This window comes from Vibrio sp. E150_011, assembly GCF_053544015.1.
This window is the reverse complement of the sequence record NZ_JBHFOL010000004.1, coordinates 57,672-173,014: the sequence shown is the minus strand read 5'-3', so window position 1 is coordinate 173,014 and position 115,343 is coordinate 57,672. Positions and strand designations below refer to the sequence as shown.

Below are 115,343 nucleotides of genomic sequence, written 5' to 3'. Positions count from 1 at the left end.
TATCAACCTAATGCTCATTAAACCTACTGCCCATTAAACCACTGCCTACCAAACGATAAATCGACGTTGGTTCGCAAAGTCATTGTTTTTACTAGGCACTCCCGGAAACGTGAATTAATATTAAGAGTGTATTTGGGTAAATAAAGAGCACCAGCATGAAGTCAACATTACTACTAAGCGCTATTACTAGTCTATTGCTAATGGGTTGTACGACGGTCACCCCACCTCAAGCTAATTTCTCGTACGGTATAGCGACAACGGGTGATTTTTCGTTTCTACCGGCAAGCAAACCTAATACTTATTCTTGGAAAGCGGATGCTGCCGTTGCGCATGTCCCTTCTAAAGTGGATGCTCAAGAATACATCGCGGTAATCCAAGAACTTATCGATAACGAGCTGTCTAAAAAAGGCTTTGTAAGAGTATTGGCCTCACAATCTCCTCAGATGTGGATGGAGTTTGGTATTGCCACAGAGTCAAAAATGACCGATGACGAGGTGTTCGAAAGTACTCAAATTTCAACGGGTATTCAAGTCGATGCCAAGCCAGGTGAAAAGGGAGAAAAAGGCAGTGTTTATATCGCCGCGTTTGCTCCTATCGGTGATTTTCCTCGCTGGCGTGTACTGGCACAAGGACCCACTGAGCAACGGATAGATGACCCAAGTCAGCGCGATGAAATGGAAGACATTATCGCCTCAATGATGAGAAATGTGCCGGGCACTCCGTAGTATCTTCAAACATGGGTAATGGCTTTGTAGGGAATTGGAAAAAATATTGATCTCGTTATCGAGCTTTTCATCATAGCTACACACCTATGAGTTCACTACTCCAAAGTCCCTTTTCTTCTACCAAATGGTCCTCCTATCCCTCAGTTTATCGCATTGCCAATACACTCAAGTGTCGTATTGGCAATGCGATGCTTGTTTTGTTGCCTGCTGTTAAAAAAGAAAAGTCTTTAAAAGAACAGCATGATTGGCGTGAAATGACCAAGACAGGCGTTCATCTTATGGATAGTTTGCGGTTTGCTTCTACACTAATGTTGACGAACTTAACAACTGCTCACATTTTATGTTCATAACTTATATCAGGAATTTTTTGTAATATGACAGAAACTCTCGTTCCTCCCCTGCTTTCTTTTACCATCGCGATCTCTTTGTTGTTTGTTGGTAAGGGATTGATTGAACGCTCTGAAATATTGAGAAAGTACTCGTTACCCGAACCTGTTATTGGTGGCTTTGTTTGTGCCGCGAGTGTTGCAGCACTTTACTATCTTTTTGACATTCAAATTACGTTTAGCCTCGACGTGAGAGATTTTTTACTGCTGTATTTTTTTGCTGGCATTGGGCTTCAAGCCGACTTCAAAACCTTGATAAATGGTGGGCGTCCGTTGTTCATTCTGCTCGCGCTTGCCGCCAGTTTTATTGTGTTGCAAAACGTGGTCGGAATGGCGGTTGCTTCTGGCTTTGGTTTGGATGCAAAAGCGGGATTATTATCGGGCTCGGTCAGTCTTATTGGTGGTGTAGGGACAACACTAGCGTGGGCGCCAACCTTTGTAGAAGAGTTTGGCATTACTAATGCGTTGGAGCTTGGCGTAGCCTCCAATACAGTGGGTTTAATTGCGGCGTGTGTCATCGGTGGACCGATTGCAAACTACCTGATCAGTAAACATAATATTAAGCCTTCTAATGAACAAGATGTGACGGTTGGTGCTTTCCAGGAACACGAAACACGAAGTGAGTTGAGTCATTATGGGGTGCTGTGGGCGTGGTTGATACTCAATGTGACCTTAATGCTGGGTTACAGCTTAAGTGAAGTGATCGAGTCTATGGGAGTGAAATTGCCGATGTTTGTCAGCTGTTTGCTCTCCGGTATATTCGTTGGAAACATTGGTCGAGCTTTGTTTAAAAAACGCAGGACGCAGGAGAAAATCGCGCAAGGTCGTAAAGGGTTAGCGATGATTTCTGATATTTGTTTAGGCATGTTTTTGACGATGGCGCTTATGGGTTTGCGTATTTGGGACTTAGACGGCTTATTCGGTTATATCTCTGTCATCATGACAATTCAAATCTTAATTTCTCTGTTGTTTACTGTGTTGGTTGTCTATTACGCTATGGGGAGAAATTACGATTCTGTTGTGGTGAGCTCCGGCTTTGGAGGCATTACGCTTGGCTCAACGGCCACTGCGATCGTCAATATGACCGCCGTTACTAATCGTTATGGCGCGAGTCCTCAAGCGTTCATTGTCGTGCCGCTTGTCTGTGGTTTTTTTGTCGATTTAATCAACGCACTTGTCATTAGCTTTTTTGTCGGCCTATAGGGTCTTCACCGCTGATGAGTACCGCCACGGTCGATTAATACCCCATGAATTGGTTAAAGTGCGACGTCCTCCGCGGTGCATTTTAGCCGCACAACACAATATCAGCCGTGCTAGAAAGTTAATCCAATTAATTCAACGCGTTGAGTTGGCCACTGGCGTGCATCAGGGCGCAAAGAACGAACCATTGCTGATAGGCTGGTTCCTGGAGTTAACCTTGATTTATCCATTAGAAATAAATTGGTAACACGGGTATAGCCACTTGATGAATACACCTCATCGCGGCCAAAAAGAACGGAATATTGCATCCCTTTTTTCTGCATAGCCTGATGGGAATGATCAAGCATGGTTTTGACATAACCACGTGATCGATAATCAGGATGCACACATACCTCTGCAACACCAGAAATAGCAATCGCTTCTTGGTTTACGAAGACACTCTTTTCGTGAACGGCGAGATGGGCAACAACACGGTTACCCTCCTCATCTTTGATGTACCAGCGGTGGGTGGGCATTTCGTTGAAATAACGTTGTGTTTTAAACCGTACATCACTTGGCTTAGTGAAACAAGTCCCTAGCAACGTGATAAGCTGCTTATCTAACGCCTCATCGACGTATTTATCTAGCACATAATAGACCGTCATCGCCTACATTCCTTCTGTCATTTAGGTCTAATTCTCAAGGCATTTTTCAGTGACCACATTGTGCGTCCCTTTGTCTGGTCCGCTTGCGATATTAAGGCGGCTTAACACGCTATAACAAGACGTATTGTTATTTTGTGTGACGGACTGAATCGTCACTTCACCATTATTACCCGATCGAGAGTTAGACCAGGTTGTCGTTCGTCCTTTTTTTGGGGCTTTCATCAGTTGTGTGAGCGCGACTTTGTGTTTTTCGCGGTCCTCATCGGTATAGCTTTGGTCTTGTTTAAGCCCTAAGGTTTCAGAAGAAACATCGGTGATTCTATCGACTAACTGGAAAGGAGAGTTAAGTATGCCGCCAATAACACCAGATACCGCCCCTTTACTGGCATCTCGCCCGGCTTGCTCAGCCTGAGACACTAATTCTTCAGCTTGAGTGATGATCACGGGTACTTCTTTTCTGAGCGCGGCACTTTCACCTAAAATATCTGGGATTTGTTGGTTTACTTTACCGATTTGTTGATTTGTTTGACGAACGGTTGTGTTCGTTTTGTCCACTTGTTTTAGGATACTCGGCAACGATTCATTCCATGACTGGCTTTGTGCCAAAATTGGTGGAATCGCCCCACGGACTTGTTCCACTTCTTTAATAATGATGGGCAGTTGCTGATTAATGTCATCAACACGGGTTAATACTTCAGGAATTAACCGCTGGTATTCGGCGCTTTGTGCCAAAATTGACGGCACAATGGCTTGAAGTTGATTGATTTGTTCCACGACAGGGGTGATACGTTGGGCGGTGGTATCGACTTGGGCAAGAAGAGCGGGTAGCTCAGTGCGAAGTTGTCTCGCTTCTTGGGTAAATGTGTATATCGAAGCTGCGAGTGCAACCAAGGCGATCGCAAACAGAATTCGAGATAATGCGGTGATTTTTTCCATGTCTTTCACATCCATTACAACGTCATAGTTTTACCAACATAACGGATGATTTTTGTTGAGTAAATCAATTATCTGCTGAGCTTGTGAAATGGTTCTAGTTCTTTACTTGGTTCGGTATAAAGTGCACTTATAACGCAACGCACTCTAACTGCAGAGTGCGGTGCGAGGTGTTATCTTATAGGCTTAGTTCAGCGCGTAATTCTTCCATTTGACGGCGGCGTTGCCAAAATGCTTCAGTCAGCTTGTCTACTTCTGACAGGTTCGGGTTTTCACCTAGGTAGTCGATATCAGACAGTCGATGAGATTGGGGTAACGCAAGGGAACTAGGTGTTTTAATTTTCTCTGTGACGGATAGCTCAGATGACCCTAGAGCGACGACGTCACCAGGAGAGAACGTGGTGTCGGTCCATATAACCAGTTCGTCGATAAGTGCAGCATGCCCATTATTGTGCGACTGTGCATGGTCATTATTGATTAACCACTGTAGGCCAGTGTGAATGGTGTTGTTTCTGTCGCCTGTTAAGTCGACACTTCCGTACTGCAGTTTTTCATCTGTGCCATAAACCCCCATTGTCATAACGCCGAACCCATCACCATTCGTCCATGGCGCGGTTTTATCGACACTCAGTACCAGTAAGTTCCATTGGATGTTGTCGGTGCTTGTGGTAGGAACATACGGGAGTTGCACAAAACAACAACTTCCTTCGCCGTCCATTCCAACTTGTAGTTTCAAGCTATCATTGAGCTGCGCTAAAATCATGCCGTCGGCAGAAGACGACCATTTTTTATTGGTTAAGATAGCAGGGTCATAGGATGTTCCATCGCCAGCAAACCACAAAGAAATCGTAAACTTATCCGTGTTTGTTATCGAATCATCAAATAGTAAGTCATTGTTGAAATTGCGAATATGATAAAGTGCCGTGTCAAATTTTCCTGTCACACTTGATAGGCTTGGATCGCCCGTTTTCTCTAAATTATGCCCGCCAGTGATGCTATTTTCCGTGAGGTCACCGTTGAAGCTATACAGAGCTTCAATTGATGAAAATGGAAGTTCATCAAAATCTGAGTCGTCGATAATAGTGATGCTGGTGGTGGTCGTTTTAGGAATGGTGTTATTCACTAAGGTGTAGGCAATTTGATGGTTACCAGGTTCAAGATGACTCGGTGTGTATTCAAAGGTATACAGTTCATCGGCCGTAAGATCATCGAGTAGTGCGATTTCTTCGCCCTTCACCAATATTTGAACGGGAAGATTATTGGATGGGGTAAACAGGATTTTTACGGTATTCGAGTCTTGCTCATATTCGGTAAACAGCCCTCTAACCCCGATGTTTCCGATAAGTGGTGTACCTTCAATCTCCCACTCCGGCAACATAGTGATATTGTGCCAGGTCATTAAGGTTGGCGCGACATCGGTTTGTGCTGGGTAACGGTAGATACCGTCTTTATCTCGATCGCCGACTTGTTGCAATGGGCGGGTAAACTGTTTGTTCAATTGCTCACTTTGGTTAGAAGCAATCCAGATTTTTTTTGCATCGATATCTTGTGAACCATGCGCACAGTCAACAGAACCATTATCTTTCTGGCGATTAAACCCATGATCGGGTGCCACCATAACGAGCCATTCTTCGTTGTAATCTGCCTCCCTTGCTTTGACCGCGTCAAGCATGTAGCCAAATACTTGGTCTGCTTCTTCAATCGTAGTGACATATTCGTCAGACCAAGCTCCGCCACTATTTCCGTAGTTACAATGCCCTGAGTAATCAACCATATCGATAGTGGTAAACAAAGAGTCATACTCTCCGGACGCGATCTTATCTGCGATTACTCGTGAGTTCTGGTGTTCCGCATCGCGATCAGTACCCGTACGAAACGCACTTTTTTTTGTAATGCTATCGAGATCGAAGCTAATGTAGTCAAATATTGGCCAATTTGGATAAAGTCCGATCATTAATTCAGGCTCATCTTCTTTGAGATGTTGCCAAACCGTTTGAAACCCATTCTCTCCAGACTTTTGGATAGTGTGCCAGCTTCCGGTCCACAGCGTTGATTCACCTTCGACGGTACTGGTGCCTGATTGCGAAAGTGAGCCTGAAATACCTCCCGTGTAAGCTTGCTGGATTTCTAATTGATCCATATTTGGTGTCGAAGCATTCAGAACCGCTTCGTATCTTGCGCCATCGATCATGACTAACAGTGACTTTCTGACCTTTGGTTCAGACACAGTCGTGTCATCTTTAGAAGAGGTATTACACCCCGACAGCGCAAGTAACGTAACCGCAACGCCAGCGATTTTAACATTGATACTCATTTTTTATCACTCCATGTTTTTGATTTATGGGGTCAATATTAAGAGGTGTCAATGGCGTCAATATGTCACAAGGTCGTTGATTTTCTTTACCAAACCTTTAATAAAACTAACTTGTGAATTGTCGATAGATACGAGTAAGGTCACGCGAGCGTGCATTGCTTTATGAACAATAGATGAAGTGAGCGCGATTTATTCTAACGCTAGCGTTAAGTTTTTCTCGCTGACGAAAAAGTAAAAATCCACTTAGTCTAACGGTCATCAATTAAAGACGGCAGAAAAGAATTATGTCAAAAGAATACAGTTATTGGTTACACGATGCGCTAGGCTCCGATCAGCAGCCTGTAGAAACGTTGGATGGTGATATTTCAGTGGATGTTGCCATCGTTGGTGGAGGGTTTACCGGCTTATGGAGTGCTATTCTCCTTAAGCAAAAACAGCCAGATTTGACGGTTGCCGTGTTGGAAAAAGGGCGCTGTGGCTCAGGCGCTTCCGGCTATAACGGTGGCTGCTTGCTGACATGGGCAACGAAATACCCGACATTAAAAAAGCTGTTCGGACAAACAGAAGCTCAATGGTTAGTGAAAGAATCAGAGGCCGTGATATCTGAAATTCGTGAATTTTGCGAAGAATATAAGGTCGACGCGGAACTGTTTACCAACGGCACGTATTACACCGCAACGAATCAGGCTCAGTCAGGCACAATGGGTCCTGTCGTCGCCGCACTTGAAGCCGAAAATGTAAATAGTTGGGCAAACGTTGCCCCCGAAAGTTTACCCTCAAGAACCGGCTCAAAAGTTCATAAGGAAGCATTTTACTCGCCGGCAGCCGGCAGTGTTCAGCCCGCAAAGCTTGCACGTGGTTTGATGCGTGTAGCAAAAGAACTGGGCGTGCAAGTCTATGAAAATACGCCGATGCTTAGCTTGGATGAAAGCCAACCCGCGGTAGTGACGACTGAGACGGGACGAGTGAAGGCAAAGAATGTGATTTTTGCCACTAATGCTTGGCTCATAGAACAATTTCCTGAGTTTAAGCGCTCTATCGTCGTCGTGTCATCGGATATGGTGCTGACTAAACCGGTTGAGGGAAAGTTAGCTGAATTTGGGCCAGAGAAAGGCGTGACCGTCGTGGATTCTCGCATATTCGTGCATTACTACCGTGATACGAAAGATGGTCGACTGATGCTAGGGAAAGGGGGAAACCGTTTTTCATTTGGTAATAAAGTGGATGGAATGTTCCATTCTACAAGCCGGTATTTAACGCAACTAGAAAGCAGTTTCTCATGGCTATTCCCTTATTTAAATAAATCGGACATTGCGCATAGTTGGACAGGAGGCTCCGATCGCTCGGTGACGGGGCTGCCATTTTTTGATCGGCTACGTGGCCATCCTCATATCTTTTATGGGTTGGGTTATTCGGGGAATGGTGTGGCACAAACTCGCATTGGTGCAAAAATTCTGTCGAGTATGGTACTTAAAGAAGACAATGCGTATACGCAATGTGGCTTAGCCAAAGGGCCGAGAGGGTATTTCCCGCCAGAGCCATTTCGTTGGTGCGGTGCCATGATGGTTCGAAACGCCGTCAGAAGAAAAGAAGCCGCGGAGCAACAAGAAATAACACCATTGCTCATTGACCGATGGCTGTCAAAGCTCGCGGGGGCGGCAGGAAAAGCCGACAAGCTGTAACGTCCGTATGGTCGTAAAGAAGATGTCGTCTATGCAGAAAATATAAAGCATGGAAAGCAGTACAACGATCTAAAACGAAAGATCGGTTTAAAGGCTGTGCTGCTTGTCCATTGGTTTCATTAGCGTGCATTCATTCGTTTTTAACATAGGTCCGTTATAGTCGAGGCCTAACCTCACCTTAAGCGATGATAATTATTGATGCTAGTGACCTCGCCCCAACCGATGACAAATCAACGTCGGATCCCCCCTTTTAAAGCGTTAAGGGCGTTTGAAGCGGCTGCTCGGCATGGCAGTTTTTCTGAAGCGGCTCATGAGCTCAATGTCACTCGGGCAGCGATCAGTCAGCAAATAAAACTTCTCGAAGCGTATCTAGGTGCACGCCTATTTGAGCGAATGGGGGCGCAATTGGTGTTGACGGAACAGGCGGTCCAGTATCTACCGCTACTGACCGACATCTTCAACAAGCTTTGTCTGGGTACTGATCACCTCTTTGGTAAAAAAACGCGACAAACGTTATCGATCCGTGTTGCACAAAGCTTTTGTCATACGTGGTTATTGCCTCGCGTGGCAGATTTTCACCGAAATCACCCTGATATCACCTTGCAATTTTATTCCACCACTAACTTGTACCCAAGCAATAACAACATGGTCGACGTTGAAATCATTAACGGTTACGGCAATTGGTCTGAGGTAACGTATGAGCCTCTGACACAAAGTGAAGAGTGGGTGGTTGTGGCGAGCCCTTCATTTATGAATCAATTTGATTTTACCCAACCGATTGAAGATATCGCAGCATTTCCAAAGCTCGCCACATTAGGGTATAGCGAAGGTTGGAGGGAGTGGTTTCAACTGCATGACAAGCCACTAACATTTGACGAGCCGATTATGTCGTTTGATAGCACCCAGTTATCGATGGAGGCTGCATTGCAAGGACTTGGCATGTTGCTGGCAAAGTCGGTGTTAGTGGAGGATGCGATTAAACAAGGAGACTTAATGATTGCGCATCCATTGGCAATGAAAAGCAATAGTCAGCATTATTTAATCACCAACCAGACGACATCGAATGAGAAGGGAATTGCTTGCTTTTGTCTCTGGTTGAAGCAATGCGGCATGCTGATTTCGTGACCATTTTGCTGACCACTTATCGGTCTTTTATTCATGGTTGAGCATGTATTTTGAGCTTGCAGCTGTTCAAAAAGTAATCACTTGAACTTAATTTAAGAGTAAGTCACTAAATCTTAAAAGTAATTCAGCTAAACTTAGATTATTAAAGGAATAATCAGGAGCGGGTTATGGCAATTCAGAGATTAGAATCTACATCGCTATACCATGCGGCAGAGCTTGAAAAGCTGCCTTGTAAGTCAACCAAAGAACTCTCTCCTATTGATGAAATCGTTGGTCAAGAGCGTGCACAGAAAGCCGTTGAGTTTGCGATGTCCATCAAAGAGAAAGGCTATAACATCTACGCCATTGGGCAGAATGGTCTTGGTAAGCGTACGATGATTTTGCGTTATCTTAGCCGTCATCAACATGACCGCGAGGCATTATTTGATTGGTGCTATGTGGCTAATTTTTCTGACACACGGATACCGCAAGTCCTAAAATTGCCCTGTGGGACGGGGTCTCGCCTTAAGCAAGATGTAGAGAAGCTGATTGCAAAGTTGGTGAAAGCGATCCCGATGGCGTTTGATAATGAACTGTATTACGGTCGTGCTGACAAGCTTAAGAATGACTTAGCGAGTGTTCAGCAAACTGAACTAGATAAACTGAGTGAGGAAGCAAAGGCAAAAGAGATCAGCCTGACGATTACTCCACATGGTGATTATCAGTTTGTTGCTTTGAACGGTGAAGATCTGCACACGGAAGAATCATTTGATGCCTTGCCAGAAGAAAAGCAAGCACAATTCGGTGTCAGTATCGATGAGTTAGAGATCAGTCTACGTGGAATGGCTCGTGAGTTAACCGCGCTCGAAGAAACCTACACTGACAATATTCAGAAATTAAATGATGAAGTGACATTGGGTGTGATAAGTCACTCCATTAAGAAGCTTAAAAAAGGCTATAACGGCTACACCGAAATAAAGCAATATTTGACTGAACTCCAAAAAGACATTTGCGAGAATGTGGATATCTTTTTGGAGGAAGGCAATGAGCAGGGCGAGATTGCAACCGCCTCGCTTGATAAGAATTTTCCTCGTCGTTATAAGGTCAATGTTTTGGTAAAACAAGCATGCGAAGACCTACCTATCATTGTGGAAGAAAATCCAAACTACCACTCTTTATTTGGTTATATAGAGACGGCGACCTACAAGGGAACCGTGTTTACCGACTTTTCTCTTATTCGAGCAGGAAGCTTGCATAAAGCCAATGGCGGTGTCCTGTTAATTGATGCGGTTAAGGTGTTAGAACAACCGTATGTTTGGGATGGCTTAAAACGAGCGTTGCGCTCTAGACAGCTCAGTTTTACCTCTTTAGAAAAAGAGGTCACATTGACGGGCGCTGTCTCTTTGGATCCGCAGCCGATTCCTCTTGATGTGAAAATCATTTTGTTCGGTGATTATCGAACCTATCAACTGCTTCAGCATTATGATCCGGAGTTCGGAGAGCTGTTTAAAGTCACGGCAGATTTTGAAGATGAAATGACGCGTAGCCCGGACTCTGAACTGCAATACGCCCGTTTTATTTCCAGTATCATTCATGACAACAATATGCTGCATTGTGACCGTAAAGCGATCGCTCGCATCATCGAGCACAGCTCGCGTTTATCAGGCGATCAACAGAAGCTGTCGTTGCATTCAGCGAACATCGCGAATTTGCTTAGGGAATCTAATTACGTCGCGCGCAACGCGAAATCCAACTTGATTCGAGTTGGCCACGTCGAGAAAGCACTGCAATATCAACAAATGCGAGTCAATCGTCTACAAGACAGTGTCATGGAGGGGTTCACTAACGGCACAACCCTTATTCATACACAGGGAGAAGCGATCGGACAAGTCAACGCACTGTCTGTATTGAGTACCAGTGACCATATGTTTGGCGCGCCAAACCGTATCACCGCCACCACCTCTTATGGTGAAGGTGAGGTGATTGATATCGAACGTAGCGTCGACCTAGGTGGCAGTATTCACTCTAAAGGCGTGATGATCCTAACCGCCTACCTTTCATCTGTATTTGGTAAGACAGCGAAAGTCCCACTCACCACTACGATTACCTTTGAGCAGTCTTATGGTGGTGTTGATGGTGACAGTGCCAGTATGGCGGAATTTTGCGCCGTTGTTTCAGCCTTTTCTGGGCAACCGAACCGTCAAGATATAGCCATTACTGGTTCAATGAACCAGTTTGGTGAATCTCAACCGATTGGAGGAGTGAACGAGAAAATTGAAGGTTTCTTTGATGTGTGTACCATCAAAGGGCGCAACTCAGAGCAGGGCGTCGTGATTCCTCGTTCTAATGTACATAACCTAATGTTGCGTTCAGATATCGTCAAAGCGGTGGAAAAAGGTGAGTTTCATGTCTGGGGAATCGATCATGTGACGGAAGCGGTTGAGCTCTTTACTGGTAAACCCGCGGGGACAGCCTCTTTAGAGGGGAGTTACCCCATCGATACGGTATTCGGCATTGCTCAAGCTCGGCTGAATGCGTTGAGAAAGTAATAGGAGTCGGTGAACCTTGTTAGAAATGCCAAGCCTCGTGCTTGGCATTTTTGTGAGTTTAAGCTTAATTCGCATACCTTAACTTTTATTATACTGATAAAGCTTGATACTGATAAAGCTCAATATTGGTAAGGTCTTATATGACGGGTTTTGCTTTTATACGGTGAGTCAAAATGTTAAGCGCGAAGCTTAAATTTCGTGCCGTCAAATTTTAGAAGAGAAAGCAATTCTTTTGCATTCGCCTCGCCAAATTCATCAAATCGGATACCGTAACCATTGTAATGATTAGACTTTTGCACATTGCAAATTGGGCCAGATATAGGAGGAAAGGCTCGACCTTTCATTGCATCCGATTGGACCCGTAATGTCACCGGTTCACCGATGGTGAGGTGCTTACTTAGTGCGGGTAAAATGAATCGGCAGCCGCTTTTGGACATATCCCGAATCTCGCAACGAACGCGTCTGTCACCGAATTCTAACACCGCGTCTAAGTTAACCTCGTAGCGTGCTTCTTTGCGTAGGTTTGTGACAGTCATAGACTGAGGGATACTCAGTACTAACAGTGGGACGGGCTCTTCCATTAGATGAAGCAGTTGCGAACGAAACTGGATGATACCGCCTTCACCTCGCTGTGAAATTGCACGGACAACCAACCAAAAACCTTCTTGATAAAAATCTTTGAGTTCCGACTCGGAGATTTGGGGCAACTCCAACAAAATACGATGGTCAGAGTGAGCACCAATAAATTGCGAGCTGCAGCGAAATGATGTACCGACTGGTGTTGTGATTGTTAAGGTGACATCACTGCCATGTTCAATCATTGCCAGAGCATCAGTGCTGTTTAGGGTTTGTGTTGTGCGTTGAGGTGCTTGGGGTCTGTTTTTAGGGTTATGTGTTTGCGTCACTGCTATGAACCATTCCGACGTTTTCAATTGGACTCAGTTAATCACCAACAAAGGTGGAGGGGACTACGGAGTCTCTAATTTTAATAAGTACTTATCGGTACTTTCTTTTTTATCAAGTGTAAGAATATGCTGTCCAACATGCAATAGGGTGAATCGTTTAATCGTCAAAACATTGACGAAATTATCAATTTTATGGCACTCCAAAGTCATACCGCCTGTGATGCTTGGTATGACGGCCATCAAAGCCGCTACACGATGATGAATAGCGCCAGATCCACTCGATGGTTTGGCACCCTAAGTTCAACCCAATTTATTTGTCAATTTTGGGAGGCGCATGAACTGCAAAAATGACGTGCGTGTGCTGGTGTTGAACTTGATATTCCGGTATGTAGATTAGCAGTATATTGGTTGACTTAAATTGGAGTAATAGGAAGCGGTTTTGAATAAAATACAACTTGATTGATATTTAAGTATTTGATTTGGTTTGTTATTTTTACGATCGTCAATATTCATCAAGAAGAAAAGACCTCCGTTAAAGAGGCCTTGTATTGTTGGTTATTGGCCTAGCTTTTGGTTATTTTACGCTTGGTTGCTGGCTTGGTTGCCGGTTTTTTTACCGCCGCTTTTCTCGTCGCCTTTTTCTTTACCGTCGTCGTCTTCTTAAAACGCTCTGGAAGGATTTGCGTTGCAAACACATCTTCGACGGTTTCTGCGCGTTTAATCAACTCCGCTTGGCCTTCTTTGACCAACACCGTTGCGGGGCGAGGAAGTGAATTAAACTGGCTCGCTTGCGATTCAGCATAATGACCTACATCCATAATCGCGAGGATATCTTTAGGTTTAAGAGCTGGCATTTTTGCTCCGCTTTCCCAAATGGAAGGGATACAGATTGGTCCTGCAATTTCAGTTGGTTTTTGCTGCAACGTGTGTGTCATCTTGGTGGCTGGTAATACCCAGTTTTTCGACTCTTGGGATTCTACCAGCGTTGCTAGATACGTTGATGCATCGACCATGGTGTAGGTATAGTCCATTTCTTGGTCGTCTTTGACTACGTAAACCGACGTTAGCAATGTGCCAATGTTGCCTGCTATATAACGGCCAGGCTCTAACCACAACTGTGGAAGTGCAAAGCTGGCACGATTGAATTCTTCTAACATACCTTGGCATACGATCTTGGCGTAGTCCTCGATGGTATTAGTATTCATTTGATTGTCTTTGCTGCGGCACTCAGGCTCACGCTCACGTGGCCAACCTCCACCAAGATCCATCATGAATGGCTGAACTTCACATGCACGAGAGATGTCAATAATGTCACGGGCATATTGGCGATATAAGGCATCCCAACCCGATGGGTCTTTTGAAAATCGGCCTAGGTGAGTGTGAAAACCGTAGAATTCAAAAAGGTCAATGTCTTTGACTTTATTAATGATTTTCTTTGCTTCTTCTTTTAGAAGACCAAACTTGATCCATTTCATAGCGCCTTTGAAATCTGGAAATGGGTAAGCGTCGGCAGTGAAGTCACCAAAGAAGTCTTCTGGAAGTACTTTTAGGCGAACACCAATGCGTACCTTTTCTGTCGGCTTTATTTCGCGAGCAATACGCTCAACGACTTCAATTTCTTCGTAAGAATCGAGGTGAACGGCGTAGCCGTATTCAATCGCTTTGCGGATTGCGAGTTCAGGCTTCACCGTGCCATTAAGAGCGATGGTTTTTGGGTCTGCACCGGCGTAATGTGTGGCTTCAACTTCACCGGGGCCGAAACAGTCACCGCCAACGCCTTCTTCGTTGCAAATAGCACGAACGGCGAAGTTAGTGTTTGATTTGATGGCAAACATGACATTAACCGGCTGTGGCCAGTAGTTGCTAAATGCATTTTTAACGCGGCGCAGGTTGTTACGGAGCGTGTCTTCGCTTAGTACGAATAGTGGGCTGCCGTATTGCTCGATAAGGTCAGTGGCTTTACAGCCGCCGATCAGTAGATCATCACCTTGAGTAGTGAGCTCATCAGTAGGGGTAAGAATAGTATCAAGACGTTCGGCATAGTTCATATTTGCTTTATGTTCTTTAAGAAGTTGCTGTTGCTCTTCTAGGACCATACTTAAGTGGTTTACAGATTCTTCTAAACGAACTTGATGCTTCATCTCTTGCCTCTATCGAATTGGAATTCAGATTTATAAGTGCTTTAACTGATAATCATGGTATCGATTGTTTGTAAAACCATCACGTCACCCACCGTCAATAAATCTTACGCATTGAGGCTTATTGTGTTGCATTAACGTTACTTTATTCATGAGGGGTGGGTGTGGGTTGTGTTTTGGGATTATTGCTCTAAAGTGTCTAAGAGACTTTTTTCGATGATTTAGATACGGTTAATCTTTGCAAGTATATGATTTAATAAGTATCATCTATGTCTTGCCCCTTTCATTATTCCCCATTGTACTTGTCAAGTTTTCAAACGGATTTGCGTCACAAATTAATAACAATCCGTTCAATGTTTTTGACACTGAGTGACATTACCCACTTTGTTTATTCGATTAAATTGCAATCACTTTCTTGGTGCGCTCACACACTCATTTTACCAAGAAAGCGCAATAGCTAACGAATAGCTAAACAATATTAACTACAGTGCCTAGCCACTGATTCTTTATAAGGTAATGACTATGTCTTTTGATTTGAATAACGCCCAAGGTGTATTCGCGACAGTGGACGCTGCGATTGAAGCAACGCATAACGCTCAAGTTGAGTTTTATGCTACCTCTACAAAAGAAAGTCGCGAAGCTATCCTTACTGCCATTCGTGGAGCAGTATTGGCGCGTGCAGAAGACTTTGCAAAAATGGTTCGTGAAGAAACAAAGCTAGGCCGTGTAGAAGAGAAAGTCGCAAAGCATCAGTTAGCCGCAGTAAAAACGCCGGGTACGGAAGTTCTAGAAACGAAGGTATGGTCGGGTGATCACGGTATCTCTTTAGAAGAGCGTGCACCATACGGTGTTATTGGTGCAGTGACGCCAGTCACTAACCCAACAGAAACTATCGTGAACAACGCGATCTCCATGCTAGCGTCTGGTAACGCAGTCACGTTCAACGTTCACCCATCTTCAAAAGTCGTGTCAGCGGTGATGGTTGATATGCTAAACAAAACTATCGTTGAAGCGGGCGGCCCAGCGAACCTTATTACGATGGTTAAAGAGCCGACGCTAGAAACGCTTAACGAAATCGCTAAATCTCCACTGATCAACATGTTGGTTGGTACGGGTGGCCCTGGTCTAGTGAAAGCGATTTTACAATCTGGTAAGAAAGGTATCGGCGCGGGCGCGGGTAATCCACCCGTCATCGTAGACGCTTCTGCTAACTTAGACCTAGCGGCGGCTGGCGTATACGGCGGTGCATCTTTCGATAACAACCTATTGTGTATCGGTGAGAAAGAAGTTTTCGTTGAAGATTCAGTGGCTGATGAGTTCCTAGCGAAACTCGAAACCACGGGCGCTTACGTACTGTCTGCAGATGAAGCTGAGAAGCTGACGTCTGAAATCCTAACGATGGATGAAATTGACGGCGCTATGCCATGTACAGCACAAGAAATCGCTCGTGTATGGCATCCAGTGAAAGAGCACGTTGGTCAAGATGCAAGTGACATCTTGAAATCAATCGGTATTGACTCTGATACTCGTCTAGCCGTTATGGTTGTTGAGAACGATCACCCGCTGGTCCATGTTGAGCAAATGATGCCAGTACTGCCTGTTGTTCGTTGTGCAAACATCGATGAAGCGGTTGAGCGCGCCGTTGCGGCAGAGCGTGGCAACAAGCACTCTTCTTGCATCTACTCTGGCAACATCGAGAACGTGACGAAGTTCGGTCGTGCAATCAACACAACAATCTTCGCTCATAACGGCCCAACACTATCGGGTGTCGGTTACAACGCAGAAGGGACGTCAACGTTCACCATCGCTGGTCCAACCGGTGAAGGCATCACAAACGCATTGTCTTACACTCGTGCCCGTCGTTTTGCTATCGCTCAAGGCGGTTTACGTATCGTTTAATCGAAAAGTTCAACATTAGTTATCGATTCTCCCCAAGCGATAACCACCCAAAGCCGAGCGAAAGCTCGGCTTTTTTGTGTTTATACAAAAGATAATACTGATGGCAACCATGTAACAAAATATTTCATAAATAACTAACCGATCTGTTAGTAGGTACCATTTTAACCCATTCGATTTCATTCCGTATAGTCCACAACCGAAATGTACTAGACACCTAGTTCATTGAACTTATTTATATCTAACGAAGGGTTCGGAAGATTACGTGATGCAACGGACGGCTCAATATATTTATTCAGACTATTTAAAATGAAAAAATCTATTATCGCACTAACTCTTATCTCTGTTCTTTCTGCTGGTTCTACTTTTGCTGTTGATAAGGGTTATGACTTCGACAAGCCTGGCAATGGTAACAAGCAGGATGATGCGCTTATTCAAGGCTCTGGTGCTCTTATTGGCGCCAACTCAGGGAACAAGACGGTTAGCGATTACTTCAAAGCTGAGAGCCCAGAAGCACGTAAAGCAGCAGCAGAAAAATATGCTGTTGAAGTCATCAAAAATGGCGGTAATCCGATAGGTGATACTGATAAGTTCGCATCTAAGTCTGACAAAAACGGTACATTGTCTGCTCATGACCACTTGATGAACGAAGGTCTTAAGTCTATCCGCAATTCTGATGAGTTCAAGAACGCGACGGACGTAGACGCAGTCAAGCTTGGCTTCCAATCTAAATCAGATACTGGTAATAATGATCCTGACTACGGTGTTGGCGCTCCTACTCCGCCAAGCAAGCCTACTCCACCAAATAAAATACAGCCTCTATTGCTGACAATACGGCTGCAATTGCTAAAAACAGCGGTCGAATCGATAATCTTGAGGTTGCGCTTAAGCAACAAGGCGAAGAAATGAAAGAGCGCTATGACGGTGTGAAAGCAACCATGCATGCGGTCACTAACGCCCGTCCTGTTGCTTACGATGTTAGTGAGTTTGCGGTTGGTGCTGGTATCGGCGCGGCGGGAAGCAAGTAAGCATTAGCGATTGGTGGTGCATACCGCTTCAACGAGTCTTGGAGTGCTTCATTTACCACCGCTTATGAAACGGCGGGTAAACAGACGAAAGCCGATTTCTCTGCGGGTGTTGGTGCACACTACTCATTCAAATAATCGATTGCCTCGATTAGCCCGGTAAAACGGGCACCCTATAACCAATGAAAAAAGCACTCCCTCTTTAACAGGGCGTGCTTTTTTACGTTCGACTGGACGAGGTGACGTTATTCACCCAAAGACGTCGACGCTCGGCGTCGGTCTGACGCGCCGTAAATTTTACCGTCTTTTAGTTCAATGGCATTAAGCCCACTCACGACCGGAATAACGTGAACCTTGTATCCCATCTCAGTAAATTCTGGCACAAGTGATTCCGCAAAAGTGCGTTTTTCAACCAAAAGCCCGGTTGGGTTGTAAGGCTTGGTTCGGTCAATCTTGGTGCCGTACTGAATATTGGGTAAGTCGATAGCGGCTTGAGCCGACAGATCCCAATCTAACATCCCTACAATGGTTTTCAGCACATAGCCAGGGATCTGTGAACTGCCTGGGCTACCAACAACCAACCTTAGTTTGCCGTTTGGATCCATCACCATAAGAGGGGTGATGGCTGATCGTGGGCGTTTACCCGCTTCAATGGCATTTTGAACTGGCTTACCATTAAGCGTTGGGAGAGAAGAAAAATTGGCCATTTGCGCATTGAGTAATACACCATCAACCATCACACCCGAACCCATCCCTGTGCCAACAGTACTGGTCATGGCAATGGCATTGCCTTCACTATCGACAATCGAAATATGCCCGGTATCTTGGCTTTCAAATCCTTCATGATTAGCAGGAACCGCATCGATCACCTTTCCAGGTGTGATGTCTTTGGATTTCCCTGCGCCTTCTTCTGGGATCATTTCATAGCGATCATCGATGTAACCCTCGGCTAGCAGCTCTTTTACTGGTGTATCGACATAGCTAGGATCCCCCGCGTAAGCAATGCGATCTTCTTTGGCGAGTCGCATGGCTTCAACCATCAGTCGCCACGGTTCAGCAGTGGTGTAGGGCATCGTTGCAATGTCGGACTTTTCCAACATATCCAGAGATTGAGAAACCAATACTCCCCCTGAGGCAGGATAACCAAAGGAGACGATGTCGTGCCCTCGGTAACCTGATTTCACAATATCACGCTGCTTCACTTTGTAGTCGGTGAAGTCTTTTAGGGTGAGCTTACTTTCGTTGTCTTTGAGGCGAGCGTTGACGGTGTCGACGATATGTTGTCCAAGTGCACCTTGGTACATGTAACTGTCACCTTCAGCGGCAATCTTTTTCAGTGTTGCCGCCATTTTTGGGTTGGTCATTTTTGTGCCAGTTGGGCGTATTTCTTTACCGTCCCAATACAGTGTCTTGATTTCTGGGTCATGGATGAGTCGCGTTTTCTCACGAACCACAATGTCATAGGTATAGCTGTTCATCGCGTAGCCATTTTCAGCGTAGTTGATGGCGGGTTGTACCAATTGTTGCCAATCGAGTTTGCCATGTTCCTTGTGCGTGCTGTAAAGCAGTTTGAGCGTCCCAGGAATCGCGACAGAACGTGGACCAAGAATATCGTTGCGGCTGATGGCTTTACCATTGCTGTCTAAAAACATGTCCGGCGTTGCACTGGCGGGCGCCGCATCACGGCCGTCGTAAGCGGTGAAGCTTTTGTTTTTATTGTCATAGTAAAGAGCAAACGTGCCCCCACCAATGCCGGTCATATCCGGTTCGACCACACCCATGACAAGCTGCATGGCGACCATCGCATCAATCGCATTGCCCCCTTGTTTCAAAATAGAATAGCCAGTACTCGTGACATAAGGATTGGTGGCGCTCACCATAAAGTTGTCACCCTCACTATTAGGTAAGGTAGGAAAGGGATCAGGTTTTGCTATCACGGTACTAGAAACGATAGACAAAAGAAGAAGACTTCGCACAGACATGTAGACCTCAAATAAAGGGTATTGATAGTAATTAGGCTAGCGGATATGAGTAACATATCCAGTTTACTTAAGGTTACGGCAATGTCAGAAGACAGCCTGAGTTAGGTAAAGAAGGCATAAACCCAGACGAGAGATAATGCTCGTTTATAGGTAGGTGCTGTAAAAGAAATACAGGGTGATGGATATGGAACTGTAGGTAACAAAGCGACGCACAATGATTTGAGGCACCTGTTGGGAGAAATGCGCCGCGAAATAGCCGCCTGTTAATGTACCTAGCATGACGGTAAGCCCTGAGCTCCAGTCAATCAAATCGGTAAAAATAAAAATAACGATGGCCATTGCAGAAGCACACGTCGAGATCAGTAGTTTTAGCCCGTTCATGAGATTGATGTCGCGGTAGCCTGCAATCGCGAGGTAGCTCAACCCAATGACACCTAACCCAGCGTTGAAAAATCCGCCAAACACCCCGACAGAGAACAAAAACAAGCCAAGAAAAACAGTGATGAATCCACCATGATGAGTATCACCAGCCGAAAGCTTTTGTAGTGCACGGTTAGCTTTATCGCCAAAGATAAACAACAGGGTAGCCGCGAGTAAAAGCCACGGTACCGCATACAAAAATTGCTGCTCCGTTGTGTAGATCAGCAATAAACTTCCGCTGAAGCCACCGAAAACACTGAGCAATACAATTTTGATCAGATTGGAGCGGTCTTTGATGATCTCGCGGCGAAACGCAAAAGTCCCACTGAGGTAACCGGCGCAAGAAGCAAAGGTGTTGGTAGCGTTAGCAATAATAGGAGGAATGCCAACGAAGATGAGGGCAGGGAAGGTGATAAAGCTGCCGCCACCGGCAATCGAATTTAGAATGCCACCGAAAACTCCGGCACTAAAAAGCAATAAAAGCTGTAGAAAATCCAGTGACATAGTGGTTAAGTGCTGAGTTGAAACAATTGATTAACAATAAAGGATTTTGTTTTTTCCAGCAATACTGTTTACCCGTGATTGAGAGGTGGCTTAACGTTTGGCTCAACCCTCTAACAATGCATGAAGCAAGTTTACCTATACACGAAGTACGCTGGTGGTTAAGAGACAAAAACGAGCTAAGACTTCTCTAAGGTTAATCATCATTGAGAAAGCCGACGTAACGTGCCACTTGGTTTTACGATACATAGTCGAAATTATACAACGTAGTTTTTATGTGTAACCAATTGAATTGTTGTGAAAAAACAAGGTCAGTCATGTCGTTTGTCGAGGTGTTTTCAATGTGATGATATACGCTTCTATATCTACGATTAGCCGATCCATGTTCTGCTTGGGAAATAATTAATTGTGTCGTAGCTCACACTTATTTGAGTTACTGGTAACATGTTACCAGTAACATGCATAATATAAACCCATATTGACGAATTAATTAAAATCAGGATTCAACATAGGCTTGGATTAGGGGATAAGAATATGGCGGGTAGCAGTGTAATAGTGATGGGCGTGTGCGCATCAGGAAAAACCACAATAGGGGCAATGTTGGCGCAGAAATTGGGCCGCAAGTTTATCGATGGTGATGATCTTCATCCACGAGCGAATATTCAAAAAATGGTATCAGGTGAGCCACTTAACGACGATGATCGTGCCCCTTGGTTGGAGCGTATCCGCGATGCGGCCTATAGCCTTGAAAGCAAAAATGAACACGGCATCATTGTTTGCTCTGCATTAAAACGCCATTACCGAGATCAAATTCGAGAGGGTAATGAACATGTTACTTTTCTATTTTTAGATGGTAGTTATGATTTGATCCTTGAGCGTATGCGTAATCGTTCGGGCCATTTTATGAAAGAAAACATGGTGAAAAGTCAGTTTGATGCGTTGGAACGCCCAGATACAGAACCACAAACGGTGGTTGTTAATATCGACTGTACGATGGATGAAGTGGTAACGAAAGCAGCGATTGCTCTGGAGGTTTCACGTGGTTAATCAAGTAGTCAGAGAGGTCACCTCACGCATTATTGAGCGCAGTAAAGTGCTAAGAAGTCAATATCTTGAGGCGATGAAGCGCCAGGAATCACTGGGCAAAGGTCGCACTCAATTATCCTGTGGTAACTTAGCTCATGCGGTTGCTGCCTCTTGCCAGAGCGAAAAAAATCAAATTCTTAACTTTACTCGTTCAAACGTTGGTTTGGTATCGTCGTATAACGATATGCTGAGCGCACACCAACCGTATTTAGGGTATCCACAAGAGGTTAAAGTGGCGCTGTCTGAGTATGGTCATACGGCGCAAGTCGCTGGCGTAGTACCAGCAATGTGTGATGGCGTGACGCAGGGTCAACCGGGCATGGACATGTCACTCTTTTCCCGTGATGTGATTGCACAAGCAACGGCGATTTCACTGAGCCACAACGTATTTGATTCCACATTACTGCTCAGTATTTGTGACAAAATTGCGCCAGGGCAATTGATGGGCGCACTGACTTACGGTCACTTACCTACGGCTTTCGTCCCTGCTGGACCAATGAAAACGGGTATCAGTAATGAAGAAAAGGTCGATGTTCGCCAGAAATATGTTTCGGGTGAAGTGGGTGACGATGCGTTATTAAAGATGGAATGCAGCGCCTATCATTCACCGGGTACCTGCACTTTTTATGGTACTGCCAATACTAACCAGCTTGTTTTTGAGTCTATGGGATTGATGCTTCCGGGCTCTGCCTTTGTTCAACCCGATACCGCACTGCGACATGCACTGACAAAGTCTGCAGCGGTATCGATAGCCTCAATGGCGAAGGCTACGCCAAATTATCGACCGTTATATAAAGTGGTGGATGAAAAGAATATCGTCAATGGTGTGATTGCACTGCTTGCATCCGGCGGTTCTACGAATCACACCATTCATATGGTTGCGGTCGCAAAAGCGGCAGGTATTATTTTAACGTGGCAGGACATGAGCGACCTGTCAGATGTCGTGCCGTTATTGGTTAAAGTCTATCCAAATGGCCCGGCTGATGTGAATGCCTTCCATGACGCAGGTGGGGTACCGGCATTACTGAAACGTCTAGATTCGGAATCCTTACTGCACCGAGATGTTCAACCTGTCTTTGGATCATTTGCAGACCAAATGTCGCTGCCAAGTTTACAAGGTGCAGAATTGATTTGGACGCCAGTTGAGGAATCGACGGATGGCGCTGTGATCTCACGATTAGATGAGCAGTTTAGTCAAAGTGGTGGGACGAAAGTACTCAATGGGAACTTGGGGACGTCGGTCATTAAGGTCTCTGCGGTATCGGAAGATTATCGGCTGATTGAAGCGCCTGCCAAGGTGTTTCGATCTCAGCATGATGTTGAAAAAGCGTACCATGATGGTGAGCTCAATCAAGATTGCATGATTGTGGTGACGCATAACGGCCCCGCGGCAAACGGTATGCCTGAACTGCATAAACTGATGCCGATTTTAGGGAATATTCAAAAAGCAGGGCATCAAGTGGCTCTTGTCACCGATGGCCGTCTCTCGGGCGCATCAGGTAAGATTCCATCGGCCATTCATATGTCACCAGAAGCGGTGCGCGGCGGCGTGATTGGGTTAGTGCAAGAAGGCGACATAATTCGCTTAGATTGTCAGACAGGAACGTTAGAAAACCTGACCGATATGACAGGACGAACGCCGGCGGTGGTAAATACGGAATCACAACAACAAGAGTGGGGGCGCAACCTATTCTCAGTGATGCGCAATACCGTATCGAGTGCACAAGAAGGCGCAAGCTTTATCGTATAGAAAGCGTTTGATTACCCGTCCATATATTCAAATATCAAAGAGCCAGATGAACCCACGGCTTGTCTGAGTCATTTGTAGAGCCTGCGTGAGTTTATCTTGGCAGGCTCTTTTTGTTTTGTGTCATTGTTTTTGTACAATTGCTTTATGCGATGGTTTTACGCGAGTGGTTTCAGTTACTCTTATCTATACATAGCAGGAAAGTTGCTATTCAGGCTTGCTCAACGCGTCATTTCTTGGGATCATCGCAGCAGATAATGAAAATTTTTATAGGCCTGTTATTTATGTCCAAACTAAGTCTCCAAGAACAGATGCTAAAAGCTGGTTTAGTTAACGAGAAGAAACTGAAAAAAGCCAAGAAAGGCTCAAAGAAGTCACGTGTTCAAGCCCGTGAAGCTAAAGCCGCTGTGGAAGAAAACAAAGCCGCGCAGGTTGAGCGTGATAAACAGCTGAATAAAGAGCGTGATGAGTTGGTGTTGAGCAAGGAAATTCTTGCTCAGGTTAAGCAGCTGCTCAATATGAACAAGATAGACAACAAGCACGGTGATATTAAATACAATTTCACAGATGGTAACCTAGTGAAATCCCTGTACGTCGTGCAAGAGACGCGAGATCAGTTAGCGAAAGGCATCTTATCGATTGCGCGTTATGAAGAAACTTACGTTGTGATTCCGACGATTGTGGCGAAGAAAATTGCTGAACGTGATTCGACGACAGTGCTCGAGAATGATGTTAAAGAAGAAGTCCTAGCGGAAGATGACCCATACGCAGAATACGCGATACCCGATGATTTGATGTGGTAACCGTCACTCTGAAATAAAAAAGACCGCTGAATGTTCAGCGGTCTTTTTAGTTACTCATCTAGCGATGACGGATTAGAACTTGTATGAAGCGCCTAGATATAGACCACCAACAGTAAATACGTCGGTGTTGTCTGGTGCCACTTCTACATTGAATGCATCCATTTCGTAAGCAAGGCGCATCGCAAGGCCGTCAATCATTTGAGGTGAATACTCAACCCCGACGCCGTAACGCAACCCAGTAGCCCAGTCATCTTTTGTTTGACCGTTATCTTTGAGCTCCATCCCAACTCGAGATAAACCGATTGTCGCAAATGGGCGAAGACCGATATCGAACGTGTAGCCAAGGTTTGCCGCTAACGACAAGCTAGTTGGGCTCGCGGAAGCATCGGTGTCTGACGACGTACTTAATTTACCGTAATGCGTATAACCGGCTTCAATTGCCACGATACGGTTGAATTGATAGCCTCCGTACACTTTCAACGCTCGCTCACCATCCATTGTTGGAACGCTAGATTCATCGACATTTTCCATCTTACTTTCTGTAAGGCCAAACCCACCACCAATATAGATACCTGAGTCAGTTGCGCCTGCATAAGCGCTTGAGGCAAATACGGTACATAGTGCTAGAGCCACTGCTTTTTTCATTCTTAAACCTATTCTTTAAAATTGTATTTATAAGGACGTTGTTATTTGCGCAGTATTATAATGATTTGGTGTGTTTATCTCTGTGTAGGGAATGTCTGAGTCTGTATAGATGGTGTCACATTGTGTGACAATAGGCAGCAAGGCCATGCTACCTATTGTGGATATCGAACACGTGCTTACTGAAAATACGATTACCGAGAGGATGGCGATTGAGATTATGGTTTTAGAGGCTATCTCCTGTTGTTAATTGGTGTCCCAAGTCGTAACTCCGTTGTTTTGGACGTTCTCCTTTTAAAGCGGCAATGAGTAGCTGTGCGCTTTTTTCACCAATTTCGTAGCGAGGCGTGTCAACACTGATGAGCCTAGGGTGAATCGCTTGTCCGATATCTAATGCGTTGTAACCCACTACCGCGAGGTCGTCAGGAACTAAAATATTTCGTTGCTGCGCGGTTAAGATAGTGCCAATTGCCAGGTCATCATTGGTGCAAAATACGCCATCGATATCAGGGTATTGTGCTAATGCCATATCAAGCAGTTCAGAGGCTAGAGAGAAGCTAGAGTGCGAGCCTGTTAGGATATGTTTAATCTCTAACCCAGCTTCGCTCATGGCCTTATCGTAACCTTGCATACGAAGTTGAGTACGGGTATCTAGCCGTGCACCAAAGTAGGCTATCGACGTTCGCCCTTTGATGATCATCTGTTTTACGGCTTGATAAGATGCTTCAATATGATCCAACCCAACGGCCATATCAATCGGGTTCTCGGGCAATTCCATGGTCTCAACCACTGGGATGTTAGCGGTTTTAATCATTTGTAAGGTGCGTTTTGTGTGGTGGCTTTCCGTTAGAATGAGCGCATCGACTTGATAAGATAGTAATGAGGCGACCTTGTTTTCTTCCTCTTGTTCATCGTAACCAAAATGAGCAATCAATGTATCGTATCCGTGCGCTTTAGTGACCGCCTCGATGCCTTGAACAAATGATGCGAAAATTTGGTTAGAGAGCGACGGCAATAAAATCCCAATCGCTTTACTTGATGACTTAGATAGCATCGCTGGCGCTCTGTTCTCGATATACCCCACTTCCTCTACAACTTTGGCAATCTTGACTCGCGTTTTAAGTGCCACTGAGTCGGGATTACGCATGAAGCGCGATACCGTCATTTTTGTTACGCCAACTTGATCGGCGATGTCTTGTAGGGTGGGACGACCTTTTTGTTCCACTGTATTATGCCTGACGAATCAATGATAATGTTACATGTAACATTATCATTGATTCTCGTCTAAATCCAAATGCTTGTACATCGTGTCCCATAATAGTGAAGCAGGGCGACTTATTATTTTTTGAGCGCATACGTTTGCGTGGTTTTTTGCGTGTGCAAGGGGTCATTGATTCGTGTATGTTTGCTGCTCAAAGTATGCGCTACGCTATTTAATGAGCAAAAAATATCATCGTTTAAAAATAAAAAGAGTGAGAGTTAGAATGAATTACCACGCATTACCAAAAATTGATCTGCATTGTCACCTCGATGGTAGTGTCAGACCAGAAACGATTATTGAACTTGCGGCGCAGCAAGGTGTGTCGTTACCAAGTACCGATGTGGACGTGATTCGTGATCTGATGATTGCACCAGAGACTTGTACCGATCTGATGGAGTATCTAAAGCGCTTTGATTTGCCATTGTCTGTGATGCAAACCAAAGAAGCGATCGAGCGTATTGCCTTTGAAGTTTATGAAGATGCGGCATTAGAAAACGTAAAATATATGGAAGTGCGCTTTGGCCCTCTGCTTCACCGCGAACAAGATCTAACGATTGATGCGATTATTGCCAGTGTTGTTACCGGCATGAAGCGTGCAGAGGCGGCTTACGACATCAAAGGAAACATTATTTTATCTTTGCTGCGCCATATGCCGACCGATGATATTAAAGCCGTCATCGATGTAGGAGCTCAGTACGTAGGTCAAGGTGTGGCGGCATTTGATCTTGCAGGCGGTGAAGAACCTGGTTTCTGTGAGAAATTTATTCCTTTCGCTCAGTACGCTAAAGAGCAAGGGCTTAATGTCACGATTCATGCCGGCGAGCAAGGTGAAGGACAGAACGTCTTTGATGCGATTACTATGCTCGGCGCTGAACGTATCGGGCATGGTATCCATATTGCGACCCATCAAGCGGCATTTGATCTTGTTCACAGCAAGCAAATAGCACTTGAAACCTGCCCAAGCAGTAACGTACAAACCAAAGCGGTTGAGAATCTTGCTGACCACCCAATTGAATCGTTTCGTCAACAAGGCATTCCTGTGACGATTAATACAGACAATCGCACAGTATCGAACACGACCATGACTAAAGAAGTTCAAAAGGTCATTGAACAATTCGGTCTATCGGCTGATGATTATGCCCACATTTATCGTAACAGCGTTGATGGTGCATTTACGGATGAGAAGACTAAGCAGTGGTTGCTATCCAAAATTTAAAATCAAAATCGTAACCTAAGCAGCGTAACCTTACTCGTTGAAACTGTTTAACAAAAGCCCTGATAGTCGATACTGTCAGGGTTTTTTTACATCATTTTTGGTACCTAACAGTCGAGTTTATATCCTAGGTTAAAAGTATGTCCTCGCCTGAAAGTAGCCGTTCGAACGGGGTGGAATTAAAGCAGGAGATTATTATCGTGGTTATTTATTCTATTTAGTTAGCAGTTAGCAGTTAGCAGCTGGACTTAGCTCTGCTAAGTGCAGGCTTGGGGTTTCCCTAGGAGTGGTCTACAACTTAATAATGCATTTTTATTTATCAAGGATAATGGGATGAAGATTGGATTAAGCACTGGTTTAATCGCGTTGATGTTAGCACTTCCAGCATCGGCGAGTTGGATGCTCGATAATAAGGACTCAACACTAAAATTTGTGTCTACGAAAAAAAATGCCGTCAGTGAGGTGCATCATTTTAACGCAATGTCTGGTTCGATCAGCGATGATGGCAAAGCAACCCTCATCCTGGACTTGAGTAGTGTCGAAACCAATATAGCGATTCGAAATGAGCGAATGAAAACCATGCTGTTTGAGGTGGCGAACTTCAAAGATGCAACGATCACTACTGTTGTCAATATGAGCGAACTTGATGGCTCTGATATTGGCGGTATCTACACCACAACAGACGATGTTACCGTGGACTTGCACGGTAAACAAAAAACGTATGCTGCGAATCTTACCGTCATGAAATTGTCAGAACATAAGTTAACCGTTGTCTCAAACAGTCCAATTATTTTGAACGCGGCTGATTTTGGTTTGGAAGCGGGTATCGAAAAACTAAGAGAAGTGGCGGGTCTGCCGTCTATTAATTCGTCTGTCCCGATTACTTTTATTTTGGTCTTTGATCATAAATAAGCAATACCTCAGCTGGCATCACCTAAACGCTCCTTTGGAGCATTTAGGTGATTAGACCTCGAACTTAGGCATGGCCATTCTGATACCCCTGAGTCATATTCACACTGATCAGCTCTACGTTAATAATAACTGTGTCAATAACTTATCTTCAATCCTGGATTGATAGGTATTAGCTATTCTATCTATCACATAATCCCATTATATTTTGTTTTTGGCTTTCTCTATCCTGTAGTTCTATGATCGGAGTGAGAAAATGACAATGAATACACGAGCATTAATTGTAGAAGGTGGCGCAATGCGAGGCATATTTGCCAGTGGCGTCCTTGATGCCTTTATGGAAGACAATTATATGCCTTTCGATTTTGCTATTGGGGTGTCGGCCGGCGCATCAAATTTGGTGGGCTACTTGTCGCAAGCACCTGAGCGGAGTTTTGATGTCATTACCAAAATGGCCACAAATAAACGTTTTTTTAATCCTACGCGTTTTGCAAAAGGTGGCGATCTTGTTGATGTGAAATGGCTATGGGAGGAATCGAATCAGCGTTACCCACTTGATTGTGAGGCGTTGTTCTCAAGTATTCCAATGTTTGCAGCTGTTACCAGCATTGACAATGGGTTGGCTGACTATTATCGAGTGGAGCCTCATTCCTTAGCGAACATTATTGAAGCGACGACAGCACTCCCTCTTGCTTATCGCCGTCCCCCTTGTTTTTCCGGTGGCTGTTATACCGATGGTGGTGTGGCAGATTCTATTCCTGTTCGAGAGGCGTATCGTCGTGGAGCCCGAGACATTACCGTGATTTTGTCTCACCCACTAAGCTATGAAATGAAAACCAGTAAATATTCTTGGCTTATTAAGATACTGTTGAACAAATATCCTAATATCGCTGAAGCAATGAAAGTTCGTTCAGACAATTATAATCAGTCACTCGATTTCATTCGACACCCTCCAAAAGACGCCACGATCAGGGTGATCGCCCCTCCTGAAAACTTTGCAGTGAAACGATTAACGATGAATCAAGAGATTTTGAAACAAGGCTATCAAATGGGACGAATGGCGGGAGAGGAACATCTATTGATTCGCCAAGGCCGGTATGGTCTGCATGAAGAAAACTGCCATTTTTGTTTTTGAACCAAACCGAACAACACAGTAAACGACGTGGTTCAAATATGATGTGCTAACTATCGATGCGTCATTTCTTGGGTAGATTAAGGCGCTAAATTTTAAAGTAAGCCAGTTTATGTGATAAATCTTCAGATGCTTGAGCCATTGTTTGAGATTGTTCCGCTAGATTCTGGCTGGTTTGTTTTATCTCATTGGTCGACATATTTACGACGCTCACATTTTCATTGACGTCATTAGCGACGATGCCTTGCTGTTCAGCGGCGGCGGCAATTTGTGTCACCATATCGTACGTTTTATTTAAACTGTTTACAGCATCATTGAGCTGCGCTTGCGTTTGTGTGGCGAGTTGCACACTGTGTGTGACCTTATTTTGATTGGTTGCCATGACACCAAGAACACGAGTGGTGCGCTTGTTGAGTTCATCAATTGTCCGTTGGACCTGAGACGTTGACTCTTGGGTCCGACTGGCGAGGTTTCTCACTTCATCAGCGACGACAGCAAACCCTCGGCCTTTTTCACCGGCTCTCGCAGCTTCTATCGCGGCGTTGAGTGCGAGCAGATTCGTTTGCTCTGATACTTCAGTAATGACATTGACCACATGACTAATATCGGCGACGCCTTTTTGAAGTGTTTCCATCAAGGTATGCGTATCGGTGATGTCGTCTGAGATTGATCCGATATTATCCAATGTGTGGGCCATACTACGACTTCCATTATTAGCTAACGTTTTGCTTGTTTCTGTCGTTTGGGAGGTCCTTTCGGCATTTTCTGCAATATCTTGAATTGTGGACGACATTTCATTCATTGCGGTTGCAAGTAATTCAAGCTGTTGATTTTGCGACTCTATGCTGGTGGCCGTTTCTTCACTGGTTGCGGCGATGGAGGATGAAAGCTGCTCTGAATGATGGGCCGATGTTTTCGCCACAGAGATTGTGTCGCGAAGGGCTACCATCATCCGCTGTATTTGATTACTTAAAACCCCTAGCTCATCTTGTCTGTTTGTTTCTAGGGATTGGGTTAAGTCCCCATCTGCGATGTTATGTACGCTTTTTACTAAGGACTCGATGGGTAGAATGATGTTTCGAGCGATAGCGCCACAGATCAGAACGAGAAAGAGAGCAGCAATACCGTCAATCACCAACTCTTTGATCACTGAGGATCTAAACTCATCGTCAATATCAGAAAGAGGCACGCCAGTCCCAATGATCCAATCCCATTGGGGGATATAAATCACGTAAGTGATCTTCTCAGATTCTGTACCTTGTTTATCTTTCCAGAAATATTGTACAAAGCCTTGTCCCTCAGAGACGGCAAGGTTGATCAGTTGCTGCATAAAAGGCTGACCGCGGGCATCCGTGATCCCTGATGTGTTGATACCTTCATAGTGAGGTTGTGTGGGGTGCATAACGATATTCTGGCTAGCGTTGGCCACCCAGAAGTAATTGCCTTGTTCATATTTCAGCTGACGTATGGCAGCCAGTGCCTGTTCTTGCGCCTCCAGTGTTCCTGCTCCGTTCTCCAGACCGATGTAATGATGGACGAGTGTTTTTACTATCTCGATATTGGTGCGAATCCCATTTTTTCGATGTTCATAGTTTTGTTGTTTTTGTACCGTGAGATTAAACACACCAATGGAAAAAAGAATCATCACCGCAATAATAACGATGAACTGAAGTTTGGTACGGATAGACAAGCTGTTGAGATTCACTTAAACGTCCTTTGAAGGGGGCTTTGAGTTCTAAATTGAGCTCGGTTTATTGTTGAATCTTTGTCGGCAAATGGATGAAAACATTGATACCCAGAATTGATTAACTATGAATAAAGTGAATACATGGAGGGGTGAACTGAGGGGGTGTCGAAGGGGTTGCTGGGTGCTATTGATCGTGGTGATGCATTGGTGTTAGTTGTTCGTTTATTGTATGCAAGCCTATTGGCTGGTATTGAAACATCTCGAACGTCATGGTGAGATTCGAGATGTCCTCATTGTATAAATGGTAATGCGGTGATGCTGCGTTGTGATCGACAGATTGACTCGAACGCAGTGCGGTGTCTAAGAGGTTTCACTACACGAATCGTCACTACAAGACTCATCGATACAGCATTCGTCTTGTAAAAACCCAATGACGCCTTCTAGATGCTCATATTGGGCAACACAATATAATGTGCGTCCCTCTCGGCGCTGCGTGAGCAAGTTAGCAGAGGTGAGACTTGAAATATGATGCGATAAGGTTGAACCTGGGATGTCGAGTCGATCTTGAATCTCACCTACCGGTATACCTTGATGGCCTGCACGCACTACTTGGCGGTATATTGCTAATCGTGTGACGTGGCCAAGCTCTTTTAGTGCTTTTGCTGCAGTGGTGATTTGCATAGAGTTTCTCCCATTTTCTGTATTTCGATAATAATGGAAATTACTGGGAGTCTCTAGCTTTTTTTAAGGTTTCAAAGAGCCTATCGAGGATTGGGTAGGCCATGGGAATCACGACATACAACCCAAGAGCAAATAGCATGGACCCAAATAAGTCTATAGGCCGATGCATACCAAGCCATAAACGGCTCATCGCAACACTAGACGCCCAAGCTAAAGTCAATGCCGCCAAAGTATAATGACCATTTCTTACAAACAAACCACCAAAAAACAGCACACAAATTGAAGCAAAAATAGTGTGCCCAGAAGGGAAGGAATAATCAGTTTCACCCATCCAATGTTTGGTTCTCCAGTGACTGACTTGTTGCGATGTTTGTTCGATGGCTTGATTCTTCTCTTTTACGCTGAGGTCATAAAAGCCTTCCGGAGAATGTACGATATGCTGCTCCGCCAGTAGTTCCGTGTAGGGACGTGGGCTCTGTGTAACGTCTTTTAACAGTGATTTAGCAGCAAAACTTAATACCAGAAGTAACCCTAATTGGACAAGAAGAGACAACTTATTTGGTGCCTTTTTTACGACCCATGCCGCTGTTGTCATGAAGACCACTAAGGTAATTAAGAAGCCTTGATGTCCGGCCGAATAAGTAAGGTACTGCATCGCCGCGCCAGTAACATCACTGACGTCGCTACTTAATACGAACGGATAAAATATTAACGTTAACAGAAAGGTAATCGTAGCGAATACGGAGAGGCAAAGCATGCCGGAAATTTTGGTATCTGAGGTTGAAATATGTGGCATGGTATCCGTCTACTGAATTTTTTCAGCAGGCATCATAAGGGATTATTACCTTATTTCTAACAGAGCAATGTCATAATGTGACATTGTGCAAATGCCAATATCAATTAGTTGTAAAATGCTCACTTAATGCTGAGCGACGATTCTGCCCTGGGCTGTAGCCATCCATAGGCACGGTGTGTTCGTAACCTTGCAGAATAAATCGCTGTGGGGGAAGCGCTGGTGTAATACGTCGTAATTGAGGTGAGCGTGGCGTTCCTACTTTTTCGTAGACCCAAGAACCGCTGCCGGTTTTGAGTTTGATAATGCGGCCATCGAATTCATATTGAGTCGCGATAAGCCGATGATTTCGCTGCACGCCACTTGAAGCAAACGTCAGAATCTCGGTGCTTTGCTTGGGGGCACCAATCTCAATCCAGTTGCCGTAGACACGTGATGGCGCGACATGATTTTGATGGCTGGTGTAAAAAGTGACACCAAGTACTGAGGCAAGGATAATAGAAACCAATAAGATGATGACGAGAACTAGGCTATCGTTTGTCGTTGATTGTTTTCTGCGACGTGACGTCATTCAGTATTCCTTTTTTAGCTCTTAGGATGATATCGACCATCTGGGCGCATACTTGAGCTTACGTTGCTTTGTTTATTTGCTGTAGCCTTGGGTTGTAACAGTTTGTGGTTTGCGATCTCAAACGTTCACCGTCGCATTTATAGAGCCTGTTAATACAAGGTTTATGTTAACTAATAGCAACGTTTTGTTGATAGGGCTGAAACAGCTGATTCACGTTAACGCTAGCGTTTAGCCTTGCAGCTAATAGATATAAACCACCAATTTTTCTGTGTAAAAATAAAGCGTCAGCAGGGGGCGTGTGCCAATAGTCTTTTTCCATACTCAACACGGTACCTGCATCGCTGAGGCGCTGAGCTAGGTTACTGCTGCCAAAGTTATAATGCCCAGCTTGTTTTAGCGGTTCACAGGCAAGCCTAACTAAATCGAAAATGGCGGCTTTTTGGTCAGGAAGAATGTCTTGGTTAAAGAAACCGATTTGAGTCAGTGCGTGGCCTAGTGCGTCATCATCATCGTTAAGGATGGCTGAAAATGCGAGCTGGTAACCTTGGCTTATTTGCTCGTTGTAGCTGCGTGTCGCACCGAAGTCGAGTAGCACCACTTTCTTCTCCGCAGCGTTATAAAGAAAATTGGCGAAGTTTGGGTCCGTTTGCACCAACTTAAACTCAAATATTTCTTTAAACAACAAACTCAGTAGCAAGTGAACCACACGATTTCGTGTTTCTTGATCGGCATTAATTAGGGATTCAATAGGGTCACCAGACACATAAGTCATGGCAAGAACACTGTCAGTGGTGATGTCGGGAATGACCATTGGCAGAATAAAATCATCACTGCCGTCTAAATGAGTGCGATAGCGATTGAGCAGGGATGCCTCAAGCAAGTAGTCGGCCTCCGCATGAAGCTGCAGCTTTGCCTCTTCTAGCAACCCTTGGTAATTAACACCCTTAGGGATTAATCCAACGACATTAAGTAGCGTCCCAACGTTATCCACATCGCTATCGATGCTTGTTTTTATACCGGGATACTGAACCTTAATGGCAAGTTTGGTGCCCTCTTCAGAGTGAGCTTGATGGACTTGGCCAATAGAGGCACTGGCAATAGGTTTAAAATTGAATTCGATAAAGTGGCTTTTCCAACCAGAGCCGAGTTCTTGGCTCATGACATTCGCGAGCTGTTTTGAAGGCATCGGTGACCCGTCGGAGCGCAGCCTAGCGAGGATCTGTGCAAGTTCGGGGCTGATGAGATCGCCTGCGTCCATGGACATGAGTTGACCCACCTTCATTGCTGCGCCTCGTAAATGCGCAAGTTGGTCGGCAACGCGTTTGACATTGTTAGGCGTGAGCAGCAGGTCTTTCTTGGTGGGGCGTTTACCCTGTGCGAATTGCTTGGCACCTTCTGTCACCATCGCACCTGTAACTCGGGTCGCCAAAGAGGCAAGCTTGCCAAATCGAGTTAGGCGACTAGTTGGAACCTTACTTTCGTTGTAGGCCATAGGATTACTCCGATATCGAAATCAGTCATTAAGTGATGCAATATGAGAAGTGATGGTCGTGAACACGACGTGTGAGATACCACAATATCAACTTCCAGCGGGCTGTTGCGTTAAACGTATCTATAATCTTATACCGATTGAGCGCCACAATTGATCAATGACTTGTTTTACGTCAAATAGTGCGGTAAAACCATGTTTTTACGTTACATAATTGATCAAGGAAGTCCCATGATAAAAGAAAATACCTATTTTGATGGTGGAGTGAAGTCCCTCGGTTTTACCCAAGCTGATGGTGACAGCAGTGTCGGGGTTATGGTTGCTGGTGCCTATACATTTGGTACGGGCGCACCAGAAAAAATGAGTGTGATTAAAGGTGCTTTGACGATCAAGCGCACCACTGATGCAGTTTGGGTAACGTTTAGCGCTGGTGAAAGCTTTGATGTTGAGGGTGATTCAAGCTTTGACGTACAAGTTGACACGCCAACTGCATACCTGTGTGAATATTTATAGATTTTGCTGTGAGCATGATTTAAGCACTAAGGCCTTGTGAGAATGGACTTCGAGCACTGTGCTAAGTGAAAATAACACATCGACAAATTCGTCGATGCGTGACACAAAGGCAGTGGATAAGGTGTCTAAGTGAACCGTTCGATTGAGAACGGTTTTGTTTTTTTAACGCAATGTTCGGTACTTGCTTGCAAGTGAATGGACTGCAAGTGAACGGGTTGTAAACAACTGAGAAACAATGGATTAGTAGGTTTCAAAGACGCCAGAGTTATAGTCTTCAATGGCTTGCTGAATTTCTTTGGTACTGTTCATCACAAACGGGCCATAGTGAACAATCGGTTCATTGATAGGTTCTCCTGCAAAAACCAATACCCTTGCATCATCGAGCGCTTCTAATGCCAATACCTCTCCCATAGACAACAGCGCCAATTCTCCTTGTTTTATTGTTTGACCCGCGATAACACTATTTCCGTGGTATGAGTACACCATGACATTGTAATGTTCGGGTACGGTTAAATGCGTCTGCTGGCCTGGTTTTGCGTGCCAATCTGCGACGGTTAAAGGGACACCTGTTTTGTGTAAAGGGCCACTGACTGCGATGTCATTGACGCGAATGTCTCCGGCGATGACTCGCAATAATCCCACCTGTTCATCGTTGAATTCAGTGATCGTCTCTGGTTGAAAGTCATGGTATTGCGCCGCGAGCATTTTATTTTTTGCTGGTTGGTTTATCCAAATCTGGAAGCCATGTAAGGCGCCTTCCTCCATGACTGGCATCTCGCTATGGATTACGCCTCGACCTGCGGCCATCCATTGTGCGCCTCCAGAGCGAAGTTCCCCTACATTGCCCATGTGGTCACGGTGCTGAAAGTGTCCTTGTCGCATGTAAGTCAACGTTTCGATACCGCGGTGAGGATGAGGTGGAAAGCCTCCAATGTAGTCTTTCTTGTCGTCTGAGCGAAGCTCATCGACCATGAGAAAAGGCGAGAAAGCCGGGTTGTCAAATCCATGAACGCGACGAATTTTCACACCATCGCCATCGGATGTGGCGTGGGATGGAACGATTTGTTGAACGCTTCTGTGTATGGTCATAATACGTATCCTTGGCAGCGTCATACGCATAAACATGCTTCATGCGATATCCGCTCGATATAGGTTGCCTCATACTATAAAGCTCAGTGGAAAGGGGTTGCAGGCGTAACAAGCGATGAAGTCGTTCGAAGAATTTGAATGATGGGTGAGTGGTGTTAATACGAGGTGGTTTTTACGGTGCAGGCTGGCTCAGTATGGTATTTGTTGTTGAGCTGAGTATAATGGCAACCGTTTGCTTCGTATAACCCCAATAATATGGTTTGGGGGTCTCTACCAGTACCCGAATAGTGCTGATTACGAAGAGTTAAGATCACAGTTGTGCGCTGACTCTTTGTATTGGTAATGAATTTGGTATTGCTCTTCAAGTCTCTACACGATTATTGTTTTTGTTGAAACTGTTTGTCTAAAAGCGGTTCGTTTGAAAACAATGCCTATGAAAATAGTGTGTATGAAAACAAGGCGCGCGAAATCATTGATGATGAATCAAGGGCAAGAATAGCCCCATGATTCGCCTTCAACGGGTTTATGGCACCCATGTTGAGACCAAAGGCTTTCGAAAAAGTCACGAATTCCTCCCATACTAAGACTAAGTGCACCCACAATATGAACGATTAAGGTGGAATATGAACGCATTTATTCAAGGTCTTCCCAAGGTAGAGCTACATTTACATATCGAAGGCTCACTCGAGCCTGAATTGTTGTTTGAGCTGGCTCAGCGCAACAATATTGATTTACCTTACTCGTCTCCAGAGGCGCTCCGTACCGCCTATGAATTTGACGATCTACAGTCGTTTTTGGATATTTATTATCAAGGCGCGAATGCACTCATTACGGAACAGGACTTCTACGATCTAACATGGGCCTACTTGTTACGTTGTCAGACGGATAATGTGATACACACTGAGATATTTTTCGACCCACAAACGCATACTGAACGCGGTATTGCGTTTGAGACGGTGATTAATGGTATCGACCGAGCGCTGCAAGATGGTAAACAGAAATTGTCGATTTCATCTCACCTCATCATGTGTTTTCTACGTCACTTGCCCGAATCATCGGCCATTGATACTTTGCAATTGGCCTTGCCCTACAAAAACAAAATTATCGCCGTAGGGCTGGATTCATCAGAAGACGGTCATCCTCCGGAAAAATTTAAGCAGGTTTTTTTGCAAGCGAGAAACGAAGGGTTTTTAACAGTAGCCCATGCCGGTGAAGAAGGACCAGCACAGAATATTGTCGACGCTATTGAATTATTAGGGGTGAGCCGTGTAGACCATGGCGTACGCTGCATTGACGACCCTGCCTTAATCCAACAACTTATCGCGACTAAGATACCGCTGACGGTCTGCCCATTATCGAATATCAAGCTGCGAGTTTTTGATACGATGTCTGAGCATAACATTGTCGAGTTATTACGAAAGGGCGTATCGGTGACGATTAACTCTGATGACCCAGCGTATTTTGGTGGTTACATGAATGACAATTTTTATGCCGTCAGTATGGCTCATGACATGACAAAACAAGAGCTAGCTCAGTTCACGTTGAACGCGATCGAGGCGAGTTTTATCGGTGAACCACTTAAACAGGCTTATCAAAAACAAGTTCAAGATTACCTAGCGCAAGGGGAGTGATGTGGGCATCCGACGACGAGTGGGTGGTGTTGGTTGGTTCCAAGCGCGCTTGAGGATAAATCCACTATAATGATGAAGTCGTCATCCCTGAAGGTGGCAGCCTCTAAAAAAGGAATGACGACTTTTCGTTGATCAAGTCTATGCCTAGACATGAGCAACGAGTATGACGTTCGAAAGGTGGGTGATTCAATTTGTTCGTACTGTTTCCTGTGTTTTTTATTAGTAACTGTGAAAAACGTCAAATTTGATATGTCAGCTTAACGTATTAGGTCTTAAATACGCATTAGCACTTAGATACGAATTAGTGCTTAGATACGCATTAGCACTTAAATTAAATATGCCCTCATTCTTAAACCCACATTAGACCTTCAACACAGATAGTGAACCTTACGCTGCTCGCTTTTTGCTTTTTTCATCTCCTCAGCAAGTGTCAAATCAGAGAATTGTCTCAACAAATCACAAAAATTGGCTTCTAGGCACTATGCTAGGTAGAGGATGGCAAAGTTGCTAGATACAAAGAAGAGACTACTGATGGAGGCGTTAGCGTCGTCGAGTTGGGCGTTAAAGATGCCCGATCTTACATCAATTGGCTAAACATAAAATGTTGAACGCAAGACACTTGATGAGCTTGAGGAGTTGATATGAAAAAATATGGAGCCTTGCTCTGTTTATTTGTTCCTATGTTGTCATGGTCAATGAACCGCGCTTGGGAAGAAGTTACCGTACCGAGTGAAGGTGAATCTAACTCAATAGGTAGCTATGCGAATGGCTGCCTTGCTGGTGGAGCGGAGCTTGCTCCGACGGGAACAGGGTACCAAGTTATACGCACGCAGCGAAATCGCTATTATGGGCATGTCGACATGATCGACTATCTAACATCGCTGGCCATCCAAGTCGACGGACTCGGGATCGGGCGGATTTTAGTCGGAGATATTGCGATGCCACGTGGCGGTCGATTTGCCTCTGGGCATGCAAGCCATCAGACGGGGTTAGATGCAGATATCTGGTTACGCCTACCTGATGAGCCTTTGAGCCCAGAGCAGCTGTCTACTCCTAAGGCGTATTCGGTTGTTGACCTTAAAAGTTATCAAATTGAAAAAGAAAAATGGACAGACAGCCATGCATTGCTGATCCAGACAGCAGCAGTCGATGACCGTGTGGCTCGGATTTTTGTGCATCCAGTCATAAAGCAACAATTGTGCGACACCGAATGGACTGACCGAGACTGGTTACGAAAAGTACGTCCATGGTGGGGACACTATTCTCATTTTCATGTACGTCTGCATTGCCCTGAAGGCGACACTCAGTGCGTAGCACAATCACCACCGCCAAAAGGTGATGGATGCGGCTCTGAACTGGCCTCATGGAAGCCTAATCCCTACGTTGCACCTAAGCCAAAAGCGAAGGTAGCAAAGACGCTAGAGACCCCGAAAAAGAAACCGGCCAAACCCAAATACAGCGAATGCGTTGCGTTATTGAATCAACAATAACGCCGCGAGTGCACTGGATTATCCGGTTCGTTGGAACGACACCTAGAACCGTGAAACGGGTGACTTTGTTCACTCTGTAGTAGCGGGTCATGTCAACAAGTCTAACCGGTTGACTAAGCGCGGTTACTGAACGCGATACTCGATGGTGACCTGATTGCCATCAATGTGTACATTGGTAATGTCACCATCGATGGTTAGCTTGGTATTAAAGAGGCGTTGATCGACAGCCATGATATGCGACGAGCCTTTTAATGACGGCAGATGATGATTGGGGTTGATATGCAAAAGTTTGCAAAATCGTTCGATAAAGGGCGCATCCAAAGGGTGCTGGCCATTCAAACGATTTGATAGCTCAACCTGACTGATACTTAAGCGTTTAGCGACTTCCATCTGAGTGATATGCATCTTTGCTTTCTGTGACATCCAGACCTCATAGAGCGCGTCTGTATCTTGTTGTGTATAGTTCATCATGTGTTTAACCCCTGCGATTATCAAGAAGATGTAAGCCTCTTCATTTATTGCGCCGTATTCAACAGCAAACGACTTCCTCTGTTGTCAGTGTAGAGAAAGGCAGGTAAGGGCCATGTAGTGCTAATGACAATTTATCGCAAATTCACGCTAACTTGAGATGCTCTCCTCAATTAGTGGCGCGTATTATATGCGCCTAAAACCATGCCTTACTAAGGCATGGTTTGTATTGAATTTGTGGTATGAGACGCGATACATACGGCTTAGCTTGGGCTGGATACCTCGTCAACTAAATACAGAATGGACTGATAGGGTATACCGCTGTGGTGGGCTAATCCTATCTCACAGGTGATGCTGTTACTAAACCCGCGCTGGCAATTAGATGGCACCTGTGATTTTAACGGCGCAACGGCCGCTTGGTTCAATTCTGGTGTTGTGAACCCTTTGTCACCGGCCCAGCCGCAACATTGAATATGTTCTGGAACAATGACGGAGTCGGCGCACTGCTTAGCAAGAGCAAGCATGGTCTGTTCTAGGCCCATTCGACGTGAGCTGCAGGTAATATGCAACATGACGGGTTCGTTGATAGGTGATAAAGATAAATGATCTAAAAGGTAGCGACTGACAAAACCAACGGGTTCACTAATGTCGAGTGGTTTGGAAAAATGCTCAATACTGCGTTTTGCGCAAGGACTGGTATCCATCAAAACCGGGTAGCGACCTTGTTGACTGGCGTGCCAAAGTACATCTTCAAGTTCGGATGCCTTTTTTGTGGCTATCTCAATCATCCCCTTACTGTCGTAGGGCATACCACAGCATTGGTCGGCAAGCTCTGGCGGGATGATTACCTCATATCCGGCCTTGCTTATTAGTGACAGCGTCACCTCTGTAAGAGGGCGCTGATCGAATGCATTGGGTTGTGCTGACATATTGCGGCTTGCACAAGAAGGAAGGTAAACCACTTTTTTATCCGACTTCGTATGCGAGTTGAGTTGATATGAGGTGGTTGCCGCGCGATTAAAACGTTTACCGTTTGGGGTTTCAGCTAACCAAACTGGTGTGCGTTGCTTGGTCACGGCTCGTAATCCATCGGATAGTTTTTCAACCCGTTCACCACCGAGTATATTCTTGGCGACCGCGCCACTTTTTAACCCGAAGCGCGCAATGGAAGCTGTGGTTGAGAAATGCTCGGCTGTCCATTTGGCAACGGGTTGGAAATTTTTGTATTGAGCAGAACGAAGCTTTTTAACCAGATCACCAGTGTTGATACCAACCGGACATCGGTCCGCGCACAAGCCAGTAGCGGCGCATGTGTCCAGCCCTTGATATTCAAAGACCGACTTTAGCTCGTCAGTACTCATTGTCGACGCGACGTTATCGATAGATGCGCGTTCTCTGCGCTGTATTTCACGGTATAAGACAATACGCTGACGTGGGGAAAGGGTCAGTGTCCGTGATGGGCAAACGGGTTCGCAAAAACCGCATTCAATGCAACGATCAATCAGATCATCGGCAGCTGGCATTGGCTTTAGATTTTCGATGTGAGAATTTGGGTTATCGTTAATAATCACCCCTGGGTTGAGCAAGCGATCAGGATCAAATAGCGCTTTAATTTTTTGCATTAATGCGTACCCGTCATGACCCCACTCAAGTTCGACATAAGGTGCCATGTTACGACCGGTGCCATGCTCGGCTTTCAAAGAACCTTGGTATTTGACGGCAACGAGTTCGGCTACGTCATCCATGAATTGACCGTAGCGACTCACCTCGTCTTGGCTATCAAACCCTTGGGTAAAAACAAAATGCAGATTTCCTTCTAACGCGTGCCCAAAAATAATGGCCTCGCTATATTGGTAGCGGTCAAATAGCGCTTGGAGATCGCGAACCCCAGCTGCGAGGTTTTCAACAGGGAACGCGACATCTTCAATAATGACGGTCGTACCGACTTCTCGTACCGCGCCGACTGCGGGAAACATGCCTTTTCTGATCCCCCAGAGCGTGGATACGGTGGCTGGATCTGTGGTGAAAGGTACCGACTCGATAATTGAGAAATCGGATAGCGAATCCATCACGATGCTGGTGGATTGATCCAGTGAATGTTGGCAAGAGGCATGAACCTCGACAAGCAGCGCGGCGGCTTCAATATCTAAATGTTGGATAAAATCAGGCATGCCAGGTTTGTCGGCAACGGATCGGAGTGATCGACCATCCATCATTTCAACAGCGGCAACTGGCGTTTCTGTAAGCTTGGTCACCGCTTGACTGGCTTCTTCTATGGTAGAGAAAGTGAGCAACGTTGAGGATTTGAATTCATGTTCAACAACGGTGTGGTAGGTGATATCGGCAATAAAACCGAGAGTTCCTTCGGATCCGATCATTAGGTGCTCAAGGATTTCGATGGGATCGGTGAAATCGACTAAGGCATTTAGGGCATAACCTGTGGTGTTTTTTAAGCGATATTTATGCGTAATCTTTTGGGATAAGGTGGAATCAGCTTGCGTCGCTTGCGCCAGTTGCATGAGCCCCGCGAGAATATCAGGCCGAGCGTGCTTAAAGGCCTCAATACTGTCATTATCAGCGGTATTGAGCGTTGTTCCATCGGCGAAAACAATCGTCATACTATCGACGGTTTTGTAAGAGTTCTGCGCTGTCCCACAGCACATTCCACTCGCGTTATTCGCGGCGATCCCCCCGATCTTACAGGTATTAATCGATGCTGGATCGGGGCCAATTTTTCTTTTGTAGGGTAACAAATATCGGTTGGCATCCGCGCCAATTACCCCCGGTTGTAGGCGTATTTTATGTCCATTGTCCAAGATATCGTGATCACGCCAGTCATCGGTTAGTGTAATGAGGACGGAGTTAGAGACGGCTTGACCAGATAAACTGGTACCCGCTGCTCGAAAGGTAAAATGCACACCAAGGAGTGCGCATTGTTGAATGGTAAAGATGACCTCTTCTAAGCTGTTGAGACGCAGTACAATTCTTGGCACCAGGCGATAAAAACTGGCGTCAGTACCGTAAGCTAAGCGTTCAGGTTCACCGCTAATAATGCGCTCTGATGATATGCGTGTCGCAAGCGTGTGTTGCAGTTTCTCATAGCATTCAATGCTTGGGCTTTTTTCAGTGTGAGTCATTGATCGTGTCCTTACGGTTCATTCGTGACCGTCTATTCAATACGGTTTATTCATCTTCCAGAAAAATAACGATGAGTTGGCTGGGGCCATGTGCACCATAGGCCAGCGTTTGTTGGATATCGGCCGTCTTTGATGGGCCAGAAATTAACAACGCGTTGGTTGGCATGTAATGACTCCATTCTCCTTTTGCTATCGCTTGCGGGAAATTAGCGAATAATGCTGATTTTTTTATCACGGCAATGTGGCATGGTGGGATCAGCGAGAGTGTTCTTGGTTCATGCTCGGTTGGCCATAAGATTAAGGCACCAGTATCAGCAATTCCACCGAATGTGTGTGTGATACCCGCGTCAATTTGGTCAAAAAGTTTGCTTTTCCATTCTTCGATCTTGTCAGAAAACTCAGTGACTTGAATTTGAGAGGTGGCGTCATGGAACGCCTCTATATATTCGCCAGCTGTGCCAATAGCGACGTTATTCAGCTGATACTCTTCAACTGTTTGGCGCAGCGTTGCGACAAGAGAAGCACGCGTTGTGATTTTTACATCAGTATGGTTGGCGGTCATCATGCCAATAAAGCGCTCGGTGTAATCGTCCGGCGTTAGGTTAGGGTCACTTCCCCAAGGCAAATAAGCGCCGTTGTGCGGCGATGAATTCGAGCTGCGGGGTGCATTTTTGAGGCGGTCGAGGATGCGTTCTTTGGTTTGTCGAGTGTTCATAACTGTCGCCTCAATGTGATGATTTATCGGACTTAAGCCTGCGCGACTTAAGTTGTTGATGTAAGGTTTGAGCGGCTGGTTTTGGACTCGTGCGGCATTGGGTCCATGCTCCGAGTTTGTTTGGCACCATATGTTGAAGCTTGGTGGCGAGATAGGTCGCCGAATGATAGAGGCTTGGTGAAGATGCCGCGACCGCAAAGCTCTTCATTAACGCGGCTTCAAGTACACTGTGCGCTGAATTTTGCCCATTTAAAGGTGCGTTGCCATCGCTGGTGGGTTGCTTCGCTTCTTTTCTTAATCGTAACAGCATCTCTGGGATTGGTATTTTAACCGGGCATACCTCACCACAAGCGCCGCAGAGACTGGAGGCGGTCACGAGGTCCTTCGTTTTATCTAAGCCGAGTAGATGTGGAGAAATAATCTTTCCAATGGGGCCTGGGTAAACGGTGCCATAAGCGTGCCCGCCGATTTTTGTATAGACCGGGCAGTGATTCATGCACGCGCCACAACGGATACATTGTAGTGTCTTACGAAGTTCTTCATCTTGGTATGCCTGACTGCGTCCGTTGTCGAGCAGTACTAGGTGGACTTCTTCAGGGCCATCTTTCTCGCCCGGTTTTCTAGGTGAGCTGATCATATTAAAATAGGTCGTGATCGCTTGGCCTGTGGCACTGCGTGTGAGTGCACTGTATAACGGAGGCACATCTGATAAGAACTCCACCACTTTCTCTATGCCAGTAATCGCGATATGGACATTAGGCACAGTGGTCGACATTCGCCCGTTGCCCTCGTTTTCGACCAAGCAAAGTGTCCCAGTCTCTGCGACAGCAAAGTTCACACCGGATAAGCCAATATCGGCTTCAAAGAATTTTTTCCTGAGCCTTGTGCGGCCTGTTTGAATAAGGCTGTCCACATCATCTGTCGGCGTGAAGTTATCCAAGTGTGCCTCGAAGGTGTCGCTGACCTCTTGTTTATTTTTGTGAATCGCCGGCATGATGATATGTGAGGGTTTATCGCCATCAAGTTGAACGATGTATTCACCCATGTCGCTCTCTAAGCAGCTAATACCGAGTTTTTCCATCGCATGGTTCATCTCAATCTCTTCACTGACCATCGACTTGCCTTTGATGATCTGTTTCGCATTATGCTGTTTTGCAATACTTGCGATGAGTGCGTTAGCTTGAGCTGGTGTGTCGGCCCAATGCACTTGAATGCCGTTTCTATAACAGTTGAACTCAAGTTGCTCGAGTAACTCAGGGAGCTTACTTAGGCAACGTTGACGGATGGATTCGGCAATGTCTCGAATACGTGCTTCTTCTTGTGGATCGTTAAAGGCTGCTTGCCGCTTCTCTCGTAAGTAATCCATCGCGCCACGAAAATTAGCACGCAATTGCGTATCAGCAAGGGCGTCTTTGGCCTGCTGGTGAAAGTGCTGTGGGTTTTGGCTCATGAGTCTCTCTCCTGCGTGCGTTCTAATAAGAAAGAAGCAAGGTGACGCCCTTTAATTGGTTTATTTTGGTATTCAAAGGCGCCATTGATGTTGAGCAGGCAACCCCAATCTGCGCTGACGAATGTCTCGGATTGTGTATTTTCAATGTGGCGAGTTTTGTCCTCTACCATGGCTTGAGAAATGTCGGGGTGCCGGACTGAAAAGCTGCCACCAAAACCACAGCATTCACTTTCGTAATCTTGTTGCCGTAATTCCACCTGTGATAACTGGCTCAATAATTGTGTGGCGGTGACATGCACGTTCATCTCTCTTCGTGCTGCACAAGAGGTATGCATAACGACGGAGGTTGCCTGTCCGGTATCTGTGAGCTTGACGCGGCATACATTGACCAAAAACTCGGTCAGTTCGAACACCCGCTCACAAAATGTGTTTACGCGTTGCTCACTAACATCTCCGCGAAAGAGCCGTGAATAATGGTGATGCATCATACCCCCACAAGATCCCGATAAGACAATCACGGGGATATTGTCAGGGAACAGATCCATTTGACTTTGAGCAACACGCTTGGCTTCCTTTTCGTAGCCAGAGGTATAGGCAGGTTGTCCACAGCACGTTTGCTTTTCAATAAAGATGACGTCGATATTTTGCTGTTCAAGCAACGTAATGGCGTCAAGTCCAGCGTCTGGGTCAAAGATGTCGACAAGACAAGTCGCATAGAAATACACTTTTGTCGGCTTTGGTGGATAAATGCGCATGGTAATAGCTCCAGCTTCACTGCCTATTTCGATAGGCTTATTTTGTTATAGACCATAGTTAACGTTATGAAAAATAAACAGACCTAACGTATTTAAACAACATGCCCCGTCAGCGTAAACCGTACCGGAACACGGTGCCAATGGGGTGAGTTTCACTGCTCGATAGCCCGTTTCAGTTCTTCTATCGTCCAAATCGCTTGTTCATGTTCGAGTTGCCTTCATCAGTAAGTAGGCTTGTAATGAATTTGTTAGCGTTGTGTGAACTTAACGCTTCCCTTTTTATGAATACAGAGAAATAATGAAAATGATTATTTCCAAAAATGACATAATATGATGCGCGCAGATGATTTAATTTTGTTTTATCAAGTAGTCGAAGCAGGGGCGTTTAGCCGTGTTGCAGAACAAAATAACCTTACAAATTCAGTGGTTAGCAAAAGAATCGCTCGGTTGGAAGATGAGTTAGGTGTTCAGCTATTATATCGAACAACACGTAAATTAACGCTGACTGAAGCAGGCAAGGCAGTGCTCCTTAGTGCTAAAAATGTGAAGCATGCGACGATGGAGGCCGTGGCAGCCGTATCGGGCTTTGGTGAAAATGTCAGTGGTCATATTAAAATGTCGGTACCGACTATTTCTGGCGATCTGATTTTGGCTGATGCAGTGGCTGAATTTTGTAATATGCATCCAGGCTTAAGTGTTGATATGTCACTAGACAACCGATTTGTTGACCTTGTTGATGGCGGATATGACCTAGTCATCCGAACAGGGTATCTAGAAGACTCTAGCCTCATTGCTCGCCATATCCTCGACTCTCAATGGGTGGTGTGCGCCTCTCCTTCTTACATTGCCAAGAATGGCAAGCCGCTCAAGCCCAATGATTTAACCGACCACAACTGCCTGCAATATGCCTACCAAACAACAGGCGCATCAGACTGGGAGTTTAAGGGACGTGAGGGTAACGATATCGTTAAGGTCTCGGGGTCGTTCTCGACGGACAATGCGGGTGCATTACGAAAAGCGGCTCTTGGAGGACATGGTATCGCTTATGTACCGCGATGTTTGGTCTATCATGATGTTCGAAATGGACAGTTAGTCGATATATTTCCTGAGCAAGTGGGGAAAAAGCTGGGTATTTATGCGGTCTACCCTTTTACACGCCAACCGCCAAACAAGGTACGCTTGTTAATCGAGCATATTAGAACGCGATATCTTACCATTTCTCATTACTTTTAATGGCTATGATAAGCAAGGACAACGGCACTGATATGTAGGTTATCTGACATAGTAGATAACGTTTTACACAAGCTATCAGTTATCGCGCGACTGCTCCCCCAAGATTCAGAGTCGTTGGCCACTCGGTGATGATATTACCACCAAGAAAAATGTTGCCATCTACGGTCAGTGTTTCAGGCAAGGTGGTGATGTTTGAGCCACCAATGAATAAACTGCCTTTCACAATGAGATGGTTTGGCAGCGTATCGATTGGCGCTCTCATCACACTGAGATCGCCATTGACGATCATACCCTCAGGTAGCTTTACGACTGGTGTGTCGGTTAAATTGATATACCCTCCTGGTGTCACGGCTTCTGGCCAGGCCGTTAGTTGGCTGCCGAGTAGATTAGCGTAACCTGTGATTTTCGTTCCTCTTGGAATGAATGCCACTAAACTATTTGATGCGTCTAGGCTACCTTGGATGTCAATATTGTTTGGCAATGCTTCGATAGGCGTTTTAGCAATATTGAGGTTACCTTTAACGACGAGTCCTTCCGGTAATGCTGTATAGGGTTTATTGCGAAGATCGAGATTGCCATAATTATCAAGGTGGTTGAGAATTTTGTAGTGATCTAATGCCGTAGCACTGAGATTGCCGGTTGAGGCAAAAAACGTCGCAATAAGTAACCAAATACGAATCATAGAAAGTCGAACCAATAAACAACGCAGAATACAGGTAGTGTGCAATGAATAATCAACGAAAACAATGGAAAACATGGAGCCTAGTTTCGAAGACGGGTTTAATTTTGTTGCTGGGAACCGCGATCCCTTTTTCTGCAGTTCAAGCCAAGGTGATTAGCACACCAGGTGTTGATGTTGGTGCGGCTGTCTTGCTCTCGGATGCAAAAATTGGCAAGCGTGTCTGCTACTACAGTGATAAGGCGTTTTCACTGGGCTCAGTGATTAGTGTAGAAGGGGTGGTTTTACAATGTGTTGCTGAGCAAGACTTTGAGATGAATGGCGAGTTAAAATGGGTGCGTTTAAAAAGCGAGCCATAAGGCTCGCTTCACTTATTATGTGCGAATCTCACTCCAGTGCGAACCATCGCTGATGCGCTTTGGTGGTCAACGCAATGAACTTTAGCGTGAAAGCGTGCGTGTTTTTAATTCAAAAATTAGCTTTTCGGCGCTGACTTCAAATTTAAATCGAGCGTGTAGCTCTTTAGCATCATCTGCGAGAGGTGCGATGTCACATTGAACCTCGCTCGATACTGACTTTGCAAGGTCTACATATTTTTGGATTTCAAGCTCAAGCTGGGCTTTTGAATCAGAAAAAAGCTGTACTTCCGCAACATCGTCGCCTTCTTTGATGATGAATCCCATCTCACCAGAAACGCCGCAGGCTTCGCACACTTCTTCTTCTTTGTATGTATTTGACATGATAATACCTCTTACTAGTTATAAGGCTATTCTATCGCTGTGAATTTAAGGTAGCCAGAAAAAATTGTTTGAATTTATGAAAGCTATGTATGACGAGATATAAGCTTTTACAGGGGATTGACTCAAATCGTGGCGCCTTCGATACACTATGTTGCATAATGCATGTGAATGCTTGTCAATAGTATCTATTATTTAATTATGCAAGCTCGCCAGGGATAATGTGACAAAAGTCTCAAAAACAAGACCGGTGTGCTAGTGAGAGAGTACACAATTATCTTTACTGAACCGAGAAGTGTTAGACTTTATAAGTCATATATTCATTTATAATATTTCAATTGTGTGCATATCTACATATAACATTTAAATGCAAACTCTGATGCCGTAAATAGGGTTTTAATAAATATTCATGTTTTTTTGTTAGGTAATTTTTGCGAGTACTGCTTTAATTATGGTATAGCATACAGTCAACGCACCATAGCGATAAGAGAAGAGCATCAAATGCCAAAGCGTAGTAAAGAAGATACTGAAATCACTATTCAGAAGATTATGGAAGCGGTTGTCGACCAAATTATCCGTTTGGGTTACGACAAGATGTCTTACACTACTTTGAGCCAACAGACAGGTGTTTCAAGAACAGGGATCAGTCATCATTTCCCTAAGAAAACCGATTTTACCGCCGCATTAGATGGGCGTATTTTTAAGATGTTCATTGAGCATTTAGAGTTTGAAGGTGGACTAGATAGCTTTATAAACAGTTGGTTAGCAGCTTTAAAAAATGAAGAGTTTTTGGCCATTTTGAAACTGCTTTTCCATCATATTGTCACCTCAGAAAATGCTCATGAATTTGCATCTAAAGGTATCGACCGTTTGTATAAATTGGTTGAAACTCAATATGGTCCAGGAAGTGAGAAAGAATTAGAGTGGTTACTTGGCCGTTCGTTGATTCAACTATCTAAGTGATATTTAGTTAATTAGTCATCTAAAAATACCGCGCCGAGAAAGGTCGCGGTATTTTTTTACTCTCTGTTATATTATCAGCGGTTAAATTTATTTAATTGATATGTATTTGTCTGATAATTAACTGGCAAGGACCACAGGGAAACCATTATTTGGGTGTTTGGTTATTATTGACTGATAGCCATAAACGTCCTTAATCATTTTACTTGTAATGGCTTCCCAAGGTGTCCCATCAGCGACGATTTTTTGATTGTTTAGTACAATAATTCTATCTGAATATTGAGACGCTAAATTAAGATCATGAAGAACAACGACCACCGCTGTATTATGTTTGTCTGCCATCTCACGCGCCATCGACAATGTATTGTGCTGGTGGGCTAAGTCGAGCGCTGAGGTGGGTTCATCGAGCATCAAGATACGTTTCTCATTAGCATGGTGAAGCTGGCAGAGTACCCTTGCAAAATGAACGCGTTGTTTCTCCCCCCCCGATAACGTTGGGTACTGACGAGCGCCTAAATGGGATATATCGACTTTTTCCATGTATTGCTGTGCAATGGCTTTGATTTCTTTGTTCGGGAGGTTTAACGGTATCGCACCAAGCTCAACCACTTCTGAGGCAAGAAATGGAAAGCTTAGGGTGCTGTGTTGCGCTAACAGCCCTAAGTGTTTTGCTAGGGCAGACTTTTTCCAGTTATTTCGTGTTTTGCCAAAATAGTTCACATCCGCATTGGCTTCAATTTCACCACTGAGGACTTTTAATAGTGTGCTTTTCCCTGCACCGTTGGGACCAAGTAATGCCGTGACCTCACCTGATTTCAAGTGAACCGAGATCCCATCTAGTATCATACGTTGCCCAAAGTGCACGCAGATGTTTTCTGCCGAGATAGCGGCCGATTGGGTGTTCTGGCTCATTGGTATGGCAGCGGTATGGGGGGGCTTTGAGGCGTCTACACGATCTTCTAGCGAGCGGCCTGTGTTTGTTAGCATCATAATATTTTCCCTTTTTGTTGGAAGAGTAAATAGAGGAAAAATGGGGCGCCAACCATTGCTGTGACGATGCCGACAGGGAGTTCTGCCGGCGCAACTGCCACTCTGGCAATCATGTCTGCAGCCGTCATTAGAAGTGCGCCGAGTAAAGCTGAAACAGGCAGCAGCGTACGATGGTCTGGACCAATTAGCATTCGACCTAAATGTGGGATAACTAGACCAATGAACCCAATCGGCCCAGAAACACTAACGGTCACTCCAACCCCCGCCGCTGTGAGTAGAATAAGCTGACGTTTAAGGCGTTGAACCGGGATACCTAAATGCGTTGCCTCAGATTCTCCCAGAAGCAGTGCATTCAGTGCCATCGCTTTTCGAGAAAAAAGAAAAAACAGCACTAAAAGTGTGGCGAGAGAAAGTAAGATTTTCCCCCAAGTTGCGCCAGCAAGTGAACCCATCGACCATAATGACAAGTCTCGCAACATCTGATCATCGGCTAGAAAATTAAGATACCCAATGCCTGCGCCAGCAAGCGCGCTTATCGCGACGCCGGCGAGTAACATAATGGTGACTGATGTGCCAAATTTACCAGACCCGAGCTTGTACACTAATATGGTGGTCAATGCGCCGCCCAAGAAAGCAAAAATGGGGACGATAGCAAGGTTCATGAACGCAGGGAATTGTATCCCTAATAATGAGAAACTGACGATGGCAATTGCTCCGCCCAGAGAAGCGCCGGCTGACACACCAATAATGCCGGGCTCTGCAAGCGGGTTTCGAAACAACCCCTGCATCACAGTACCGCAAAGTGCGAGAATGGCACCAACAAGCATGCATAACAAAGTACGTGGCAATCGAATATCATTGACGACCAAGGTGACATGAGGGGCAAGTTGGTCAGAATTTGCCGTTAAAGCGAGGAGGCTGTCAAAGAACGTGATGTTCATGGGGCCGACTGTGATCGAATAGATCGCAGCCACGCTTAATAAAGCTGTGAAGCCAAAAAATAAGAATGATGACGGTAAATGTCTAAGCATAAATTCAACACGGTTCATTGGAAATGGGGGTAACTCGTTTGTTAACTTGATCAGCAAACGAGCTAAGCTGTGATATTTGAGTCCAATACTTGGGGGACGGTCAGTTATTTTTCTATCCTTTTTTATGAGGTCGACCGTCGGTTATTGTGCGTATAACAATTGATTAATACGTTCGGCCTCCGACAGGCTTTTTAACCCTAGCCCGCCGACAAGAGCGTGGCCATCGATCGTGATAAATTGCTTGTTCTGTCCTGCTGGCGTGGCAGAGAGTAAAGGCAATGCTTTCAATAAAGCATCACTGCCACCCATTTTTTTGTAGCTTCTTCCACTCACTAAAATTACGTCTGGTTGCATTTCAATGATGGCTTCGTTTGACAGAGGTTTATAGGCGTTAAGCTGTTTTGCCGCAGGGTTGATTCCGCCCGCAAGATCAATAATGGCATCTGGTGTAGTGCCACTTCCCGCGACGTTAGCTGGCCTGCCTTCATGGATTAATAGGAATAGAACTTTTTTCTTAGCTGACTCGGTCGAGGGTTGGTTAGCGGTAAGCGAATGCAGTTGTTCGTTGATGTTGGCGTTAAGCGCTGCAACGTTATCTTCTTTATTAGTCAATGCGGCTATTTGTTCAATACGGTGCTTCAATCCTGAGACCGTTGGAGATGAATCAACCACCTCCACCTGAACACCCGCCTGTTTTAGTTGGGTAAGCGCAGGCTTAGGGCCCATTTCATCCGAACCAATGATGATGCTTGGCTCCAAAGCGAGTAGGCCTTCAGCAGATAGAGCTCGATGATAGCCGACCTTAGGGAGCGAACTGCCTTTAGGGGCGACGCTTGTGACATCCACACCGACGAGTTGATTATCTGCGCCGAGGGCTATTAATAACTCCGTGACCGATGCACCAGCGCTGACAATTTTTGTTGTTTCTGACATTGAATGGGTGGTATTGCTGGTTTGTGCGTATGCGTGAAACGTTACTAAAGATGTAATAGAGGTAAGCAATACCGTTTTGCGTAGCGTATGCAGCACACTTTGAAGGTTCATAGTTTTTAAGTCCGTGGTTTTTAAGTCCATAGTTGGTAGATCCATAGTCGGTCGATTCCTAATTAATTTTTGGCTTATTAGTTAACGGCTTCTTCCGTCAGTAACTGTGTGGCGGGTATACCGTTGTCTTGCATGAAGGCCAGCAACTTAACTAGGTGTTGTACTTCGGCGGCTTTATCTGCCGCAATAATAATGGGACGATTGGTGGATTTCGCCTCTTCTAACAGTGCGACTTTGAAGTTATCCCAATCAATATATTCCTTTGAGTTAAGTGCCCAATAGGGTGAGCTGGTTAATATATTGACCGTTAGGGATTCAGTTTCAACGGCGGACACTAAATTTGAATCCGTCGCGGGCAGAGCGACATCTAAACTCTCGAGTCGAACCGAAGCGGTTAACATCAAAAACACCATGACAATAAATATGATGTCCAGCAACGGCGTAAGGTCTGGATAGAGTGGTGCGTTTTTGGATGGTTCGCTGATCTTTATCATCGTGCTTCCATGATCGGCAGTTTATCGATGTTTTGGGTATGTAATGGTTCTTTGTCAGAATGCGGCATCTCTACACCTTCTAGCCAAAGATTGACGTAATTAAGCGTATGTTCCAGTTTAGCGACGACTCTTTCCGCCCATAAACCGATTAACTGTGCTCCAGCAATTGCGGGCAGCGCAATAATTAGCCCTGCGGCAGTCGTGCGCATAGCCAACCCTAAACCTTGCGCAAGGTCGTTCGGAGTCACATTGCCTGATGCTGCCGCAATCCCTTTAAACATATCGATCAGCCCCAACACCGTACCCAATAAACCAATCAGCGGGCTGATGACACCAATTAAAGACAGCAGTTTTAATCCAGAATGCAGTTGGTGACGTTTGGCTTGCAGCCAAATACTGGCCGCATCTTCGCGCAGAGATTTAGCAAATGAATGATGAGCGAGCAGCATGGCGACACCTCGATAAAGGAGTGGTCGCTTATCCGACAGTGTTGAAGCGAGTTGCTCAATGTCTTTTGCGTTAGTGGGTGACACTTGATTCAAGTGTTGGCGGATTGCACGCTTGCCAACACCGGTACTGATAGCGATCTGAAATAATCGTTCAATAATAATCATTGCAGTAAGTGCTGAGCACATGAGCAATGGCCATGTCATAAGGCCGAGTTGCTGTTGTAGAGAGTCTAAATGTTCCATGATTAATCCAATTTAAAACGAACAGGAATTTGAATTCGGTGTGCAACGGCAACGCCTTTGACGGTGTATGCAGTAAACTGCCATTGCTTGATCGCGTCGAGAGCGGTTTTATCCAAAATGGTGGCACCAGATGATGTCACAAGGACTTGTTTTGTTTGGTTCCCCGATTCATCTAACCAAATCTCATAAGTAGCAGTGCCTTCAATACCACGCTTTCTCGCAATCCTTGGATAGCGAGGCTGGACGGGTGTGGTTGAAAAAGAAGGCGTTTCTAACAATATTGGTTCACTGCTTACCCCTTTATTAACGATGGCAGCTTGTGCATTTACAGGAGGAGAATCGGTTTCACTCGCCGTTTTGGTCAGGTCGTTAATAGACTTGGTTTTATTTTCTTTGGGTGTATTGTCAGGTAATTCTTGTTGCTTTTTCTTAACTTGAGCATTTTTCTTATGCAGATCGCGCTCAGTTTTAACTACTTTTTTCGGCGGTTTAGACGTGACTTTCTTTTTCTTTAGTGGTGCAGGCTTTGGTTCAGCAGTTTGCGAACTCGCTGATTCTGTAGTCACTTTTTTAGGTTCAGTATTATTCTGTTTAGGTGGCTCTGAAGCGGCCTGTGCAGGTGCTGATTGAGCGACAAAATTCAAAGAAACGGAGGAGGATTGGCTTCCAGAAGGCATCGCAAAGACCTTCTGTTCATTGTCGACCAACATGAAACTAAGATGTATCGCAACAGATAACCCTCCTGCAACGGCATACCTTTTAATGTTCACATTTTACCTCTGTTCATTGTGAGTCTCTGTCTATATGACGTGGTGGGCTATAACGCCCATTGGTTTTTAAAAGCCAATTATGTATCACAATGAAAATAAGATCAATTATCAATTGCATTATCATTTGCATCAAATTATGATCATGAAAATGTTGTAATGAGTACTGCCGTACAGGGCTGAGCTCTGTCAGAGAATAGCTATGAATATTGATTTAACTCGCTTAAACAGCTCACACTTTGGTGTGGCTTCACCGGATCCATTACGTTTTGCATTTACTCAAAAAACCTCTCCTCACGCTGGAGGTATGGGAATGCCAGTATCATCAGAGCGTCGAGAATCCTTATTTCGAGATCTGACGAACCAACCTTCATCACGCTCCAAGAAACGATGTCTTTATATACATATCCCATTTTGTCGAGTGCGATGTACGTTTTGTAATTTCTTTCAAAATGCCGCCAGTCGCCAGTTAGTGGATGATTACTTCGCAGCATTGTTACAAGACATTGAGGCCAAATCTCGACTACCGTGGACGCAATCCGGACTTTTTCATGCTGTTTATATTGGCGGTGGTACGCCAACTGATTTGTCTCCTGATCAGATAGAAAAATTAGGCCAGGCGATCAAGCGTTCTTTTCCACTGGCAACTGACTGCGAAATGACGCTAGAAGGGCGGACTAATCGTTTTACGGATGAGATGTTTGATAAAGCCTTAGACGGGGGATTCAACCGTTTTTCATTTGGTGTACAGAGCTTTAATACCAAGGTAAGACGAAGTGCTAAGCGCTTGGATGACAGAGAAGTGGTGCTTGATCGTGTCTCAGCATTAAGTGCGAGAGACGAAGCCCCTATTGTTATCGACTTACTTTATGGCTTGCCTTATCAAACGTTAGAGGTTTTCGCTCAAGACTTAGAGGACTTTAAGTCATCGGGTGCACATGGCATTGATCTATACCAACTCGTAATTGGTGGTAATGCACCCATGCTGAACTTGGTTGAGAAAGGGCGTATTGACCCGCCCGCTACTTCAGCAGAAAAAGCCAGCATGTATGAACTTGGCGTTAAATTCATGGATGAGCACTTTATCAAGCAGTTAAGCGTCAATCACTGGGCAAGAGACAACAGAGAGCGCAGTCAATACAACAGCGTCGCAAAAACGTATGCGGAAGTATTGCCAATAGGCTGTGGTGCCGGTGGCAATATTGGTGGCTATGGCATGATGAATCATCGCTCATTGGACGCGTATATGTCAGCAATGCGTTCTGGCAATAGCCCCATCGCGATGATGACGAAACAGCACGACCTCGAACCGGTATTTGCGAGCCTGAAAGCCGGGTTTGATAGTGGTGTGGTTCGCAGGAGCGAACTAAATACCATCGGGAAATACGACACTTTTACGGCGCTAACGCCACTATTCAAGGTTTGGCAGCAAAACGGTCTTGTGGAATTAAAAGACGATTATTTGGTCTTAACGTTAGCAGGAAGTTTTTGGGCGGTGACTTTGGCTCAGGGCGCGATCACGGCGTTGTCGACTCAAGACAATACACAATCGACGGCGCACTCAAACTCAGCGTCTCATTCTCATCATCAATCGAGTACGCAATCAAAACTCGCTGGATAACGAAAAATATAGGAATTGAAATGACAGCAACATTAAACCAACAAGTTGAGGCAATTTTAGCGGATGAACCAGCACTTCTTCCTGCCGCCATCGCCCTGCAGCTAGAAGTCAGTGAATGTGACGTGGTTTGCGCCTTCCCTGCAGACATGGTTGCGATATCTGATGGCAGCATGGCTCAAGAGATCTTGGAATCATTGACAACGTGGGGGCCTGTAACCACGATCGTACACTCATTTGGTTCTATCTTTGAGGTTAAAGCGCCTTTCCCTAAAGGAAAAGTGGCACGTGGCTATTACAACTTAATGGGCAAGGAAGGCGAATTGCATGGCCACCTTAAGCTCGACTTAATCGTCAAAGTGGCCTTGGTTAGTAAACCATTTATGGGTAACGAGAGTCATTACTTTGGCTTTTTTGACGAACAGGGCAATAACGTTTTCAAAATCTATCTAGGCCGAGACAAAAAACGCCAATTATTGTCAGACCAAGTGATACGTTTCAAAGAGATGCAGAACATGATTCGAGGCTAATGTAACGAATTTAAGGTGACGCGTCGGATGCAGGTTAGCCGAGTTCGACGCTAAGCTAGCGCGATATTATTATAGATAAAAAGCTCATCAATAAGACCTATTATAAAAATTAAGAAAGTAAGGAAATAAAATGGATAAGCAAGTTAAGCAAGAGCGTTTGCAAGGACGTTTAGGACCTGAGATAAAAGAATTCCGTCAAGGGCGTAAAACCATTCAGCTAGCGACCGTTGATGCGGAAGGTTGTCCTAATGTGAGTTATGCGCCGTTTGTACAAAATCAACAAGGTTACTTTGTGCTGATTTCCCAAATTGCACGTCATGCACGTAATTTACAAGCTAACCCTAATGTGTCTCTGATGATGATCGAAGATGAGTCGGAGAGTAAACAACTATTTGCTCGTAAACGCTTAACGTTTGATGCGATTGCAACGGTAGTGGAAAGAGAAACACCACAATGGCATGCGGTAGTGAATCAAATGCAAGAGCGATTTGGCGAGATTATTGATGGATTAAGCCAGCTACAAGATTTTGTTTTGTTTAACTTAAAAGCAGAGCAAGGGCTCTTTGTAAAAGGCTTTGGTCAAGCTTATCAAGTGTCGGGTGATGATTTAGTGGATTTCGTCCATCTGCAAGAAGGCCATCGTCGTGTCGAGACGGCTGAGAAAGTAGATTGATATCGGCTGAATAATATTACACGCATAAGGGGCTACGATTGTTGCAGAGTGCAGACCCTTATGCGAAGACATCGAGGAACCATGTAGAATCAATAAGTCATCGTGCTGAATTATATTAGCTATGCATGAATCAGAGGTAGCTAAGCATGAATAATAGGTAACCACGCTGCACCACGTACGCCGCTGCTGTCGCCGTATTTGGCTTTAAGTATCGGCGTATAACTATCAGGGCTAAAAACATATTGAGTCATTTGTTTTTCAATATCCGAATAAAGCGATGCTACCTGTGACAGACCACCGCCAATGACGATGGCATCCGGGTCTATCATATTGACAATGTATGCAAAGCTACGAGCGATGTGGTCAACAAGTTGATAGTAAGATAATCTCGCTTTGTGGTCACCTCGCTGGTAAGCCTCGATGATTACTGGAGCAGATTTGGTTTCGGAAAATCGTTGAGCGTATTGCACTTCAAACCCTGTACCAGATATAAACCGCTCAATGCAATTTTGACGACCACAATAGCAGGGCTGACCAATGCCATCTTTTGAATATTCATAATTTGGTAAGGGATTATGGCCCCATTCACCACAAATCGCATTGGCACCAATAATCAATTGCTGATTCACGACGAGTCCACCACCACAACCGGTTCCAAGAATGACGCCAAAGACCACTTTTTTCCCTGCTGCCACTCCGTCCATGGCTTCTGACAATGCAAAGCAATTGGCGTCATTGGCAATGTGTACATCTCGATTCAGCGCTTTCTCTAAATCTTGTTTTAGATGCCTACCATTTAAGAAGGTGCAGTTGGCATTCTTAACAACGTGGGTTTTGGGGCATATTGCGCCTGGAAGGCCTAAACCAATACTGCCTTTTTTACCGAGTTTAGCCTCCGCTTGTATCACCAATTCGGTAATCGATGAGATAAAGTTGGCGTAATTGTTCGGTGTCACAATTCTTTCTTTTATGAGTTCTTCATTATGTTGATTGTAAGCTCGGAGTTCAATTTTTGTTCCGCCAATGTCTAGGCCAAATTTTATTGCAGTCATGATCTTTGGGTTCTCAAGCGGGTCATTAGAGGGGTTACCGAAAAGAGCAGTAAACGGAGTTATCTGCTCTTCGGCGCAATGGCTTTATCGCTCGAATTACGTCTATTCGTTATTCGAGCACGGTGCGAAGCCGAGCAATTTTTTCTTGTAAGATTGACGTTGGGCAGCCTAGGTTGAGACGTATAAACCCTTGGCCTTGTTCACCAAAGCTATAACCCATTGTAGGGATGACACCAGCGCGGTGTAGTTTGGTTTCTAACTCTTGGTCACTAAGATTGAGAGCTCGACAATCTAACCATGCCAAATAGGTGGATTCTTGTTGTCGGTATTTCACTTTTTTCAGCTCAGAATCAACAAATTGTGCCAGCACGCGGTTATTGTTTTCTAGGTAATGCAAGGTGTCACTCAACCATTCTCGGCCATGGCGATATGCAGATTGGTTCGCCAGTAAGCTTAGTGAGCTGTATACATCAATACCATATGCCAATAGCTTTGATTTTAATGCGATGGCTTCTTCTTCATTTGGGATCATCGTGTTTGTCAGACGCATTGATGGCAAGCCAAACGATTTGGTACCCGCAATACACACAGCCATTTTCTGACGATACTTAGGGTTAACTCGTAAACAGCTGAAGAACTTATGGCCACTAAACACCACATCTGCCCAGATTTCATCTGAGATAATATAGGTGCCGTACTGATGACAGAGCGCACACACTTTCGTGACTTCTGTTTCAGACCATACACGTCCGCCCGGATTGTGAGGGTTACATAGCATGAGAATCTTGATTCCCGTTTTTAGCTGACGCTCGAGGTCCTCAAAATTAATCGTGTAATAACCATCATTATTGTCGAGTGGTGATACGGCAAGTGAGCGATGGGTGTTTTCAATGGTGCGATAAAAGGCGTGGTACACCGGACTGAACACCAAGACTTGGTCACCAGGGTTACTCCATCGTTCAATCAACATGGCAATGGCAGGAAGGCTTCCGGGCGTAGTGTGAAACCATTCTTTCTTCAGTTCGACTTGATGATTCTCAGACCACCAATCAATCACCGAGTTAAAGTATTCATCGCTGCGCTCTGAGTACCCAAAGACGCCATGTTCAATGCGTTCTTTAAGAGGGGTAGTGATGAACTCTGGTGCTTTAAAGTCCCAGTCAGATACCCAGCTAGGTAGCGCTTCTCCTTTTGGAACCCCGAGCCACTTTTCCATGTAGTCCCACTTGAGGCAATCGGTATCATAGCGATTGATAACGGTATCTAATTCGTGTTGCATAAATGTCCTCATTCGTCATGGGAAGCGTTAGCTTCCCACTGTTGTGTTGATTTTTTACTAAATAGTGGCGGCTTTTTTCGCTGCGTCTGATTGCTGAGACTTAGCAGTATGGACAGCGTCTTTTAGCTTTGCGATGCCGATACCGCTAGAAGCCCAAATCATGGCAAAGAACACACCAGAGTAGTTTTGCACTGCCCAAGGAAGGTAATCGAGCGTTGCTACCCCGAGCGTTGCTGCCATAAATACACCAGCGTTTGTCCAAGGAATAAGGGGCTCAATAACGGTGCCTGCGTCTTCGATAGTTCGTGATAAGTTTTTCGCATCCAACTGCATACGCTTGTATGTATCTCGGAACAGCTCTGACGGAATGAGCAGGGCTAGCTTGCCGTCTGAGGTGGTACAAACCACGGTTAATGTGGTGACAATAGTCGCCCCAATTAAGCTTGCAGTGCCTTTAATGCCTTTGGCCAAAATGTTAACCAAAACAGTTAAACCACCCGTGAGAGCCAGTGTGCCAGCAAACGAGAAAGCGCAGAATACAAGTAACACAACGCCCATCATTGATGACATGCCACCACGGTTGACCAGGGTTAATACGTCGCTGACTATTTCAACATGACCTAAACCTGCACTTGCAAACATGGAGGCGTTAAATCCACCTAGCGTAGAATTAAGCGCTGTCGCGAGGTCAAAGCCTTGAAATACGATGGCATTAATGATGGCGATAGAGATAGCCGCGATCATTAGTGGGATAGTTGGAAGCTTGCGTATCGCACCCCAAAGAATCAAGACAGGCGGTAGTAGCAAGAAGATATTTAACGAGAAAAGTTCATCCAAGTTGGCCAATATAGCGATGATTTTTTCGGGAGTGTCTGCTGAGACATCACTGTTTCCCGCAAAGAAAAAAACCACAGAAGCAAGCAAAAATGCCGGAATTGTTGTCCAAAGCATGTGTTGAATATGCGAGTACAAATCAGTACCAGCAACAACCGGTGCAAAGTTAGTAGAGTCGGAAAGAGGGGAGATCTTATCACCGAAATACGCGCCAGAGACAACGGCTCCAGCCACAGCGGCTAGGTTAGCATCCATACCTGTCGCGACACCCATTAAAGCGACACCGACGGTACCCGCCGAGCCCCAAGACGTCCCTGTACACAGAGAGACCAAACTGGTGACGAGAAACGCAGTGAGGATAAGGTACTCGGGACTGATGACTTTCAAACCGTAATACACCAGCATTGGAATGGTGCCACCGATCATCCAACTACCAATTAAGCCGCCAACTAAGACGAGAATGAACACTGCAGGCAAAGCCTTAGCAAGCCTTTCTACAATTGCATTTTGAATATCATTCCAGCCATAACCTAGCTTCCATGCGACACATGAAGCAACAATAGCTGAAGCAAGAAGCAAGCTTTCAATGGGTAAACCAAAGACGCCGTATCCGACGACTAAGAACAGCAACATGGTGAGAATTGGCAACAAGGCCAATCCTACTGAAGGGGTCGATACCGTATTTTCTTTCATGTAAATTACATCCTAATTGTTATGCGTAGGGCGAATGTTTTTTTAGAGTAATTATTAGATTTATTGTGCAGGTAAAGCATATATTGAGATATAAACGGAATCTGTGATGAAATTCAACAATGTAATAATTTGAAATTGCCATGTAAATTACATTAATGCATAGTGACAAAAAAGGGAGATAATAATGGCTACAATTAATGATGTTGCAAAATCGGCGGGAGTCTCTACCGCGACCGTATCTCGCGTTATAAACCATTCTTCAAACGTGGTACCTGAAACGGTCAGTTTGGTTGAAAAAGCGATGCGCGATGTTGGCTATAAAATCAAAGGTAATCAACGTCTTAATATAAACCAAGGCTTAAATGCGATTGGTTTGATTGTCAGTCGTTTTAACTCGCCTTTTTATGGGCTATTGAGCCAAGGCGTAGAGAAAATTGCTAAGCAACACGATAAAAAAATGATCGTGGCAAGCGGCAATTATGATGCGGATTGTGAAGAGGATGCAGTCAAGTTCATGTTGAGCAAAGGATGTCGCAATATTGTGATCCACAGCAAGGTTATGAGTGACAAATCCTTGGTCGAGTACGCAAAACAGCTCCCCGGTCTTGTCGTGATCAACCGTCTTGTTCCAACGATTGAAGAACAATGCGTATGGCTAGACAACAGTGAAGGGACCTACCAAGCGACTCAACACTTGATAGAGCAGGGGCATCGTAAGATTGCCTTTCTGTCGTGTGATACTGAGGTTGATGATAAGTTTCTACGGTTTGATGGTTACCGAAGAGCGCTTGATGATGCCGGTATCGAGTTTAACCCTGACTGGGTAGAAGAGGTTCCTTTTGGTGAGCAAGGGGGAGCACTTGCGGCGACCAATTTCTTGAATAAAGGGCTGCCGATGACCGCAATGGTCGCTTTTAATGATTTTTTTGCCGCAGCCGCCATTCAAGTATTTAAAGAACATGGTGTCTCTATCCCTGAACAGTTGTCGATCATTGGTTTTGATGATGTATTGCCTCAGTGCTATTTCTCACCAAAGTTGACGACAATTCGCAGCCCTATAGAAAGTATGGCAATAAATGCGGCGCGAATCTCGATAGAAGGGCGACAAAGTGCGGTGTCTCGCTCTTTTCATCCTTTATTGATAAAGCGCGACTCCGTTATGCCTGTACGATGTTAGGAAATGACTAATGTTCGCTGAAGGTTTCTGCGCCCCTAAGCATTGCTTCAATGAGTTCACCCGCATTGAATTTCATTAATGCTTCATGGGCTCCTACCTGCCTAGCTCGGTCGGTACACATTTCACTCGATAATGAGGTGTGTAGAATGCGATAAGCTTGGTTTAATGACGAATCATTTTGTACTTCAAAGACCAGTTCATAGCCATCTAGGCCAGGCATTTCGATGTCACTGACGAGGATATCAACCGCGTTGTTTCTATTGGCTTGATCACGCATAAACGCCAACGCGCTATTTCCGTCTTTGCAAATATTGAAAGGGATGTTGATTTGATTGAGTGCGTCGCCTAGCTGTTTTCTCGCAATCGATGAGTCATCGACAAGCAACACATTGAGAGCTTTCATTCGCTCACGTTGTACATCGGTTAACATCGGGATTTTGGTATCCGCATATTGTGGATAGATTTTTGACAGTAACAGTTCTACATCAAGCAGTTGCACGATATCACCGTTAAACTTGGTCACTCCCGTTACGAAGATGTTTTTTCCTGAACTGTCTGGAGCGGGTTCTATCTCTCTCCAGTTACATTCAATGATTTTATCTATTTCTCTGACCATAAACGCAACCACGGTCCGAAGACAATCCGTGACAACAAGGTAGGTGCTGGAATATTCTTCTGGCGTGATAGGCCGAAAGCCAATGGCTGCCGCCATATCGATGACAGGAACCGTTAATCCCCGGATGCTAACTGTACCCACAACGTGCTGATGAGAATAAGGGATCTGAGTTGTCGGCAAGAATGGGACTATTTCTCGAACCTTAAGCGTACCGATAGCAAAGCGCTGCTTTTGCATATTAAGAGTGAACAATAACATGCCTTGTGCTTGATTTGCTTTACTTATAGTTGGCGACATCGAATACATACCCTAAGTTGGTGACAGTCTAATTCTATAGAATAGTTTTAAATTTCCCTAACTTATCTGCGGCAGATCAGAATAAAGTTGAAGCTGCTTAGATTGTAAACGTGATTTCGATCTCATAATGATTTACACTCTCGCTATTATTAACATCTCATCGTTTTGTATTAGGGTAGACACGTCATGGCAAGAACTGCGGCCGCACTGCACATTTTGGTTAAGCATAAAGAACAAGCTGAAGATATTATTAGCCAATTAAAAAAAGGTGCCAAGTTCCAGGCTCTTGCAAAGAAACACTCAACGTGTCCTTCTGGCAAAAAAGGTGGTGACTTAGGCGAATTTCGCAAAGGTCAAATGGTGCCACAATTTGATAAAGTGTGTTTCACTGGTGAAGTCTTGACTCCGCACTTAGTAAAAACCAAATTTGGCTGGCATGTTGTTAAGGTGCTTTATCGGACCTAAACTTAGCGGCATGACCGTTAAGTCTGTGATACACTCCGCGTCCGTTTTATTCATTCGTTTACTAGGTTCAGATAACAATGAGCATGAAAAAAGAAATTCAAACACTTAAAAACCGTCTTGATGCATGTCAGCATAAGCTTAACAGCGCTAAAGCTCGTGGTGACAACGAGATGATCTCCAAATTTACGGATGAAATTGAGAAACTAACGAAAAAACTGGCACAGCTAAAACACAAAGCTAGCTATGACATGAATCAAGAGCGTAAAAGCTTGTTGGATATGCCGTTTTATCGTGAAATCACTAAAGCAGAGCAGGCTGATCTTGGCAAGTTGAAGAAATCGGTCAAGGGCCTTGTAGTGGTTCACCCAATGACCAAAATTGGCAAAGAGCTGCGTCTTGATGTAATGACAGGTTTTGCTCCGAAAAAATTCTAATCGTTTTCTACGATGTGAAAAACGCGCTTACTGAAGCGCGTTTTTTTGTGTCCAAATTTCATGAAAAAGTAAGGGCTCGGTGGGAAACTAATCATTGAACTCGCTCAGTGGAACATAAGTTCACGAAGGCTACGCCTTGTTTCTCATACAATAGAAAATGTCTAGAGGATGATTTGAACCTTGTTAGGTTCTATATAATCGTTGTTAGAGTAAAAGACTCATTTTTGACAGGAGTGAACCATGTCACAGTCGACGACTAGCCAGAGTAATGTCATTTTGCATGCTTTTGATTGGCCGTATGCATTGGTAGCGGAAAGAGCGGAAGAAATTAAAACACTAGGCTATAAAACCGTGCTCGTTTCTCCTCCGATGAAATCCTTTAGACAGTCTTTGCCGGTTCAATGGTGGCAATTGTATCAGCCGCAAGACTATCGAGTAATCGATAATAAGTTGGGCAATACAGAAGACTTTAAGGCAATGATGGCCGCCCTTAATGAACAGGGGGTGTGGGTATACATTGACGTTGTTTTCAATCATATGGCAAACGAATCTGGTTCAAGGTTGGATCTTCAATACCCGAGCAACGTTGATATTGAAGGCTACCAAGCGCATTCTCAATACTTCGAACAGCAAAAACTATTTGGGGATTTGAATGAGCCTCTTTTTGATGAGAATGATTTCGTTGAAGCATTTGGTATCAAGAACTGGAAAGATCGCTGGGAAGTCCAACATGGACGCTTAACCGGTGGACCCAGTGACCCAGGTTTACCAACCCTGCGCACGAGCAAACGCGTCATTGAGCAACAACAAGCTTATTTACGCGCGATGAAGAATCTTGGGGTGCGTGGATACCGCATTGATGCGGCCAAACACCTAAGCCTCGAGCACATTCAAGCGGTGTTTACTCAAGATATTACGGAAGGGATGCACGTATTTGGCGAGATCATCACGGATGGCGGAGCCACGAAAGAAGAATACGAGTTGTTTTTGCAGCCGTACTTAGAGGAGACTCGGCTTGCCGCCTATGATTTCCCATTGTTCAATACGGTATTTGAGGTGTTTGAGAAGAAAGGCAGTATGGCGTCACTAATTGACCCTTATTGCTTTGGTCAAGCGCTGACAAATGCTCGTTCGATTACCTTTGCTACGACTCATGATATTCCAAACAACGACGTGTTTCAGAATCTTGTGTTGGATGAGCAGAATGAATGGTTGGCTTATGTGTATATTCTTGGGCGGGATGGCGGCGTGCCATTGATCTATTCTGATCTTGATCCTAGCGGAATTAAGAATCAGCAAGGGCAACCACGTTGGATGAATGCTTGGAAAGATGAGAAATTATCGCAGTTGATCCAGTTCTACCACCGTATGCATGGTGAAGCTTTCGAGATTGTAGAAGCCAATGATGACATCCTTGCGTTTACCCGTGGAGATAAGGGGCTGGTGATCATTAATAAATCTTCACGAGAAAAAAGTGTGTCGGTGGATACAACGGTGAAGCTGCAATCTGCATTAAGCGACCGATTATCCGTAGCCAGTGGCATTGTGACGGTTCCAGAACATTCTGCCGCGATATTTTATATCCAACCGAAAAAATAGTAATAAAAAAGCAGGAAAAGCGTGGTGCTTTTCCTGCTTTTTAACGTCTAACCACGTTAACTTGCCAGAATGTTTTGTTAACGTATTCGCTGTTATTTAGTGTAACGGGTTAGGACATCGAGAGCGTACTGCATGCGTTCTCTATCAATTTCTTGCTCAGGAAGCAGTCGGTTACGACCATCTTTGACTTCGTACAACCCGTTCCCTTTCAGTGAGAAGATTTTATCTTCAGACACGATGGCATAATCACCGTAATCAGCCACGATAGTGTAAGGGCGGTCAACAAATTCCCCGTATAAGTCCTCACCAACGGTGTAGTCCTTAATGTCATTGGTCACACCTAGATAATTTTTCATAATGGTTGGTACAAAATCAAAGTGAGTGGTCATCTTGTCTGTTGGCCAATCGTTACTTTCTTTGTCGACGCCCGCACCGATCATTATGAAAGGTACCTTGATCTGAGCTTCGGTGAAGTTACCGTTGTGGCCCCAGAAATTCTGGCCATTGTCATTCAGTTCTTCACCATGATCGCCAGTTACAATGATCACGGTGTCATCGTAAGTGCCTTCTTCTTTAAGCTTGGCCACGACTTCTTTGATTTTACTGTCAACAAAGTGCGTGCTGGTTCGATAGCGATTAAATATGGGTTCCGGATCAGAATCGTTACTGCGTACAAACGGGTTGTTGGCGCCAGACATTGGCTCAAATTTAGGTTCATAGTCGTCTGGGAAAATGAAGCCATGGGGCGCGTCAAAAAACAAGAAAGAAAAGGTTGGCTTGTCACTACGCTGTTCATACCAGGTCGTCCAATCATCGACGAGTTCGATATCTCGATCTGCCGCTGTTCCTGTGTTTTTGCCTTTGATCCGTAAGTCTGGGATTTTGGCAAAAATAGTGCGATTGAACTCAGGAGATTCAATATGAGCGGAAGTAAATACGCCGATCTGGTAGTCCAGATCCTGGAGTCTGTCCATTAAAACCGTTGGGCGTTGGTTTGCCAGCATTGGATGCCAATAAGGACCAGGTAGCCCATAAAATAATCCAAATGTGCCCATTCGCGTCGCATTCCCGGAAGAGTAGTGTTTGTCGAACGATAAGCCATCTTGTGACATTTGATAGACCGTTGGCATATATTGCTCTGTCACGGTGTCTGGACGCCATGAGTCAATCAGAATGAGCATGATATTTTTAGGCTGCCCCAATGCTTCGCCAGTCAAAGGGTGTAACGGATAGTTTAAACCGCCTTGAATCTTGGGTGTCTTTGCTTGTCGTTTGGCTAATTCCTCACGATCTAAAAAGCCATGCTCCATTAGCAGTGAATTAGCAATAGTCGGGTAGAATAATGGCAAATATTGATTGACGAACATTACCGGTTGATAAGCCGTTGCTGCCGCCCAAATATGGATACCATGACTCGCGAGAGTAGTAGCGATAAATAGGGGTAAGAACACTTTTCGTAAAGCTTTCGTCAGTCTAAAAGTTTGACTTTCTATACGACCCAACGCCCACCATTGGAGCGCAAACAGTGCGACAAGGCCAGCGACGAGCATGGCCCATGCTGATAGTGGAAATTCAACTATTTGTCCTGACATGACGAGAGACAGCACTGGATAATTGAGATGGAATCGATAGAAACCAAATACCATAGTGTCTACAAATAAGAACGCTAAACCTACGGTTGCTAAAAGCGCAAGTAGTGGCCTTTTGGCTTTAAAGGGTAAAAAGCAAATAAATAGTGCCAGTAATCCAAAGACAAGAGTCAGCAAACTCATATGACTAATTAAACTAGAAGCCGCAAACGTATCTTGCAGGATATCAAAGGGGACATCCGGGAAATAAAAGAAGTAACGAGCACCGATGAGTGTCGCTAACAGCGCATTGATAATAAGAAAGTCATAGTAAGCACTTAAGCGCGTTTTTAATAATTTGAACATTTTTGAATCAACCCACGACAGTAGTTGCGTATTCAGGATACGACCTGAGTTTAAAACGTGGCACATTGTAGAGGAGTGGCGAATGAAATTGAATTGAAAACATGAGTTAGTGGCGAAATACTGACAACCTGTTACATTTAGAGGCTATTTGTCACGTTCTACGCCGAAGTTATTCATGTGACGTATGGTTGGCGATAGAGACCAGCACTGTTTTAGTTCTGTCGGTCACAATAACCTGCAATGATTGGCTGTTTAAATATCAATGGAAATGACGCAGTCTTGCTTGAATAAATAACGGCAATGTATGGCTTTATGTTACCGATGCGGCAGCCCCACCTGACGTTTATTATCCATTTAACGTCTATTGCCGAGGCTGCTACAGATAATCAATGATAAACGTGCTTACTCTCATCCTATCATTTTGCGGACATCACTTTATCTAAGTAATCCATGGTTTCGTTAAAGTATGGATTAAACGTCAGTCTCGCGTGGATTTTATCTTTTTCTTGATAGCCCCATGCGGAATACCAAGTCTCGTCTCCGTTCATACAGCGATCTGTGTTGACGTCATTTTGCCCGTTATCACAAATTTTCACCGATCCATTTATACCGTAATATGGATTGTTTTGGCTAAATAACATACCCATGTGAGAGGCATTGGAGATATTCAAATCAGGGCGAGGCATCGTTTGGCGGATGATGTTATTTCCTTCAGGTGGAGTACTGCCTTGCCAGATGAGCGCATTATTTGGATGAGTAAAGTGGGAATTGAACCATTTTGCAGCAGCCTGAGTATCAATAATACTGTCTGTCTCACTCAAAACCATCATTGTTGGTTTCGTAAAGGATTGAATCGAAAGCGCTTCGCGTACCATTTGAGAGGTTTGATAATAGGCGGATGCTCCATTCATCGGTAATGAATTATACCGAAGCGGGTTATCTTCGAGATCTTGATCAGCCCACGTCACAAAATAGCTGGCGAGTTGTGCGTATTTTACGGCTTCCGACTTTGGTTTGAATGCTGGAGAAAACAGGACTAATCCAGAAATGCTGCTGTCGTTGAGTGCCAAAGACGTGACGAGATTGGCACCAGTGGAGTAGCCGCCAAGCCACAGAGTTGGGTAATCATTTTTCAATAAGGAAACATGATGTGCCACGATAGCATTCCAATCGTTGTAACGTGATAGAACAAGATCGCCCGCCTTACTTCCATGCCCTGATAACAGAACTGCGCGAACTAAGTAACCTTTGTTGACTAGGTGATGAGCAACGTCATGGAACGAATACGGTGAATCGCCAAGGCCATGGACCAGCAATACTGCTTCGCCATTAGGCTTATCCGGAATGAGTTCAAAAGGGCTGTTCAGATTAAGTTCGGTTTGATGATCAGGGGTTTTGAAGTCGCGATTCTCCATTAACCAAGTACGTGTTTCCGTGAGGTAAGCATCGAACGTTGGCTGATCAAAGCGTGGCAACTGTTTGGCAGTTTGATAAGCAGGATTAGAGTTATCGCTGCTACTGCAGCCTACAATACTCGCACTGATGAATACCGCTAAATAAAAAGCGAAAGCAGTGAGCTTTCGCCTGTGGCGTTCTTTAGTCATTTGTTGTCAACGGCTACTTAGTTGAGACATTTTCATATTCGCCTTCAATGGTCTTTCCTGACGACGGTTCTTGGTAGTATGGTTGCGTTTTTAACTGTTGTTCCATCTGTTTTTTTATGCGATTGCCGGTAATTAAAGCAACAATCGCCAATGGAATGGCCATGAGTAGGCTAAATATCATAGCGAAAAACCCAATGATCAGTGCGCTGATGGTAACGAGCAAATTCTTCATAGTGACCTCTGGTGTAAATCGTTAGTAGACAGTCATACTAACGTAGCGTTTCTGAATCAAAGATGAACGAAGTCAATTAAATTCACGAAATCAATGCTACTTCAAGTTATTTGTATATAGGCAAGTGCAGTTGTTTGAGAAAATGTGGACGGGTGTAGCCTGACATTTAGTCACTGTACTGGTTGAATAAGGCTGACGAACTTAAAATTGCAGTTGGGTGTGGCATAAATAGCAAGATCTACTAATTTTATATTTACAATTATTTAATAGATTATTACCGCTATGCAACCAGCTCCGATACCTGCGAATGACGATTATCGAGTCAAAGTACTTCGCAAACTAAAAATTTTAGATACGCCGAATGAGGAGCGTTTCGACCGAGTGACTCGATTAGCTAAGCGCATGTTTAACGTCGATATTGCGTTGGTTAGTTTAGTTGACGAAGAGCGGCAGTGGTTCAAATCCTGCGTTGGCCTAGAGGCCGACGAAACGGGTAGAGATATCTCATTCTGTGGTCACACCATATTGGGTGATGAGCCCTTTATTATTCCAGATGCAATGGCTGATGAACGCTTTTGTGATAATCCTTTGGTTGACGGTGAGCCGAACATCCGCTTTTACGCGGGTGTGCCTCTCAAGCTTCCTGAGGGTATAAAGATTGGTACACTTTGTATTATCGGACGAGAACCGAGACACTTCTCTGACCAAGATGTCCATGATTTGATTGATCTGGCAAAGTTGGCTGAGAATGAACTCGTTGCTAATTTAAACTCAACGATTGACGAACTAACACAAATCTCCAATCGCAGGGGCTTCAATGCATTGGCGGACAAAGCCATCAGTAAGTGCTGTTTTTTGATGGAGCCATACAGCTTAGCTTACTTTGATCTCAATAATTTTAAAAAAATTAACGACTCGCTAGGGCACTCGGTTGGCGATGATGCACTTATTTCGTTTGCTCGCCTACTGATAGATAACTTTAGAGATTCAGATGTCATCGCTAGAGTTGGTGGAGACGAATTCGTGGTCTTGATGTCGGGTGTAACTGGTATTGATGCACGTTATCCGATGACGAGGTTCGATGAGGAAATAGCTAAATTTAATGCTTCTCAATCTCGTGTGTATGAACTTGGTTACTGCGTAGGTATCGTCTCGTGTTCACCGTTGGAAGACCTTACCCACAAAGATTTGTTGGAGAGAGCTGACAAAGCTATGTATAAATACAAACAAGATTGATGATTCATGCGCAAAGCTGAGTAAAACACTGACGTGTTGGTTCATGTTAGGAATAATCATTGTCCATTCCCCCGTCTTTCAAGATAGGTTTACAGACACCTGCATTACCGATGTTGATGGTTTTGTGCAAATGAAGCTTGTAACGAGCGTTGCAACTCAATCAGTGACGAGAAAGCAAAATCACTTCCATGTCCTAAATTTTCTGTCGTCACTTTGTCGCTATTACTGATGAAACAACTCAAGCAGCCAGCATTCTTAGCGGTTTCTATATCGTAAAAGTGATCACCAACATAAAGTATTTGGCTGCAAGTTAATTGCCACTTTTCCATAAGATAAATAAGCGCATCCGGTGCCGGTTTTGCTGGGAAATCTTCTCGAGTCAAGACGTCGTCAATGATTAAACCGTGAGCCCGTAATTTTAGCTTAGCCGCGTGTCGACAGTTCCTAGTGACAATGCCAACCTGCCAATTTTGGTGTTTAAGCCATTCAAGGGTCTCTTTAGTACCCGGCATTAATAAACTGGATTGTGCATCGTACATCTCATAAGCAAGAACAACGTCGTGTAAACGCTGTTGTTCTTTAATACATTTCTGCTTTGCTATGTGCAGTAATAGATCGTTGTTTTGTGGACAACCAATTTCTCGTCGTAATCCCATGAAATCAATATCAGAAGACACGAGAGTATTATCCAAGTCAAACACCATCGCTTTTAAGCCGTAAAAATCCAAATTGGTAACCGCTGTTAGGTAGGTTCTTCAAAGAATAGAATACCTTAACTAATATTGATAGGCGGAAAAATGTGATTTGATGTAACACTTGTAAGCATTTTTTTTGAAAGCTATGTTTGTCCTTTACCTGGGATTACAGCACCGTGTGGACCTCTTTATTCAATAAACACACAGATATACTCCATACTTAACGCTTGGAATTTCTCTTATCTGGAAATTGCCGCAGGACTAAGAGCATGTTTATCGCCTTCAAATAGCGATTAAAAGGAGCATACAGCGTGTTGAGAGACATCATAAAAACGACGAGCGCGGATTTTATGGTTTTTCGCTGATTTCACCATTAAAAATATCATCGAATTGGTTCTCCGTTTGAGTTTCTAAGCTCGATGCTCTGCCTGCCCCAAAAAGCCAGTATTGTTGGCAATAATAAAGGCTGTAGGATAATTCCTGCTCCCCAAGCCTTTGGCGCCATTTAACATGCGAACATCTTCAGTTCTATTGCCAAAAATGTGGTGACAAGATTTACAGCTCGCTTTTTTGTTGGAAAATAAAGTAGGTCAAGAGAAAGCGGCAGTCCTCGTTTTACTTCATTTGTACCTTCTTTCGTGAGCATGACTGGCTTGATAGGGGGATTCTCATGGAGTCATGAGCCTAGGGTTGTTCAGAAAAAAGTGTTGCGTGTCTTGATTGATATTGAAAGGTGTGCCGAAGTTGATCGCAAAATACAATCCAAATGTTAATCCGACAAGTAAAATAACTCCCCATTTCATGATTTGTCTGCTCATGGATTTCCTCTGATTTATTGACCAAAATTATGGGTGTGGGATACTTATTTACCGTTTCAATTCGTTCTAAAATAATCCGAATAATAATGAACTTATGATGGATTATGAGTCTTATAGAAGGTTTGTACGTATAAAGCACGCATAGCACGGTCTACATAAGTCGAAAGGTTGATTTATTGTGGCTGACATGTTGCTTTTTGCTGTTCTTAATGTAACTTGTACAGTCAAGTAGTTATTGATTTTGTTAGCCTATGTTTGGCATGACTTTTATAAATTTTTATATTGGGTGGTTGTTATGAAAACTCATTTACGAGTCCTTACTTTGGCGGCGCTAATGGGCGTTGTATTAACTGGGTGTAGCCCAGAGCCGGAGAAGACCGAAGAAGCTCCAGTTATACGTCCGGTAAAAACGATGGTAATTGGTTTAGATAATCAAAGTATGATTCGTGAGTTCCCAGCGCGTGTCCTAGCGTCTGATCGCGCAGAAATGGCGTTTAGAGTAGCGGGCAAAGTTGATAGCCTACCTGCTAAAGAAGGGGATGACGTTAAGAAAGGGACGGTTTTAGCAACACTTGACGATACACGCTTTAAACTAGCGGTGCGAGATGCCCGAGCAACGCTCCAGAGGCTTCAAGCGGACTACAAGCGTGCTCAAGAGCTAATCAAAGATAGCTTTATTTCAAAGAAAGATTTCGAGCAAATTCGAGCTGACCTTACAAGAGCACAAGCCAGTTACGACAATGCAAGAACGCAACTTAGCTACACCAAACTTGTTGCCCCTTTTGACGGTTTTGTTGCGCAGCGTAGTATCCAGAATTTTGAAAACGTCGAAGCTAAGCAAGTGGTTTTTTCTTTTCAGAATCTGAATACCCTCGAGCTTAAATTTGCGGTACCAGAGAAACTAGTTAGGCAAATTCGTGATGAGCAAGCGGCAGATCCCGTAGAGATCCCTGTATTTGCCTATTTCGATGTTGCTCGCGAAAAGCCTTATCCAGTAGTCGTCACAGAAGTGTCATCTAAAGCAGATTCTGATACTCAAACATTTGAAGTAACCGTCACGTTAGAGGCGCCTACAGATCAAAATATACTTCCGGGTATGACTGGTTATGTAACTGCTGACTTCTCGAACCTAAACCAGACCAAGGGTGCAGTTCTAATACCAACGACTGCCGTTGTCAGTGATAACTCGCACAACCCGACGGTTTGGGTTGTGGGCAATGACAACACGGTATCACCAAAGTCCATTGAAGTGTCTACAATGGCTGGCGAGCGTATTACTGTGCTATCAGGCTTAGAGATGGGCGAGCGAATTGTGACTGTAGGCGTGCCATTCCTAAACGAAGGAATGGAAGTGAGCCTGATGCCAGAAATCGATCAAGCTCAATAACTGTGACTCAGCGAGAAGAGATGTTTTATGAATTTAGGTGAGTATTCAGTAAAAAATAAGGTTAACAGCTGGCTGTTGGTCTTACTCATGACCGTTGGTGGTGTCATGGCTTATTTTGAGATGGGGAAACTGGAAGATCCAGCGTTTACTATCAAAGAAGCCAAGATCATCACGACTTATCCAGGTGCATCGCCGCAAGAAGTGTATGACGAGGTCACCTATCACATTGAAGACGCCGTTCGTTTGCTCGGACAGGTAAAGCGAATCAAGCGTTCGGTTACTCGCGAAGGGTTGTCAGATATTACGATCGAGTTCAAAGACGAATATACGTCGGCGGAGATGCCGGGTATTTACGATGAGCTCAGACGTAAGATTGCAGATAACAAGCACAAGCTGCCCCCAGGCGCCGGTGAGCCGCAGATTATTGATGACTTTGCGGACGTTTATGGTGGTTTCTTAGCCCTAAACGGCGAAGGTTATACCTATCGCGAGCTCAAAGATGTCGCTGATAACCTCAAAAAACAACTCGTATTAGTACCTGGAGTACGAAAAGTTTCTATTGATGGCGATCAGAAAGAAGCCGTTTATGTTCAAATGTCACGTGCCAAAATGGCGAAACTTGGCATTGATATGGACACCATTGAAAATCTGCTTCGCTCGCAAAACTTGGTATCTGATTCAGGCCGCTTCCGTGTTGGCCCAGAATTCATTCGAATTGAACCGACAGGTAGTTTTAAACACGTCAGCGAAATTGAAGATTTACTGATATCGAGTGATGACAAAAAACTGATTCGTTTGGGTGATATCGCCGAGGTTACACGCGAATACAAAGAAGAGCCGTCTAAGCTCATCTATTTCAATGGTAAACCATCGTTGACGGTCGGTATTTCAATGCTCGCTGGGAAAAACGTGGTTGAAGTGGGTGGATTGATTAACGACAAGATTCAAAGCTTAGAAAATCAAATTCCTCTAGGTATGAATCTCGATATTATTTACAACCAACCGCAAGAAGTTGATGCGTCGGTTGCTGGCTTTGTGACCAACACCGTTGAAGCATTGATTATCGTTGTTGTTGTACTACTCGCATTTATGGGGCTTAGAGTCGGTCTCATCATCGGTGCAGTTCTAGTGATAACCGTGGCCGGTACTCTAGCGATCATGCACCTTTATGGGATTGAGTTGCAGAGGATCTCGCTAGGGGCATTGATTATTGCGCTCGGGATGCTGGTGGATAATGCGATCGTGGTGGCTGAAGGCATGATGATTCGTATTAAGCGAGGGGTTCCTGCGATAAAGGCTGCTGGCGAAGTGGTTGGTGCAAATGGTTGGGCGCTACTCGGTGGTACAGCCGTTGGTATTCTCGCGTTTGCTGCGATTGGTATGTCTCAAAGCAACACCGGTGAATTTACCCGCTCGCTGTTCTACGTTATTTTGATCTCACTCTCTTTAAGCTGGGTGACGGCCGTTTCAACGACACCTCTTTTATGTGCGTTACTTCTTAAAAAGGAGGAACGCAAAGAAGGTGAAGAAGAAAAAGACCCATATGCGGGTGCTGGGTTTGTTATCTATAAGAGTGTTCTTCAGTTTGCTCTTAAGCAGCGTGCGCTTACTATTAGCATTATTTTGGCGATGTTTGTTGCCTCTGTATGGGGCTTCGGCTTCGTAAAAAGTGCATTTTTCCCTAACGCAAATACACCGATGTTCTTCGTTGATGTATGGGAAGTAGAAGGGACCGATATTCGCCAAACTCGGGATGACACCCTAAAGGTCGCGGACTTTATTCGAGAGCAAGAAGGCGTTGAGTGGACTGCAACGTTTATTGGTGGCGGTGCCTCACGTTTCTCTTTGGTTTACACACCACAAGATGCAACGAATGCCTATGGTCAAGTTATCGTTCGTACTGAAAATCGAGAAATGATTGCCGGGTTGCAAGCTGATATCGATAAGTTTATGAAAGACAACATCGATAGCATTGAGCCTAAGATAAAAAGCCTACGAATTGGTCCGGGACGAGATTCAAAAATTGAAGCTCGATTTGCCGGCCCCGATCCCGCGGTGCTTCGAGATCTTTCTTCTCAAGCCGAAGCGATCATGCTCGCTGATCCTGAGGCTAAAGAAGTCCGAAATGACTGGAGACAGCCTGTTAAGTTGATCAAACCTATTTTCAACGAGCAGGTGGCGCGTCAATTAGGGATTACTCGTACTGAGCTTACCGCTTCTTTGCGTGCATCAAGTGAAGGATCACAGGTTGGGATTTATCGTGATGGTGTTAGGTTGCTACCTATCTACTTCCGCAGTGATGCCAGTGAGCGCCAAAACGTGGCTCAATTAATGGATGCGCAAGTGTACAGTCCAGTTCTAGACCGTACGGTCCCAATTGCTCAGGTAGTCGTAGCATTTGAAACCGTTTGGGAAGATGCAATGATTCGTGGTCGTGACCGCTTGACGACTATTATTGCATCCGCTAACCCGACCGGTGAACTGGCTGCACCAATGTTTGATCGCCTAAAGCCTCAAATCGAAGCAATAGAATTGCCACCAGGTTATACGATGGACTGGGGTGGTGAGTATGAAGATTCCGCTGAGGCTCAAGGGGCGTTGTTTAGCGCAATACCTGTATCGTTTATTATGATGATCATTGTTGTTGTCTTGCTGTTTGGTAAGGTGAAACAACCATTGATTATTTGGATCACAGTTCCATTAGCGATTATTGGTATCACCGCTGGTTTGCTATTACTTGATGGAGCCTTTGACTTTATGGCGCTGCTTGGTGCGTTGAGTTTGATAGGCCTGTTGATAAAAAATGCGATCGTCTTGCTTGAAGAGATCGATATGCAGGCAGAAGAAAAACCGGTGTACGATGCCATTATTGATTCGTCAATTTCGCGTATGAGACCGGTAATGTTGGCGGCATGTACGACGATCTTAGGCATGATTCCGTTACTTGGTGATGTGTTCTTCGTGAATATGTCTATTACGGTCATGTTTGGTTTAGGCTTCGCTACTGTGTTGACGCTAGTCTTTATTCCCGTCATGTATGCGATTTTGTTTAAAGCAAAAAATCCAGCATAGTCACGTTTAACTAATGTCTCGTCCTAAAATACGTTGACGATTTTAGTAAGCCAGTAACGCAAGTTGCTGGCTTTTTTCATGTATCTGATTTGGTGTATTCATACCTAGGCTGAGATGCGGCCTCATTTCGTTATACGTATATATCGACTCTTCAACAAGCGTTTTTAACTCGTTAAGATCTTTGCACTGAGTAAGCAAGAACTCTTGCTTTAGGGTACCATTGACCCGCTCAGCTAACGCATTCTGGTAACAGTCATATCCATCCGTCATTGACGGTGTTATGTCATGCTTTTTAAGCTTCTCTTGATAAAGACTAGAGCAATACTGAAGCCCTCTATCTGAATGATGGATTGTCGCATGACGATAACATCGATTTTTTACCGTCATCTCTAAAGCCTTCACAACATCGCTCGCTTTCATTTCATTGCTGGCTTCATACCCCATGATTTTATGACTGAAGGCATCGGTAACTAATGATAAGTAATGAACGCCCTCGTCCGACTGAATATAAGTGATGTCACTCACCAGAACCTCTTCTGGTTTCGAAGGAACAACTTCTTTTAGCAAGTTCGGATGTTTTTTCATCCAGTGCCTGCTGTTCGTTGTTTTGGTGTAGCTCCGCTTGGGCTTAACCAGTAAGCGCTCTTCCCTGAGATAATTAAACAAAGCATCACGCCCAAGTTTTATTCCTTTCTCTATCAGTTTAGGTTTCAGTAAGAAATAGAGCTTACGAGTCCCTAGGCGAGGCATGAAGCGCCTTAGTTCAAGGACCATTCCTTTCACAGGAGCAAGCTCAGCCTGACGAGTTATCTCTCGCTTTTCTCTCTGATAAACACACTGACGAGAGATATCGAGTAACGAGCAAGCTTTACTTAAGCTTACTTTCTTCTCTTTTTGAAGGCTTCTTGCTCCTTCGCTATATACTTTTTTCTTAGCGACATCCCATGCTCAGCGTCAAGAATATCGACAACTCTGTTGAGAAGAAGACATCTAAGACGCTCATCTTCGAGCTCTTGTTCAAGGCGTTTTATTTTTGAGCTGGTGTTTCATTCGCTCTCGGTGATTTAGGCATCGTGATCTTCCTAGGATTAGTAATCCAATCCATTTTGCCATGCTTTCTTAACCAAGTAAGAACGGTCGAACGACCTTGTATTCCGTAAATTGATTGGGCTTGTTTATAGGTCATATCGCCTTTTTCTATGGCGTCTACAACCTGTAATTTAAAGCCTAGTGTGTAATCACGCTGAGTGCGCTTAACGTAGTGTTTATTTGGGATGCTCATCATTAGTCCTCAATGTGTAAACACATTTCAGGACGGGACATAAGAAAGATAAAGGCCAGATTCTTAAGAATCTGGCCTTTTTTTATTTCTATATCAGTGGGCTATGATGGCCTGGGATGTTTATTGACACGTTATTTGCCGGTTTTAGCCACTAAAAACTCAGAGAATGCAGTCCAAGATTTCTTGTCGGCATCTTCTCGGTAATTTTTGGATCCAAATACAGTAAATGCATGAGGTGCACCGCTGTATGTGATCATTTCATGGGAGACGTTGTTTTGTTCAAGCTCTACCGCTAACTCAGCAAACTGAGACATAGGAATCGCCGCGTCAGCGGTACCATGAAGAACCATAATAGGTGCGGTGGTTTGTGTGTAGTTTTGTCCTTTCGGTGTCTGTAGGCCGCCGTGGAACGTCACAAAGCCTCTCGCGTTCATACCCGCTCGAGCTGACTCAAGGACGGCTGCCCCTCCGAAGCAATATCCCATCACTACCGTATTATCGAGGTTGCCGCCTAGCTTACCTGCTTCAGACAACCCAGCATTCATAAGCGCTTGCAGTTTCGCTCTATCTTTATAGAGTTCGCCAGTGTGTTGTTTTTTATCTTCCACTTTGGTTGGCCTGACATCTTGACCAAATAGATCAACGGCAAACACGTTATAGCCCATAGCATTGAGCATTTCCGCTCGCTCCTCTTCGTATTCAGTGAGTCCGTCCCAATCATGGACTAGCAGAACCATAGGAGCCGTGTTATTAATCTTTGCCCAATACCCTTCATAGGGTTGCCCGTCTACTTCGTAAATAATGTGCTCTCCTGCCAGTGATAGGGGGGCGGTAAGTGTTGTCGCAAGCGCCAATCCAATGAGCTTATAATTCATTTGTCTTCCTTTTCGTTTGGTGTTTGTTTTGTCATTGAATTTTAGTACGAGAAATGGAAGTTGTGGTCCAATTGATAAGGAAATTATTCGTTTAAGTTCATCGCTTTCTTGATAATCAACGCTTGAGAGTAAATATGGTAAAGAGTTAGGACAAAAGTAAGCGATGAAAAATTCCTTTTTTGGCTCACTAATATTCTGTATAACAATGAGAGAATATATGACATGGATGTAATTAATGGCTTCAAAACTAAAACGTATGAGTATGTCGGCGTTGTTGCTCGGAGTATCCCCGTTTTCTTGGTCTGCGGAATATAAAGATCATGTTGATGATAAAAAAGATAAAGTAGAGAACACACGGCAAACAAGCGGCGAAAAGGAAGGTTTTATTGCGCTGCCGATCCCCATGTCGAATCCAACATTAGGAACAGGAGTACAGCTTCTCGGCCTTTATATGCATGCCAAGGACCCTGATTCTGTCGCTCACAATGACACATCGGGCATTATGGGAATGTATACCTCTACAGAAAGCTGGTTAGTCGGTGCGTTTCATGATGGCGCGTTAAACGACGACACAATTCGGTATACGGGAGGATTGTTCCACGGTAATTTAAATCTCAAATACTATGGTGATGGCAATGATCCGACGTTTTCTGATGATCCCCTTGATTACGGTATGACGATGACTGCCGTTATGTTGCGTGCATTGTTTAAGCTTGGCGATTCTAGTTGGTATCTCGGTCCGCAATACAATTATATGCAGACGGAAATCAGTTTTAATACGTTCAACAGTTTTTGGCCTCAACCTGAAGACGTTAAATCAGGTGGGTTGGGGGCGGTACTTCACTTTGATACCCGCGATGACAACTATTATCCAACTGATGGATGGTTCGCTCAGTTTAGTTATATGGATTATGGTGAGCAATGGGGAGGGGATGGTGATTATGCCATCGGTAAATTAGCAGCCAGTAACTATACGAGTGTATGGGAAAACGTGGTCATTGCATCGAAAGTGACGATGGAGTCTAGTGGCGGAGATGTCCCATTTTATGAAAAACCCACGCTGAAGATGAGAGGCTTTAACCATGGCCGCTATCGGAATGACAACATCATCCAAGGTCAATTTGAGGGGCGATGGACATTTAAACCACGCTTTGGTCTCGTTGCATTTGTTGGACTGGGGAAAACCTCGGAAGCAGAGCAAGATATTTTGAGTCAAAATACGATTGTAACAAAAGGGTTGGGTTTTAGATGGCAACCCGTGGAACAAAAGAAAATGAATATCAGGCTTGATTTTGCCAAAGGCCCGGAAGAAAACACATTTTACCTGTCGGTCGGTGAGGCCTTCTAAATAACGTAGAAAGGGAAGCTAATTGCTTCCCTTTTATTATTGGTGATGCCAGATTATCTAGTACGATTAGGCTGACATAGGGACAAGAATCATGGTGCCGATGATGACGGTAACCAAACCTGCGAGTACAGGCACTGATGTACGTTTCACCACTTCAAATGGCGAGATGTTCCCCATCCCCGATGTTGCAACGATGACACCAGAAACTGGCGAGATAGTACGGCCCAAGTTAGAAGCCTGCAGCATAGGTATAATTAAGAAAGCAGGATTGAGCCCCATCTTAGCTGCCAAAGAAGGCGCTAGTTCAACAAAGGCATAAAACGGGGCGTTACCCGAACCCGTTGCGATAGCGGCGGCAACGGTGAGGCCGGTTAGGATCAACATAAGTGCAACACCGCCCGCACCAGCGGAGTCAGCTAGGTGAAGTAGGTTATCTATGGCACCAATAGACATTAAGCCTTGAGCGAACACTCCCGCCGCTACTAATAACATCACAACGCCTTTAAACGCATCTGCCATGCCTTGGTAACAAGATTCCAAATCTTCTAGTGTCTTTTTGCCGTTAAACTTCTGAGTACAAAAGTTAATGACGGCGCCAATGAATATTGAACCCACGACAATAGTGTAGATGTCTAATGAAAGGCCTGGGATTGTGCGACCGTTGAATAGGAAGACACCCACAATCGGCAAAAACGGAAGGATGCAATAAAAGGCAGGGGCATCGACTTTCATTTCAGAGACATCAACACGTTCCATTGGTGTATTTTCTTTTTTATCGAGATATTTATTCCAGAAGAAAGCGGCGGCAGCCATCACAATTATCGCGCAAATGGAGACCGGCAGTACCGTTTGAACCGCGAACACATCCAGTGCAAGCCCAGACTTTTCTGCAGCAATGACGACATCACCAGAGGTTGGGGATAAGATAATCGCGGCAGGCGAAGCACAGACAGCAACGGCAGCAGGGCGTGAGATGCCCATGGCCGTCATCATTGGGAATAACGTTGCCATCAATAATACGCCAAGCCCAGTCGCTGAACTGACCGCCAAAGACATAAGACATGCCACAATATAAGCCGCAACGAGCAACACATACGGCGACTTAATGAACGAAAGAGGTTTAGAGAACTGTTTTACCACCACGTTGTTTGCGCCGATATGTGTCATGTAAGACGCAAATCCGCATAACAACATAATTTGCATACCGAGACCACCGCCGCGGTACTGCAGCATATACTTCACGTATTCAAGTGAGTCTGTGACCATATTACCGGTTGATGTAATTTTCGAAGGCAACACGGTGTGGCCTAATATACCGGTAAGCAAAAGCAGTAAGATACCGGCCGTCAATAACACGCCCGCAGGCTTGTAGCCTTTAACAATGAAATAGCCCACTGCTATTGTCACTATTAAGCCAATCAGTAGTTCTAACATAATCGTCCTTTCATTCCGTTAAAATCCGCAACAATGTATTTCTAAATGTGTCAGGAAATGTACAGGGAATTACTATGTGGCACGACCGTTACATAACAATCCGATGATCTAAGACAATAAATTAATGTTAATGAAAATGGCAGGTTTTTAGGCTGTGTATTGCCTGTTGTTTGGGTGTTAATGCGGTGTTGTTGTTGCGCTACAAAACTACAACGTAGATCACTCATGTATGATTATTGAGCATTTCAAGATATGAATGAAGTTTTAAGCCAAATTTGTATTGCAATGTTGATGGCATTAGACAGAATCAAGTGAGACTATTTTGGAGAATTCTTTCATGCTTCATTCTACCATTAACTTACTTGATGTTCGGGCGTTTGTGTTAGTCGCTAATCTTGGTAATTTTACCAAAGCAGCAGAAGCGTTAAATGTCTCAAGATCTCACGTGTCCCGCCAAATCCAGGCGCTTGAGAAGGAAATGGGCGTCAGCCTAATGATACGTACCACCCGAACGATGAAATTGACGCAAGCAGGTAAGGCTTTGCTCACTAGCTGCGATACAGCGCTGAATACTATTGATCAAGCCGTACATGCGGCCGTAGACGATAACGATACGGTGAAAGGAAAAATTAGCATTAACTGCGTTGGTGGGTATATCGGCGAAGAGTTAGTCGCTAATTTTCTTGCAAAGTTCTCACAACGCCATCCTGATGTATCAATTGATCTCGATTTTTCGAGTCACCGTGTCGATTTACTGGAAGATGAGTTTGACCTAGCCATTCGAATGGGGGTATTACCTGACGCGAATTACATAGCACGGCATTTAATTGATATCGAAATGTTGACACTGGCAAGTCCAATTTACTTACAAAGCGCGGCGCCAATCGAGCACCCTAAAGATTTGAAAGATCATAATTGTCTTACAGGTTCAGTGACCAAATGGCAGTTTATTCATGCGACGAGTAATGAAACCGTTGAAACGACGATAAATGGTGATTTGACATGCAAGAATGGAAGAGTGCTGGTTAACAGTGCCAAAGCCGGACTTGGTATTATTAGAGTGCCAGCGATGTACTGTGAGCCTGAACTAGCAGCAAAAACGTTGGTTCCTGTCTTTGGGCTGTGGGGCATCAAACCGGTGCCATTATCTTTAATATACCACCGAGATAGATATCAACCGAAACGAATTAAAGAGTGTGTGTCGTTTTTAAAAGCCGCATTTGAACAGTGAACGTTTGTTTTTTTCTGTGAGGCACGCTATCGTTGGGCAACTAAGTGCCTATCTTCTAGATACTCAATAAGAGCTAAGACCGTCAGTGCAATCCGTCAATAAAATCAATGAAATCTTAAAACGTGATATTCAGTCTTGTGAAGAATTTAGTTTAGAAAAACTGAATGACAAGCTTCTTGCTGTGACAGATGTACTCGATTTTGAACATTTTTTGTTTGCCGTTTCTGTCCCGATCACATTAATGCGTGCTGAAAATGTTGTACTAACGAATCAACCTATGAGTTGGCGTGAGTTTTACGAAAGTAATGAGGTGATGTACTTTGATCAAGTGGTACTGCATTGCCGCAATAGTATGGCCCCTATTCAATGGCAAGATATCATTAACAATGGCGTAGAAGATAGCAAGAATGTCGCGAAGTTAGCGTCAGATTTTGGGCTAGGGGATGGCATCACTATACCGCTACGTGCGAACTTTGGATGTTTAGGATTACTCAGTTTTTCAAATAGGAAAAATGCGACATTACTGTCAAATGAATCAACGTTGTTGGCAACGTATGTCGGTACGCTAGTTGCTGACTACATTAATGATGTCAGACAAGTCGTCTGCAAGCAGCAACTAGGCCACGTGGAATCAAGCTTAACGTTACGCGAACAAATTTGTTTGGCGTGGGTTGCTGAGGGGAAAAGCTCATGGGAAGTCGCGCAAATTCTTGGCTGTTCAGAACGAACGGTTAATTTTCATATCCAGAATGCGAGTGAAAAGCTTAATGCTTTCTCTCGCACCCAAGCCGTATCGAAAGCCTTGTTAACTGGCTCGATCGAACCGATGTTGGTTTATCGTAGTGTTGGTAAACCAATGTCGTAAATCATCATTAATTGGCACACGCAGTGCAACGCTGCGTGTCGTGTCGAGTAGATGTACCTTTCCGTCACCTAATCGGGTACTTGGAATGCCAATTAGCCTCATAATTCGTTCAATTCCGGTTGACGTTAATGTGACATATTCGGTGTAACCCTGCTCAATGGCATATTGAACCACTAGATAAAAGAGTAGAGATGTGAAGTTAATATGGCTCGCACGTTTTGCTATCTCTCTATCCACAGCAAACCTAGTCAGCTCGACAATAGATTCATCATTAAACACCTCGCCTTGCAGTAATTCTGGGAAGGTATTGTTAAGCATGTAGGGCTGATTGGTGTGAAGGAGTCGCCAGCAAGCAGCGACTCTTCCTTCATATTCAATAAGGATATACTTAGAATCTAGTCGGTCATATTCATCAATATCCAATTGATTTTGAGTACTGATGGACCAACGTAATCGCTCAACAAACACTTGATAGCGTAGTTGGTGCATTTCAAGCTTTTGCTGCGTGGTAAGTTCGCCATAAGTACAAATGTGAATGATGGGTTCCATGGGATGTCCTCTTAGGTTAGTTCGCCTTAAGAGGTTATCGCTGGGAGCGTTTGATTATCACTGACAGATTGGCCAGCTTGTATTTTTATAAAACTACAAATGTCAACCTGTAAGTTTCTGCAGTTTATTAATTTATTAATAAGTGTATAAATGTAATCAGGCTCTGTAGACCATACAAAACAACGTCAGAACATAGATTCAACGATTATAAAACAGTCACAAATGGCTAGGTGACTTTCGGTTTACAGAGCCGTTCCCTTCAAATTTGTCAATTCTTCCTGATTTGCTCGTTTTTAGAACTATTAGTGTTTTTTAAGCGAATAGTATTTTTGAAACGAATAGTATTTTTAGAACGAATAGTGTTGTTTGACGTCACTGAAATCGAGATAATACTCCGTTAAATGCATTTGGCCAGTAAGGCTCATTTGCTCATTTATTCAGTTAAGTATCTGACGTCTATGCGAACTCAAACAAAAAAATATGCAATTATTGTATGCAAGGCTACATTATTGTCATTTGGCCTCTATGCGATGGTACTCGTTAAAGCCGTTGATAAGTTGGTAGAAAATGAGGTAGCGCAGTTTCATCTATTCACAAAATCAATAACAGACTATAAATCAACGCTTTATTTACTTGGAGTGTTATTTGAAGCTGAGATAAAAGCGACGCATACCTCGGAACAGTATGGTCCGTATCTTAAGTCTGGAAAAATCTACGCGGCCGACAATAAAAATGGCTTTACCATTAATGAACGTATTGTGAGTATGACGGCCAATCGTCTACTTCTGAATATGCCAGAAGTAACAATGGCAGAAGAGGTATTGTTCTACTATCGCTCCTATGAGAGTGATAAAATTATGGCTACACAGTCATTTGAGCTTGCTAATGGTATTAGGCCAGTTAGTTTAGATAAAATGTGCAATGAATCAATGGCCTGCGCAAAGTATGCCAATGAAGACGATCTGAAAAACAGGCTGATCATATCGAATATATATCACGATAATGTTACCGATCAGCCAATCATGACTATATCAAGCCCAGTTTACTTTGAAAAAGAAATATTAGGTGACATTAATGTTGATGTGTACCTAAGAAAGTTCCCGTTTTTAGAGAATAAAGAGTTTATTGACTCAGAAGCAGAGCTAGGGAGACAGATTATTCTAGAGGATATGCGTTACCCCTATACTGACCATGCTTACTCTATCGATTACTTAGCAGACGATAACTTTGTTATTACTTATCGAATACCTTATAGCAAGATAGTGGTCGACTATGGTTGGTTGTTTATTGGGCTGATTACATTGCTTACTTATGTAATGAACCGATTAGATGAACTCAAAGTGAAGCGAGAGAAATTGAAAATCGCCGAGGTTGCTATCCGCAAAGATGAACTCACAGGGCTCTATAATCGAACCATTTTAAAAGACAGCGCGATAAAATATGCAATGGAAAAACAAGGTATCGCCGTTATTGCCATCGATGGTGACAAGGTAAAGGCTGTCAATGATAACTATGGTCACCATGTTGGAGACGAGGCTATCATTCATATTGCAAATTCGATGCGACGATGCTTTCGAGAAAGCGACTATTTGATTCGCAGTGGCGGCGATGAGTTCATCGCAATTTTACCGGGTTGTACGTTACTGGCCGCGGAGAAAGTGGCTAAAAAATTCGCAAATGAAGTCGCATCAAAGCCATTCGGGGCGGAATCGCTCACACTTGAAGTTAGCTTTGGCTGCACCGTTCTTCGGGAGCATGAATCACTAGACAGTGTTTTAAAACGTGCAGACGCTTCGCTCTATTTAGCGAAAGAACATAAATACGAATAGCGTATTTAACACGAGAAGGCATGCGTAATGCATAGAGAGTACGATTTTAACCTATTAAAAGTCTTGCTGATGATCTATCAGCATCGAAGCCTGACGGCGGTAGCTGCTCGTCTTGGAAAAACAGAAAGCGCAGTAAGTAAACATCTGTCAAAGTTGAGAGAACAACTTAAGGACCCACTGTTTGTTCGAACTGCTGATGGTTTCGAACCGACTCATTATTTGGAAAGGATCATTCCTGGCATTGAAAAAGGTCTTAAATCGGTTGAGCGAGCCCTAGCTCATGGTGAAGATTTTGATGAAAATAACCATGTGCAACCGATTAAAATCGCGCTTTACAACGTCTCTCTTGAACAGTTTGGAGCGCCGCTTTACCAGGCTATTCGTTTAGCGTTTCCCAAAGCAATGATCGAACTAATCACGTGGCGAGGAACAACGTACCAGGATATTATTGATGGCAATATTCATATAGGCGTGCAACTGTTTAACGAGGAGTGCCCTAAAACGATTTATCAATCTAACGTACTCCACGTTGAAATTGGCGCGGTTGTTGGTCGTCAAAGCGTGATACAGACGTGGGAAGATGTCTTTAAGAATCCATGCGTGCATTTTGAATTGAGAGGCTGGAACGACGTTCATCATAGGTTGATCAAGTCGATGGCTCAAAATGGACTAACGCTAGATTATCGTGTAAAGCTGGATAATCTAACGGCAACCTATCATCTTTTGAAACAAAACGACTACTCAGCAATTTTGTCTCAAAATTTGGCTCACTCCAATGAGTTTCGTTTTATTTCTTTTCCAGATTATTTACAGGCTTACATCCCTGTTGTGGCTTGTATGAAGCAAGGTAACCGGCAAAACCCTTTGCACCTTCGGCTGAATCAGATTATTAAGCAGGTACTGAATGAGTCGCGAGTCACTTCTGATTTTAATTCAAAGTGACTCGCTTTTTATATTTTAGTGAGGCTAATGCTCTTAAATGACCATAGACTGTGACCGTGAGGGAGACTAACTTGCTAGGCGAATGTCTGTTTGTACAACATCATGTGAATTGACCAGTTCGACGATCGACTTTGCTTCATATTTGTCGAGAATTCTAGACTTATAAGTACTAATAGTTTTTGCGCTCAGTGATAAAAATTCTGAAATTTGTTTGTTGGTATACCCTTTTTTAAGGTAATTAAATACGACGGTTTCACGTTGTGAAAGTACGATCTTTCGGTTACTAACCTTGTAGTCGGTCTTGAACAAATTGTATCCACGAATGACACCGCTAATGGCATCACGAATTAACGCAGGTTCTTCCGATTTACTTAGGTATCCGTTCGCGCCGAGCTTGTACGCGGTCTCAGAATAGATGGGGTACCCATAACTCGAAATAAAAATAGACCGTCCTTTATAACCCGCAGCAAATGCACGTCGCATAAATTCAAATCCGTCGGCTTCGGCAAGGTTAACGTCGAGGACGATGAGATCAATACTTCCTGCTTTAACAAGATCGAGTGCGACCTGCGTATCAGAGATCTGGTGGATCAAATTAACCGTGTCGAGACTTGATACGATACGAGCAATGGCTTCTCTCACGAGAGGGAAATTATCAATGATCAAACAGTCTTTTGAGTGTGAATGGAGCATTTCCAGTACCTTGTTGAAAAATGAGCGATGTAAAAGAGAATCAAATAGGGTCCTTCACTCACTTTACTGCATCGTTTCTGCAGGATTGTTTGGTATCCGTTACTAAAATTTGATCTTCAGGAGTATAAGCAACAATTTGAGGAAAGTGTGGAATGGTCGAAATTCCAATAAGGAATTTAGTTAGTATTCAATTAAATCGTTATAAAACAGTAGGTTGATTTTGTTTCTTGAGTAATTCAAATCGTGTCGACAATGGATGTTGTTTGACTTGCTGTTGACGTTGTCATTGTTTAGATAGTTCGTATTACCTGTAATAGTGAACCCATGTCTTTTGACTAAAACAAACATTGCGTGAAATTAAATTACAAAAAAAATGTGACGAACGTCTTGTAATTGTCCTATATCAGTATAAAATACACCTATATTGAAAATTAATTACAATCTTAGAGGGTTGAATCATGGGTTACGAACTAGGCGCGGCATATATTGGTCAATTAGCAGCCAAAAAAATGATTGACGACATGCTTTATGGCAAGCCTCAGCCAAAGAAAAAATCGTTCATTAAACGAATGATGAAAAAAATCAGTAAATAAGAATTGAAAAAGCTCGCATTTAGCGAGCTTTTTGCTTTCAGGACATGAGGTAAAAGGCGTAACAAAGTCGGAGCATGCTCTCTAAAGGCTGATTATGACGCAGATTTTTCTCCCAGCTCGAAGACGTTATTAGGCGGCGATGCTGCAGGATTTTCACTTAACCACACTTCTAATTGGTCAGCACCACCAATATATTCCCCATCCATCCAAATCTGAGGCACCGTCACGGGTGTTTTTTCACCAATATGTGCTTTGACTTCTGGGATCATGCGGTACAAGGCTGCGCTGTCTTTCACCACATCGTGATAATCATATTCAATACCAGCATCATCTAGGATTTGTTTTGCTTTTACGCAGTAAGGACACGTAGCCTTCCCAAAAACAATCGAGCCTTTGAGTTCATCACGTTGCGTCCATTCTTTAATGACCGACTGTACAAGCACGCCCCGGTTAAGTGCCTCGCCCTGACTAACGACCTTGCCCTCAACCATAATAATTGGCGCATGCCAAGCACCCGCTTTAAGCGGCTCCCACCAATGAGATAGCCAATCTTTTACCTCGAGCTCGACGGGAATCCCTGCAAGTTCAGTATTGAACGTATCATTTAAGATATCTTTGGTTAGCGTGCATTCACCGCATGGAATCGTTACCTTGAACGGACCCCAGCTTCCTGCCCAGCGATATAACGTAATTTTGATTGGCTCTGCCATATTGATCCGCCTCTTGTCTTTGTCTATTTAATTCTAGTCCGTTTCAATATAAGAACGACGTGTCATCAAATTAATTTCAAGAAATAGTTTTCTTTTTGGATTTTGTTTCCCAATGCGTAATAAAAGCAATAGACGCGACGATGATGGCAGCACCAATCCAAAGGCGGCCAGGAGGAACCCAGCTAAAGACAATCCAGCCCGCTAACACATTCATTGGCAGTTTAGCGTGATCAAATGGCTGCACAAACGAAGCATCAGCTACGGAGTAAGCCTTTACAATGGCCCACTGTGCAAAAGCTGTCAGTGCGCCCGCTCCAATCAGATAACCCCAAACCATCATGTCAGAAGGGAGAGACCACGAGGGGAGAGCGAGCATGAAATTAAAAGGCGTAATGAGCACCAATAAATAGATCACCATGGTGGAAGGGGGATCATTCGCTGACAGTTTTTTTACCATGAGTGAATAACAAGCCCAGAAAAAAGCGGCCCCAACCGGTAGCAATGTTGCCCAACTAAAAGAATCAGACCATGGCTCAAGGATCACCAATGCACCCACGAAGCCACATATCGTGGCAAGCCAGCGGGCTGCGCCTACCTTTTCCTTCAATATTAAACCAGAGCCTAAGGTTGCAAATAGGGGGGAGGTCATGAGCAGGGCGATACCTTGCCAGATGGGGACTGGGTAAGCGAGTGCCCACATCCAAAGCTGTATGCCAACGACGGAAAGTAGCACGCGAAAAAGATGAGCGCCAAAATGTTGAGTACGAAGAGAGCGAAAGATACCGGTTGCACGAAGGCTAGGGATAATGACAAGCAGCGCTATGGCATATTGAATGAGCGCAATCATGGTAGAGGACATACCATGATTAATACTGACTACTTGAGCGATATTATTGACTAGAGCGAAGGCGGCGCCAGCAGATAACATCCAGATTGCACCTTGGAGAGGCTGATGTGGTTGATTCATAAATCGTATTCTTCGTTTTTGACAATATTACTATGAAAACCGAAATTAACCAATTGTGTAAAAACGACACTTATTTGTATTCGTTCATACTGTTTAAGCGAACCTGTTTGGCGAGAGGCAAGAAATAAGAGACGAAAAGTAAATGAAGGTGGTGGCTAGAAAGTGATTCACCTAAAGCGACATGGTATGGAACGTAAAAGTCGCGCAGCGTGCACGACTTTTTTATGGGTCTGCTTAGATAGGCAAAGAGTCCGGATTAGAAATCGTAACGAAGCCCTAAACGAACTGAGTTTTCAGCGTCAACATCTTTGAGTTTTGCTGATTCTCCTTTTTTCAGATTGTTTAGCTTAAACGCTAAGTAAGTACGAAGGTTGCTGTTGAATTTGTATTGGCCCGTCAGCTCATAGAAGTTTGTTTTTTCTTTGCCACTCGCGGCGTCAGTGCTGTCTTTTTCGGTATTTTGGTACGCCGCTAACACTGAAAATCCATTGCCTACTTTGTAAGCCGCGGAAAGCTCAGCACCCTTAAAGTCTTTACCATTTTTGTCATCAAGTTCACCTTGAGTATACGTACCGCCAAGCTCTAGACCACCAATCGCGTAGCTTAATCCAGCAATAGTCTGTTTTGCGTTACCTTCATCGATACCGTTATTTTGGCCATTACCATTTTGTGCATAACCTAAACCAAGTGCTAAGCCAAATGGAAGGTGATATTTAGCCGCGACACCGGCGCCGTCGGTGTTCTTGTCTGAACCTAAAATAGCACTGGCTTCAACCGTTAGTGCATCCATGAAATCGGCGGAGTACTTGACGACATTATTCACTTGCTCGTCGCCAGCATTAATGAATTCTTTTTGAATACCGGTATAAATCTGACCATTATCCGACATTTGAGAAATGATCACGCCCGCCGTATCTTGTTTACCTAAAGACACAGCGCCAAATTCGGTATCTAGCCCTGCAAACATATAACGTTGCTTGAACTTATTGGCATCGGAACCATCGTCTTTACCGCCCGAACTGACTACGGCGTGCTCAACTTCGTATTTGCCAAAACCAGTAAGGCTATCGTTGATCTTTGATTGTCCTTTGATGCTTAAGCGAGCCCGGCTTTTGTTTTCCATGGTGCCATCAATGCTTTGGCCATTGTCTTTGCCGCCAAAATCACCACGAAATTCCATACGGCCGCCAATATCAAGGGATGTTCCGTCTTTGCTATACACTTCGGCTGCGCCAACCAGGCCAGACATCAACACTGAAACTACTGCACCGGCTACTACTGCTTTTTTCATTTTATACGTACCTTGGTTATCAAAAATGAGGCTCGTTACCTCAAGAACGCAATCAAAGTAAAATAGCTTTGTGAAAGAAATATGGCAGTTTTCTTAATTTAACTCATTGATTTTAAGGTTGTTAATAGGGTGTGGTGTGAATGTGTGTGGCGGAGTGAAATCAGATAAGGGTTGATTATTGTTATGGGGAGAGCGTTTTAGTTGGTAAGTATTATTGATTGAGGGAATAAAAAAAAGACCAGGGATAGCAGCCCTGGTCTTGGATTCGAAATAGGAAACTTAATGGTGTTTAGAAGTCGTAACGAAGACCTAGACGAACCGTATCGTCTGCTGAATTGCCATTGTTGCTGACTTCATCAGCGCTACGGTTATCTAGCTTGTAAGATAGGTAAGTACGTAGCGACTTATTGAAGTGGTATTGACCTGTTAGTTCAAAGAAATCGTTAAGAGTGAACTTATCGCCATCGTCTTTAAGCTCTTGTTTCTGGTAGGCAGCCATAATACGGAAACCATTGTCAAACTTATAAGTACCAGATAATTCAACACCAGAGAAATCAACGCTTTCACTGAATGCGTCAAAGTTATATGTGCCTTGGGTGTAAGTACCACCAACAGTTAAAGACGCGATTGAGTAGGCTAGACCACCAATAAATTGATTTGCATCGCCTTCGTCAGTAATTGTCGTGCCAGCAAGTTTTACTTCATTGAAGTCATTTTGCGCGTAACCAAGACCAATATCTAAACCGATTGGCGTTGAATAGATACCAGAGATACCATAGCCATTTTCATTTTTCTCTTCCGCCGCTATTACACTTGCTTTCAGCGAGAAAACATCAGCGAATAGGTTAGAGTACGCAATGGCATTGTTTGCTTGCTCATCACCTGCAGCAATGAATGTTTTTTGAGCGCCAGTCCAAATTTGACCGTCATCCGACATTTGAGAGATCTGAACGCCAGCCGTGTCTTGCTTACCGAAAGAGATATCACCAAATTGGGTACCGATACCTGCGTACATGTAACGTTGTTTGATTGAAGTCGTTGCGTCGTTGTCACCAGACGAATTCACACCTTGCTCAGCTTCATAGAAACCAAAGCCAGTCAGGTTATCAGAAATTTGCGTCTCGCCACCAACATTAATACGGAAGCGTGATTTGTTTGCCATCGTACCATCGATTTCTTGACCACCGTTACCAATGAAATCACCACGGAATTCCGCACGGCCACCGATCTTTAAAGACGTGCCGTCTGAATTGTAGACTTCAGCTGCGAGTGCTGAACCCGATGCCATCACTGCTACTACTGCGCTCGCCAAAACTGCTTTTTTCATCTTATTTACCTTTAAATAATATTGTTAGACATCATGTCTTCTTGGAATGCAAGTAGGTTATGTTTTGGCTGTTACAGATAAATGTAAGATATATTACATTTTGATTTAATTGAACTTTTTCAAAGTTAGAGTGTATGGAAATGTTTCTGGGCAATAAAAAAGGGCGAATAAATCGCCCTTTGGAAAGTAATTATATCGTTATTTAGAAGTCGTAACGAAGACCTAGACGTAGAGAGTTGTCAGCATCTTGTGCCGTCGTACCATCAGCTGCGAATGTTTGTCCATCAGCTGCTTCTAGGTTATTAAACTTGTAAGTAATATAAGAACGGATCGATTTGTTGAAGTAATAAATACCTGTTAACTCGACGTAATTACTAACGTTAAAGTTTGCGGCGGCATCTGGTGCGATTTCACCTTTCTGATACCCTAACACAGCCTCAAAATTGTTCTCAAATCTGTATTGAGCAACAAATTCGACACTATTGAAGTCGTTACTGCCAAGATTGTATTTTTTAGAACCCTCACCTTGCGTATAGGTCGCAGCAACGTAAAGCCCTTCCCAACGGTAGTTTAAACCACCAAGGAATTGTTTAGAGTCTTGCGCATTAGTACCTGGATTTTCGTTAGCGGCATAACCAAGACCAATACCCAATCCAAAGGGAAGGGTATAAATACCAGACAATGCCCAGCCATCTTCATTGGCTTGGTTAGAGGCAAGTAAACTAGCTTTGACTGATAGGGCATCCATAAAGTAGCCCGAGTAATTGATAGCATTGTTTATTTGCTCATCACCTGCCTGTATGAAGGTTTTTTGAATGCCACTATGTGTTGTTACCGTATCTGACATTTGGGAAATTTGGACGGTCGCAGCATCTTGCTTACCAAATGTTACGTCGCCACCATTTGTGGAAAGACCGGCATACATATAACGCTGTGTAAAGGCGGAGTTTTGGGAATTAGATGCATCGTTATTGACGGTTTGCTCAGCTTCGTAAAAAGCGATACCACTTAAACTATCCGTGATTTGTGTTTCACCACCCACGTTAATACGAACACGAGATTTGTTATCCATCGTCCCATCTAGTTCGCTACCTGAAGCTTGACCTTGGAAATCGCCACGGAACTCTGCACGTCCACCAATACTAAGTGACGTTCCGTCCGAATTATAAACCTCTGCCGCTAATGCTGAACCAGAGACGAGTGTTGTTGTAATCGCTGCTGCGATGGCTGCCATTTTCATAATTATATTCCTTCAATTATTATCACCACTGCAATGTTGCCATTGCGGGTATTAGTGCCTGCATACACATTAATACCTAAAGCAAGAATAGAACGGCATTCTGAACTTGCCTTTCCATAAGTGCGGGAGTTCATTTTTTGTTCGATTTTTGTGACGAGTGGCTCACTATTTACGTGCTTTGTTGGCTTTTTTATAACTGAGTTGGTGTTTTGGGTAAGGGTGCGTGCTTGGTGATGTACCTATATATTCAGTTTTTGTGGGTAAAGAAACAATCTGGAGATTCTATTGCCTTGACGAATACAGCGGTCTCAAAATGCGCACATTACCTGTAACATATTGATTCAAATAGTTGCGTTAAGTTTTTTGAGCCTAAATAATTCAAACGATATACCCGTAAAAATATCAATTACCATAAAATGAGAGGGTGATCGCGGTAATTTTAGTTTGTTTTATGTTTTTTGTTTTACTGTTAACCTTTTGTTTTTATTGAAATATTAAAAATAGAAAACAGCGTTTTCAATCTTTTACGTCTTTTTATGAAAGCTTTGGGAACTTTAGGGTTAGAGTGATTTCCGTCATGTTAATCCAACGTTACATCGAGAAGGGTTACATGCATAGGTGTTATGTCTGTGTACGTAACAGCTTCATGTACGTTATGCCATTTGTCATCCAGGCGTTTGGCGCACAAAACTTGAAATATGGAAATCCCAATGAACAAAAAATTTATCGCACTAGCAGTGGCAGCTGCAGCATTCGGTACTTCTGCACAAGCAGTTGAGCTTTATAACCAAGACGGTTCTACTTTTGCAGTAGGCGGTCACGTTTCTGTAGGCGTTCAAGATTCTGAAAAAGACGCTGCTGGCGTGAACTCTGTTTCTCCGCGTATCAACTTCGAAGCAACTCAAGACCTAGGCAACGGCTTTACTGCTGATGCTAAAGGCGAATGGGCACTCAACATGCTAGACGGCGGTGATAACTCTTTCACTACTCGTCTTGGCTACATCGGTGTAAGCCATGAAGAATTCGGTCGCGTAGCAGTAGGTACTCAATGGGCACCTTACTACACAGCTGGTGGTGTTGCGGATCTTCCAATCGCTTTCGCGAATGACTTCCTATACGACAACCACGGTGCCCTAGGTACTGGTCGTGCTGACGCAATGCTTGCTTACACTAACGCATTCGATTTCGGCAATGCTGGTGCATTCAACTTCGGTCTAGGTTGGCAAGGTGCTAATGACATCGACAATACTAATACTACTTTAGGTACTGCTGGTAAATACAACGTTGGTCAGCGTGCACAAGTACAACTTGGTTATGATGTTGCTGGTGTTGGTCTAAACTACGCATACACGGGTGGTGATATCACTTCTACTGCAGATGTTGCAGTTGCAGTTGATGATAAAGCGACTTCTCACCTAGTTTCTGCTAAATATGGTACTTACGGTAAAGGTATCTACGTAGCGGGTGTTTATGCGATGAATGATTACATGAACAGCTACGAAGGCCAAAAATTAGACGACACTAAAGCATATGAAGCGATTCTTGCTTACGGTCTTTCTAACAGCCTAAACCTATCTGTAAACTACGAATCTGTTAAGTACGATGGCGACAAGGCTCTTTCTGGTTTTGCTTCAGGCGAAACTATTTACGCAACTACAGCTATCCAAGCTGAGTACGACGTAACATCTCGCATGCGTGCATACGCAGGCTACGAATTCGACCTTCAAGGTACTGGCGAATTCAAAGAAGATCGTGACAACATGTGGATGGCAGGTGTTCGTTTCTTCCTATAGGGAAAAATGGATAACTTAGCATCAACAGTTTGATAGAACCCGCTCATAGAGCGGGTTTTTTTATGTTCAAATTTTCGGGGTGAATCTTTGTGTGGTACTGGTATTCACATAACTAATGGTGAAAACAAAAGAAAACATCGCTTAATCTCAAGTGTTCTGGCTTTTTATAAAAATTTACACGTATCCATTTGTTTTTAAATAACTTTAATTCCCCTTCTTTTCTGCTTAAAACTTCATTTTATTTCACGACACATTCGGGAACTCTCGATTTAAAGTAATTCCATATTTCAAGTTCACGTTTTTAGCGTCTTTAACATCGAGTTGCCTGCCAGCTTCTCACCGTTAAGGAAAACCTTTAAACATCTATCGAGCCTCAAAGTTCGATATTAAGCCGTCAATATGGAAATCGTAATGAACAAAACACTATTAGCACTTGCCGTTACAACAGCGGTCATCGGTACTCAAGCAAACGCACTAGAAGTCTACAACAAAGAAGGCACGCAAATGTCTATCGGTGGTCACGCGACTATCGGTCTAACAGGTGCTCATGCTGGTAAAGAAGCAAGCGTTGAAGAGAAATCGCCACGTATTAACATTGAAGTGATCCAAGACATCGGTCATGGCTTCAAGGCGGATTTCAAAGCAGAGTGGGCGATGAACATGCTTGAAGGTGGTAAAGACACGTTCAAGACTCGTCTAGGCTATATCGGTCTTGGTCACGAGACTTACGGCCGCATCGCTGCGGGTACACAATGGTCTCCTTACTACATGGCGGCGGGTGTGGTTGATACGCCGATCGGTTGGTCAAATGATTTCCTATACGACAACCAAGGTATCTTTGGTACTGCTCGTGCGGACAAACTAGCGGCTTACTTCAATACGATTGATTTCGATAGTGCTGGTGCATTGACGATTGGTGCTGGTTGGCAGGGCGCTAACTCAGTCACTGATCCACTAGCAGGCAACTCTGGTACTTGGATTACCTCAACGAACCGTGCTCAAATTGCAGCGGGCTACACGATTAACGGTTTCAACGCGAACTATGCATTCAACAGCGGTAACATCACTGAGCGTGGCGTAGCAAAACTGGCGGAATCGAACTTAGTGTCTGCTAAATACGGTAACTTCGGTTCTGGTCTATATGTAGCAGCAACTTTTGCTGACAACAAAAACATGAACTCGTTTGACAGCAAGCTTATCGCTAAAACTCAAGCGTTCGATTCTATTCTTGCTTACGGTCTAGATATGGGGCTTAACCTAATCCTAAAGCACGAAGAGATGCAAGATACTCAAAACGATGTACGTGTTAAGTCTGGCACTTCTGTTCAAGCTGAATACACTATCTCTCCACGTCTACGTGCGTACACTGGCTACAACTTTGACAACCAAGGTCAAGACAGCGGTACTGTTAACTACCGTAAGCGTCAAGACAACCAATTCATCATCGGTACTCGTTTCTACCTATAATGGTTGATGAATTAAACGGTCGCTTGTTGAGCGTTTAAGAGAAGTATTGAATGGTAAAGCGCCCTCATTGAGGGCGCTTTTTTTGTTTTAGCGTTTAGGCTATTTATAAATGCGCTAAGTGAGGGGGAGAGGTGGAAGATGACGCTTTAGAAATGAGCGCAATGACCGCTGTTGAATCCCACGAACTTTCGTTGCCCATAAACTCGGCGCGACTGATTGCCGACAACTCGCTTTGGATGCTGCTCACCGTATCAGGAGAAAGGTTTTTCGATTCTTTTACCCAAAGGTGAAAGGCGGATTGGGCAGCAATTGCGTCTCGGCGGTTTATGGCTTCCAACAGTCGCTGTTTTGAATCCGTGTTTTTTGGAGCCTCACTCGCCGATTGGCTTTTAGCTGAATTCCGCCTCGCTCGATACCACATCACACTCGATACTAACCACAAACACGCAAAAAGACCGGTCAGATAAGGCCAGAAACCAGAGTCTGAAACCGTAGTAGTTGGCGTTGAATCTAATGCTTTGAATCCAACGCTCGGCTCATCACTTTGATGAACGGTCACCAACAACCCACTCAATGCAGATTGATCTTTTTTGTTTGTGGTGGTGTTCCACCAATCAACAGCGATTGCGGGTAATGGGTATTGTCCTTCCTTTTTGGCAATCAACACTTGTTTGATTGTCATGGTGACAGAGCCATCATCATTGTCGTTGAACGTTGGTTTTTCTGGATAAACACGGAAGCCGTCTGGGTTTTCTATGCTCAGGTTAGGTAGTTGATTTGAGGTGACGCCCATGGCATTGAGCGTGACGGTGCGGGTTAAAGAATCGCCCGTGTCAATATCTGCATCATTAGAGGAGACCGCGCTCCCATCTGAACGCTGCCAAGATTGCGCTAACGTTAACTTCGCGCTTGGTAGCCAAACACCCTGATAGTCAGCTGGGATGGGTTGTACTGTTAGCGCTAATGTCGGTGCTTTATGATTGAGCGTTAGTATTTTGGTGGTACCTGATCGGTTATTGCCATACAGGACGCCGCCAGACAAGGTAGGCGCTTGGATAGTGAATGTACCGGCAGACTCGGCGGTCACACGATATTGCTGGTCGATAATAAGAACATCGATACCATCCAATACAGCTTGGTATTGTTTCGGTTCCCCAAGTGCTTTTAGTGTCACGCCCTGCGCTGTTGGTTGAATTAGGTCGGGGTTTTGTAACAAACGAGGGTCTACCTTGACGATAATTCGAGCGTCTAAAATAGTGCTCTCTTTTGGATACAACACCTGTTTGCCAATTTGTGTTCTAACCTCGATCATATCGTCGGTGGTTGGGGTTTGCTCATCAATGGCGACATTGAGCGTGATCGGTGTGGTTTTTGCGCCGTTTACATCAAAGCTCGGGATCACTATCTTGCCAATACGTTGCGGCGCGATGGCGATGGTCCATACGCTGCTGTCTGTTCGAGATCCGTTTAGAATGTTAACAGAAGAGCTGAAGTTAGCGCGACCCGTGTAGAAATCATGGCTGAGCGAATCGAAAGACACCTTACTGCCGTCGAGCTTTTCATCCGCCACGATCCGAAGTTGAATAACTTCATCTTTGCTGACTTTAGTTTTGTTCACACTCGCGGTAACGGTTAATGCCCACGATGGAAAGCTAACAAAGCCACTCACCAGTAATATCAGCATTAAAAATAAAGGGTGGAGTTTGTTTCTAATCATTACCAGTGCTTCCCTTGAGAGGTGGGTTGGTCTCTGTCTCTTGCTTGTAAGAGCATTTGAGCTTGAATGAGTCGGCTTGGGTCTCGTACGGACTCCACTTGTTCAAGTTTACGTAAGCTTGGGTCGCTTTCTGCTACCTGTTGAGATTGGACAGCATGCCCTTGAGCGTCACTGTCACTTTTTCCATCTTGCGGTTCTGACCCAGATTGGCGTGTCGTCTCGGCTTGTTGTGAGTCTTGCTCGTTTGCTTGACCCTGGCTTGGCGATGAGTCTTCTGACGATGATTGATTGTCAGATGACGTGTCATCTCCTGACGTTGTCTCTTTTTCGTTTTGTGGTTGAGCACCCGTTGGATCGGAGCCTTTAGATGGCTCTGATTGTGATTTTTCTTGGTTTGAATTCGAAGCGTTGCTTGAATTATCTTTCGAGCCAGATTGCGTTTGATTATTCTCATCGGTGCCTTGCTGGTTCTTATCCGATGATTCAGAATCTTGCTGTTGCTGTTGCTGTTGCTGTTGCTGTTGCTGTTGCTGTTGCTGTTGCTGTTGCTGTTGCTGTTGCTGTTGCGCGCGTTTCACCGTGTCTAAATCTTGTTTAGCTGCAGCATTATCGGGCTCGCGCTTGATGACCATTTCATAATTCTCGATTGCCTCGTCAAAGTTGCTATTTTGGGCATACGCGTGCGCGAGGTTATAAAGATCTTGTGTCTCGTTAAGTGGCTGCCATGACTGTATTGCCCCTTCATAGTCTCCCGCTTGGTATTTTGCTGCGCCTTGCCAGCGAGCTTGGGTAAACTCCTCGGCGGCACGTTCATAATCTTGGTCTTGATAGGACTGGTAGCCATTTTGATCGGCGTTATTGAACCATTGGCTCAATGATGAGGCGATGGCGGGAGAGGGAGTGGACGCGAGCAGCATAGCAACGAATGCGCTCGTGAATACTGGAACAGAGAAAATGAAGCCTTTTCTGAACAAAGGCAGAATCAGTAGAAGCGCGAATGGGAGCAGCCAAATACCGTTGTTAACACGCGCCACGACAGTCTGAGAGTCGGAGTTGGCTTTTATCGATGTATTGGTGGATTGGCTGAACAAATCCGAACTCGTCAGCTGCTCGATGTCGGTATTGTTGCTTTGATAGGTGACAAATCGACCATCGTTGATTTGAGTGACTTGCTGCATTCCCTTAAAGTTTGTTTTTGCGACAACGGTGGTCCCAGCATCATTCTTTAATAAAGAACCATCAGAAAGCGGGATAGGCGCACCGGACTTGGAGCCAAACGCGAGAACCGATAATGTCCATGATGTGCCTTGCAATTGAGCTTGAATACGAGAGACTTCTTGGCTATCCAAGTCATCACTAAATAATAATATCTCACCCTGAGTGAGTCCTGCCTGTTTCATCATTGTGATGGATTGCTCAATGGCAAGATCAGCCCGCGCGCCTTGTATTGGCATGATGTCGGGGGAGAGGTTCTGGATTAAGTTTTTTAATGTCGCCGAATCTGACGTTAAAGGGCTTAACACATACGCATCACCGGCATAAGCCACTAAACCGGTTTGTCCTTCTTTTATTATTGGCAATAGGTCTTGCGCTTTGTATTTTATTTGCGCGAGTCGGTTAGGCTTTATATCGTTGGCATAGACAGACTGAGACATGTCCAGCACGAGAACTCTCGCCTGGTTGGTTTGCCCTGCTGGGACGCGATGTTCTTGAAAACTTGGTCCTGCCATTGCAACGACGATAATCACGGCTAGTGATATCAATGTCGCCCGCTTGGAGTGTTTGACTCCATTGGTGCGCTCAAAATAAGCGGCAAGGTGAGGGGCCATTAGTGGCTGTGAGGCTGAATGACGTTTCACTGACTTAACAACGATAGCGCCAATAAGAATCGGGATTAACAGCCAAAAAGCGTTAGGGTGCAGAAAGATAAAGTCAGACATCTTCCCTCCTGATAACGATTAAGGTGGACAACAGCATTAATGCCAATAAACAAGGCAGCCAAAACCACTCAGTTTTAGGGCGCCAGGACTGCGTAGCTTGGGTGATAGGTTGCAGGGTGTTGATCGTGTCGTAGATCTTCTCTAAATCTTGCGCATTTCGAGCGCGGAAATACTGACCACCGGTCATCGAGGCTATTTTTTGCAAGGCTTCCTCATCCAGATCTTCTGCTGTATTGACGGTACGAGTCATGAAAAAATCTTTGACCTGCATTTCTCCTGCGCCCACGCCAATGGTATAGATCACGGTTTGATATTTTTTCGCAATCTCTGCCGCTTCAATAGGATCAAGCACTCCGGCATTGTTGCTGCCGTCACTTAATAAAATCATGACTCTTTGCGGGGCGTTACCATCAACAAAGGTTTTAGTCGCAAGGCCGATGCCATCACCGATCGCAGTTTGTGTGCCAATGAGTTTCAATACGGTTTGATTAATTTGACGTTTGATGGTTTCACGGTCGAACGTTAATGGTGTTTGCAGGTAAGCATGGTCAGCAAAATACACCAATCCCATTCGGTCACCTTTTCGTTTATCGACAAAATCCGAAACCACATGTTTAACGGTGCTAAGGCGATCGATGTATTGACCTTTATACGCCATGTCTTCCTGACTCATAGAGTAAGATAAGTCGATGACCAGCATCATGTCACGATGCTTGGGCTGAATGTCAACGGGCGCGCCATACCAAACAGGCCTTGCACTCGCCGTGAGTAACAGTAGCCACGCCATGACGGCGAGGCATTGGTTTAGCCTTGATTTTCGGTTAGCCTGACTCGGCATCGTGGTCAGATGCGGGAGTATGATGGGGTTGGATGTCGCATTAGGCGCCATTAATCGATAGGCCAGATAGGGAAGTGGCGCTAGCAAAAACATCCCCCACCATTCAAATGAAAATGACATCATTCACCTCTCTTCCAGTGGCGATATTTTCTCTTTGGAGGCAGTGCTCGCTGGATCCATTGCTCACAATGTTCAATCAGTACATGATCAGCGGTTTCAAGGGATGCGCGGTTGTTTGATTGGTTTTCACTTGCGTCCGATTGGTTTTCACTTGCGTCCAAAAGTAAGGATGAACTCGAACGGTAGAGGGCTTGGTCCCACTGTTCTTTGTTTGGCAAAAAGGTGGCGCTGGCCAACTGGGAGTCTAAAAATTGATACCAGTCTTGACCGCTTAATTTTGCAATGTCTTGTCGTGGGAAGTAACTCAACGCCGCTTGCCTCACCAACTCAATGGCTGATGAGGGAGTAAGCAATGACCTTTCTATATTGAATAGGTTGAGTGCGGCGCGTTGGGCCCGTTTATGAGCGCTACGTCTTCGGTATAAAAAAAACAGCACCAAGGTAATAGCGATAGCAATGAAGGCTGCCGCCCACCACCCTGGACCTAGTGGCCACCACGATGGTGCCGCCGGTAACGTGAGAGCATTGAGTTCGAGCGGATGTGAGTGGGTTGGTTCGGTCATGATTGGCGTTCTAAAATTTGTTGAAGTAACGGAGAACCACTGGATATTTGTGACAAGTGAATACCGAATGAGGCAAGCTCTTGTTCAATGTGGTCGTGATGATCTAGATAAGCTTGTTTGATGGCGGCTTTGGTGTGAGCGCTGCTCATGTCGAGCGTTATTTCATCAAACTTTCCTTGAACACGTTGCAGTCCTTTAGCGCTGACATCGGCAACTTCTAATGGATCGAAAAGTTGAATAGCTCGGACTCGGTTGTGTTGCGAAAGTAACTTTACCGTGTCTAAGTCTGCTTCCGACGTGGTTGAGAAATCACTAAGAAGTACGACTTCGCTCCCTTTGCGGCAGAGGTTCCGAAGCGCATCGAAGGCAGTATTACTTCCTGTATTTCTTGTCGTCGCAGCGCTTGGGTTAGCACTATCAAGGCTTAATGAATCGGTGCTGTTTACGTTTGATGGTCTGGTGTTTTGCTCAGACGCCGTCGCCCCCGGTATTAGCTGACGATTATGAGCCGCGACGATCTCATTGAGGAGCTGGAACACAGCACCTTTAGATGCGGAGGGACGAAGCTCTATCAATTGATGAGGACAGCGAATCACTGCGCCAACTCGATCTTTATTGGCGACGGCTACCCAGCTTAGTAAGCTTGCCAAATGGCAGAGTTGTACAGACTTAAAAAGCAGTTTTGTCCCACTAAACAGGCTAGGCGTAAGATCGAGGAATAATACGACTGGGCGTTCACGTTCCTCTGAAAACAGCTTGGTATGAACCTTTCCCGTCCGTGCTGTGACGCGCCAGTCAATCTGCCTGACATCATCGCCTGGCTGATACTGTCGCACTTCAGAGAACGTCATACCTCGGCCTTTATGTGCACTTAGGTGTGCGCCATTTAGCTGTGACCAGAGGCTTCTGGCTGGTGGTTGCCAGCGCTTGCCATGAGTCTGGTAAAAAGCGAGCTCGTCGACAGTTAGGCTCACCCCATTGCACTGCGCAGGCAGGTTGCCCTGCGTGACAGCAAGCTCCAAGGGGTTACTCTGCTTCGCTTTTCGTTTAAAAAATTGATTATTTTTTAATAACATTAATGCTACCCGTTTACAGTATCAACTATGCCGAGGCAACGGTGCCGAGCAACTCATCGATGACATCATTCCCTTTAATGCCCTCAGCTTGGGCGTGATAACTAAGGAGCAGGCGGTGGCGAAGCACAGGGTAAATGACGGCATGAACGTCTTCAGGGCTAACAAAATCTCGACCGGATAACCATGCGTTGGCACGACTGGCTCGGTCTAAGGCAATCGTTGCACGCGGGCTGACGCCCATCTCGAGCCATTTTGATAATTTTTCACTGTATTGGATTGGTTGACGCGTAGCAATGATAAGGCGAACAATATAGCGTTCGATAACGTCTGACATGTGAATCGACAGCACTTGACGGCGAGCCTCAAATATTTCTGTTTGAGAAATAGCTTGTTCAGGTTGAACGTGTTGTCCAAGCGCCTCGCCTCTATTGAGTTTTAGGATCTCAAGTTCGCTCTCTGCATCTGGGTAATCGACATCGAGATGCAGTAAGAATCGGTCAAGCTGAGCCTCAGGAAGTGGATAAGTGCCTTCCTGTTCTATCGGATTTTGCGTTGCCATGACAAGGAACAAATCAGGCAAAGGATAAGTCGTCTGCCCAACACTGATTTGCTTTTCTGCCATTGCTTCGAGCATGGCTGCCTGTACTTTGGCTGGCGCTCGGTTGACTTCATCGGCAAGCAATAGCGAGTGAAAAATTGGCCCCGCCTTAAATTCAAACTCGCCATTTTCTGGTCGATAAATATCAGTACCCGTTAAATCAGAGGGGAGCAAATCAGGGGTAAACTGAACTCGATGGAAACTGCCTTCAATACAATCAGCTAGTGCCTTCGCCGCACGGGTTTTGGCAAGCCCAGGAGGCCCTTCGACGAGTATGTGTCCATCGGCGAGTAAAGCGATGAGCAGCTGTTTGACTAGCTCTTTTTGACCAATAACTTGTGATTCCAAATAACCTTGAAGTTGTTGAAAGGCTTGCTTGGGCATGTCCATTTTTCCTTTTTACCGACATCGTGCTAATACGAGTGACATTACATTGAAGAGTCGAAGTATGTTGTAAGCATGATACGTGACAAATAGTCATACGTTTACATGCTCTTAGGTTACAAATAGCCATAACTTACGAATAACAATACGTTATAGATAGATGCGCGTAACTTATCAAAGTTCCGTTCGTTATGTCATTGTTTTGTAATGATGGTAGTCATGTTTGTAATAATCATAAAGTGAGTCTTAATGACAGTAGGCAACAATGTAAGAGGTTCAAAGGTATTGTTCAACACTCTATTTGGTTTAAAAAGATTACGTGATGTTATCGCCGTTGAGTTCATGGTGGCGCGGACTATGAGGCGAGGACTTGTGAACGCCACTAGCCTCGGTATGACAAAACCAGTAAACTAGCCGAATTATTATTGATAGAGAAAGGGTAATGCTATGAGTGATTTCGAGAAAGAGCTGGAATTGATGTCTTCTCAAACTGACGGTGAGCCAGAAGTCTCATTGCCTTCAATTGAAGAGCAACGTGAAATTGCAGAGAAGCTAAAGCAACTGGAAGCAGAAGGTAAACTCACACCTGAAATTCTAGAGCAATATTTTGGAAAGTTTAATGACAAAAATAGTGCCCCATTGCACTAATTTTTTGATTCCCATCGCGGTGTTTTTCTAAGCACCGCCATTGTTTATTTTGTTCTTTGCTTATGTCATATAGCTTGTATGATATGAATCAACATGATCACACATAATAATTAGATTAATCTGTTGTCATTAAGTTGCCTACTTGTTTTTATTCTTGATGGAGATTAACTTAACACTGTCTCACTTATGAGATTGTCAATTTAATCTGTTGATTACATGGCATTTTTATAACTATTCTTGTTTTTAGTCTCAAAAGCTACACTTGACGATCTCATTAAAAAGTTTAACTTTATGATTACTTTTTGAGAACAAACACTAACAGGGAGTATGCTATGCCGACCGTAGACTTAGAGACCCGACGAGCCATCTTGTTGGCGGAAAACAATCTACAGTCAAGCTTGCTTAAAGATTCTATCGAGCAGAAGGTTGATATCAGTATCAAACTCATCTCTCCGGATCGTTTAAGCGGTTGTAAGCTTAGCTTAAAAGAGTTTAATTTCGACATCGTTATTGTGGATCATCCTGCGATGACAGAAAAGCATATTGAGAAGTATCAAGACCTAAGAGAGAGTTTGCCAGAGCAGGTGCAAGAGGTGCTAATTAATACCTCACCAGAGCTTTCACATGGCGAGATGCTGAAGTGGCAACACTTGGTAGGTATTTTTTATTCAACTGATAATCTCGATAAGCTCGTCACTGGCTTTGAATGCATTTTACGAGGCGAGATGTGGATGAGCCGCAAACTGGTGTACGAATACATCAAGTTTTATCGTGGACGTCAGTGCGCTAAGACAAGTCACTCTTATTCAAAGCTTACGAAGCGCGAGCAGCAAATCATTAAGCTTCTCGGCGACGGCGCCTCCAATACTCAAATCGCGGATTCACTTTTTGTGAGTGAAAATACCGTCAAAGCGCATTTGCACAATACCTTCAAAAAAATCAAAGTGAAAAATCGACTTCAAGCGCTGCTGTGGGCCAAAAATAACATTGGTTCCAATGAGTTTGTCTAATCTTAGAACTGCGGCTTGGTATGAGTTGTCGCTAAGCAGGGTTAACAAGGTTATGCCTGTAACGTTTCGATAAAAAACACTAAACACCTTTTTAGAGCGCCTCTTGCCAAATAGGAAAGAGGCGTTTTTGATGCTTGTAGAATATGCTTCAACCTACTTCAACCTCAATGCCAGTGAGTTGATGACCGAAGGGAAAACGTTGATACCTCGATTAAACCCTAACGCATTAACGTGACGTCGAATGGTGAGTAACGGCAACAAGCGTATCGTTTTTCACAAGCTCAAAAGGGTGCGCAAGCTGAATAGCTTTGAAGATCTCAATGCGCTTATTGCTGGGCTTCTATCATCATGAGGTAAAAACAGCGTAAGAAGATAGTGTGATGTGATTAGGTGCTTGTTTACTCGTATTTAAGTGCCCAAACACAGCAGTTGTCGAGAGTGGGGAGATTACTCACCATTTTATTGTCAGTTAAGCGAGCATCATGGTTGAGCAGCAGATAAAAAAATAGGGCTACGGGTAATATCCATTTTCCGCGTAGCCCCATTTGCTGCTTATCGTTTGAGTTTCAGGTTTTATAGAATTTCAGTTTTTGCGTTGGAGTATTTGGCAATAATTGGGTTAGAACTCGCCTCTGGGTCGTTAGATGACCACATACCACGCTCCATGCCTTTAATGATGAGGTGAATAACCGCAGCGTCGATGGCCGACATAATGGCAATGTTAACGGGTTCATTGTTGCTGTAACCCAATTCCACTTCGAGCAGTTCTTTGTAGTCAATAAAACGGAATGCCCCAAGACCGATCTCATGCGAAGAAATAGTTTTTGAGGTAGTAATACTCAACAATACTTGACCGCTTCTTACATCTACTGCTCTGAGGTTGATCGTCACTTGATCCGTTCGGTACTGGCCAGATGCCCCTATACCTAAATACTTAGCGCCAACACCACCGGTTCGGATGTTAGAGTCGTAGGCGACAATACCACCTTCAATCACCACATTCGCTGAATTTAGCGATGATAGATCGGCACCATGGTTTGAGATCACTTTGTCTTTTTTCTGTGCAGCTCGGATAATTTTTCGTTCAGTGAGAAGGTTCTGAAGTCCTTCACGCTCAAGCGGAATGAACCACTGAGAATCTAACAGCGATGTGGTCAGCAGCGATGTACCACCTTGGGGTACCGCTGTTGAGAAATTACTGTTTGGTTGTGGTTTGTACTGCCCCGTTTGATCTCTAAAATCATAGACAGAGACTAGGATCTTGCCTGCAGGTTTAGGGAGCGAGATTAAATCCGTGTAAGTGGCGCCTCTAGGCATGAGCTTAGGCTCTGCAGAGGTATCGGGAATATCGAGTGATGTGGCACAGCCAGACAGAAGTACACTAACCACTAGGGGTATTAAGTATCTCATAACACAATCCTTGTCTTATGCTTTATTGAATGGCTAACGAAGTGCCAAGTTGAATAGTGGATGTCTCACCGGTAATTTTGTCTTCAATCCGAACGATTAAGCCGTTACCGCCGCTGTCTTGGGCTACGTTCAATATGTAGTCGGTGGTTTCCAGCGTTCCTGACGACGTCGTTCCATCGGAAATGTCAGCTAAAAATTGACTGATTAGACGCGACTCTAGACTCGCAGCGAGCCTATCTACAGCCGATTCTTCTTCAAAATCAAAACCTGTCGCATTGGGATCGTCATAATCGTTGATGGCATTTGCGTGCCCAAACAGGTGAGAACTATTAAGTGGGCTACCACCAAAACTGGGATTCACAGGCGTATATACGAGCTCACTGCTTATCAGAGTCGTTGAGAAAAGTAGTAGCGACGCTAGGGTTATTTTTTGGGTTAGGTTTGTCATCCTTGCCATCCTAAAATTCATCGTAATCGAGATCGTACGTGTCCATGTATAGACGCTCTGCTTGCCAGCGGATGATATAGTTACCAACCACTCGCAAGGCGTCCTCTGCTCGTTCTTTTGCTTGCTGTCTTCCTGGCGACAAAGCGGTGCGGAATATCGCTTTTCTAGAATGGTAAACTTCGATGATGCTTCCCGACAACGCGGTCGGAATTTCTTTCACCGTTAAGTTTTCTTCGAGTTCAGGATATTTGTCGTTAACTTTTTGAGAGAAGAAAAAATAAAAGTTCTCTCCAAGCCTAGTCATTGTTCGGTCAACGATAACGCCATTGACTTCGTTGAAATTGTTGAACGGTGTTCTCAGCTTGTCCGCTTCACTATTTGTTGTTTTGTCTGTATTTTTTAAATTGTCTTCTTCGCTTTTCGCATTAACATTGAGAGTCAGAAAACAACATGTAGCCAAACTTAATAACGCTAGACTCTTACTCAGTTTCATCAACATTTGACGAACTCCCCATCAAAATCCTTTTCAAAAGCGAGTCGCTCTCTTTGGAGAACTTAACCCGAATATTAGCTTTCATCTGGTGATGAGCATATAAACTCTGGGATTAGATTTGTCATATTCCTACTCATACTTCGGTTCTTAGTAAAGGGTAATAATTACTTAAAATGGTCGTAGGGAAATTTATATAATTGTCTATTAGTTTATGGTTGTAATGTCGTTGTGTGATTATTATTTGGTCAGTTAAGCAAAGTTCTCCCGTTATAATTTTCTGCAGGAAGAACCCAAAAAGATGGAGTTCGACTGACAAAAAGTTTTAATTAATGGGAGGTTTTATCTCTCTCACCGATATAGGTGAATATATGTTCAGAAGGACTGGAACAAAAAATTTAAATTTGATCATGAACAAGAAAATGATGGCATCGTTACTTTGTTTCGTTGCTACGACTGCAGGGGCCAATACCCTGATTCTCGCGCCAGAAGGCTCTATAGAGTCTCGAGAAGGTTTTTTACATGGTTTGAGTCAGGACGTCATTGAAGATTATGCTGATCTGAAAAGCGCTTATGATATTGATAATTATGCAGAAGTTAACATCACCGATGCTGATTTGTCGAAAGTCATCGTCGCCCAAGTAGGGAAGGGTGGTTTAAGTGGCAACAAAGTAAAGGTCTCCGTCGAGGGGGGGGATCTAAACCGCGTTTTTATTGGTCAAAAAGGTGAATTAAATACCGCGTATGTTAGGCAAAACGGAAACGGAAATACCGCTGTTGTTGGTCAGTTGGGTAGAAACAATGAAGCGCTTGTTGTGCAAGACGGCGATAACAATCTCGCGATGGTAGGGCAATTAAACGCTTTCTATTCGTCAAACCAAATAAGTGTTGAACAAACCAATGACAATAATCTAGCGATCGTTGCTGGTTCGGGTGGTGCCAATTTAGGTATAACGCAGGACGGGGGGGATTTATTTATCCTTGAAACAACAAGTCCATTACATATTTACGTAGACCAATCTAACTAGCGCGTAATGTTAGGTTGGGGAGTAAAGAGCGCTTCGAAAGAAGCACATAGTCGACATGGAAACTTAAAGGAAATAAGGTTGTTATTATGAAGAAATTAGCGATTACGATTTCAGCTCTACTGGTGTCTGCCTCAGTTGCTGCTGTGCCAAATGTTCCAGGGGTATCAGGCGTACATATAAAAAATGCAGTAGGCAGCTACAATTTGCCTTCTGGAGATAACTCAGCGTTGGTATTAATGGACGGGGGGGACTACGGTGATGTCTCTATCGTGCAAGGGGTTGTCCCGCTTAGCGATGGTAACCTAGCTGTAGTGGATTACAGTGGAAGCGGTAATGATAATAATACTGAAATTAGGCAAAACCGAGAAGACAATAATGCCTTAGTCCAAGCGTACAATGGAAGTCACCATAATGACGTTGAGATTATCCAAAATGATGATGGGCGTGCTTGGGTTTACCTAGGTAATAGTGATGGTAACGATGTTGACATTCTGCAACGTGGTTCGAGCAATCAAGCTCGTGTCGTGATGACGAATAAAAGTGACGATAATGACGTAGATATTGACCAAAAAGGGTCGAATTTTGTTGCTAACGTCGGCATGAGAGCAGGCAGTGAAGATAATGAAGTCTATATTTTGCAAAAAGCAGGTCATGGTAATTCGTTAGCCGAAGTATCTTTAACTAATGCGGATCACAATGATAATGGCAACCAATTTAATAATACGTCTGGTATTTATATCTCTCAAACTACGGGTGATTATGCGGGCGTCTTTATCTCAAATGCTAATCACAATGCTGTCTACATTAAACAAAATTAAAGTATGAATCATAAAATGAACCTGAAAACGGCGCTTAGCGCCGTTTTTTTTATCACTCTTGCACCGGCCGTTGCTCAGCCTGTGCTTAACCCGTTTAGTTGCGAGTCAGTCAATGATTATATTCAGCTTTCAATTGAACGAGAGAAAGACTCCGGATTTCTCACCATTACCACACAAAGCAACGCCACACTTAAAGTTGATATCAACAATGGTGTCGCGCGTTATGGCTTAAATAAAGCTCAGTTCCCTCTGGGGTTATATGACGAAAAAACGCAACGGCATTGGGTGATTAATGCCGATTGTCAGGTTCAGCCATTAGAAAGATAAAAACCCCAACCTCAATGAGGTTGGGGTTTCTTAAGTGCAAGTGCAAGGGTGATTGTTATCTCTAAACACCCGCCTCCTGATAAAGACGACGACAAGCGCGGCCATCACTATGGAATAGGTGGCAACGGTGTGCTGGAATGCCAATGGCAAATTTATCGCCAGTTTCAACAGACAAAGTGTCTGGTTGACGGAAGATAACATCTGCGTCGGCACTTTCTAGGTTTAGGTACACTTGCGTTTCGTTACCCAGTTTTTCAACCATCATGACTTCGCCTTCAACGCAAGCATCGCCCTCATCGGCGTGAAGCAGGTGTTCTGGTCGAATACCCATCGACATACGATCGCCTTTGTTTACGGTGGTGCCATCAACTGGAATCCAGAACGATACACCATCAGAGAGTTTTACTTTAACTTGCTGCGCTTCCACGTCTTCAATCGCCACGCTCATGAAGTTCATTTTTGGAGAGCCAATAAAGCCAGCAACAAAGCGGTTTTCAGGGTAATGGTAAAGCTCTAATGGTTTACCAACTTGTGACACCCAACCGGCGTCTAATACTACGATTTTGTCAGCCATGGTCATGGCTTCAACCTGATCGTGTGTGACATAGATCATGGTGCAACCAAGTTGACGTTGTAGCTTAGTGATTTGCGCTCGCATGTTGACACGAAGCGCCGCATCGAGGTTGGATAGAGGCTCATCAAGCAGGAATAAGTTTGGTTGTGAAACCAAGGTACGACCGATGGCAACACGTTGACGTTGACCACCAGACAGGGCTTTAGGTTGGCGCTCTAACAGGTGACCAAGTTGCAGAATCTCAGCGGCTTGCTCAACACGACGGTCAATTTCTGATTTATCGGCTTTGGCGAGCTTAAGACCAAAAGACATGTTGTCATAAAGGTTTAAGTGAGGATAAAGCGCGTAAGATTGGAACACCATGCCGACACCACGTTTTGAAGGCTCAACGTCATTCATGCGCTCACCACCGATGTATAAGTCGCCAGAAGTGATGTCTTCTAATCCTGCAATACAACGCAGTAGGGTCGATTTGCCACAACCTGATGGGCCAACAAAAACAACAAATTCACCTTCGTTAATCTCTAGGTCGATGTTTTTGGAGATCAGTACGTCACCGTACGCTTTGCTAACATTTTTTAACGTGACACTCGCCATGTGGATCGTCCTCGATTCGTTTATTTCTTTCTGCCGGTCATTATAGAGATAATTAGACCGCTAATAATAGGAAATTGGTCAGTGATTTGGGTAACCTTTTGTTGCAATAGAAGTTGTGATAATAAATTTGAATGCTTCTAATGTAATAAAAGGCGCCCGATGGAAAGAAAAAAAGGGTGGCGCTGTACGATACACGCCACCCTCAAAGCCAAGATGTCATCCGTATCCCCCGCCACAAAACTCAAGCCTCCCCCCGTAAAATAAATTACCACTAAGTACTTGAATGTGTGACTACGTAACGACTCCGGCGATGTAAAACCAGTTTGATGACCTATAAAAGAAGGTCGACTGGCAAGGGTTCTTACCATCCACTCTTGGATGACTGCAGTTTCCGTGAATCATGCAATCAGTACATCCTCCTGTGAAAAATAATTATAGGGGGAGTAGCCGGGGAGGAGGGGGCTAGGGAGTAGAAACGCTTGATGAGATCTAGGTCAAAAAAATCAATGCTCTAATAGTGAATTGAGTCACAACAGAAGATTGTTTTGTGATGGTGATCTATAGTCTTGGGCGATTGAGATCACGGAAACTGTCGCTACTCGATAGGGCGTAGAGATTAGGATGATGAGACCTTGCTGTATTTTTCGGATGATACTCGTCGAAATTAAGGAAAATCCTCTGGACGACCCTCTGGATAACCCTGCTATCAAAACTATAAAAAAGGATATGAACATGAAAAAAGCCCTTAGTACTGTAGCGTTAGGCACGCTAGTTGCTCTTGGTTCTTTTGGTGCAAATGCTGCTATCGAAGAAGGACAACTCACTATTTGGATTAATGGTGACAAAGGCTATAACGGACTTGCAGAAGTGGGTAAGAAGTTCGAAGAAGATACAGGTATTAAAGTAACTGTCGCTCATCCAGATGGTCTTGAAAGCCGTTTCCCTCAAGTTGCTGCTACTGGTGACGGTCCAGACATCATTTTTTGGGCTCACGACCGTTTTGGTGAGTACGCAGACGCGGGTCTTCTAGCTGAAGTGAAACCGTCTAAAGAAACAAAAGATGGCATCGTTGATTTTGCATGGGACGCGGTTCAATACGACGGCAAACTTATCGGTTACCCGGTTGCAGTTGAATCTTTGTCTCTTATTTACAACAAAGACCTAGTGCCTAATCCACCAAAAACGTGGGAAGAAGTTGAAGCGCTAAACACGAAACTTGCGAAAGATGGCAAGTCGGCAATCATGTGGAACCTAAAAGAACCGTACTTCACATGGCCACTAATGGCGGCTGATGGTGGTTACGCATTTAAGTACACAGGCACGGGCTACGATGTTAAAGATTCAGGTATTGCTCAAGATGGCGTAAAAGACGCACTGACATTTGTTAAGTCTTTAGTAGACAAGGGCGTGATTTCGGCTGATATGGATTACTCAGTGTCAGAATCTGCGTTTAACCAAGGTCAAACGGCGATGACTATCAATGGTCCATGGTCTTGGGCAAACGTTGAGAAGTCAGGCATCAACTATGGTGTAACGACGCTACCTAAATTTAACGGTCAAGCATCTAAACCTTTCGTTGGTGTTCTTACCGCGGGTATCAGCACTGCATCACCTAACCGTGACCTAGCGGTTGAGTTCTTAGAGAACTACCTACTGACTAACGATGGTCTACGTGAAGTGAACAACGATAAGCCTCTAGGCGCTGTTGCTCTAACTTCTTTCCAAAAAGAGCTAGACTCAGATACACGCATTGCCGCGACAATGGACAACGCAATGAATGGTGAAATCATGCCAAATGTACCGCAAATGAGTGCATTCTGGGCTTCTGCTAAAAACACTATCGTTAATGTTGTTGATGGTCGCCAAACTGTAGACGAAGCGGTTGTAGACGCAGAAAAGCAAATGACAAAGTAAAATAGTTAGATATTTAGTGAATTAACTATGTAGCTAATCAGTACCACGTAAATGAGTAACACCCTTTAAGGAGGGGGTAACCCCTCCTTCATTTTCATTTTTTGATTTATCGCTAGCAGGTCCTTTTATGCAGTCAGTTCAAGGTTCAGATGCCATGTCAGCGCCAACCAATAAGACACCGAGCAGTAAAAAAGTATTCCTTAAATGGGGAACATTAGGTTCGGTCGGTCTAGTCAACGGTTACGCGACAATTCTTATGTATTCACGCGGTGAGCTTGCTTTCGCCTTGCTTACTGTGATTTTAACCGCTCTGGCACTTTACATCTTTGGCAGTAAAAAAACGTACGCACACCGTTATATCTATCCAGGTATTGCGGGTATGATTCTTTTCATTATTTTCCCTTTAGCGTATACCGTCGGACTCGCATTCACGAACTACAGTGCTAAAAACCAACTGTCGTTAGAGCGAACACAAAGCGTGTTAACTCAGCGCACATTCCAAAGTGGCGACAGTTACAATTTTGATTTGTACAAGACGGATAACGGACACGTTATTTATGTCAAAGACGGTGATCAGCTACTCGCGACGCCTGAATTTGATATGAATAACCCTGCGCCAGAATTTGACTTGAAACTTGCTGACGGTCAAGTCGGTGAAAAAGAAGCCATTAAAGCTATCATTCAAAGCCGTGCGATTTTAAGCACGTTAGATTTGAACATGCCAAGCGGTGAAGACATTCGTATGAGTGGTCTACGCAAATTTGCTTCTGTTCAACCCTTGTACTCCCATATTGAAGGCTCAAGCGATCTCCTTAACAATAAAACGGGTGAGATCTTTAGAGCAAATATGGAAGTGGGTTTCTATCAACCGATAGACGCCAATGGTGAATTTATTGGCAATACCGTATCACCCGGTTTTGTTGTCGGTATTGGCACGTACAACTTTGAGCGTGTTTGGAAAGACGATGGCATCAAAGAACCTTTCATTAGCATCTTTATCTGGACGGTGGTGTTCTCGGTACTAACTGTTGTCTTAACGCTCGTTATTGGCTTGATATTGGCGAGTGTCGTTCAATGGGAAGCCTTGAAAGGTCGTGCAGTATACCGAGTACTCTTGATTCTTCCTTATGCGGTACCAGCGTTTATCTCTATCTTGATCTTTAAAGGTCTATTTAACCAAAGCTTTGGTGAGATAAATATGGTGCTTGAGTCCATCTTTGGTATTAGTCCAAACTGGTTCTCAGACCCTATTCTAGCCAAATCCATGGTCTTGATAGTGAATACGTGGCTGGGTTTCCCTTACATGATGATCCTGTGTATGGGGCTGCTTAAAGCGATTCCTGATGACCTGTACGAAGCGTCAGCGATTGATGGTGCCGGCTTTATGCACAACTTCCGTCAGATCACGGTTCCGTTGATGATTAAACCACTCACCCCATTATTGATTGCGAGCTTCGCCTTTAACTTCAATAACTTTGTAATGATACAGCTATTGACGCAAGGTGGTCCGAACATGATTGGTACCTCTGAACCAGCGGGTTATACCGATCTATTGGTAAGCTACACATACCGTATTGCCTTCGAAGGTTCAGGTGGTCAAGACTTTGGTCTAGCGAGTGCGATTGCAACGCTTATCTTCCTGTTGGTTGGTGGACTTGCACTACTCAACCTACGTTTCACTAAATTGTCTCAAGACTAAGGAATAGAACAATGGCAATGGTACAAGGTAAGTCTTTAAAATACCGTGTATGGGCAACGCATATTGCGCTGTGGGTATTCCTGTCCATGATCATCTTCCCACTGTTGATGGTTATTGCAATCTCGTTCCGTGAGGGTAACTTTGCGTCGGGCAGCTTAATTCCAGATAAT

Annotated in this window: 101 protein-coding genes, 2 pseudogenes and 1 riboswitch (1 of these 104 only partly in view); of the genes and pseudogenes, 47 read left to right on the top strand and 56 right to left on the bottom strand. The window is 44.3% G+C overall.

Annotation, left to right across the window (positions count from 1 at the left end; all coding sequences use genetic code 11):
* The first annotated feature begins 155 nt into the window (after window positions 1–155).
* Window positions 156–725: a hypothetical protein gene (locus tag ACE1OE_RS09075; RefSeq protein ID WP_449210798.1), complete on the top strand. Its 570-nt coding sequence runs from the start codon at window positions 156–158 to the stop codon at window positions 723–725.
* A gap of 374 nt (window positions 726–1,099) precedes the next feature.
* On the top strand, window positions 1,100–2,314 hold the full coding sequence (gene gltS / locus ACE1OE_RS09070) for a sodium/glutamate symporter (RefSeq protein ID WP_449210797.1): 1,215 nt from the start codon (window positions 1,100–1,102) through the stop codon (window positions 2,312–2,314).
* Between the two features lie 110 nt (window positions 2,315–2,424).
* Here gltS and ACE1OE_RS09065 read toward each other — a convergent pair whose 3' ends face one another.
* The 3 genes from ACE1OE_RS09065 to ACE1OE_RS09055 form a co-directional block, all read right to left on the bottom strand.
* Window positions 2,425–2,955 (bottom strand): GNAT family N-acetyltransferase, encoded by a 531-nt coding sequence (locus ACE1OE_RS09065; protein WP_449210796.1) that lies wholly within the window; start codon window positions 2,953–2,955, stop codon window positions 2,425–2,427.
* Between the two features lie 27 nt (window positions 2,956–2,982).
* Window positions 2,983–3,891 (bottom strand): hypothetical protein, encoded by a 909-nt coding sequence (locus ACE1OE_RS09060; RefSeq protein WP_372061524.1) that lies wholly within the window; start codon window positions 3,889–3,891, stop codon window positions 2,983–2,985.
* 175 nt (window positions 3,892–4,066) lie between these two features.
* Window positions 4,067–6,202, bottom strand: a complete 2,136-nt coding sequence (locus tag ACE1OE_RS09055; protein WP_449210795.1) for a hypothetical protein — start codon at window positions 6,200–6,202, stop codon at window positions 4,067–4,069.
* A gap of 284 nt (window positions 6,203–6,486) precedes the next feature.
* Between ACE1OE_RS09055 and ACE1OE_RS09050 the strand changes: the two genes are divergently transcribed.
* The 3 genes from ACE1OE_RS09050 (at window position 6,487) to ACE1OE_RS09040 (ending at window position 11,537) form a co-directional block, all read left to right on the top strand.
* Window positions 6,487–7,884, top strand: coding sequence for an FAD-dependent oxidoreductase (locus ACE1OE_RS09050; protein ID WP_449210794.1), 1,398 nt, complete (start codon window positions 6,487–6,489; stop codon window positions 7,882–7,884).
* A gap of 222 nt (window positions 7,885–8,106) precedes the next feature.
* On the top strand, window positions 8,107–9,009 hold the full coding sequence (locus tag ACE1OE_RS09045) for a LysR substrate-binding domain-containing protein (RefSeq protein ID WP_449210793.1): 903 nt from the start codon (window positions 8,107–8,109) through the stop codon (window positions 9,007–9,009).
* A 167-nt stretch (window positions 9,010–9,176) separates the two neighbouring features.
* On the top strand, window positions 9,177–11,537 hold the full coding sequence (locus ACE1OE_RS09040) for a Lon protease family protein (RefSeq protein ID WP_449210792.1): 2,361 nt from the start codon (window positions 9,177–9,179) through the stop codon (window positions 11,535–11,537).
* A 176-nt stretch (window positions 11,538–11,713) separates the two neighbouring features.
* On the opposite strand, the gene ACE1OE_RS09035 is transcribed toward ACE1OE_RS09040, so the two are convergent.
* Both ACE1OE_RS09035 and ACE1OE_RS09030 read right to left on the bottom strand, forming a co-directional pair.
* Window positions 11,714–12,358, bottom strand: a complete 645-nt coding sequence (locus ACE1OE_RS09035; RefSeq protein WP_102468146.1) for a PilZ domain-containing protein — start codon at window positions 12,356–12,358, stop codon at window positions 11,714–11,716.
* Window positions 12,359–13,005: 647 nt separating this feature from the next.
* Window positions 13,006–14,583 (bottom strand): diaminopimelate decarboxylase family protein, encoded by a 1,578-nt coding sequence (locus ACE1OE_RS09030; RefSeq protein WP_449210791.1) that lies wholly within the window; start codon window positions 14,581–14,583, stop codon window positions 13,006–13,008.
* 519 nt (window positions 14,584–15,102) lie between these two features.
* Here ACE1OE_RS09030 and ACE1OE_RS09025 point away from each other — a divergent pair.
* The 4 genes from ACE1OE_RS09025 to ACE1OE_RS09010 all read left to right on the top strand — a co-directional run bounded on the left by ACE1OE_RS09025 (window position 15,103) and on the right by ACE1OE_RS09010 (window position 17,639).
* Complete coding sequence (locus ACE1OE_RS09025; RefSeq protein ID WP_372062392.1) at window positions 15,103–16,479, top strand: aldehyde dehydrogenase; 1,377 nt, start codon at window positions 15,103–15,105, stop codon at window positions 16,477–16,479.
* A gap of 306 nt (window positions 16,480–16,785) precedes the next feature.
* On the top strand, window positions 16,786–17,385 hold the full coding sequence (locus ACE1OE_RS09020; protein ID WP_449210790.1) for a hypothetical protein: 600 nt from the start codon (window positions 16,786–16,788) through the stop codon (window positions 17,383–17,385).
* Window positions 17,382–17,504, top strand: coding sequence for a hypothetical protein (locus ACE1OE_RS09015; RefSeq protein WP_449210789.1), 123 nt, complete (start codon window positions 17,382–17,384; stop codon window positions 17,502–17,504). The genes ACE1OE_RS09020 and ACE1OE_RS09015 overlap by 4 nt, the downstream gene beginning before the upstream one ends.
* Window positions 17,505–17,513: 9 nt before the next feature.
* Complete coding sequence (locus tag ACE1OE_RS09010; protein ID WP_133148201.1) at window positions 17,514–17,639, top strand: YadA-like family protein; 126 nt, start codon at window positions 17,514–17,516, stop codon at window positions 17,637–17,639.
* A 107-nt stretch (window positions 17,640–17,746) separates the two neighbouring features.
* On the opposite strand, the gene ggt is transcribed toward ACE1OE_RS09010, so the two are convergent.
* Window positions 17,747–19,483, bottom strand: coding sequence for a gamma-glutamyltransferase (ggt, locus tag ACE1OE_RS09005; RefSeq protein ID WP_449210788.1), 1,737 nt, complete (start codon window positions 19,481–19,483; stop codon window positions 17,747–17,749).
* A 144-nt stretch (window positions 19,484–19,627) separates the two neighbouring features.
* On the bottom strand, window positions 19,628–20,407 hold the full coding sequence (locus ACE1OE_RS09000) for a sulfite exporter TauE/SafE family protein (protein WP_449210787.1): 780 nt from the start codon (window positions 20,405–20,407) through the stop codon (window positions 19,628–19,630).
* Window positions 20,408–20,938: 531 nt separating this feature from the next.
* Between ACE1OE_RS09000 and ACE1OE_RS08995 the strand changes: the two genes are divergently transcribed.
* The 3 genes from ACE1OE_RS08995 to ACE1OE_RS08985 all read left to right on the top strand — a co-directional run bounded on the left by ACE1OE_RS08995 (window position 20,939) and on the right by ACE1OE_RS08985 (window position 24,040).
* Window positions 20,939–21,451, top strand: a complete 513-nt coding sequence (locus ACE1OE_RS08995) for a gluconokinase (RefSeq protein ID WP_102467984.1) — start codon at window positions 20,939–20,941, stop codon at window positions 21,449–21,451.
* The gene (edd, locus tag ACE1OE_RS08990; RefSeq protein WP_449210786.1) at window positions 21,444–23,240 is read left to right on the top strand and encodes a phosphogluconate dehydratase; all 1,797 of its coding nucleotides are present in this window, start codon (window positions 21,444–21,446) and stop codon (window positions 23,238–23,240) included. Before ACE1OE_RS08995 ends, edd begins: the two co-directional genes overlap by 8 nt.
* A 281-nt stretch (window positions 23,241–23,521) precedes the next feature.
* Window positions 23,522–24,040, top strand: coding sequence for a DUF2058 domain-containing protein (locus tag ACE1OE_RS08985; RefSeq protein WP_102468144.1), 519 nt, complete (start codon window positions 23,522–23,524; stop codon window positions 24,038–24,040).
* Between the two features lie 72 nt (window positions 24,041–24,112).
* Here the strand turns inward: ACE1OE_RS08985 and ACE1OE_RS08980 are convergent, their stop codons facing one another.
* Together ACE1OE_RS08980 and ACE1OE_RS08975 are read right to left on the bottom strand one after the other, a co-directional pair.
* Window positions 24,113–24,685, bottom strand: coding sequence for a porin family protein (locus tag ACE1OE_RS08980; protein ID WP_449210785.1), 573 nt, complete (start codon window positions 24,683–24,685; stop codon window positions 24,113–24,115).
* Window positions 24,686–24,908: 223 nt separating this feature from the next.
* Window positions 24,909–25,847, bottom strand: coding sequence for a LacI family DNA-binding transcriptional regulator (locus ACE1OE_RS08975; RefSeq protein WP_372062404.1), 939 nt, complete (start codon window positions 25,845–25,847; stop codon window positions 24,909–24,911).
* A 319-nt stretch (window positions 25,848–26,166) separates the two neighbouring features.
* On the opposite strand from ACE1OE_RS08975, the gene add reads away from it, so the two are divergent.
* From add to ACE1OE_RS08960, 3 genes are all read left to right on the top strand, one after another.
* Window positions 26,167–27,159, top strand: coding sequence for an adenosine deaminase (gene add, locus ACE1OE_RS08970; protein ID WP_449210784.1), 993 nt, complete (start codon window positions 26,167–26,169; stop codon window positions 27,157–27,159).
* A 330-nt stretch (window positions 27,160–27,489) separates the two neighbouring features.
* Window positions 27,490–28,068 carry a YceI family protein gene (locus ACE1OE_RS08965; protein ID WP_449210783.1) on the top strand — a complete coding sequence of 193 codons (579 nt, stop codon included), beginning with the start codon at window positions 27,490–27,492 and terminating at the stop codon, window positions 28,066–28,068.
* 259 nt (window positions 28,069–28,327) lie between these two features.
* On the top strand, window positions 28,328–29,200 hold the full coding sequence (locus tag ACE1OE_RS08960; protein ID WP_449210913.1) for a patatin-like phospholipase family protein: 873 nt from the start codon (window positions 28,328–28,330) through the stop codon (window positions 29,198–29,200).
* Window positions 29,201–29,285: 85 nt separating this feature from the next.
* On the opposite strand, the gene ACE1OE_RS08955 is transcribed toward ACE1OE_RS08960, so the two are convergent.
* The 5 genes from ACE1OE_RS08955 to ACE1OE_RS08935 form a co-directional block, all read right to left on the bottom strand.
* Window positions 29,286–30,902, bottom strand: a complete 1,617-nt coding sequence (locus ACE1OE_RS08955; RefSeq protein ID WP_449210782.1) for a methyl-accepting chemotaxis protein — start codon at window positions 30,900–30,902, stop codon at window positions 29,286–29,288.
* Window positions 30,903–31,244: 342 nt separating this feature from the next.
* Window positions 31,245–31,565, bottom strand: a complete 321-nt coding sequence (locus ACE1OE_RS08950) for an ArsR/SmtB family transcription factor (protein WP_449210781.1) — start codon at window positions 31,563–31,565, stop codon at window positions 31,245–31,247.
* A gap of 40 nt (window positions 31,566–31,605) precedes the next feature.
* On the bottom strand, window positions 31,606–32,361 hold the full coding sequence (locus tag ACE1OE_RS08945; protein WP_449210780.1) for a phosphatase PAP2 family protein: 756 nt from the start codon (window positions 32,359–32,361) through the stop codon (window positions 31,606–31,608).
* Between the two features lie 100 nt (window positions 32,362–32,461).
* Window positions 32,462–32,929: a DUF2850 domain-containing protein gene (locus ACE1OE_RS08940; protein WP_449210779.1), complete on the bottom strand. Its 468-nt coding sequence runs from the start codon at window positions 32,927–32,929 to the stop codon at window positions 32,462–32,464.
* Window positions 32,930–33,095: 166 nt separating this feature from the next.
* Window positions 33,096–34,421, bottom strand: coding sequence for an ABC1 kinase family protein (locus ACE1OE_RS08935; RefSeq protein ID WP_449210778.1), 1,326 nt, complete (start codon window positions 34,419–34,421; stop codon window positions 33,096–33,098).
* A gap of 228 nt (window positions 34,422–34,649) precedes the next feature.
* On the opposite strand from ACE1OE_RS08935, the gene ppnP reads away from it, so the two are divergent.
* Window positions 34,650–34,931 (top strand): pyrimidine/purine nucleoside phosphorylase, encoded by a 282-nt coding sequence (gene ppnP, locus ACE1OE_RS08930; RefSeq protein ID WP_449210777.1) that lies wholly within the window; start codon window positions 34,650–34,652, stop codon window positions 34,929–34,931.
* Between the two features lie 240 nt (window positions 34,932–35,171).
* Here ppnP and ACE1OE_RS08925 read toward each other — a convergent pair whose 3' ends face one another.
* On the bottom strand, window positions 35,172–36,020 hold the full coding sequence (locus tag ACE1OE_RS08925; RefSeq protein ID WP_449210776.1) for a pirin family protein: 849 nt from the start codon (window positions 36,018–36,020) through the stop codon (window positions 35,172–35,174).
* Between the two features lie 217 nt (window positions 36,021–36,237).
* Window positions 36,238–36,337, top strand: a riboswitch (purine riboswitch).
* A 306-nt stretch (window positions 36,338–36,643) separates the two neighbouring features.
* Between ACE1OE_RS08925 and ACE1OE_RS08920 the strand changes: the two genes are divergently transcribed.
* Complete coding sequence (locus tag ACE1OE_RS08920) at window positions 36,644–37,651, top strand: adenosine deaminase (protein ID WP_449210775.1); 1,008 nt, start codon at window positions 36,644–36,646, stop codon at window positions 37,649–37,651.
* 641 nt (window positions 37,652–38,292) lie between these two features.
* Window positions 38,293–39,141: a penicillin-insensitive murein endopeptidase gene (gene mepA, locus ACE1OE_RS08915; RefSeq protein WP_449210774.1), complete on the top strand. Its 849-nt coding sequence runs from the start codon at window positions 38,293–38,295 to the stop codon at window positions 39,139–39,141.
* A 123-nt stretch (window positions 39,142–39,264) separates the two neighbouring features.
* Here the strand turns inward: mepA and ACE1OE_RS08910 are convergent, their stop codons facing one another.
* The 5 genes from ACE1OE_RS08910 to ACE1OE_RS08890 form a co-directional block, all read right to left on the bottom strand.
* Window positions 39,265–39,609, bottom strand: a complete 345-nt coding sequence (locus ACE1OE_RS08910; RefSeq protein ID WP_102468140.1) for a helix-turn-helix domain-containing protein — start codon at window positions 39,607–39,609, stop codon at window positions 39,265–39,267.
* A gap of 263 nt (window positions 39,610–39,872) precedes the next feature.
* The gene (locus tag ACE1OE_RS08905; protein WP_449210773.1) at window positions 39,873–42,746 is read right to left on the bottom strand and encodes an FAD-binding and (Fe-S)-binding domain-containing protein; all 2,874 of its coding nucleotides are present in this window, start codon (window positions 42,744–42,746) and stop codon (window positions 39,873–39,875) included.
* Window positions 42,747–42,792: 46 nt separating this feature from the next.
* On the bottom strand, window positions 42,793–43,461 hold the full coding sequence (locus tag ACE1OE_RS08900; protein ID WP_449210772.1) for a LutC/YkgG family protein: 669 nt from the start codon (window positions 43,459–43,461) through the stop codon (window positions 42,793–42,795).
* Between the two features lie 10 nt (window positions 43,462–43,471).
* Window positions 43,472–44,911, bottom strand: a complete 1,440-nt coding sequence (locus ACE1OE_RS08895) for a LutB/LldF family L-lactate oxidation iron-sulfur protein (protein WP_449210771.1) — start codon at window positions 44,909–44,911, stop codon at window positions 43,472–43,474.
* Window positions 44,908–45,666 (bottom strand): (Fe-S)-binding protein, encoded by a 759-nt coding sequence (locus ACE1OE_RS08890; protein WP_102467962.1) that lies wholly within the window; start codon window positions 45,664–45,666, stop codon window positions 44,908–44,910. Before ACE1OE_RS08890 ends, ACE1OE_RS08895 begins: the two co-directional genes overlap by 4 nt.
* A 333-nt stretch (window positions 45,667–45,999) precedes the next feature.
* On the opposite strand from ACE1OE_RS08890, the gene ACE1OE_RS08885 reads away from it, so the two are divergent.
* A complete protein-coding gene (locus tag ACE1OE_RS08885) occupies window positions 46,000–46,899 on the top strand; it encodes a LysR family transcriptional regulator (RefSeq protein WP_102468139.1) in 900 nt (299 codons plus the stop codon).
* Window positions 46,900–46,978: 79 nt separating this feature from the next.
* Here ACE1OE_RS08885 and ACE1OE_RS08880 read toward each other — a convergent pair whose 3' ends face one another.
* Entirely contained in the window at window positions 46,979–47,581 is a 603-nt protein-coding gene (locus ACE1OE_RS08880; RefSeq protein ID WP_449210770.1) for a hypothetical protein, read from the bottom strand.
* 44 nt (window positions 47,582–47,625) lie between these two features.
* On the opposite strand from ACE1OE_RS08880, the gene ACE1OE_RS08875 reads away from it, so the two are divergent.
* Complete coding sequence (locus tag ACE1OE_RS08875; protein ID WP_102467960.1) at window positions 47,626–47,937, top strand: DUF1496 domain-containing protein; 312 nt, start codon at window positions 47,626–47,628, stop codon at window positions 47,935–47,937.
* A gap of 81 nt (window positions 47,938–48,018) precedes the next feature.
* On the opposite strand, the gene ACE1OE_RS08870 is transcribed toward ACE1OE_RS08875, so the two are convergent.
* Window positions 48,019–48,318 carry a YfcZ/YiiS family protein gene (locus ACE1OE_RS08870; RefSeq protein WP_102467959.1) on the bottom strand — a complete coding sequence of 100 codons (300 nt, stop codon included), beginning with the start codon at window positions 48,316–48,318 and terminating at the stop codon, window positions 48,019–48,021.
* A 498-nt stretch (window positions 48,319–48,816) separates the two neighbouring features.
* Here ACE1OE_RS08870 and ACE1OE_RS08865 point away from each other — a divergent pair, with 498 nt between their 5' ends.
* Window positions 48,817–49,278, top strand: a complete 462-nt coding sequence (locus ACE1OE_RS08865) for a TetR family transcriptional regulator (RefSeq protein WP_102467958.1) — start codon at window positions 48,817–48,819, stop codon at window positions 49,276–49,278.
* 117 nt (window positions 49,279–49,395) lie between these two features.
* On the opposite strand, the gene ACE1OE_RS08860 is transcribed toward ACE1OE_RS08865, so the two are convergent.
* The 6 genes from ACE1OE_RS08860 to ACE1OE_RS08835 form a co-directional block, all read right to left on the bottom strand.
* Window positions 49,396–50,187: a heme ABC transporter ATP-binding protein gene (locus tag ACE1OE_RS08860; protein ID WP_449210912.1), complete on the bottom strand. Its 792-nt coding sequence runs from the start codon at window positions 50,185–50,187 to the stop codon at window positions 49,396–49,398.
* 74 nt (window positions 50,188–50,261) lie between these two features.
* Window positions 50,262–51,296: a FecCD family ABC transporter permease gene (locus ACE1OE_RS08855; protein WP_372062370.1), complete on the bottom strand. Its 1,035-nt coding sequence runs from the start codon at window positions 51,294–51,296 to the stop codon at window positions 50,262–50,264.
* A 141-nt stretch (window positions 51,297–51,437) separates the two neighbouring features.
* Window positions 51,438–52,340, bottom strand: a complete 903-nt coding sequence (locus ACE1OE_RS08850; protein WP_372062400.1) for a heme/hemin ABC transporter substrate-binding protein — start codon at window positions 52,338–52,340, stop codon at window positions 51,438–51,440.
* 77 nt (window positions 52,341–52,417) lie between these two features.
* Window positions 52,418–52,834, bottom strand: coding sequence for an ExbD/TolR family protein (locus ACE1OE_RS08845; RefSeq protein ID WP_102467957.1), 417 nt, complete (start codon window positions 52,832–52,834; stop codon window positions 52,418–52,420).
* Window positions 52,831–53,526 carry a MotA/TolQ/ExbB proton channel family protein gene (locus ACE1OE_RS08840; RefSeq protein ID WP_102467956.1) on the bottom strand — a complete coding sequence of 232 codons (696 nt, stop codon included), beginning with the start codon at window positions 53,524–53,526 and terminating at the stop codon, window positions 52,831–52,833. Before ACE1OE_RS08840 ends, ACE1OE_RS08845 begins: the two co-directional genes overlap by 4 nt.
* A 2-nt stretch (window positions 53,527–53,528) precedes the next feature.
* Window positions 53,529–54,236, bottom strand: coding sequence for an energy transducer TonB (locus ACE1OE_RS08835; RefSeq protein ID WP_449210911.1), 708 nt, complete (start codon window positions 54,234–54,236; stop codon window positions 53,529–53,531).
* Window positions 54,237–54,495: 259 nt separating this feature from the next.
* Between ACE1OE_RS08835 and hutW the strand changes: the two are divergent.
* From hutW to hutZ, 3 genes and pseudogenes are all read left to right on the top strand, one after another.
* Window positions 54,496–55,813: pseudogene (gene hutW, locus ACE1OE_RS08830) on the top strand (heme anaerobic degradation radical SAM methyltransferase ChuW/HutW); the annotation flags it as partial.
* A 121-nt stretch (window positions 55,814–55,934) separates the two neighbouring features.
* On the top strand, window positions 55,935–56,441 hold the full coding sequence (hutX, locus tag ACE1OE_RS08825) for a heme utilization cystosolic carrier protein HutX (protein WP_102467953.1): 507 nt from the start codon (window positions 55,935–55,937) through the stop codon (window positions 56,439–56,441).
* Between the two features lie 130 nt (window positions 56,442–56,571).
* The gene (gene hutZ, locus ACE1OE_RS08820) at window positions 56,572–57,114 is read left to right on the top strand and encodes a heme utilization protein HutZ (RefSeq protein WP_102467952.1); all 543 of its coding nucleotides are present in this window, start codon (window positions 56,572–56,574) and stop codon (window positions 57,112–57,114) included.
* Window positions 57,115–57,254: 140 nt separating this feature from the next.
* Here the strand turns inward: hutZ and ACE1OE_RS08815 are convergent, their stop codons facing one another.
* From ACE1OE_RS08815 to nhaC, 3 genes are all read right to left on the bottom strand, one after another.
* The gene (locus ACE1OE_RS08815; RefSeq protein WP_449210910.1) at window positions 57,255–58,157 is read right to left on the bottom strand and encodes an ROK family protein; all 903 of its coding nucleotides are present in this window, start codon (window positions 58,155–58,157) and stop codon (window positions 57,255–57,257) included.
* 118 nt (window positions 58,158–58,275) lie between these two features.
* Window positions 58,276–59,445: a MalY/PatB family protein gene (locus ACE1OE_RS08810; protein WP_449210769.1), complete on the bottom strand. Its 1,170-nt coding sequence runs from the start codon at window positions 59,443–59,445 to the stop codon at window positions 58,276–58,278.
* Between the two features lie 57 nt (window positions 59,446–59,502).
* On the bottom strand, window positions 59,503–60,972 hold the full coding sequence (gene nhaC / locus ACE1OE_RS08805) for a Na+/H+ antiporter NhaC (protein WP_449210768.1): 1,470 nt from the start codon (window positions 60,970–60,972) through the stop codon (window positions 59,503–59,505).
* Window positions 60,973–61,156: 184 nt separating this feature from the next.
* On the opposite strand from nhaC, the gene ACE1OE_RS08800 reads away from it, so the two are divergent.
* The gene (locus ACE1OE_RS08800; RefSeq protein ID WP_449210767.1) at window positions 61,157–62,149 is read left to right on the top strand and encodes a LacI family DNA-binding transcriptional regulator; all 993 of its coding nucleotides are present in this window, start codon (window positions 61,157–61,159) and stop codon (window positions 62,147–62,149) included.
* 7 nt (window positions 62,150–62,156) lie between these two features.
* Here ACE1OE_RS08800 and ACE1OE_RS08795 read toward each other — a convergent pair whose 3' ends face one another.
* A complete protein-coding gene (locus ACE1OE_RS08795) occupies window positions 62,157–63,062 on the bottom strand; it encodes a chemotaxis protein (protein WP_449210766.1) in 906 nt (301 codons plus the stop codon).
* Between the two features lie 186 nt (window positions 63,063–63,248).
* On the opposite strand from ACE1OE_RS08795, the gene ppiC reads away from it, so the two are divergent.
* The 3 genes from ppiC (at window position 63,249) to ACE1OE_RS08780 (ending at window position 65,560) form a co-directional block, all read left to right on the top strand.
* Complete coding sequence (ppiC, locus tag ACE1OE_RS08790) at window positions 63,249–63,527, top strand: peptidylprolyl isomerase PpiC (protein ID WP_102467947.1); 279 nt, start codon at window positions 63,249–63,251, stop codon at window positions 63,525–63,527.
* Window positions 63,528–63,604: 77 nt separating this feature from the next.
* The gene (locus tag ACE1OE_RS08785) at window positions 63,605–63,961 is read left to right on the top strand and encodes a YibL family ribosome-associated protein (protein ID WP_102467946.1); all 357 of its coding nucleotides are present in this window, start codon (window positions 63,605–63,607) and stop codon (window positions 63,959–63,961) included.
* Window positions 63,962–64,201: 240 nt separating this feature from the next.
* On the top strand, window positions 64,202–65,560 hold the full coding sequence (locus ACE1OE_RS08780) for an alpha-amylase family glycosyl hydrolase (RefSeq protein WP_449210765.1): 1,359 nt from the start codon (window positions 64,202–64,204) through the stop codon (window positions 65,558–65,560).
* Between the two features lie 92 nt (window positions 65,561–65,652).
* On the opposite strand, the gene ACE1OE_RS08775 is transcribed toward ACE1OE_RS08780, so the two are convergent.
* The 3 genes from ACE1OE_RS08775 to ACE1OE_RS08765 form a co-directional block, all read right to left on the bottom strand.
* Complete coding sequence (locus tag ACE1OE_RS08775) at window positions 65,653–67,494, bottom strand: DUF3413 domain-containing protein (RefSeq protein ID WP_449210764.1); 1,842 nt, start codon at window positions 67,492–67,494, stop codon at window positions 65,653–65,655.
* A 416-nt stretch (window positions 67,495–67,910) separates the two neighbouring features.
* A complete protein-coding gene (locus ACE1OE_RS08770) occupies window positions 67,911–69,098 on the bottom strand; it encodes an alpha/beta hydrolase (RefSeq protein WP_449210763.1) in 1,188 nt (395 codons plus the stop codon).
* A gap of 13 nt (window positions 69,099–69,111) precedes the next feature.
* A complete protein-coding gene (locus ACE1OE_RS08765) occupies window positions 69,112–69,330 on the bottom strand; it encodes a hypothetical protein (RefSeq protein ID WP_102467942.1) in 219 nt (72 codons plus the stop codon).
* Window positions 69,331–69,612: 282 nt separating this feature from the next.
* On the opposite strand from ACE1OE_RS08765, the gene ACE1OE_RS08760 reads away from it, so the two are divergent.
* A complete protein-coding gene (locus ACE1OE_RS08760) occupies window positions 69,613–70,566 on the top strand; it encodes a sensor domain-containing diguanylate cyclase (protein ID WP_449210762.1) in 954 nt (317 codons plus the stop codon).
* A 104-nt stretch (window positions 70,567–70,670) separates the two neighbouring features.
* Here the strand turns inward: ACE1OE_RS08760 and ACE1OE_RS08755 are convergent, their stop codons facing one another.
* The gene (locus ACE1OE_RS08755; RefSeq protein WP_449210909.1) at window positions 70,671–71,270 is read right to left on the bottom strand and encodes an HAD family hydrolase; all 600 of its coding nucleotides are present in this window, start codon (window positions 71,268–71,270) and stop codon (window positions 70,671–70,673) included.
* A gap of 1,104 nt (window positions 71,271–72,374) precedes the next feature.
* Here ACE1OE_RS08755 and ACE1OE_RS08750 point away from each other — a divergent pair.
* Both ACE1OE_RS08750 and ACE1OE_RS08745 read left to right on the top strand, forming a co-directional pair.
* The gene (locus tag ACE1OE_RS08750; RefSeq protein ID WP_449210761.1) at window positions 72,375–73,466 is read left to right on the top strand and encodes an efflux RND transporter periplasmic adaptor subunit; all 1,092 of its coding nucleotides are present in this window, start codon (window positions 72,375–72,377) and stop codon (window positions 73,464–73,466) included.
* A 27-nt stretch (window positions 73,467–73,493) separates the two neighbouring features.
* A complete protein-coding gene (locus ACE1OE_RS08745; RefSeq protein WP_449210760.1) occupies window positions 73,494–76,538 on the top strand; it encodes an efflux RND transporter permease subunit in 3,045 nt (1,014 codons plus the stop codon).
* A gap of 42 nt (window positions 76,539–76,580) precedes the next feature.
* Here ACE1OE_RS08745 and ACE1OE_RS08740 read toward each other — a convergent pair.
* Window positions 76,581–77,823: pseudogene (locus ACE1OE_RS08740) on the bottom strand (IS3 family transposase).
* 128 nt (window positions 77,824–77,951) lie between these two features.
* Window positions 77,952–78,695, bottom strand: coding sequence for a dienelactone hydrolase family protein (locus ACE1OE_RS08735; RefSeq protein WP_102467935.1), 744 nt, complete (start codon window positions 78,693–78,695; stop codon window positions 77,952–77,954).
* Window positions 78,696–78,930: 235 nt separating this feature from the next.
* Here ACE1OE_RS08735 and ACE1OE_RS08730 point away from each other — a divergent pair, with 235 nt between their 5' ends.
* Window positions 78,931–80,043, top strand: a complete 1,113-nt coding sequence (locus ACE1OE_RS08730; protein WP_372062341.1) for a BamA/TamA family outer membrane protein — start codon at window positions 78,931–78,933, stop codon at window positions 80,041–80,043.
* Between the two features lie 66 nt (window positions 80,044–80,109).
* On the opposite strand, the gene dcuC is transcribed toward ACE1OE_RS08730, so the two are convergent.
* Window positions 80,110–81,477, bottom strand: a complete 1,368-nt coding sequence (gene dcuC / locus ACE1OE_RS08725; RefSeq protein ID WP_102467933.1) for an anaerobic C4-dicarboxylate transporter DcuC — start codon at window positions 81,475–81,477, stop codon at window positions 80,110–80,112.
* Between the two features lie 337 nt (window positions 81,478–81,814).
* Between dcuC and ACE1OE_RS08720 the strand changes: the two genes are divergently transcribed.
* Together ACE1OE_RS08720 and ACE1OE_RS08715 are read left to right on the top strand one after the other, a co-directional pair.
* Window positions 81,815–82,708, top strand: a complete 894-nt coding sequence (locus tag ACE1OE_RS08720; protein ID WP_449210759.1) for a LysR family transcriptional regulator — start codon at window positions 81,815–81,817, stop codon at window positions 82,706–82,708.
* A gap of 85 nt (window positions 82,709–82,793) precedes the next feature.
* Window positions 82,794–83,573, top strand: coding sequence for a helix-turn-helix transcriptional regulator (locus tag ACE1OE_RS08715; protein ID WP_372062335.1), 780 nt, complete (start codon window positions 82,794–82,796; stop codon window positions 83,571–83,573).
* Here the strand turns inward: ACE1OE_RS08715 and ACE1OE_RS08710 are convergent.
* Window positions 83,514–84,122 carry an acyl-homoserine-lactone synthase gene (locus tag ACE1OE_RS08710; protein ID WP_449210758.1) on the bottom strand — a complete coding sequence of 203 codons (609 nt, stop codon included), beginning with the start codon at window positions 84,120–84,122 and terminating at the stop codon, window positions 83,514–83,516. The genes ACE1OE_RS08715 and ACE1OE_RS08710 overlap by 60 nt on opposite strands.
* Before the next feature lie 509 nt (window positions 84,123–84,631).
* Here ACE1OE_RS08710 and ACE1OE_RS08705 point away from each other — a divergent pair.
* Both ACE1OE_RS08705 and ACE1OE_RS08700 read left to right on the top strand, forming a co-directional pair.
* Window positions 84,632–85,951 (top strand): diguanylate cyclase, encoded by a 1,320-nt coding sequence (locus tag ACE1OE_RS08705; RefSeq protein ID WP_449210757.1) that lies wholly within the window; start codon window positions 84,632–84,634, stop codon window positions 85,949–85,951.
* Window positions 85,952–85,978: 27 nt separating this feature from the next.
* On the top strand, window positions 85,979–86,893 hold the full coding sequence (locus ACE1OE_RS08700) for a LysR family transcriptional regulator (protein ID WP_449210756.1): 915 nt from the start codon (window positions 85,979–85,981) through the stop codon (window positions 86,891–86,893).
* Window positions 86,894–86,959: 66 nt separating this feature from the next.
* On the opposite strand, the gene ACE1OE_RS08695 is transcribed toward ACE1OE_RS08700, so the two are convergent.
* Window positions 86,960–87,586 carry a response regulator transcription factor gene (locus ACE1OE_RS08695; protein ID WP_102467927.1) on the bottom strand — a complete coding sequence of 209 codons (627 nt, stop codon included), beginning with the start codon at window positions 87,584–87,586 and terminating at the stop codon, window positions 86,960–86,962.
* Between the two features lie 458 nt (window positions 87,587–88,044).
* Between ACE1OE_RS08695 and ACE1OE_RS08690 the strand changes: the two genes are divergently transcribed.
* Window positions 88,045–88,179, top strand: a complete 135-nt coding sequence (locus tag ACE1OE_RS08690) for a hypothetical protein (RefSeq protein ID WP_277869421.1) — start codon at window positions 88,045–88,047, stop codon at window positions 88,177–88,179.
* Between the two features lie 92 nt (window positions 88,180–88,271).
* Here ACE1OE_RS08690 and ACE1OE_RS08685 read toward each other — a convergent pair whose 3' ends face one another.
* From ACE1OE_RS08685 to ACE1OE_RS08665, 5 genes are all read right to left on the bottom strand, one after another.
* Window positions 88,272–88,889 (bottom strand): glutaredoxin, encoded by a 618-nt coding sequence (locus ACE1OE_RS08685; RefSeq protein WP_372062328.1) that lies wholly within the window; start codon window positions 88,887–88,889, stop codon window positions 88,272–88,274.
* Between the two features lie 76 nt (window positions 88,890–88,965).
* Window positions 88,966–89,856, bottom strand: coding sequence for a DMT family transporter (locus ACE1OE_RS08680; protein WP_449210755.1), 891 nt, complete (start codon window positions 89,854–89,856; stop codon window positions 88,966–88,968).
* A gap of 256 nt (window positions 89,857–90,112) precedes the next feature.
* The gene (locus ACE1OE_RS08675) at window positions 90,113–91,147 is read right to left on the bottom strand and encodes a porin (protein ID WP_372062325.1); all 1,035 of its coding nucleotides are present in this window, start codon (window positions 91,145–91,147) and stop codon (window positions 90,113–90,115) included.
* Window positions 91,148–91,436: 289 nt separating this feature from the next.
* Window positions 91,437–92,474: a porin gene (locus ACE1OE_RS08670; RefSeq protein ID WP_449210754.1), complete on the bottom strand. Its 1,038-nt coding sequence runs from the start codon at window positions 92,472–92,474 to the stop codon at window positions 91,437–91,439.
* A gap of 202 nt (window positions 92,475–92,676) precedes the next feature.
* Entirely contained in the window at window positions 92,677–93,714 is a 1,038-nt protein-coding gene (locus ACE1OE_RS08665) for a porin (RefSeq protein WP_449210753.1), read from the bottom strand.
* A 710-nt stretch (window positions 93,715–94,424) separates the two neighbouring features.
* On the opposite strand from ACE1OE_RS08665, the gene ACE1OE_RS08660 reads away from it, so the two are divergent.
* Both ACE1OE_RS08660 and ACE1OE_RS08655 read left to right on the top strand, forming a co-directional pair.
* Window positions 94,425–95,507, top strand: coding sequence for a porin (locus ACE1OE_RS08660; protein WP_449210752.1), 1,083 nt, complete (start codon window positions 94,425–94,427; stop codon window positions 95,505–95,507).
* 411 nt (window positions 95,508–95,918) lie between these two features.
* Entirely contained in the window at window positions 95,919–96,974 is a 1,056-nt protein-coding gene (locus ACE1OE_RS08655; protein ID WP_449210751.1) for a porin, read from the top strand.
* Between the two features lie 103 nt (window positions 96,975–97,077).
* Here the strand turns inward: ACE1OE_RS08655 and ACE1OE_RS08650 are convergent, their stop codons facing one another.
* Genes ACE1OE_RS08650 through ACE1OE_RS08625 form a run of 6 tightly spaced genes read right to left on the bottom strand, consistent with a single transcriptional unit; the run spans window position 97,078 to window position 104,210 of the window.
* Window positions 97,078–98,691 carry a BatD family protein gene (locus tag ACE1OE_RS08650; protein WP_449210750.1) on the bottom strand — a complete coding sequence of 538 codons (1,614 nt, stop codon included), beginning with the start codon at window positions 98,689–98,691 and terminating at the stop codon, window positions 97,078–97,080.
* Window positions 98,691–100,631 carry a VWA domain-containing protein gene (locus ACE1OE_RS08645; RefSeq protein ID WP_449210749.1) on the bottom strand — a complete coding sequence of 647 codons (1,941 nt, stop codon included), beginning with the start codon at window positions 100,629–100,631 and terminating at the stop codon, window positions 98,691–98,693. Before ACE1OE_RS08645 ends, ACE1OE_RS08650 begins: the two co-directional genes overlap by 1 nt.
* Window positions 100,624–101,592, bottom strand: a complete 969-nt coding sequence (locus tag ACE1OE_RS08640; RefSeq protein ID WP_449210748.1) for a vWA domain-containing protein — start codon at window positions 101,590–101,592, stop codon at window positions 100,624–100,626. Before ACE1OE_RS08640 ends, ACE1OE_RS08645 begins: the two co-directional genes overlap by 8 nt.
* Window positions 101,589–102,152, bottom strand: coding sequence for a DUF4381 domain-containing protein (locus ACE1OE_RS08635; protein ID WP_449210747.1), 564 nt, complete (start codon window positions 102,150–102,152; stop codon window positions 101,589–101,591). The genes ACE1OE_RS08640 and ACE1OE_RS08635 overlap by 4 nt, the downstream gene beginning before the upstream one ends.
* On the bottom strand, window positions 102,149–103,228 hold the full coding sequence (locus ACE1OE_RS08630; RefSeq protein ID WP_449210746.1) for a DUF58 domain-containing protein: 1,080 nt from the start codon (window positions 103,226–103,228) through the stop codon (window positions 102,149–102,151). Before ACE1OE_RS08630 ends, ACE1OE_RS08635 begins: the two co-directional genes overlap by 4 nt.
* A 25-nt stretch (window positions 103,229–103,253) precedes the next feature.
* Window positions 103,254–104,210: an AAA family ATPase gene (locus tag ACE1OE_RS08625; RefSeq protein ID WP_449210745.1), complete on the bottom strand. Its 957-nt coding sequence runs from the start codon at window positions 104,208–104,210 to the stop codon at window positions 103,254–103,256.
* A 447-nt stretch (window positions 104,211–104,657) separates the two neighbouring features.
* On the opposite strand from ACE1OE_RS08625, the gene ACE1OE_RS08620 reads away from it, so the two are divergent.
* Complete coding sequence (locus ACE1OE_RS08620; protein ID WP_102532528.1) at window positions 104,658–104,858, top strand: chromosome partitioning protein ParA; 201 nt, start codon at window positions 104,658–104,660, stop codon at window positions 104,856–104,858.
* 332 nt (window positions 104,859–105,190) lie between these two features.
* Entirely contained in the window at window positions 105,191–105,868 is a 678-nt protein-coding gene (locus ACE1OE_RS08615; RefSeq protein ID WP_449210744.1) for a LuxR C-terminal-related transcriptional regulator, read from the top strand.
* Between the two features lie 573 nt (window positions 105,869–106,441).
* Here ACE1OE_RS08615 and ACE1OE_RS08610 read toward each other — a convergent pair.
* From ACE1OE_RS08610 to ACE1OE_RS08600, 3 genes are read right to left on the bottom strand one after another with little or no spacing between them, the layout of a single operon-like run.
* A complete protein-coding gene (locus tag ACE1OE_RS08610; RefSeq protein ID WP_102532455.1) occupies window positions 106,442–107,278 on the bottom strand; it encodes a CsgG/HfaB family protein in 837 nt (278 codons plus the stop codon).
* A 22-nt stretch (window positions 107,279–107,300) separates the two neighbouring features.
* Window positions 107,301–107,726, bottom strand: a complete 426-nt coding sequence (locus ACE1OE_RS08605; RefSeq protein WP_449210743.1) for a curli assembly protein CsgF — start codon at window positions 107,724–107,726, stop codon at window positions 107,301–107,303.
* 10 nt (window positions 107,727–107,736) lie between these two features.
* A complete protein-coding gene (locus ACE1OE_RS08600; RefSeq protein ID WP_449210742.1) occupies window positions 107,737–108,225 on the bottom strand; it encodes a CsgE family curli-type amyloid fiber assembly protein in 489 nt (162 codons plus the stop codon).
* A gap of 401 nt (window positions 108,226–108,626) precedes the next feature.
* On the opposite strand from ACE1OE_RS08600, the gene ACE1OE_RS08595 reads away from it, so the two are divergent.
* From ACE1OE_RS08595 to ACE1OE_RS08585, 3 genes are all read left to right on the top strand, one after another.
* The gene (locus ACE1OE_RS08595; RefSeq protein WP_449210741.1) at window positions 108,627–109,244 is read left to right on the top strand and encodes a curlin subunit CsgB; all 618 of its coding nucleotides are present in this window, start codon (window positions 108,627–108,629) and stop codon (window positions 109,242–109,244) included.
* An 86-nt stretch (window positions 109,245–109,330) separates the two neighbouring features.
* On the top strand, window positions 109,331–110,062 hold the full coding sequence (locus tag ACE1OE_RS08590) for a hypothetical protein (protein WP_449210740.1): 732 nt from the start codon (window positions 109,331–109,333) through the stop codon (window positions 110,060–110,062).
* Window positions 110,063–110,077: 15 nt separating this feature from the next.
* Window positions 110,078–110,389 (top strand): hypothetical protein, encoded by a 312-nt coding sequence (locus ACE1OE_RS08585; protein ID WP_449210739.1) that lies wholly within the window; start codon window positions 110,078–110,080, stop codon window positions 110,387–110,389.
* A 61-nt stretch (window positions 110,390–110,450) separates the two neighbouring features.
* Here ACE1OE_RS08585 and malK read toward each other — a convergent pair whose 3' ends face one another.
* Window positions 110,451–111,560, bottom strand: a complete 1,110-nt coding sequence (gene malK, locus ACE1OE_RS08580; RefSeq protein WP_449210738.1) for a maltose/maltodextrin ABC transporter ATP-binding protein MalK — start codon at window positions 111,558–111,560, stop codon at window positions 110,451–110,453.
* Between the two features lie 732 nt (window positions 111,561–112,292).
* Here malK and malE point away from each other — a divergent pair.
* From malE to malG, 3 genes are all read left to right on the top strand, one after another.
* The gene (gene malE / locus ACE1OE_RS08575; protein ID WP_449210737.1) at window positions 112,293–113,474 is read left to right on the top strand and encodes a maltose/maltodextrin ABC transporter substrate-binding protein MalE; all 1,182 of its coding nucleotides are present in this window, start codon (window positions 112,293–112,295) and stop codon (window positions 113,472–113,474) included.
* A gap of 127 nt (window positions 113,475–113,601) precedes the next feature.
* Window positions 113,602–115,173 carry a maltose ABC transporter permease MalF gene (malF, locus tag ACE1OE_RS08570; RefSeq protein WP_449210736.1) on the top strand — a complete coding sequence of 524 codons (1,572 nt, stop codon included), beginning with the start codon at window positions 113,602–113,604 and terminating at the stop codon, window positions 115,171–115,173.
* Between the two features lie 11 nt (window positions 115,174–115,184).
* Window positions 115,185–115,343, top strand: partial view of a maltose ABC transporter permease MalG gene (gene malG / locus ACE1OE_RS08565; protein WP_102532462.1) — the start only. 732 nt of this gene lie beyond the right edge of the window; 159 of the gene's 891 nt are visible here — the first part of the coding sequence; it begins with the start codon at window positions 115,185–115,187; its stop codon lies beyond the right edge, outside the window.

Excerpts from the sequence above, each read along its gene's own strand:
- ACE1OE_RS08940 (WP_449210779.1), bottom strand. The coding sequence starts at position 32,929 with ATGACGTCACGTCGCAGAAAACAATCAACGACAAACGATAGCCTAGTT.
- ACE1OE_RS08965 (WP_449210783.1), top strand. The coding sequence starts at position 27,490 with ATGAAGATTGGATTAAGCACTGGTTTAATCGCGTTGATGTTAGCACTT.
- malK (WP_449210738.1), bottom strand. The coding sequence starts at position 111,560 with ATGGCGAGTGTCACGTTAAAAAATGTTAGCAAAGCGTACGGTGACGTA.
- ACE1OE_RS08640 (WP_449210748.1), bottom strand. The coding sequence starts at position 101,592 with ATGATGTCATTTTCATTTGAATGGTGGGGGATGTTTTTGCTAGCGCCA.
- ACE1OE_RS08950 (WP_449210781.1), bottom strand. The coding sequence starts at position 31,565 with ATGCAAATCACCACTGCAGCAAAAGCACTAAAAGAGCTTGGCCACGTC.
- gltS (WP_449210797.1), top strand. The coding sequence starts at position 1,100 with ATGACAGAAACTCTCGTTCCTCCCCTGCTTTCTTTTACCATCGCGATC.
- ACE1OE_RS08855 (WP_372062370.1), bottom strand. The coding sequence starts at position 51,296 with ATGCTTAGACATTTACCGTCATCATTCTTATTTTTTGGCTTCACAGCT.
- ACE1OE_RS08995 (WP_102467984.1), top strand. The coding sequence starts at position 20,939 with ATGGCGGGTAGCAGTGTAATAGTGATGGGCGTGTGCGCATCAGGAAAA.
- ACE1OE_RS08755 (WP_449210909.1), bottom strand. The coding sequence starts at position 71,270 with ATGGTGTTTGACTTGGATAATACTCTCGTGTCTTCTGATATTGATTTC.
- ACE1OE_RS08670 (WP_449210754.1), bottom strand. The coding sequence starts at position 92,474 with ATGAAAAAAGCAGTTTTGGCGAGCGCAGTAGTAGCAGTGATGGCATCG.
- ACE1OE_RS08775 (WP_449210764.1), bottom strand. The coding sequence starts at position 67,494 with ATGTTCAAATTATTAAAAACGCGCTTAAGTGCTTACTATGACTTTCTT.
- ACE1OE_RS08770 (WP_449210763.1), bottom strand. The coding sequence starts at position 69,098 with ATGACTAAAGAACGCCACAGGCGAAAGCTCACTGCTTTCGCTTTTTAT.
- ppiC (WP_102467947.1), top strand. The coding sequence starts at position 63,249 with ATGGCAAGAACTGCGGCCGCACTGCACATTTTGGTTAAGCATAAAGAA.
- ACE1OE_RS08925 (WP_449210776.1), bottom strand. The coding sequence starts at position 36,020 with ATGACCATACACAGAAGCGTTCAACAAATCGTTCCATCCCACGCCACA.
- ACE1OE_RS08945 (WP_449210780.1), bottom strand. The coding sequence starts at position 32,361 with ATGCCACATATTTCAACCTCAGATACCAAAATTTCCGGCATGCTTTGC.
- ACE1OE_RS08710 (WP_449210758.1), bottom strand. The coding sequence starts at position 84,122 with ATGGAACCCATCATTCACATTTGTACTTATGGCGAACTTACCACGCAG.
- ACE1OE_RS09060 (WP_372061524.1), bottom strand. The coding sequence starts at position 3,891 with ATGGAAAAAATCACCGCATTATCTCGAATTCTGTTTGCGATCGCCTTG.
- ACE1OE_RS08810 (WP_449210769.1), bottom strand. The coding sequence starts at position 59,445 with ATGCAACACGAATTAGATACCGTTATCAATCGCTATGATACCGATTGC.
- ACE1OE_RS08700 (WP_449210756.1), top strand. The coding sequence starts at position 85,979 with ATGCATAGAGAGTACGATTTTAACCTATTAAAAGTCTTGCTGATGATC.
- ACE1OE_RS08910 (WP_102468140.1), bottom strand. The coding sequence starts at position 39,609 with ATGAACTATACACAACAAGATACAGACGCGCTCTATGAGGTCTGGATG.
- ACE1OE_RS08675 (WP_372062325.1), bottom strand. The coding sequence starts at position 91,147 with ATGAAAAAAGCAGTAGTAGCCGGTGCAGTAGTTTCAGTGTTGATGTCT.
- ACE1OE_RS08795 (WP_449210766.1), bottom strand. The coding sequence starts at position 63,062 with ATGTCGCCAACTATAAGTAAAGCAAATCAAGCACAAGGCATGTTATTG.
- ACE1OE_RS08845 (WP_102467957.1), bottom strand. The coding sequence starts at position 52,834 with ATGATAAAGATCAGCGAACCATCCAAAAACGCACCACTCTATCCAGAC.
- ACE1OE_RS08730 (WP_372062341.1), top strand. The coding sequence starts at position 78,931 with ATGGCTTCAAAACTAAAACGTATGAGTATGTCGGCGTTGTTGCTCGGA.
- ACE1OE_RS08980 (WP_449210785.1), bottom strand. The coding sequence starts at position 24,685 with ATGAAAAAAGCAGTGGCTCTAGCACTATGTACCGTATTTGCCTCAAGC.
- ACE1OE_RS08870 (WP_102467959.1), bottom strand. The coding sequence starts at position 48,318 with ATGTCAAATACATACAAAGAAGAAGAAGTGTGCGAAGCCTGCGGCGTT.
- hutZ (WP_102467952.1), top strand. The coding sequence starts at position 56,572 with ATGGATAAGCAAGTTAAGCAAGAGCGTTTGCAAGGACGTTTAGGACCT.
- ppnP (WP_449210777.1), top strand. The coding sequence starts at position 34,650 with ATGATAAAAGAAAATACCTATTTTGATGGTGGAGTGAAGTCCCTCGGT.
- ACE1OE_RS08585 (WP_449210739.1), top strand. The coding sequence starts at position 110,078 with ATGAACCTGAAAACGGCGCTTAGCGCCGTTTTTTTTATCACTCTTGCA.
- ACE1OE_RS08785 (WP_102467946.1), top strand. The coding sequence starts at position 63,605 with ATGAGCATGAAAAAAGAAATTCAAACACTTAAAAACCGTCTTGATGCA.
- ACE1OE_RS08765 (WP_102467942.1), bottom strand. The coding sequence starts at position 69,330 with ATGAAGAATTTGCTCGTTACCATCAGCGCACTGATCATTGGGTTTTTC.
- ACE1OE_RS08650 (WP_449210750.1), bottom strand. The coding sequence starts at position 98,691 with ATGATTAGAAACAAACTCCACCCTTTATTTTTAATGCTGATATTACTG.
- ggt (WP_449210788.1), bottom strand. The coding sequence starts at position 19,483 with ATGTCTGTGCGAAGTCTTCTTCTTTTGTCTATCGTTTCTAGTACCGTG.
- ACE1OE_RS09055 (WP_449210795.1), bottom strand. The coding sequence starts at position 6,202 with ATGAGTATCAATGTTAAAATCGCTGGCGTTGCGGTTACGTTACTTGCG.
- ACE1OE_RS09075 (WP_449210798.1), top strand. The coding sequence starts at position 156 with ATGAAGTCAACATTACTACTAAGCGCTATTACTAGTCTATTGCTAATG.
- ACE1OE_RS08960 (WP_449210913.1), top strand. The coding sequence starts at position 28,328 with ATGAATACACGAGCATTAATTGTAGAAGGTGGCGCAATGCGAGGCATA.
- ACE1OE_RS08895 (WP_449210771.1), bottom strand. The coding sequence starts at position 44,911 with ATGAGCCAAAACCCACAGCACTTTCACCAGCAGGCCAAAGACGCCCTT.
- ACE1OE_RS08695 (WP_102467927.1), bottom strand. The coding sequence starts at position 87,586 with ATGCTCCATTCACACTCAAAAGACTGTTTGATCATTGATAATTTCCCT.
- ACE1OE_RS09045 (WP_449210793.1), top strand. The coding sequence starts at position 8,107 with ATGACAAATCAACGTCGGATCCCCCCTTTTAAAGCGTTAAGGGCGTTT.
- ACE1OE_RS09015 (WP_449210789.1), top strand. The coding sequence starts at position 17,382 with ATGAAAGAGCGCTATGACGGTGTGAAAGCAACCATGCATGCGGTCACT.
- ACE1OE_RS08605 (WP_449210743.1), bottom strand. The coding sequence starts at position 107,726 with ATGACAAACCTAACCCAAAAAATAACCCTAGCGTCGCTACTACTTTTC.
- ACE1OE_RS08890 (WP_102467962.1), bottom strand. The coding sequence starts at position 45,666 with ATGCGCATTTATCCACCAAAGCCGACAAAAGTGTATTTCTATGCGACT.
- ACE1OE_RS08655 (WP_449210751.1), top strand. The coding sequence starts at position 95,919 with ATGAACAAAACACTATTAGCACTTGCCGTTACAACAGCGGTCATCGGT.
- ACE1OE_RS08975 (WP_372062404.1), bottom strand. The coding sequence starts at position 25,847 with ATGACGGTATCGCGCTTCATGCGTAATCCCGACTCAGTGGCACTTAAA.
- ACE1OE_RS08685 (WP_372062328.1), bottom strand. The coding sequence starts at position 88,889 with ATGGCAGAGCCAATCAAAATTACGTTATATCGCTGGGCAGGAAGCTGG.
- ACE1OE_RS08590 (WP_449210740.1), top strand. The coding sequence starts at position 109,331 with ATGAAGAAATTAGCGATTACGATTTCAGCTCTACTGGTGTCTGCCTCA.
- ACE1OE_RS08880 (WP_449210770.1), bottom strand. The coding sequence starts at position 47,581 with ATGATTCGTATTTGGTTACTTATTGCGACGTTTTTTGCCTCAACCGGC.
- ACE1OE_RS08875 (WP_102467960.1), top strand. The coding sequence starts at position 47,626 with ATGAATAATCAACGAAAACAATGGAAAACATGGAGCCTAGTTTCGAAG.
- ACE1OE_RS08735 (WP_102467935.1), bottom strand. The coding sequence starts at position 78,695 with ATGAATTATAAGCTCATTGGATTGGCGCTTGCGACAACACTTACCGCC.
- ACE1OE_RS08620 (WP_102532528.1), top strand. The coding sequence starts at position 104,658 with ATGAGTGATTTCGAGAAAGAGCTGGAATTGATGTCTTCTCAAACTGAC.
- ACE1OE_RS08660 (WP_449210752.1), top strand. The coding sequence starts at position 94,425 with ATGAACAAAAAATTTATCGCACTAGCAGTGGCAGCTGCAGCATTCGGT.
- dcuC (WP_102467933.1), bottom strand. The coding sequence starts at position 81,477 with ATGTTAGAACTACTGATTGGCTTAATAGTGACAATAGCAGTGGGCTAT.
- ACE1OE_RS09050 (WP_449210794.1), top strand. The coding sequence starts at position 6,487 with ATGTCAAAAGAATACAGTTATTGGTTACACGATGCGCTAGGCTCCGAT.
- ACE1OE_RS08720 (WP_449210759.1), top strand. The coding sequence starts at position 81,815 with ATGCTTCATTCTACCATTAACTTACTTGATGTTCGGGCGTTTGTGTTA.
- ACE1OE_RS08835 (WP_449210911.1), bottom strand. The coding sequence starts at position 54,236 with ATGTTGGTCGACAATGAACAGAAGGTCTTTGCGATGCCTTCTGGAAGC.
- ACE1OE_RS08800 (WP_449210767.1), top strand. The coding sequence starts at position 61,157 with ATGGCTACAATTAATGATGTTGCAAAATCGGCGGGAGTCTCTACCGCG.
- ACE1OE_RS08885 (WP_102468139.1), top strand. The coding sequence starts at position 46,000 with ATGCGCGCAGATGATTTAATTTTGTTTTATCAAGTAGTCGAAGCAGGG.
- ACE1OE_RS09040 (WP_449210792.1), top strand. The coding sequence starts at position 9,177 with ATGGCAATTCAGAGATTAGAATCTACATCGCTATACCATGCGGCAGAG.
- ACE1OE_RS08665 (WP_449210753.1), bottom strand. The coding sequence starts at position 93,714 with ATGAAAATGGCAGCCATCGCAGCAGCGATTACAACAACACTCGTCTCT.
- ACE1OE_RS09020 (WP_449210790.1), top strand. The coding sequence starts at position 16,786 with ATGAAAAAATCTATTATCGCACTAACTCTTATCTCTGTTCTTTCTGCT.
- ACE1OE_RS08595 (WP_449210741.1), top strand. The coding sequence starts at position 108,627 with ATGAACAAGAAAATGATGGCATCGTTACTTTGTTTCGTTGCTACGACT.
- ACE1OE_RS08905 (WP_449210773.1), bottom strand. The coding sequence starts at position 42,746 with ATGACTCACACTGAAAAAAGCCCAAGCATTGAATGCTATGAGAAACTG.
- ACE1OE_RS08900 (WP_449210772.1), bottom strand. The coding sequence starts at position 43,461 with ATGAACACTCGACAAACCAAAGAACGCATCCTCGACCGCCTCAAAAAT.
- ACE1OE_RS08750 (WP_449210761.1), top strand. The coding sequence starts at position 72,375 with ATGAAAACTCATTTACGAGTCCTTACTTTGGCGGCGCTAATGGGCGTT.
- ACE1OE_RS08985 (WP_102468144.1), top strand. The coding sequence starts at position 23,522 with ATGTCCAAACTAAGTCTCCAAGAACAGATGCTAAAAGCTGGTTTAGTT.
- ACE1OE_RS09035 (WP_102468146.1), bottom strand. The coding sequence starts at position 12,358 with ATGATTGAACATGGCAGTGATGTCACCTTAACAATCACAACACCAGTC.
- ACE1OE_RS08860 (WP_449210912.1), bottom strand. The coding sequence starts at position 50,187 with ATGAGCCAGAACACCCAATCGGCCGCTATCTCGGCAGAAAACATCTGC.
- malF (WP_449210736.1), top strand. The coding sequence starts at position 113,602 with ATGCAGTCAGTTCAAGGTTCAGATGCCATGTCAGCGCCAACCAATAAG.
- malE (WP_449210737.1), top strand. The coding sequence starts at position 112,293 with ATGAAAAAAGCCCTTAGTACTGTAGCGTTAGGCACGCTAGTTGCTCTT.
- ACE1OE_RS08625 (WP_449210745.1), bottom strand. The coding sequence starts at position 104,210 with ATGCCCAAGCAAGCCTTTCAACAACTTCAAGGTTATTTGGAATCACAA.
- hutX (WP_102467953.1), top strand. The coding sequence starts at position 55,935 with ATGACAGCAACATTAAACCAACAAGTTGAGGCAATTTTAGCGGATGAA.
- ACE1OE_RS08780 (WP_449210765.1), top strand. The coding sequence starts at position 64,202 with ATGTCACAGTCGACGACTAGCCAGAGTAATGTCATTTTGCATGCTTTT.
- nhaC (WP_449210768.1), bottom strand. The coding sequence starts at position 60,972 with ATGAAAGAAAATACGGTATCGACCCCTTCAGTAGGATTGGCCTTGTTG.
- ACE1OE_RS08840 (WP_102467956.1), bottom strand. The coding sequence starts at position 53,526 with ATGGAACATTTAGACTCTCTACAACAGCAACTCGGCCTTATGACATGG.
- ACE1OE_RS08865 (WP_102467958.1), top strand. The coding sequence starts at position 48,817 with ATGCCAAAGCGTAGTAAAGAAGATACTGAAATCACTATTCAGAAGATT.
- ACE1OE_RS09030 (WP_449210791.1), bottom strand. The coding sequence starts at position 14,583 with ATGAAGCATCAAGTTCGTTTAGAAGAATCTGTAAACCACTTAAGTATG.
- ACE1OE_RS08920 (WP_449210775.1), top strand. The coding sequence starts at position 36,644 with ATGAACGCATTTATTCAAGGTCTTCCCAAGGTAGAGCTACATTTACAT.
- ACE1OE_RS09025 (WP_372062392.1), top strand. The coding sequence starts at position 15,103 with ATGTCTTTTGATTTGAATAACGCCCAAGGTGTATTCGCGACAGTGGAC.
- ACE1OE_RS08760 (WP_449210762.1), top strand. The coding sequence starts at position 69,613 with ATGCAACCAGCTCCGATACCTGCGAATGACGATTATCGAGTCAAAGTA.
- ACE1OE_RS08935 (WP_449210778.1), bottom strand. The coding sequence starts at position 34,421 with ATGGCCTACAACGAAAGTAAGGTTCCAACTAGTCGCCTAACTCGATTT.
- ACE1OE_RS08645 (WP_449210749.1), bottom strand. The coding sequence starts at position 100,631 with ATGTCTGACTTTATCTTTCTGCACCCTAACGCTTTTTGGCTGTTAATC.
- ACE1OE_RS09000 (WP_449210787.1), bottom strand. The coding sequence starts at position 20,407 with ATGTCACTGGATTTTCTACAGCTTTTATTGCTTTTTAGTGCCGGAGTT.
- ACE1OE_RS08850 (WP_372062400.1), bottom strand. The coding sequence starts at position 52,340 with ATGAACCTTCAAAGTGTGCTGCATACGCTACGCAAAACGGTATTGCTT.
- add (WP_449210784.1), top strand. The coding sequence starts at position 26,167 with ATGAATTACCACGCATTACCAAAAATTGATCTGCATTGTCACCTCGAT.
- ACE1OE_RS08615 (WP_449210744.1), top strand. The coding sequence starts at position 105,191 with ATGCCGACCGTAGACTTAGAGACCCGACGAGCCATCTTGTTGGCGGAA.
- ACE1OE_RS08690 (WP_277869421.1), top strand. The coding sequence starts at position 88,045 with ATGGGTTACGAACTAGGCGCGGCATATATTGGTCAATTAGCAGCCAAA.
- ACE1OE_RS08610 (WP_102532455.1), bottom strand. The coding sequence starts at position 107,278 with ATGAGATACTTAATACCCCTAGTGGTTAGTGTACTTCTGTCTGGCTGT.
- ACE1OE_RS08680 (WP_449210755.1), bottom strand. The coding sequence starts at position 89,856 with ATGAATCAACCACATCAGCCTCTCCAAGGTGCAATCTGGATGTTATCT.
- ACE1OE_RS09065 (WP_449210796.1), bottom strand. The coding sequence starts at position 2,955 with ATGACGGTCTATTATGTGCTAGATAAATACGTCGATGAGGCGTTAGAT.
- ACE1OE_RS08630 (WP_449210746.1), bottom strand. The coding sequence starts at position 103,228 with ATGTTATTAAAAAATAATCAATTTTTTAAACGAAAAGCGAAGCAGAGT.
- mepA (WP_449210774.1), top strand. The coding sequence starts at position 38,293 with ATGAAAAAATATGGAGCCTTGCTCTGTTTATTTGTTCCTATGTTGTCA.
- ACE1OE_RS08635 (WP_449210747.1), bottom strand. The coding sequence starts at position 102,152 with ATGACCGAACCAACCCACTCACATCCGCTCGAACTCAATGCTCTCACG.
- ACE1OE_RS08600 (WP_449210742.1), bottom strand. The coding sequence starts at position 108,225 with ATGTTGATGAAACTGAGTAAGAGTCTAGCGTTATTAAGTTTGGCTACA.
- ACE1OE_RS08745 (WP_449210760.1), top strand. The coding sequence starts at position 73,494 with ATGAATTTAGGTGAGTATTCAGTAAAAAATAAGGTTAACAGCTGGCTG.